General features: G+C 59.6%; 109 protein-coding genes, 5 pseudogenes and 2 riboswitches (1 of these 116 cut by a window edge). Of the genes and pseudogenes, 68 read left to right on the forward strand and 46 right to left on the reverse strand.

The window, feature by feature from the left end:
• Together GNZ12_RS43935 and GNZ12_RS15815 are read left to right on the forward strand one after the other, a co-directional pair.
• On the forward strand, positions 1–214 hold a 214-nt coding region (locus GNZ12_RS43935), incomplete at its 5' end, for a hypothetical protein (protein WP_216673230.1).
• A 387-nt stretch (positions 215–601) separates the two neighbouring features.
• A pseudogene (locus GNZ12_RS15815) lies at positions 602–1,024 on the forward strand (allophanate hydrolase-related protein); the annotation flags it as partial.
• Positions 1,025–1,057: 33 nt separating this feature from the next.
• Here the strand turns inward: GNZ12_RS15815 and GNZ12_RS15820 are convergent.
• From GNZ12_RS15820 to GNZ12_RS15835, 4 genes are all read right to left on the reverse strand, one after another.
• Positions 1,058–2,101, reverse strand: a complete 1,044-nt coding sequence (locus GNZ12_RS15820) for a rod shape-determining protein (protein ID WP_028194510.1) — start codon at positions 2,099–2,101, stop codon at positions 1,058–1,060.
• 121 nt (positions 2,102–2,222) lie between these two features.
• Positions 2,223–2,585: a hypothetical protein gene (locus GNZ12_RS15825; RefSeq protein WP_172311314.1), complete on the reverse strand. Its 363-nt coding sequence runs from the start codon at positions 2,583–2,585 to the stop codon at positions 2,223–2,225.
• A gap of 179 nt (positions 2,586–2,764) precedes the next feature.
• Complete coding sequence (locus GNZ12_RS15830; RefSeq protein ID WP_235993756.1) at positions 2,765–3,844, reverse strand: ABC transporter substrate-binding protein; 1,080 nt, start codon at positions 3,842–3,844, stop codon at positions 2,765–2,767.
• Positions 3,845–4,017: 173 nt separating this feature from the next.
• Positions 4,018–4,153, reverse strand: a riboswitch (guanidine-I (ykkC/yxkD leader).
• A 121-nt stretch (positions 4,154–4,274) separates the two neighbouring features.
• Positions 4,275–4,643 carry a helix-turn-helix domain-containing protein gene (locus GNZ12_RS15835; protein WP_074287501.1) on the reverse strand — a complete coding sequence of 123 codons (369 nt, stop codon included), beginning with the start codon at positions 4,641–4,643 and terminating at the stop codon, positions 4,275–4,277.
• A 156-nt stretch (positions 4,644–4,799) separates the two neighbouring features.
• Between GNZ12_RS15835 and GNZ12_RS15840 the strand changes: the two genes are divergently transcribed.
• On the forward strand, positions 4,800–5,717 hold the full coding sequence (locus GNZ12_RS15840; protein WP_172311316.1) for a sugar phosphate isomerase/epimerase family protein: 918 nt from the start codon (positions 4,800–4,802) through the stop codon (positions 5,715–5,717).
• A 50-nt stretch (positions 5,718–5,767) separates the two neighbouring features.
• On the forward strand, positions 5,768–6,832 hold the full coding sequence (locus GNZ12_RS15845) for an isopenicillin N synthase family dioxygenase (protein WP_172311318.1): 1,065 nt from the start codon (positions 5,768–5,770) through the stop codon (positions 6,830–6,832).
• Positions 6,833–6,863: 31 nt separating this feature from the next.
• Here the strand turns inward: GNZ12_RS15845 and GNZ12_RS45045 are convergent, their stop codons facing one another.
• Positions 6,864–6,992, reverse strand: a complete 129-nt coding sequence (locus GNZ12_RS45045) for a hypothetical protein (RefSeq protein WP_268959035.1) — start codon at positions 6,990–6,992, stop codon at positions 6,864–6,866.
• A 269-nt stretch (positions 6,993–7,261) separates the two neighbouring features.
• A riboswitch (guanidine-I (ykkC/yxkD leader) is annotated at positions 7,262–7,419 on the forward strand.
• 57 nt (positions 7,420–7,476) lie between these two features.
• Here GNZ12_RS45045 and GNZ12_RS15850 point away from each other — a divergent pair.
• The 6 genes from GNZ12_RS15850 (at position 7,477) to GNZ12_RS15875 (ending at position 16,048) form a co-directional block, all read left to right on the forward strand.
• Complete coding sequence (locus GNZ12_RS15850; protein WP_172311320.1) at positions 7,477–8,232, forward strand: urea amidolyase associated protein UAAP1; 756 nt, start codon at positions 7,477–7,479, stop codon at positions 8,230–8,232.
• Positions 8,233–8,243: 11 nt separating this feature from the next.
• Positions 8,244–8,900: an urea amidolyase associated protein UAAP2 gene (locus GNZ12_RS15855; RefSeq protein WP_172311322.1), complete on the forward strand. Its 657-nt coding sequence runs from the start codon at positions 8,244–8,246 to the stop codon at positions 8,898–8,900.
• Entirely contained in the window at positions 8,897–12,520 is a 3,624-nt protein-coding gene (gene uca / locus GNZ12_RS15860) for an urea carboxylase (protein ID WP_172311324.1), read from the forward strand. Before GNZ12_RS15855 ends, uca begins: the two co-directional genes overlap by 4 nt.
• A complete protein-coding gene (atzF, locus tag GNZ12_RS15865) occupies positions 12,517–14,088 on the forward strand; it encodes an allophanate hydrolase (protein WP_172311326.1) in 1,572 nt (523 codons plus the stop codon). The genes uca and atzF overlap by 4 nt, the downstream gene beginning before the upstream one ends.
• Entirely contained in the window at positions 14,075–15,046 is a 972-nt protein-coding gene (locus GNZ12_RS15870) for an ABC transporter permease (RefSeq protein WP_172311328.1), read from the forward strand. Before atzF ends, GNZ12_RS15870 begins: the two co-directional genes overlap by 14 nt.
• A gap of 90 nt (positions 15,047–15,136) precedes the next feature.
• Positions 15,137–16,048 (forward strand): ABC transporter ATP-binding protein, encoded by a 912-nt coding sequence (locus tag GNZ12_RS15875; RefSeq protein ID WP_172311330.1) that lies wholly within the window; start codon positions 15,137–15,139, stop codon positions 16,046–16,048.
• Positions 16,049–16,082: 34 nt separating this feature from the next.
• Here GNZ12_RS15875 and GNZ12_RS15880 read toward each other — a convergent pair whose 3' ends face one another.
• Both GNZ12_RS15880 and GNZ12_RS15885 read right to left on the reverse strand, forming a co-directional pair.
• Complete coding sequence (locus tag GNZ12_RS15880; protein ID WP_172311332.1) at positions 16,083–17,579, reverse strand: M81 family metallopeptidase; 1,497 nt, start codon at positions 17,577–17,579, stop codon at positions 16,083–16,085.
• A 140-nt stretch (positions 17,580–17,719) separates the two neighbouring features.
• Positions 17,720–19,027: an MFS transporter gene (locus GNZ12_RS15885; RefSeq protein WP_172311334.1), complete on the reverse strand. Its 1,308-nt coding sequence runs from the start codon at positions 19,025–19,027 to the stop codon at positions 17,720–17,722.
• A gap of 204 nt (positions 19,028–19,231) precedes the next feature.
• Here GNZ12_RS15885 and GNZ12_RS15890 point away from each other — a divergent pair, with 204 nt between their 5' ends.
• The 3 genes from GNZ12_RS15890 to GNZ12_RS15900 all read left to right on the forward strand — a co-directional run bounded on the left by GNZ12_RS15890 (position 19,232) and on the right by GNZ12_RS15900 (position 22,538).
• The gene (locus tag GNZ12_RS15890; protein ID WP_172311336.1) at positions 19,232–20,155 is read left to right on the forward strand and encodes a LysR family transcriptional regulator; all 924 of its coding nucleotides are present in this window, start codon (positions 19,232–19,234) and stop codon (positions 20,153–20,155) included.
• Between the two features lie 122 nt (positions 20,156–20,277).
• Complete coding sequence (locus GNZ12_RS15895; protein ID WP_172311338.1) at positions 20,278–20,955, forward strand: heavy metal response regulator transcription factor; 678 nt, start codon at positions 20,278–20,280, stop codon at positions 20,953–20,955.
• Entirely contained in the window at positions 20,955–22,538 is a 1,584-nt protein-coding gene (locus GNZ12_RS15900) for a heavy metal sensor histidine kinase (protein ID WP_172311340.1), read from the forward strand. The genes GNZ12_RS15895 and GNZ12_RS15900 overlap by 1 nt, the downstream gene beginning before the upstream one ends.
• Here the strand turns inward: GNZ12_RS15900 and GNZ12_RS15905 are convergent.
• From GNZ12_RS15905 to GNZ12_RS15915, 3 genes are read right to left on the reverse strand one after another with little or no spacing between them, the layout of a single operon-like run.
• Positions 22,519–24,087: an efflux transporter outer membrane subunit gene (locus tag GNZ12_RS15905; protein WP_172311342.1), complete on the reverse strand. Its 1,569-nt coding sequence runs from the start codon at positions 24,085–24,087 to the stop codon at positions 22,519–22,521. The two genes, GNZ12_RS15900 and GNZ12_RS15905, sit on opposite strands and share 20 nt — an antisense overlap.
• A 27-nt stretch (positions 24,088–24,114) precedes the next feature.
• Positions 24,115–25,497: an efflux RND transporter periplasmic adaptor subunit gene (locus tag GNZ12_RS15910; RefSeq protein WP_235993757.1), complete on the reverse strand. Its 1,383-nt coding sequence runs from the start codon at positions 25,495–25,497 to the stop codon at positions 24,115–24,117.
• A gap of 19 nt (positions 25,498–25,516) precedes the next feature.
• Positions 25,517–28,747: an efflux RND transporter permease subunit gene (locus GNZ12_RS15915; RefSeq protein ID WP_172311344.1), complete on the reverse strand. Its 3,231-nt coding sequence runs from the start codon at positions 28,745–28,747 to the stop codon at positions 25,517–25,519.
• Positions 28,748–29,023: 276 nt separating this feature from the next.
• Between GNZ12_RS15915 and GNZ12_RS15920 the strand changes: the two genes are divergently transcribed.
• Positions 29,024–29,311, forward strand: coding sequence for a DUF4148 domain-containing protein (locus GNZ12_RS15920; protein ID WP_172311345.1), 288 nt, complete (start codon positions 29,024–29,026; stop codon positions 29,309–29,311).
• Positions 29,312–29,796: 485 nt separating this feature from the next.
• On the opposite strand, the gene chrA is transcribed toward GNZ12_RS15920, so the two are convergent.
• From chrA to GNZ12_RS15935, 3 genes are all read right to left on the reverse strand, one after another.
• Positions 29,797–31,011, reverse strand: coding sequence for a chromate efflux transporter (gene chrA, locus GNZ12_RS15925; protein ID WP_172311730.1), 1,215 nt, complete (start codon positions 31,009–31,011; stop codon positions 29,797–29,799).
• A 139-nt stretch (positions 31,012–31,150) separates the two neighbouring features.
• Positions 31,151–31,864 carry an SDR family oxidoreductase gene (locus GNZ12_RS15930; protein ID WP_172311347.1) on the reverse strand — a complete coding sequence of 238 codons (714 nt, stop codon included), beginning with the start codon at positions 31,862–31,864 and terminating at the stop codon, positions 31,151–31,153.
• Positions 31,865–31,976: 112 nt separating this feature from the next.
• Positions 31,977–33,122, reverse strand: coding sequence for an alkene reductase (locus tag GNZ12_RS15935; RefSeq protein ID WP_172311349.1), 1,146 nt, complete (start codon positions 33,120–33,122; stop codon positions 31,977–31,979).
• Between the two features lie 79 nt (positions 33,123–33,201).
• Here GNZ12_RS15935 and GNZ12_RS15940 point away from each other — a divergent pair, with 79 nt between their 5' ends.
• The 7 genes from GNZ12_RS15940 (at position 33,202) to GNZ12_RS15970 (ending at position 39,850) form a co-directional block, all read left to right on the forward strand.
• Entirely contained in the window at positions 33,202–33,486 is a 285-nt protein-coding gene (locus GNZ12_RS15940; RefSeq protein ID WP_172311351.1) for a hypothetical protein, read from the forward strand.
• A 73-nt stretch (positions 33,487–33,559) separates the two neighbouring features.
• Positions 33,560–33,883: a putative quinol monooxygenase gene (locus tag GNZ12_RS15945; RefSeq protein ID WP_172311353.1), complete on the forward strand. Its 324-nt coding sequence runs from the start codon at positions 33,560–33,562 to the stop codon at positions 33,881–33,883.
• An 83-nt stretch (positions 33,884–33,966) separates the two neighbouring features.
• Entirely contained in the window at positions 33,967–34,872 is a 906-nt protein-coding gene (locus GNZ12_RS15950) for an alpha/beta fold hydrolase (RefSeq protein ID WP_216673231.1), read from the forward strand.
• A 37-nt stretch (positions 34,873–34,909) separates the two neighbouring features.
• Positions 34,910–35,512, forward strand: coding sequence for an NAD(P)H:quinone oxidoreductase (gene wrbA / locus GNZ12_RS15955; protein ID WP_172311357.1), 603 nt, complete (start codon positions 34,910–34,912; stop codon positions 35,510–35,512).
• Positions 35,513–35,814: 302 nt separating this feature from the next.
• Positions 35,815–36,105 (forward strand): DUF3331 domain-containing protein, encoded by a 291-nt coding sequence (locus GNZ12_RS15960; RefSeq protein WP_172311733.1) that lies wholly within the window; start codon positions 35,815–35,817, stop codon positions 36,103–36,105.
• 94 nt (positions 36,106–36,199) lie between these two features.
• The gene (locus GNZ12_RS15965; protein WP_172311359.1) at positions 36,200–39,133 is read left to right on the forward strand and encodes a PAS domain S-box protein; all 2,934 of its coding nucleotides are present in this window, start codon (positions 36,200–36,202) and stop codon (positions 39,131–39,133) included.
• Between the two features lie 57 nt (positions 39,134–39,190).
• The gene (locus GNZ12_RS15970) at positions 39,191–39,850 is read left to right on the forward strand and encodes a response regulator (RefSeq protein ID WP_172311361.1); all 660 of its coding nucleotides are present in this window, start codon (positions 39,191–39,193) and stop codon (positions 39,848–39,850) included.
• A gap of 86 nt (positions 39,851–39,936) precedes the next feature.
• Here the strand turns inward: GNZ12_RS15970 and GNZ12_RS15975 are convergent, their stop codons facing one another.
• Together GNZ12_RS15975 and GNZ12_RS15980 are read right to left on the reverse strand one after the other, a co-directional pair.
• A complete protein-coding gene (locus tag GNZ12_RS15975; protein WP_172311363.1) occupies positions 39,937–40,875 on the reverse strand; it encodes a LysR family transcriptional regulator in 939 nt (312 codons plus the stop codon).
• Positions 40,876–41,142: 267 nt separating this feature from the next.
• Complete coding sequence (locus GNZ12_RS15980; RefSeq protein ID WP_172311365.1) at positions 41,143–42,120, reverse strand: LysR family transcriptional regulator; 978 nt, start codon at positions 42,118–42,120, stop codon at positions 41,143–41,145.
• 97 nt (positions 42,121–42,217) lie between these two features.
• Here GNZ12_RS15980 and GNZ12_RS15985 point away from each other — a divergent pair, with 97 nt between their 5' ends.
• The 3 genes from GNZ12_RS15985 to GNZ12_RS15995 all read left to right on the forward strand — a co-directional run bounded on the left by GNZ12_RS15985 (position 42,218) and on the right by GNZ12_RS15995 (position 44,963).
• The gene (locus GNZ12_RS15985) at positions 42,218–42,535 is read left to right on the forward strand and encodes an NIPSNAP family protein (protein WP_172311367.1); all 318 of its coding nucleotides are present in this window, start codon (positions 42,218–42,220) and stop codon (positions 42,533–42,535) included.
• Positions 42,536–42,553: 18 nt separating this feature from the next.
• On the forward strand, positions 42,554–43,543 hold the full coding sequence (locus tag GNZ12_RS15990) for a D-2-hydroxyacid dehydrogenase family protein (protein WP_172311369.1): 990 nt from the start codon (positions 42,554–42,556) through the stop codon (positions 43,541–43,543).
• A gap of 103 nt (positions 43,544–43,646) precedes the next feature.
• On the forward strand, positions 43,647–44,963 hold the full coding sequence (locus GNZ12_RS15995; RefSeq protein WP_172311371.1) for an MFS transporter: 1,317 nt from the start codon (positions 43,647–43,649) through the stop codon (positions 44,961–44,963).
• Here the strand turns inward: GNZ12_RS15995 and GNZ12_RS16000 are convergent.
• Complete coding sequence (locus GNZ12_RS16000; protein ID WP_216673242.1) at positions 44,957–46,036, reverse strand: alpha/beta fold hydrolase; 1,080 nt, start codon at positions 46,034–46,036, stop codon at positions 44,957–44,959. The two genes, GNZ12_RS15995 and GNZ12_RS16000, sit on opposite strands and share 7 nt — an antisense overlap.
• 376 nt (positions 46,037–46,412) lie before the next feature.
• On the opposite strand from GNZ12_RS16000, the gene GNZ12_RS16005 reads away from it, so the two are divergent.
• The 4 genes from GNZ12_RS16005 to GNZ12_RS16020 all read left to right on the forward strand — a co-directional run bounded on the left by GNZ12_RS16005 (position 46,413) and on the right by GNZ12_RS16020 (position 49,049).
• Positions 46,413–46,550, forward strand: a complete 138-nt coding sequence (locus GNZ12_RS16005; protein ID WP_172311373.1) for a hypothetical protein — start codon at positions 46,413–46,415, stop codon at positions 46,548–46,550.
• The gene (locus GNZ12_RS16010; RefSeq protein WP_172311375.1) at positions 46,534–47,475 is read left to right on the forward strand and encodes an alpha/beta fold hydrolase; all 942 of its coding nucleotides are present in this window, start codon (positions 46,534–46,536) and stop codon (positions 47,473–47,475) included. Before GNZ12_RS16005 ends, GNZ12_RS16010 begins: the two co-directional genes overlap by 17 nt.
• A gap of 68 nt (positions 47,476–47,543) precedes the next feature.
• Complete coding sequence (locus GNZ12_RS16015) at positions 47,544–48,545, forward strand: glutathione S-transferase family protein (RefSeq protein ID WP_172311377.1); 1,002 nt, start codon at positions 47,544–47,546, stop codon at positions 48,543–48,545.
• Between the two features lie 54 nt (positions 48,546–48,599).
• On the forward strand, positions 48,600–49,049 hold the full coding sequence (locus GNZ12_RS16020) for a VOC family protein (protein ID WP_172311379.1): 450 nt from the start codon (positions 48,600–48,602) through the stop codon (positions 49,047–49,049).
• Positions 49,050–49,280: 231 nt separating this feature from the next.
• On the opposite strand, the gene GNZ12_RS16025 is transcribed toward GNZ12_RS16020, so the two are convergent.
• From GNZ12_RS16025 to GNZ12_RS16035, 3 genes are all read right to left on the reverse strand, one after another.
• On the reverse strand, positions 49,281–51,071 hold the full coding sequence (locus tag GNZ12_RS16025; protein WP_172311381.1) for a chloride channel protein: 1,791 nt from the start codon (positions 51,069–51,071) through the stop codon (positions 49,281–49,283).
• A gap of 2 nt (positions 51,072–51,073) precedes the next feature.
• A complete protein-coding gene (locus GNZ12_RS16030; protein WP_172311383.1) occupies positions 51,074–51,490 on the reverse strand; it encodes a MarR family winged helix-turn-helix transcriptional regulator in 417 nt (138 codons plus the stop codon).
• Positions 51,491–51,576: 86 nt separating this feature from the next.
• The gene (locus GNZ12_RS16035) at positions 51,577–52,743 is read right to left on the reverse strand and encodes an HPP family protein (protein ID WP_235993758.1); all 1,167 of its coding nucleotides are present in this window, start codon (positions 52,741–52,743) and stop codon (positions 51,577–51,579) included.
• Between the two features lie 374 nt (positions 52,744–53,117).
• On the opposite strand from GNZ12_RS16035, the gene GNZ12_RS16040 reads away from it, so the two are divergent.
• Positions 53,118–53,576 carry a universal stress protein gene (locus GNZ12_RS16040; RefSeq protein WP_172311387.1) on the forward strand — a complete coding sequence of 153 codons (459 nt, stop codon included), beginning with the start codon at positions 53,118–53,120 and terminating at the stop codon, positions 53,574–53,576.
• A 14-nt stretch (positions 53,577–53,590) separates the two neighbouring features.
• On the opposite strand, the gene GNZ12_RS16045 is transcribed toward GNZ12_RS16040, so the two are convergent.
• Entirely contained in the window at positions 53,591–54,157 is a 567-nt protein-coding gene (locus GNZ12_RS16045) for a DinB family protein (protein WP_172311389.1), read from the reverse strand.
• Between the two features lie 262 nt (positions 54,158–54,419).
• The gene (locus GNZ12_RS16050) at positions 54,420–54,875 is read right to left on the reverse strand and encodes a DUF2501 domain-containing protein (RefSeq protein WP_172311391.1); all 456 of its coding nucleotides are present in this window, start codon (positions 54,873–54,875) and stop codon (positions 54,420–54,422) included.
• Between the two features lie 158 nt (positions 54,876–55,033).
• Here GNZ12_RS16050 and GNZ12_RS45535 point away from each other — a divergent pair, with 158 nt between their 5' ends.
• Positions 55,034–55,198, forward strand: coding sequence for a hypothetical protein (locus GNZ12_RS45535; protein ID WP_172311393.1), 165 nt, complete (start codon positions 55,034–55,036; stop codon positions 55,196–55,198).
• 26 nt (positions 55,199–55,224) lie between these two features.
• Here the strand turns inward: GNZ12_RS45535 and GNZ12_RS16060 are convergent, their stop codons facing one another.
• Both GNZ12_RS16060 and GNZ12_RS16065 read right to left on the reverse strand, forming a co-directional pair.
• Positions 55,225–55,383, reverse strand: coding sequence for a hypothetical protein (locus GNZ12_RS16060; protein WP_172311395.1), 159 nt, complete (start codon positions 55,381–55,383; stop codon positions 55,225–55,227).
• Positions 55,384–55,423: 40 nt separating this feature from the next.
• Positions 55,424–55,630: a hypothetical protein gene (locus tag GNZ12_RS16065; RefSeq protein WP_172311397.1), complete on the reverse strand. Its 207-nt coding sequence runs from the start codon at positions 55,628–55,630 to the stop codon at positions 55,424–55,426.
• Between the two features lie 409 nt (positions 55,631–56,039).
• On the opposite strand from GNZ12_RS16065, the gene GNZ12_RS16070 reads away from it, so the two are divergent.
• The 4 genes from GNZ12_RS16070 (at position 56,040) to GNZ12_RS16085 (ending at position 60,165) form a co-directional block, all read left to right on the forward strand.
• Positions 56,040–57,290 (forward strand): metal-dependent hydrolase family protein, encoded by a 1,251-nt coding sequence (locus tag GNZ12_RS16070; protein WP_172311399.1) that lies wholly within the window; start codon positions 56,040–56,042, stop codon positions 57,288–57,290.
• A gap of 51 nt (positions 57,291–57,341) precedes the next feature.
• Entirely contained in the window at positions 57,342–58,712 is a 1,371-nt protein-coding gene (locus GNZ12_RS16075; RefSeq protein WP_172311401.1) for an MFS transporter, read from the forward strand.
• Between the two features lie 193 nt (positions 58,713–58,905).
• Positions 58,906–59,373, forward strand: coding sequence for a hypothetical protein (locus GNZ12_RS16080; protein ID WP_172311403.1), 468 nt, complete (start codon positions 58,906–58,908; stop codon positions 59,371–59,373).
• 168 nt (positions 59,374–59,541) lie between these two features.
• Positions 59,542–60,165 carry an MlaC/ttg2D family ABC transporter substrate-binding protein gene (locus GNZ12_RS16085; RefSeq protein WP_172311405.1) on the forward strand — a complete coding sequence of 208 codons (624 nt, stop codon included), beginning with the start codon at positions 59,542–59,544 and terminating at the stop codon, positions 60,163–60,165.
• Between the two features lie 133 nt (positions 60,166–60,298).
• Here the strand turns inward: GNZ12_RS16085 and GNZ12_RS16090 are convergent, their stop codons facing one another.
• Complete coding sequence (locus GNZ12_RS16090) at positions 60,299–60,499, reverse strand: helix-turn-helix domain-containing protein (protein ID WP_172311407.1); 201 nt, start codon at positions 60,497–60,499, stop codon at positions 60,299–60,301.
• A 121-nt stretch (positions 60,500–60,620) separates the two neighbouring features.
• Here GNZ12_RS16090 and GNZ12_RS16095 point away from each other — a divergent pair, with 121 nt between their 5' ends.
• From GNZ12_RS16095 to GNZ12_RS16115, 5 genes are all read left to right on the forward strand, one after another.
• Entirely contained in the window at positions 60,621–61,268 is a 648-nt protein-coding gene (locus GNZ12_RS16095; protein ID WP_172311409.1) for a TetR/AcrR family transcriptional regulator, read from the forward strand.
• Between the two features lie 344 nt (positions 61,269–61,612).
• A complete protein-coding gene (locus tag GNZ12_RS16100) occupies positions 61,613–62,248 on the forward strand; it encodes an NADPH-dependent FMN reductase (RefSeq protein WP_154559326.1) in 636 nt (211 codons plus the stop codon).
• Between the two features lie 653 nt (positions 62,249–62,901).
• Complete coding sequence (locus GNZ12_RS16105) at positions 62,902–63,132, forward strand: hypothetical protein (RefSeq protein ID WP_172311310.1); 231 nt, start codon at positions 62,902–62,904, stop codon at positions 63,130–63,132.
• Positions 63,133–63,325: 193 nt separating this feature from the next.
• Complete coding sequence (locus GNZ12_RS16110) at positions 63,326–64,525, forward strand: bifunctional 3,4-dihydroxy-2-butanone-4-phosphate synthase/GTP cyclohydrolase II (protein ID WP_172311411.1); 1,200 nt, start codon at positions 63,326–63,328, stop codon at positions 64,523–64,525.
• Positions 64,526–64,767: 242 nt separating this feature from the next.
• Entirely contained in the window at positions 64,768–65,715 is a 948-nt protein-coding gene (locus GNZ12_RS16115; protein WP_172311413.1) for a LysR family transcriptional regulator, read from the forward strand.
• A 156-nt stretch (positions 65,716–65,871) separates the two neighbouring features.
• Here the strand turns inward: GNZ12_RS16115 and GNZ12_RS16120 are convergent, their stop codons facing one another.
• The 4 genes from GNZ12_RS16120 to GNZ12_RS16135 form a co-directional block, all read right to left on the reverse strand.
• Positions 65,872–66,210 carry a BON domain-containing protein gene (locus tag GNZ12_RS16120; protein ID WP_172311415.1) on the reverse strand — a complete coding sequence of 113 codons (339 nt, stop codon included), beginning with the start codon at positions 66,208–66,210 and terminating at the stop codon, positions 65,872–65,874.
• Positions 66,211–66,304: 94 nt separating this feature from the next.
• Positions 66,305–67,369: a porin gene (locus tag GNZ12_RS16125; protein ID WP_172311417.1), complete on the reverse strand. Its 1,065-nt coding sequence runs from the start codon at positions 67,367–67,369 to the stop codon at positions 66,305–66,307.
• Between the two features lie 261 nt (positions 67,370–67,630).
• Positions 67,631–68,665 (reverse strand): amidohydrolase family protein, encoded by a 1,035-nt coding sequence (locus GNZ12_RS16130; RefSeq protein ID WP_216673232.1) that lies wholly within the window; start codon positions 68,663–68,665, stop codon positions 67,631–67,633.
• A 39-nt stretch (positions 68,666–68,704) separates the two neighbouring features.
• The gene (locus GNZ12_RS16135) at positions 68,705–69,211 is read right to left on the reverse strand and encodes a nuclear transport factor 2-like protein (RefSeq protein ID WP_172311419.1); all 507 of its coding nucleotides are present in this window, start codon (positions 69,209–69,211) and stop codon (positions 68,705–68,707) included.
• A 336-nt stretch (positions 69,212–69,547) separates the two neighbouring features.
• Here GNZ12_RS16135 and GNZ12_RS16140 point away from each other — a divergent pair, with 336 nt between their 5' ends.
• The 8 genes from GNZ12_RS16140 (at position 69,548) to GNZ12_RS16175 (ending at position 75,887) form a co-directional block, all read left to right on the forward strand.
• Entirely contained in the window at positions 69,548–70,699 is a 1,152-nt protein-coding gene (locus GNZ12_RS16140) for an LLM class flavin-dependent oxidoreductase (RefSeq protein ID WP_172311421.1), read from the forward strand.
• 28 nt (positions 70,700–70,727) lie between these two features.
• Positions 70,728–72,290, forward strand: coding sequence for a carboxylesterase/lipase family protein (locus GNZ12_RS16145; protein ID WP_172311423.1), 1,563 nt, complete (start codon positions 70,728–70,730; stop codon positions 72,288–72,290).
• 313 nt (positions 72,291–72,603) lie between these two features.
• Positions 72,604–72,921: an SMR family transporter gene (locus GNZ12_RS16150; protein WP_172311425.1), complete on the forward strand. Its 318-nt coding sequence runs from the start codon at positions 72,604–72,606 to the stop codon at positions 72,919–72,921.
• Between the two features lie 85 nt (positions 72,922–73,006).
• Entirely contained in the window at positions 73,007–73,741 is a 735-nt protein-coding gene (locus GNZ12_RS16155) for an SDR family NAD(P)-dependent oxidoreductase (protein ID WP_172311427.1), read from the forward strand.
• A gap of 41 nt (positions 73,742–73,782) precedes the next feature.
• On the forward strand, positions 73,783–74,544 hold the full coding sequence (locus GNZ12_RS16160) for an SDR family NAD(P)-dependent oxidoreductase (protein ID WP_172311429.1): 762 nt from the start codon (positions 73,783–73,785) through the stop codon (positions 74,542–74,544).
• A gap of 231 nt (positions 74,545–74,775) precedes the next feature.
• A complete protein-coding gene (locus GNZ12_RS16165) occupies positions 74,776–75,210 on the forward strand; it encodes a DoxX family protein (RefSeq protein ID WP_172311431.1) in 435 nt (144 codons plus the stop codon).
• A 21-nt stretch (positions 75,211–75,231) separates the two neighbouring features.
• Positions 75,232–75,684, forward strand: coding sequence for an Rrf2 family transcriptional regulator (locus GNZ12_RS16170; RefSeq protein ID WP_172311433.1), 453 nt, complete (start codon positions 75,232–75,234; stop codon positions 75,682–75,684).
• Complete coding sequence (locus tag GNZ12_RS16175; protein ID WP_172311312.1) at positions 75,624–75,887, forward strand: NAD(P)-binding domain-containing protein; 264 nt, start codon at positions 75,624–75,626, stop codon at positions 75,885–75,887. Before GNZ12_RS16170 ends, GNZ12_RS16175 begins: the two co-directional genes overlap by 61 nt.
• A 127-nt stretch (positions 75,888–76,014) precedes the next feature.
• Here the strand turns inward: GNZ12_RS16175 and GNZ12_RS16180 are convergent, their stop codons facing one another.
• Positions 76,015–77,400 carry an LLM class flavin-dependent oxidoreductase gene (locus GNZ12_RS16180; protein ID WP_172311435.1) on the reverse strand — a complete coding sequence of 462 codons (1,386 nt, stop codon included), beginning with the start codon at positions 77,398–77,400 and terminating at the stop codon, positions 76,015–76,017.
• Positions 77,401–77,825: 425 nt separating this feature from the next.
• Here GNZ12_RS16180 and GNZ12_RS16185 point away from each other — a divergent pair, with 425 nt between their 5' ends.
• From GNZ12_RS16185 to GNZ12_RS16215, 7 genes and pseudogenes are all read left to right on the forward strand, one after another.
• A complete protein-coding gene (locus tag GNZ12_RS16185) occupies positions 77,826–78,902 on the forward strand; it encodes an amidohydrolase family protein (RefSeq protein ID WP_172311437.1) in 1,077 nt (358 codons plus the stop codon).
• Complete coding sequence (locus GNZ12_RS16190) at positions 78,895–79,233, forward strand: metal-sulfur cluster assembly factor (protein ID WP_172311439.1); 339 nt, start codon at positions 78,895–78,897, stop codon at positions 79,231–79,233. The genes GNZ12_RS16185 and GNZ12_RS16190 overlap by 8 nt, the downstream gene beginning before the upstream one ends.
• On the forward strand, positions 79,230–80,111 hold the full coding sequence (locus GNZ12_RS16195) for an alpha/beta fold hydrolase (protein ID WP_216673233.1): 882 nt from the start codon (positions 79,230–79,232) through the stop codon (positions 80,109–80,111). Before GNZ12_RS16190 ends, GNZ12_RS16195 begins: the two co-directional genes overlap by 4 nt.
• Before the next feature lie 99 nt (positions 80,112–80,210).
• On the forward strand, positions 80,211–80,705 hold the full coding sequence (locus GNZ12_RS16200) for a pirin family protein (protein ID WP_172311443.1): 495 nt from the start codon (positions 80,211–80,213) through the stop codon (positions 80,703–80,705).
• 50 nt (positions 80,706–80,755) lie between these two features.
• Positions 80,756–81,802, forward strand: a complete 1,047-nt coding sequence (gene gtdA / locus GNZ12_RS16205; protein ID WP_172311445.1) for a gentisate 1,2-dioxygenase — start codon at positions 80,756–80,758, stop codon at positions 81,800–81,802.
• 75 nt (positions 81,803–81,877) lie between these two features.
• A complete protein-coding gene (locus tag GNZ12_RS16210) occupies positions 81,878–82,576 on the forward strand; it encodes a fumarylacetoacetate hydrolase family protein (protein WP_172311447.1) in 699 nt (232 codons plus the stop codon).
• Between the two features lie 33 nt (positions 82,577–82,609).
• Positions 82,610–82,789, forward strand: a pseudogene (locus GNZ12_RS16215) (glutathione S-transferase N-terminal domain-containing protein); the annotation flags it as partial.
• A gap of 54 nt (positions 82,790–82,843) precedes the next feature.
• Here GNZ12_RS16215 and GNZ12_RS16220 read toward each other — a convergent pair.
• Positions 82,844–83,944: an NADH:flavin oxidoreductase/NADH oxidase gene (locus GNZ12_RS16220; protein WP_172311449.1), complete on the reverse strand. Its 1,101-nt coding sequence runs from the start codon at positions 83,942–83,944 to the stop codon at positions 82,844–82,846.
• Between the two features lie 213 nt (positions 83,945–84,157).
• Between GNZ12_RS16220 and GNZ12_RS16225 the strand changes: the two are divergent.
• The 3 genes and pseudogenes from GNZ12_RS16225 to GNZ12_RS16235 all read left to right on the forward strand — a co-directional run.
• A pseudogene (locus GNZ12_RS16225) lies at positions 84,158–84,310 on the forward strand (IclR family transcriptional regulator domain-containing protein); the annotation flags it as partial.
• 443 nt (positions 84,311–84,753) lie between these two features.
• Entirely contained in the window at positions 84,754–85,110 is a 357-nt protein-coding gene (locus tag GNZ12_RS16230) for a hypothetical protein (RefSeq protein WP_172311451.1), read from the forward strand.
• 404 nt (positions 85,111–85,514) lie between these two features.
• Positions 85,515–85,697, forward strand: coding sequence for a hypothetical protein (locus tag GNZ12_RS16235; protein WP_172311453.1), 183 nt, complete (start codon positions 85,515–85,517; stop codon positions 85,695–85,697).
• 752 nt (positions 85,698–86,449) lie between these two features.
• Here GNZ12_RS16235 and GNZ12_RS16240 read toward each other — a convergent pair.
• Positions 86,450–86,941: a GNAT family N-acetyltransferase gene (locus tag GNZ12_RS16240; protein ID WP_074286246.1), complete on the reverse strand. Its 492-nt coding sequence runs from the start codon at positions 86,939–86,941 to the stop codon at positions 86,450–86,452.
• Positions 86,942–87,007: 66 nt separating this feature from the next.
• On the opposite strand from GNZ12_RS16240, the gene GNZ12_RS16245 reads away from it, so the two are divergent.
• Complete coding sequence (locus tag GNZ12_RS16245) at positions 87,008–87,988, forward strand: LysR family transcriptional regulator (protein ID WP_172311455.1); 981 nt, start codon at positions 87,008–87,010, stop codon at positions 87,986–87,988.
• A gap of 244 nt (positions 87,989–88,232) precedes the next feature.
• Here the strand turns inward: GNZ12_RS16245 and GNZ12_RS16250 are convergent, their stop codons facing one another.
• The 4 genes from GNZ12_RS16250 to GNZ12_RS16265 all read right to left on the reverse strand — a co-directional run bounded on the left by GNZ12_RS16250 (position 88,233) and on the right by GNZ12_RS16265 (position 90,345).
• Positions 88,233–88,568, reverse strand: a complete 336-nt coding sequence (locus GNZ12_RS16250; RefSeq protein WP_030103232.1) for a BrnA antitoxin family protein — start codon at positions 88,566–88,568, stop codon at positions 88,233–88,235.
• Positions 88,534–88,836, reverse strand: a complete 303-nt coding sequence (locus tag GNZ12_RS16255) for a BrnT family toxin (protein WP_172311457.1) — start codon at positions 88,834–88,836, stop codon at positions 88,534–88,536. Before GNZ12_RS16255 ends, GNZ12_RS16250 begins: the two co-directional genes overlap by 35 nt.
• Positions 88,837–88,858: 22 nt before the next feature.
• Positions 88,859–89,221: a hypothetical protein gene (locus GNZ12_RS16260; protein WP_172311459.1), complete on the reverse strand. Its 363-nt coding sequence runs from the start codon at positions 89,219–89,221 to the stop codon at positions 88,859–88,861.
• A 470-nt stretch (positions 89,222–89,691) separates the two neighbouring features.
• The gene (locus tag GNZ12_RS16265; RefSeq protein ID WP_172311461.1) at positions 89,692–90,345 is read right to left on the reverse strand and encodes a TetR/AcrR family transcriptional regulator; all 654 of its coding nucleotides are present in this window, start codon (positions 90,343–90,345) and stop codon (positions 89,692–89,694) included.
• 93 nt (positions 90,346–90,438) lie between these two features.
• Here GNZ12_RS16265 and GNZ12_RS45540 point away from each other — a divergent pair, with 93 nt between their 5' ends.
• Positions 90,439–90,678 (forward strand): helix-turn-helix domain-containing protein, encoded by a 240-nt coding sequence (locus GNZ12_RS45540; RefSeq protein WP_407947705.1) that lies wholly within the window; start codon positions 90,439–90,441, stop codon positions 90,676–90,678.
• A gap of 873 nt (positions 90,679–91,551) precedes the next feature.
• Positions 91,552–92,517 carry a LysR family transcriptional regulator gene (locus tag GNZ12_RS16275; protein WP_172311465.1) on the forward strand — a complete coding sequence of 322 codons (966 nt, stop codon included), beginning with the start codon at positions 91,552–91,554 and terminating at the stop codon, positions 92,515–92,517.
• A gap of 426 nt (positions 92,518–92,943) precedes the next feature.
• Here GNZ12_RS16275 and GNZ12_RS16280 read toward each other — a convergent pair whose 3' ends face one another.
• From GNZ12_RS16280 to GNZ12_RS16290, 3 genes are read right to left on the reverse strand one after another with little or no spacing between them, the layout of a single operon-like run.
• Complete coding sequence (locus GNZ12_RS16280) at positions 92,944–93,894, reverse strand: 3-hydroxyacyl-CoA dehydrogenase (protein ID WP_172311467.1); 951 nt, start codon at positions 93,892–93,894, stop codon at positions 92,944–92,946.
• A 1-nt stretch (position 93,895) separates the two neighbouring features.
• Positions 93,896–94,597 (reverse strand): SDR family oxidoreductase, encoded by a 702-nt coding sequence (locus GNZ12_RS16285; protein WP_172311739.1) that lies wholly within the window; start codon positions 94,595–94,597, stop codon positions 93,896–93,898.
• Positions 94,598–94,623: 26 nt separating this feature from the next.
• On the reverse strand, positions 94,624–95,670 hold the full coding sequence (locus tag GNZ12_RS16290) for a cyclase family protein (RefSeq protein ID WP_172311469.1): 1,047 nt from the start codon (positions 95,668–95,670) through the stop codon (positions 94,624–94,626).
• A 546-nt stretch (positions 95,671–96,216) separates the two neighbouring features.
• Between GNZ12_RS16290 and GNZ12_RS16295 the strand changes: the two genes are divergently transcribed.
• A complete protein-coding gene (locus tag GNZ12_RS16295; protein WP_172311471.1) occupies positions 96,217–97,116 on the forward strand; it encodes an MBL fold metallo-hydrolase in 900 nt (299 codons plus the stop codon).
• A 107-nt stretch (positions 97,117–97,223) separates the two neighbouring features.
• Entirely contained in the window at positions 97,224–97,862 is a 639-nt protein-coding gene (locus tag GNZ12_RS16300; RefSeq protein ID WP_172311473.1) for a glutathione S-transferase family protein, read from the forward strand.
• Between the two features lie 106 nt (positions 97,863–97,968).
• Here GNZ12_RS16300 and GNZ12_RS16305 read toward each other — a convergent pair whose 3' ends face one another.
• The 3 genes from GNZ12_RS16305 to GNZ12_RS16315 form a co-directional block, all read right to left on the reverse strand.
• Positions 97,969–99,021 (reverse strand): cyclase family protein, encoded by a 1,053-nt coding sequence (locus tag GNZ12_RS16305; protein WP_172311475.1) that lies wholly within the window; start codon positions 99,019–99,021, stop codon positions 97,969–97,971.
• A 208-nt stretch (positions 99,022–99,229) separates the two neighbouring features.
• Positions 99,230–99,958, reverse strand: a complete 729-nt coding sequence (locus GNZ12_RS16310) for an alpha/beta fold hydrolase (protein WP_172311477.1) — start codon at positions 99,956–99,958, stop codon at positions 99,230–99,232.
• 74 nt (positions 99,959–100,032) lie between these two features.
• Positions 100,033–101,991: a flavin-containing monooxygenase gene (locus tag GNZ12_RS16315; protein WP_172311479.1), complete on the reverse strand. Its 1,959-nt coding sequence runs from the start codon at positions 101,989–101,991 to the stop codon at positions 100,033–100,035.
• A 244-nt stretch (positions 101,992–102,235) separates the two neighbouring features.
• Between GNZ12_RS16315 and GNZ12_RS16320 the strand changes: the two genes are divergently transcribed.
• The 4 genes and pseudogenes from GNZ12_RS16320 to GNZ12_RS16335 all read left to right on the forward strand — a co-directional run.
• Entirely contained in the window at positions 102,236–102,580 is a 345-nt protein-coding gene (locus GNZ12_RS16320; protein WP_172311481.1) for an NIPSNAP family protein, read from the forward strand.
• A gap of 206 nt (positions 102,581–102,786) precedes the next feature.
• Positions 102,787–103,764 carry a D-2-hydroxyacid dehydrogenase family protein gene (locus tag GNZ12_RS16325; protein ID WP_328806016.1) on the forward strand — a complete coding sequence of 326 codons (978 nt, stop codon included), beginning with the start codon at positions 102,787–102,789 and terminating at the stop codon, positions 103,762–103,764.
• Between the two features lie 198 nt (positions 103,765–103,962).
• Positions 103,963–104,076 (forward strand): annotated as a pseudogene (locus tag GNZ12_RS45545) (NAD(P)(+) transhydrogenase (Re/Si-specific) subunit alpha); the annotation flags it as partial.
• Positions 104,070–104,393: pseudogene (locus GNZ12_RS16335) on the forward strand (NAD(P)(+) transhydrogenase (Re/Si-specific) subunit beta); the annotation flags it as partial. The pseudogenes GNZ12_RS45545 and GNZ12_RS16335, both read left to right, overlap by 7 nt.
• A gap of 70 nt (positions 104,394–104,463) precedes the next feature.
• Here GNZ12_RS16335 and GNZ12_RS16340 read toward each other — a convergent pair.
• The 4 genes from GNZ12_RS16340 to GNZ12_RS16355 form a co-directional block, all read right to left on the reverse strand.
• Positions 104,464–105,582, reverse strand: a complete 1,119-nt coding sequence (locus GNZ12_RS16340) for an alkene reductase (RefSeq protein WP_172311485.1) — start codon at positions 105,580–105,582, stop codon at positions 104,464–104,466.
• A gap of 553 nt (positions 105,583–106,135) precedes the next feature.
• Positions 106,136–107,143: a LysR family transcriptional regulator gene (locus tag GNZ12_RS16345; RefSeq protein WP_172311487.1), complete on the reverse strand. Its 1,008-nt coding sequence runs from the start codon at positions 107,141–107,143 to the stop codon at positions 106,136–106,138.
• Positions 107,144–107,263: 120 nt separating this feature from the next.
• The gene (locus GNZ12_RS16350) at positions 107,264–108,595 is read right to left on the reverse strand and encodes a flavin-containing monooxygenase (protein WP_172311489.1); all 1,332 of its coding nucleotides are present in this window, start codon (positions 108,593–108,595) and stop codon (positions 107,264–107,266) included.
• A 173-nt stretch (positions 108,596–108,768) separates the two neighbouring features.
• The gene (locus GNZ12_RS16355) at positions 108,769–109,740 is read right to left on the reverse strand and encodes an NAD-dependent epimerase/dehydratase family protein (RefSeq protein WP_172311491.1); all 972 of its coding nucleotides are present in this window, start codon (positions 109,738–109,740) and stop codon (positions 108,769–108,771) included.
• A 788-nt stretch (positions 109,741–110,528) separates the two neighbouring features.
• Here GNZ12_RS16355 and GNZ12_RS16360 point away from each other — a divergent pair.
• On the forward strand, positions 110,529–111,707 hold the full coding sequence (locus tag GNZ12_RS16360) for an MFS transporter (RefSeq protein ID WP_172311493.1): 1,179 nt from the start codon (positions 110,529–110,531) through the stop codon (positions 111,705–111,707).
• Positions 111,708–112,072: 365 nt separating this feature from the next.
• Positions 112,073–113,212 (forward strand): porin, encoded by a 1,140-nt coding sequence (locus tag GNZ12_RS16365; RefSeq protein WP_172311495.1) that lies wholly within the window; start codon positions 112,073–112,075, stop codon positions 113,210–113,212.
• A 258-nt stretch (positions 113,213–113,470) separates the two neighbouring features.
• Here the strand turns inward: GNZ12_RS16365 and GNZ12_RS16370 are convergent, their stop codons facing one another.
• Positions 113,471–113,923, reverse strand: the 3' portion of a protein-coding gene (locus GNZ12_RS16370; RefSeq protein WP_172311497.1) for an aldehyde dehydrogenase family protein. 951 nt of this gene lie beyond the right edge of the window; 453 of the gene's 1,404 nt are visible here — the last part of the coding sequence; its start codon lies beyond the right edge, outside the window; its stop codon occupies positions 113,471–113,473.

Consider the following 113,923-nt stretch of genomic DNA (forward strand, 5'->3'; position numbering starts at 1 on the left):
TCTGAGAACGGTACGGGAGGGGGTGGGTTGCCAGCAACCAAGTATTTGGTCGATTCTTAGAAGATGGAGTGAAATGGTCTTTTTTGTCTGCGCGGCGCTTGTTCGGCTGTTTACCTACGGCGTTGGCCTTTCCTTGATTTGTTATTGGATTATTAGCGTTGCCCCTGTGCGGGGCGGGCACCTACTTTTCTTTGCCTGCCGCAAAGAAAAGTAGGCAAAAGAAAGCGGCTCAACCCGCTAGCTCATAAGCGGGTCCCCTGGGTTGCAGGGGGTAGCGGAACATCTGGAATCTGTGCTCTCGCACATTCGGCGTCAGTGACAAAGCCGTCATTCTTCCGGCGGCGCTGCGCGCGCCGTAGCCTACTTCATAAACCGCCCGGTGCGCTTTGGTCCTCGCGTTGGCCTATGCGTTATGTGGAGTTGTAGTTGACGTTTTGTTTTGGTCGGGCATCATCGTAATTGCAGTTTCAGTTCCGTTGCTGAGCGCAAAACGATCCCAGCACGTTGCGTGCGTTTCAGATCCCTGTCATTGCCTGTATTCAAAATCGAACTCAAGGAACAACACGTGCCGGGTAACCTGGATCAAGTCGCCACGGGTTCTTTTCAGGAACCCACCGTCGCGCTCGCGGTGGTCGGCGCGCATCTGCGCGGGCAACCGCTGAACTGGCAACTGCAGGAAGCCGGCGCGCGCTTTATCGAAGCCACACATACTGCCCCCTGTTATCGGCTTTACGCACTCGCCGGCACACAACCACCGAAACCCGGGCTGGTCCGCACGACCCACAAGCCAGGTGCGCCAATCGCTGTCGAAGTCTGGGAAGTGCCATTGCGCACCTTCGGCAAATTCGTGATGGACGTGCCCGCGCCGCTCGGCATCGGCACGCTGCAACTCGCCAGCGGGCTCGCCGTGAAAGGCTTCATCTGCGAGCCGTCCGCAGTCAGCGACGACAGTGGCGCGACGGAAATTACCTCGTTCGGCAGCTGGCTCGCCTATCTCGACAGCCTGAAGGCTGATGCGCGCTAATCCTCGATCCGGGCGATTAGCGCTTCGTCAGCCTCACTCGTAAGAGAAAGCCCCGCCGAACTTATCCATTCGCTCCAGCGCCATCCCCGAGCCCCGCACCACACAGGTCAGCGGCGCTTCGGCGACGAATACCGGCAGGCCGGTTTCTTCCGCGAGCAGGCGGTCCAGGTCGCGCAGCAAGGCGCCGCCGCCCGCGAGCATGATGCCGCGCTCGGCGATGTCAGCGCCCAGTTCCGGTGGCGTCTGTTCCAGCGCGATCTTCACCGCCGAGACGATCTGATTCAGCGGATCGGTGAGCGCTTCGAGAATCTCGTTGCTGGATACCGTGAAACTGCGCGGAATGCCTTCGGACATATTGCGGCCCTTGACCTCCATCTCCTTGACTTCGGAGCCCGGAAACGCGGAGCCAATTTCCTTCTTGATGGCCTCGGCAGTCTGTTCGCCGATCAGCATCCCGTAGTTGCGGCGAATGTAGTTGACGATCGCATCATCGAACTTGTCACCGCCCACGCGCACCGAGCCCTTATAGACGACGCCGCCGAGCGAGATCACGCCCACTTCGGTCGTGCCGCCGCCGATATCGACCACCATCGAACCGGTCGCCTCGGACACGGGCAACCCGGCGCCGGTGGCCGCGGCCATCGGCTCTTCGATCAGATAGACCTGCGAGGCACCCGCGCTATGGGCGGCTTCCTTGATTGCCCGGCGTTCGACCTGAGTCGACCCGCACGGCACGCAGATGATGATGCGCGGCGACGGCGCGAACATCCGCGACTCGTGCGCCATCTGGATGAAGCGCTTGATCATCTGCTGGGTAATGTTGAAGTCGGCGATCACGCCGTCCTTCATCGGGCGGATTGCCTCGATATTGCCCGGCACCTTGCCGAGCATCTGTTTCGCTTCCTTGCCGACGGCCAGAATGATCTTCTTGCCGTTCGGGCCGCCTTCCTGACGAATCGAGACCACCGAGGGTTCGTCCAGCACGATACCCTTGCCACGCATGTAAATGAGCGTGTTCGACGTGCCGAGGTCGATTGCCAGGTCGTTGGAAAAATAGCCGCGCAAAAAACCGAACATGCAAATTCCTGTCGTACTGATGCCGGGCGTGTGAACACGCCGCTTGGGAGTGCCGCCCAGGGGCGGCAGGCGACCAGGTGGTGGTCGGGAGAGAGGGAAGAATAACAGCTTCGGGCGGGGGCTACTTTGGCGGGCGCGCTCGCAGCGAGTTGTCGGCCTGCCATTTGATGCGTTCGCAATTGCCTTTGACCCGCGCCGCGAATTCCGACGGGGCGTTGAGTTGCAGCGAGCGCATCTGGATCGCATCGCTATCCCCGCGCCGCCAACCCGTCTGCCAGCGCGTATCGAACTGGCTGGCTTCGGTGAGAACCTTGCCCAGCTTCTCCTTGTACTGCGCGACTTTCTCTGCGGATTCCCCGCAGAATTCCTGAGCAAAGCGGGCACGCTGGCCTGCGGCTTCCGCGCTAGCGTTGGCGCTGTCCTCGCTGGCTAACGCCGGCCGTGGCTGGGCCAGCAGCAGAAGCGACAAAAACAGCGCCAGCATGGGTGCCAGCGCGAGCAGGGCGTGATGGCAAGACCGGTTTTTATACACGATAGGCTCCTTGTGGCCGTCCTCCGGCGCCGCAACGAATCGCGTGAGTTGGGCGGCAGCGCCTGCTGCCGCCCATATTACCGTGCCTGGCCACCGGTGCAGGCCGGCCCCGTCAGGTCATCGCAAGGTCCTTAAGGCGCGTTGGTCAGCGCCGGGTCGAGATAGGCATTCACGTTCTGCGATTGCTTGTAGACCGCGTTGCGCACGTTGAACTTGTCCGCGTTCACGCTCGATCCGTACACCGAGTCCAGCCCGTCACCCTTGATGAAGGCTTTCCTGGCCGCCGCCGCGTCGAGCAGGTGGGTCCCTTTCAACAACGGCAGATACTGGGCCGGCGTCAGGCCGACGCGCGCGGACATGATCTTCACGGCGTCCGGTTGGGTCTTGGGATCGTTGATGTAGGCCACGCAGCGATACCAGACCTTGATCACCTTGGCCCAATCGGCCTTGCGCGACTGCAGACTGACCGGATTGACCGTGATCGCGTCGTAGATCAGGCCCGGTGCGTCGGCCGAGGTGAAGATCGGCCGTGAGCCCGGCACGCGCTTGAGTGCTTCGCCCGCGTTCGGTTGCCATGCGCCGACCGCGGCGACGTCGTTGGACGACGCCAGCACTTGCGGCAACTCATTCGTCTTCGCGTTGACGAGCGTGATGTCCGATTCCTTGAGCGCATGCTTCTCGAGCGCCGTGTCCAGCAGCAGGTGATCAACGAGACCCATTTCGACACCAACCTTTTTGCCCTTGAGTCCATTGACCGTGCGAATCGGCGGCTTGGCCACGATCATGTCGTTGCCGCTCGAGTAATCGGTCAGGAGGATCATCACGTTTTTGGCGCCGCTTGCGCCGGTGACCAGCGCATCGCCGTTGGTCGCGCCGACTGCGTCGAGCTTGCCCGCGGAGAACGCATCGAGCGAGGCCGAGTAGTCGAACCATTGGAAATTGACATCCACGCCGGCCTCCTTGAACCAGCCTTTGTCGATGGCAATCTGGAAGGCGACGAAGCCGGGCCAGTCGCTATAGCCGATAGCAAGGGGCGCAGCCGCTTGTGCGGGGGTGGCACCGAAACCGGCGAAACCTATAGCAAGCGCAGCGGCAGCGCCGGCGACCGCGCTTCGCACACGGCGTGGCGAGGCAAGGCTGCTCAGTGAGGTATGGGACGTGGGGGACCTAAGGGACCTAAGGGACGTACGGGCGGATTCGAAGCGTTTCATCGTTTTCTCCAGGAGACCGGTCAATTGCGATTGTTGAGTTGGATCGCGCGGCGACTGCGCGATAAAACAACATGACCGGTCCCCGCGAGAATCCGAACGGTGCGGACACTGCGCCAAAACTGCGGGAGACAAACGCCGGCCACGGAGAGGCACGATAGGCATCGCTATCGCCAATCTCCCGGGCTTTTGTCCCGCCGTGTAGTACAACAGTCACTCGTTCCCGGATCAAGCCCGAGTCGAACGAACCGGTGCACCGGGCTGCTCTCGGACCAGACATTCTTGCGAACCGGAACCCTAGCATCCCTAAGATGCGACGCTGCCGCACCTCTCGGCGGACAATCAAGCGAGAAATATGCCAGCAGCGAACTGCGCGATGCCTCGAGACGCTGTTATGCGAACGCATCAGCGCAAAGACGGCACTCAACAAGGTTCAATCCAGCGCGGCAAAACGGTGATGCACGTAGGCGAGAAACTGCTCGAGGCGCTCCTCGATCGAGGCCGCGAGACTGATCCGCTTGATGCGGCGATCCGCTTCGGAACTCGTCTCCAGCAGCCAGCCGGCGTCGATCAACGCCTGCACGTAACGAACCGCAGTGCGGCGGCTAACGCCAGGCATGAAATCGTAGAGCGCGGTCTTGGCGAAGTCGTTTTCCGGCTCCACCCACATCCGGCAAAACAGATCGCTGTAGTTGAGGTCGTTCAACCCCAGGTCGCCGAAATGCGACGACCACTGCCAGTCCATGTCGAGAATGGCGCGCGCGACGGCTTGCCCCTTGTGACGCGCAAGTTTCTTCTTCATCGATTCACCATGAGGAGGAGGGCTGCACAGTTTAAGTGCTAATCGCGCCGGAAATCGGGCGCGCCAAAATTATGCACGGCGACACAAAGCGTTTTTATTGGCGAGGTCATTTCGTGTGTACCATTGCATGCAATTTTGCATGCATTTGGAGGGGCGATGAAATTCGAACTGTTCAAGACGTTCTGGGGATTCGACGGTGGTCCGCATGATGCCGCGCCGCTGGTGCGCGCTGCCGGCTTCGACGGAATCGAAGCGCCGGTTCCCGTGGGTGGGGCGGAGCGTGACGCGTTTGCGCAGGCCATTGCCGACGAAGGTCTCGGGTTCATCGCGGAGATCACGACGGCGGGCAGTTACGTGCCGGAACGGTCTGCCACGCCAGCGGACCATCTGCGCGACCTGGAGGAAAAGATCGTGTGGGGCAAGCCGCTCAAGCCACGCTTTTTCAACGTGATGGCAGGCTGCGACGCGTGGCCGGCCGCGACACAGGTGGATTTTTTCGCGCGTGCGGTGGAGATCGCCGCGAAGCACGAGGTGACCTGCAGCTTCGAAACGCATCGCGGCCGCTCGTTCTACAACCCGTGGATTACCCGCGATGTCGCGCGTGCCGTACCGGCGCTCAAGCTGACTTGCGACTTCAGCCATTGGGTGTCGGTGTGCGAGCGTCTGCTCGACGGCGAATGGGACACGATCCTTGAGCTTGCGCCGCATGCGCATCATCTGCACGGGCGTGTAGGCTATCCGCAAGGTCCGCAGGTTCCGCATCCAGCTGCCCCCGAGTACGCAGACTGCCTCGTCTCGCACCAGCGGATCTGGGAGGCGCTGTGGAGCGCACAGATCGACAAGGGCTACACGACCACGACGATGACGCCGGAGTTCGGTCCCGATGGTTATCTGCACACGCTGCCTTTCACGAATGCGCCGGTGGCCGATCTGTGGGAGATCAACACGTGGATGGGGCGCGAAGAGCGGCGCCGTCTCGCGGCATTTCTTGCCGAACGCGAGGCGCGTGGCGCGAAGCGAACCGAAACGCCTCTAGCTGCGCAAAACACATTCGCGGACTCGATCGCCCATTGAACCGCAACACGTATAGGCAAACCTCAGGCTAACCTCACCAGGCCAACCCCATGAGCCCAACCCACACCCACACCCGATTCGACCGCCTGCCCATCGTCGACGTCAGCGGCCTCTTTAGCGATGACCCGGACCAGCGTCTCGCGACCGCCCGCGAGCTTGACCGCGCCGCGCGTGACGCGGGGTTTTTCTACGTCACCGGCCATCAGGTCTTGCGCGCCCAGCAAGCTGCACTAGTAGAACAGGCAAAGCAGTTCTTCGCCGCCCCCAACGACTGGAAGATGCGCTATTACATCGGCAAATCGACCGCGCATCGTGGCTATGTACCTGAAGGCGAAGAGGTTTTTGCCGGTGGCAAGCGCGACAGGAAGGAGGGGTTCGACACGGGCCGGGAACTGCCGCCCGACGACCCCGACGTCAAAGCCGGCACGCCGATGCTCGGGGCCAATATGTGGCCAGAGCAGTCAGGTTTTCGTGAAGCGATCGGCGGCTATTACGAATCGGCGTTCGCGCTCGGCCGCGCTTTGTTCCGTGGCTTCTCGCTCGCACTCGGCTTGCCGGAAACGCACTTCGACAGGTATTTGCAGAAGCCGCCGAGCCAGTTGCGCCTGCTTCACTATCCCTTCGACCCGTCCGCGGAGGACCGGCCGGGCATCGGCGCGCATACCGACTACGAGTGCTTCACGATCCTGCTGCCGACAGCCCCCGGCCTCGAAGTGATGAACGGCGAGGGCGAGTGGATCGATGCGCCGCCGGTCGACAACGCGTTCGTCGTGAACATTGGCGACATGTTGGAGGTGTGGACGGGGGGCACCTACGTGGCGACGTCACATCGCGTGCGCAAGGTGAAGGAGGAGCGCTACTCGTTTCCGCTCTTCTTTGCGTGCGACTATCGCACGGTGGTGGCGCCACTGCCGCAGTTCGCGACACCCGAAGCGGTGGCGAAATACCCGCCGGTATCGGCGGGCGACCATCTGTTCGCCCAGACGGCGCAGAGCTTTACCTATCTGAAGCAGCGTATCGAGCGCGGTGAACTGGCATTGCCGGAAGGGGCAAAGGGTTTGGCGAGCTTTGGGCAACAGGCGCGTTATGCGGGCGCTGAGCAGGATGTTGCTTGAGGGAAAGGTTCGCGACCCCGGCGCCGCTCGCTTATGAGCGGCGCCGTTGCTTTTGCAGTTCGATGAAACGTGCCGACATCAGCGTGTAGAGCGTGCGGCGAAGCGTGGCAAGCGTAAGCATGGTCGAATGATCGAGGTGATGAGCGTGGCGTGATGTCACGCACACACCGTGCCATCGTGCAGAGCCGCTACGCGGCGTGAGACACGTGAGCGCGCAGCCCAATCATGGTGCTTCGCGCATTCAACTGGTGCTGATTCGCCCTCAGCCGTGGTGCGTGCGCAACCAACCCGATCAAGCGGCGGTTGCGCGCATTGCGCCGCTGACAGCGCTCAATCCCTTGCCACCCTGCGCTTGCAGCATCCGAAACATGACGCTGGCACGCAACTCGCTTAGCTATGCAGCGAGAGGTGCGAAGTAATTTGCATCATCTTCAGGATCGCTAGGGTTCCGGTCGTAGCGCTTTAAAGGCTTTTAGATGGCTTTGAGGCGCGCACACGATGTCTGGTCCGAGAGCAATCCGGTCTTGCCGTTCACCTTCTTTCAAGGCGCCGGCGAGGCTCCACGGAGGGATAAAAGCCCGGGAGGTCGCGATGTCGGTCAATCGCCCTCTCATGCTTTTTCCCAACCGATACCTGGAGCCTCCATGTCGACGCAAACCTCAGTCGATCTCGCACCGATCCCGCATGTGTTGTGGGAAACGGTGATTCCCGCCGGCACGCACTGGTCCGGCGTGCTGCGCCGTGGCGTAGCGCTGCGCATTGTCGATGCCGAGGGCGGCGCCAATCTGGCCGCCGTGTTCTACCGGCATGACGAGCCGCTCGAACGCTACAACATGGCCGATACGCTGAAGGCGCAGCACACCGCGCATCTGACGCGCGGCCACGTGCTCTATTCGGATATGGGTCGCGTGCTCGCCTCGATCACGGCCGACACGCTCGGCTGGCACGATCCGCTGGGCGGCCTTGGCGATGCCGAACTGTTCGCGAGCAAGTACGGCGAAGCCCGCTATCAACAACACCGCAATGCGATGGTCCGCAACGGCCGCGACAGCCTGCTGCTCGAACTGGCCAAACACGGTCTGGGCACGCGTGATCTCGTTGCCAACATCAACTTTTTCAGCAAGCTCGCCATCGGCGAGGACGGCTCGCTTAGTTTCGTGCCGGGCCATTCGAAAGCCGGCGCGGCGTTCGATCTGCGTTTCGAAATGGACACGCTCGCCGCGTTCTCGAGCGCGCCGCATCCGCTGAATCCTTCCTCCGAATACGAACCGAGGCCCGTCAAGCTGATCGCGTACCGCGCGTATGCCACCGACGCCTCCGTGCCGGCCGACGATCCCTGCCGCTCCGCCTGTCCCGAGAATGAGCGCGGCTTCGTCAACACCGATCGTCTGTTCGTTTAAGGAGACCCGCGATGCCCATCATCGAAAGCAAGCTCGACATCCGTCACGCGGTCTACGACCTCACGCTGCCGTCCGGCGAACCATGGCTGCATGAAATCAAGCGCGGCCAGCTGTTCCGCATTCTCGATCTGGAAGGCAATCAGGCCGTCGACACCCTGTTCTACAACAGCGCCGATCTGCTCGAACGCTACAGCGCGCAGGACACGATTCGCGCGCAACGCAACCTCTATCTGTCCGCCGGCAGCGTGCTGATGTCGAACCTCGGCAAGCCGATGCTGACCCTCGTAGCGGACACGTGCGGGCGCCACGACACCCTCGGCGGCGCCTGCGCGGCCGAGAGCAACACGGTTCGCTATGCGCTCGACAAACGCCATATGCACAGCTGCCGTGACAGCTTCCTGCATGCTATTACACATTGCACGTGTGGCGTGGGCACGCAGCTCACCAAGCGCGACATCGTCAGCAATATCAACTTCTTCATGAATGTACCGGTGACGCCGCTCGGCAAACTGACTTTCGAAGACGGCATTTCGGCGCCGGGAAAATACGTCGAGATGCGCGCCGAGATGGACGTGACGGTATTGATCTCGAACTGTCCGCAGCTGAACAACCCGTGCAACGGCTACAACCCGACGCCCGTGCGGCTGACCATCTGGGACGCCCAATGACATTCGACAAAGTCCTGATTGCCAATCGCGGCGAAATCGCCTGTCGCGTGATTCGCACGCTCAAGCGCCTCGGCATTGCATCGGTGGCGGTCTATTCGGACGCCGATCGCCACGCCATGCATGTGATGCTCGCCGACGAAGCTGTCTGCATCGGCCCGGCGGTGGCGGCCGCCAGTTACCTGAATAACGCAGCGATTCTCGAGGCGGCGCGCGCGACCGGCGCGAATGCCGTGCATCCCGGCTACGGTTTTCTCTCGGAGAATGCCGCGTTCGCGCAGGCATGCGAAGACGCGGGTATCCGCTTCATCGGGCCGCGCCCCGCGCAGATGCTTGAATTCGGCCTGAAGCACACGGCACGCGAGCTCGCGAAAGCGAACGACGTGGCGTTGCTGCCGGGTACCGGCTTGCTGCCCGATGTTTCAACCGCGTTAAGCGAGGCCGCGTCGATCGGCTATCCCGTGATGCTGAAAAGCACCGCGGGCGGCGGCGGCATCGGCATGTCGCTGTGCCGCGATGCGGCACAACTGGAGAGCGTGTTCGCATCGGTGGCGCGGCTAGGCGAGGCCAACTTTGCGAACGCGGGTGTCTATATCGAGAAGTTTGTTGAGAACGCGCGCCACATTGAAGTGCAGATTTTCGGCGACGGCCGTGGCGGCGTGATTGCGCTCGGTGAACGCGACTGCTCGGTGCAGCGGCGCAATCAGAAAGTGATCGAGGAGACACCCGCGCCCGGGTTGACGCAGGCGGAACGCGCAGCACTGCACGCGAGCGCCGTGCGCCTCGCGCAGGCCGTGAAGTACGAATCCGCCGGCACGGTCGAGTTCGTATTCGATGCCGACACGCGGCATTTCTATTTCCTCGAAGTGAACACGCGGTTGCAGGTCGAGCATTGCGTCACGGAGGAGGTGACGGGCGTCGATCTGGTCGAGTGGATGATTCGCCAGGCAGAGGGCAAGCTTGCCCCGCTCGACACGCTGGTTCCGACGCCCAGCGGGGCGAGCATTCAGGTCCGGCTGTACGCGGAAGATCCGCACAAGCAGTTTCAGCCGAGCGCGGGTGTGCTGACGCATGTCGCGTTCGCCGCCGATGCACGGATCGACACATGGGTCGATGCAGGTACCGAAGTCAGCGCGTTCTACGACCCGCTGCTTGCGAAGATCATCGTCAAAGGCGCAACACGCGATGCCGCGCTCGCTGCCATGCGCGCCGCGCTGGCGCAAACACAGCTCTACGGCATCGAGACGAACCTCGACTATCTGCGCGCCATCGCCGGTTCGGCGACCTTCGCGCGAGGCGAGCAAACCACGGGCTTCCTCACGCGCTTCATGTTCGCGCCGCACACCATCGACGTGCTCGACGGCGGCGTGCAGACCACCGTGCAGCAAACGCCGGGACGGGTCGGTTACTGGGATATCGGTGTGCCGCCGTCTGGTCCGATGGACGATCTGTCGTTCCGGCTCGCCAACGAACTGCTCGGCAATCCGGCCGACGCGGCGGGACTCGAATGCGCGATGGTCGGCGCGACGCTGCGCTTTAACACCGCAACGTTGTTAGTGCTGGGCGGCGCGCCGCTCGCCGCCACACTCGACGGCCAGCCGGTGACCCTGTGGCAGGTCACGCGCGCACCGGCGGGTTCGGTGCTCAAGCTCGGCGGCGTGACAGGCGCCGGTATGCGTGCGTGTCTCGCGCTCAAGGGCGGCCTGCAAGTGCCGGATTATCTGGGCAGCAAGGCAACCTTTACGTTGGGCCAGTTCGGTGGTCACGCGGGGCGCGCCTTGCGCAAGGGCGACGTGCTGCATCTCGCCGCCGACGCAGGTCGTGGCGAAGCGGGCGCGCAACTCGATTCAGCGCGAGTGCCGGTGCTGACGCACGATTGGGCTCTCGGGGTGCTCGACGGTCCGCACGGTGCGCCGGACTTCTTCACGCCCGATGACATCGCGATGCTGTACGGCACGCGCTGGACCGTTCACTACAACTCGAGCCGCACAGGGGTCCGGTTGATCGGTCCGAAGCCTCAATGGGCGCGCACGGACGGCGGCGAGGCGGGGCTGCATCCGTCGAATATTCACGACAACGCGTATGCGGTCGGCGCGGTCGATTTCACGGGCGACATGCCGGTGATTCTCGGCCCGGACGGTCCGAGCCTCGGGGGGTTTGTCTGTCCGGTGACCGTGGTGAGCGACGAGTTGTGGAAGCTCGGTCAACTGCGGCCGGGGGATACGGTGCGGTTCGAACCGGTGCGCGCGCAACAGTCGCTGACGGCATCCGCGCCATCAGCCGTATCCGCGGGGAGCGCGACCCTCAGCGCGCACGATTGCATCCTCTACAGCGATCCATCAGCAGGCGAGGGGACAGGCGTGGTCTACCGCCGCTCCGGCGATCGGAACGTGCTGGTCGAATACGGCCCGCTCATGCTGGACCTGAATCTGCGCTTTCGCGTGCATGCGCTGATGAGCTGGCTCGATGCACACCGGCTGCCCGGCATCGTCGATCTCACGCCGGGCATCCGCTCGCTGCAGGTGCATTTCGACCACCGCACGCTCTCGCACGACACCTTGCTCGCGCATCTTCAGCAGGCCGAGCGCGAATTGCCCGCCGTCGACGACATGCGCGTACCCAACCGCATCGTGCATCTGCCACTGTCATGGGACGACCCGTCGACGCGGATCGCGATCGAACGTTATATGCAATCGGTGCGGCCCGATGCGCCGTGGTGCCCGAGCAATATCGAGTTCATTCGCCGTATCAACGGTCTGGCTAGCATCGACGACGTGAAACGCATCGTGTTCGACGCGCGTTACCTGGTAATGGGTCTCGGCGACGTCTATCTCGGCGCGCCGGTGGCGACGCCGCTCGATCCACGTCACCGGCTCGTCACGACCAAATACAACCCCGCGCGCACCTGGACACCGGAGAACGCGGTGGGGATCGGCGGCGCCTACCTCTGCGTGTATGGCATGGAAGGGCCCGGCGGCTATCAGTTTGTCGGCCGCACCGTCCAGATGTGGAACCGCTATCGCACCACGCGCGAGTTCGAAGCCGGCAAGCCGTGGCTGCTGCGGTTTTTCGACGAAATCCGCTTCTACGAAGTCAGCGAGGCCGAGCTTGCCGAGTTGCGCACCGACTTCGTCGCGGGCCGGGCGAGTCTGAAGATCGAGGAGTCGGTCTTCGACCTCGGTGCGTACAACCGCTTCCTGAAGGACGAAGCGGAATCGATCTCCGCCTTCAAGCACGCGCAACAGGCGGCGTTCGACGAAGAGCGCGAGCGCTGGAATGCCGCCGGGCACGCGGAGTATGTCGGCGAGCCGGCCAGCGACGCGGATTCGGCTACCGGCAACGGGACGCCCGACGCGCTTGCGGCGGGTCAGCAAAGCATTGTCGCCGACGTCTCAGGCAGTGTCTGGAAACTGCTCGTCAGCGAGGGAGAGCGTGTGAGCGAAGGGCAGGTGGTGGCAATCGTGGAATCGATGAAGATGGAAGTGTCCGTTGCCGTCACGGAAGACGGTGTGATCGAAACGATCGATTGTGTGGCCGGCGCGGCGGTCGTCGCGGGTCAGCGGTTAATGGTGCTGCGGGCCGGCATTGCGGCCGGCGCCACAGAGGAGGCTACGTGCAAATGAAACAACACGATGATCTGTTCGAATCGATGTCGATTGCAGCGCTGCAGTCGCGTTACCGCGATGGCAGCCTCACGCCGGCGCAGTTGGTTGACGCCATTGCCGCGCGCACCTCGGGGGACGATCCTCATCACGCGTGGATTCGACCGCTGAGCCGCGACGAGATGATGCGCTACGCCGATGCACTCGGAGGCCTGGAAGGTGTGGATAGGGAGGCACTCCCGCTCTACGGCATTCCGTTCGCGATCAAGGACAACATCGATCTCGCCGGGATCCCAACGACAGCCGCGTGCCCCGCGTATGCCTACACGCCCGACAGAAGTGCGGCGGTCGTACAGCGTCTGATTGCGGCCGGTGCGATTCCAATCGGCAAGACCAACCTCGATCAGTTCGCAACCGGTTTGTCCGGGCAGCGTTCGCCGCACGGCGCATGCCGTAACGCCCTCGACCCGCGATACGCGTCGGGGGGCTCCAGCTCCGGCTCGGCGGTGTCGGTCGCGCTCGGCCTCGCGGCGTTTGCGCTGGGCACCGACACCGCCGGCTCGGGACGGGTGCCGGCAGCATTTCATGGCCTGCTCGGACTGAAGCCGACCAAGGGTGTGCTGAGCACGCTCGGCGTGGTGCCGGCCTGCAAGTCGCTCGACTGCGTGTCGATCTTCGCGCGCTCGGCGAACGATGCGCAACGCGTGTTCGAGGTGGCGCACGGCGTTGCTGAAGACGATCCGTACGCGCGCGAGTTTCAGCCGCTCGATCAGCCGGGGCCGCTGCTGCAGTCGCCGCCACGCTCGCTGACTCTGACGGCGCGCGCATCAGCGCCGCGGGTTTTGCCACCGTCGTTACGCGGCGTGCGCTTCGGCGTGCCGCGCGCCGACCAGCTCGAATTTTTCGGCGACAGATCCTACGCCCAGGCCTTCGACGCGGCGCTGACACGCTTGCGCGAAGCCGGCGCCGAGCTGATCGAGATCGACTTCGAACCGTTCCTTGCCACTGCGCGGTTGTTGTACGACGGGCCGTGGGTGGCCGAGCGGCTCGCCGCGCTCCGCGAGTTCGCCGACACGCAGCCGGACGCGTTGCATCCGGTGATCCGCGAGATCCTCGGCGGCGCGGCACGTTGGAGCGCCGCCGATGCGTTCGCCGCCTTCGACCGCCTTGCCGTCCTGCGCATGCAGGCTGGCCGGGTGTGGCAGCAGATCGACGCGATCGTCACACCGACCTCGGCCACGACGGCCACCGTCGACGAACTCGAAGCGGATCCGATCCGTGTCAACTCGCGCTTCGGCTACTACACGAACTTCGTCAATCTGCTCGACCTGTCCGCACTCGCCGTGCCGGCGGGTGTCTGCGCGAGCGGCGTGCATGCCGGGTTGCCATTCGGCGTGACCTTCGTCGGTCGCGCGCATCAGGACCTCATGCTGCTCGATCTGGCGCGTGCATGGCTCGGTGAAACGGCACCCGGGCAGAGCCGTGCGAATGCGGCCTCATGGTCCGCAGGCGGTGCTCGGAATGCGAACAATGAAGGCGAAAGCGGCGCGACCGAACACTGCCTCGGAGAATCCCATGACCGTTATTAACAGAAGCGACTGGTTCGCGGTGCGCCGCGAACTCTCCGTACGCGGCAAGTGGCTATTGGGCCTCGGCTCGTTTTTGTTGCCGCTTCTCGTATGGTCCATCGTCAGCTACGTGCCGTTCGTCTGGCATCCGCAGGTGCTGATCGAGAGCCCGGGCAGTGTCGACTATTTCCAGCCCGGCATGCGGGTCGACAAGGACGTGTTCGCCGACGAGCTGAGTCATGCGCGAGTGGGTCACACCGACTTGCCGACCGGCGAGCCGGTCAACCCGGTGTACCTGCCCGCGCCCCACGAAGTGCTGCGCGCGTTCTACACCGCGTTCACGACGCCGCCCGCGTCGCGCGACGGCGTGTGGTTGCATCAAAGCCTGTGGCACAGCATCCAGGTGATCTTCTGGGGCTTTCTGCTGTCATCGGTGATCGGTGTGCCGATCGGCATCGTATGCGGTACTTACAGCGCGATCGCACGGCTGCAGGAGCCGTTTTTCGAGTTCTTCCGCTACTTGCCGGCGCCCGCGTTCGGCGCACTGATGGTGGCGATTCTCGGCATTTATGACGGCCCGAAGATTGCCATCATCGTGATCGGCACGCTGTTCCAGCAGGTGCTGATCGTGGCGAACACCACACGCAAGCTGGAGTACGGCCTGTTCGAAGCGGCCATGACGCTCGGCACGAAAAAACTCAAGCTGCTCACGCATGTGGTGATTCCTGGCATCCTGCCGGACCTGTATCGCGACCAACGTATTCTGCTCGGCTGGGCATGGACGTATCTGATCGTGGCGGAACTGGTCGGCACCAGCTCCGGCATTACCTGGTACATCACGCAGCAGGCGCGGTATGAGCATTTCGACAACGTCTACGCGGCGATCATGATGATCGGGATCATCGGACTCGGCACCGATCTCGTGCTGGCCTATGTCGGCCGCAAGCTGTTTCCGTGGGACCGCACGCTCAAAGCGTAGCGGATCCGTTCGCGCTACGGCCTGTTGCCATCTATTGCACCGCACTGCACCGCACTGCACCGCACTGCACCGCATTCAAGGGATTCAATCATGCTAAATCCGCAACCGATTCCGTCGTACCTCATCCAGTCCGAAGCGGTGCGCGAGCGTTTCGACCGTCTGAAGTCGCGCGAGGTGATCCTCGAAGTTCGTGACCTCGACAAGCGCTTCGAGAGTCCACAGGGCGAATGCACCGCGCTGAACGGCATCAGCTTCAAAACGCACCGGCGCGAGTTCGTCTGCGTGATCGGACCGTCGGGTTGCGGCAAGTCGACCTTGATCCGCATTCTCGCGGGCCTCGAGCGGCAGACAAGCGGCAGCGTGCTGCTCGACGGCAAACCCGTGGAGGGGCCCGGCGCCGATCGCGGCATGGTGTTTCAGGGCTACACGCTGTTTCCGTGGCTGACGGTCAAGAAAAACGTCATGTTCGGTTTGAAGATGAACGGCCACAGCAGCCTGCATGCCGAGCGCGAAGCGCTGCAATGGCTCGATCTGGTCGGTCTGACGAAGTTCGCCAATGCGTATCCGCATCAATTGTCCGGCGGGATGAAGCAGCGCGTGGCGATTGCTCGCGCGCTCGCGAACCGGCCGCGTATTCTGCTGATGGACGAGCCGTTCGGCGCGCTCGATGCGCAGACACGCGCGAAGATGCAGACGCATTTGCTCGATATCTGGCGCAATATCGATGTGACCGTGCTGTTCATCACGCACGATCTGGACGAAGCGATTTTCCTCGCCGACCGCATCCTGGTGCTGAAGGCCAATCCCGGCGAGGTACAGGAATTGATCGAAGTGCCGGTCCCCCGTCCGCGCGATTATTCGCAGGTCACGTCAGCGGAATTTCTTGCCACCAAGGCCCGGCTCGAAGCGCTGATTCATCCGCCCTCGGCAGCCGCCGATGAAGACGATGTCGTCAGGCCGCATATGGTCCGGATGGTGGACGTGGAGGACAACGTCGAGTAGGCACGACCGTTGCCGTTGCCCCCGCTCTGCGCACCTAGCCAACGAACGACGCGCCCATCGGCCGTGTGCGGATGCCGGGCGTGAGCCTCGTCCACGGCAAGTCGCCCGGATCGGCGGTCATCGGACCGGGTGCCTTGGCAACCAGCACGGCGTGTGCAATCGGCTCGAAGTCCGCCCGGAAATGCACCGAGCTCTTGTTCACGAGTATTTTCATCTGCTCCGGCTCGATGCCCGCGACCCGGTAAAGATTGCGGTCGAGCATCTGCGCCTTGGTCGAACTCACGGCAATCCGCACGCCGCCGATCTTCAGGCAGGCGACGGGCCCGAGGTTCACCTGCATGCCGTGCATCATCGGCCCGTCGTAGCGGCAACGGCCGTCGGACAGCGCCACGACTTCGAAGCGGCCTGCGAACGGCGTGTCGCCCGGCACGTTCGAGCGGCCGCCGAGCGTCAACTCAAGCGTTGCGCCTACTCCTGCCGCGTGCGCTTGCGCGGCCGCTTCCGGATCCCAGATCAGGCCGAGTGCGGCGTCTTGTGCGCCTTCGGCCAGCAACGCGCGCAGCATGCCGGTCGTGTTCGAATCGGCGCCCGCGCCTGGATTGTCCTGGGTGTCCGCAATCACGACAGGTTTCTGCGCCGTGGCGGAGAGGCGCATCGCTTCAGTGACGGCAGCCGTGGGCGATAGAAACGGCACGGCCCATAACGCTTCGTCGCGCAGCATGGTGTCGTAGAGCGCATCGACGGCCGCGCGCGCTGCCGCTGCATTGTCGCCATAGCCCCAGATGACCGGGCCGCATTCCGGAAAGTCGGCAGCCGGAAAGCCCGGCGCAAACGACAGCGAGACGACCTGATCCTTTTCCAGCGCGCCGAGTGCCTCGTACATCGAGCGAGCCGGCTCGAGCAGGGTGCACATGCCGTTGATCGGAATCAGAAACGGCAAGCGGCGTGAGGCGCGCACGAGCGGCCTGCGCTCGTCCAGCAGACGCGCGAGCAGGCGCTCAGCCCGTGCCCCCGCAGCCGCCATGTCGACGTGCGGATAGGTACGGTAAGCGACCAACGCATCCGCGCTCGCGAGCATGCGTTCGGTCACGTTCGCGTGGAGGTCGAGCGAGGCGACGATCGGCACCGATGCACCGACCTTCGCCCGCAGTCGCGCCAACAGTTCACCTTCGCCGTCTTCCACATGCTGCGCGACCATCGCGCCATGCAAGTCGAGATAGATGGCGTCGAAACCGCCGGCGCCGGCGGCCGCGACGATCTCGCCGGCAATCCGCTCGTAGGCGTCTTCGGTCACTTGGGCGGATGGGCTTGCAGCGGTCCAGATCACCGGCATCAACGCATGGCCGTGCTGCTCGCTCGCAAGAATGAAGCCGCCGATCGGCAAATTGACGTCGCGTAGCGCGAGCACGGCATCGCCGCGTGTCATGGCCGGATGACCCTCGCCACGCACAAAGCTTTCGTAGGTCGCGGGTGAGGGCGCAAAGGTATTGGTCTCGTGCTGGAAGCCAGCAATCAGGATCTTGAATGCCAAGTTAATGCTCTCCGTTGAAGAAGCCGGCGCGCAGGGTCGCGCCGGCATGTCCATTGAGTCGGGTCACCCAGTTTCGTCACTGAGTTTTGTCACTCAGTTTCGTCACTGAATCAGCGCATCGCGTCACGCGAGCCGGCGCGTCAGGCCCGGCGAGCCTGCAGGGCGACAGGCGAAGGCAGGCGATTCGCGACCAGCAGGATCGCGCCGAGCGCCAGCAGCCCGACCATCACGTACAGGCCGGCTTGCAGGCTGCCCGTCGCCATCTTGGCCCAACCGATAATCGTGGGGCTCAGAAAGCCGCCCAACAGGCCGATGGTGTTGATCAATGCGATGCCGCCGGCGGCCGCATCGCCCTTCAGATAAGCGGACGGAATGGCCCAGAAGACGGTGTAAGAGACCCACATCATCGCCGTGGCGATCGTCATGAAAAGCAGCGACATCACGAGATGCCCACTCGCAAGCGTCGCGACGGCCAGCGACACCGCGCCGATGAGCGCCGGCGCCGCGCTGTGCCAACGCCGCTCGCCGTGGCGATCCGAACTGCGTCCGCCGAGATACATGCCGATCACCGCAGCGATGTAGGGGATCGTCGAATAGAGGCCGATCTGCATCGTGTCGGTCACGCCGTCGGCTTTCAGAATAGTCGGCAACCAGAAATTCACCGTATAGATGCCGCAGATCACGCAGAAATACGCGATCGCCATCAGGTACACGCGGGGATCGCGCGCAATCTGGCCGAACGAGTGATGTGCCACGGCCGGCGCGCCCAGCCCGCTGTCGAGCACCCGTTTGTCGTCGGCAGAGAGCCATTTCGCATCGGCAGGGCGATCGACCAGGAAGAACCACGCGATCACACCGAGCACGATGCACGGCAGTCCTTCGACCAGAAACATCCATTGCCAGCCGGCGAGTCCGTAGGCGCCCGCAAAGGCCGTCATGACCCACGTCGACAGCGGGCCGCCAACCACGCCGCTGAGCGGCCCGGCGATCATCACGGTCGCGATCGCGCGCGCCATGCGGGCCTCGCCGTACCAGTAGGTCAGGTAAAAGATCATCCCCGGCGCGAAGCCGGCTTCGAATACACCGAGAAGAAAGCGCAGCCCGTAAAACATCGGCACGTTGTGGACGAACAGCATCGACGCGGACGTGAGACCCCACAGCACCAGAATGCGGCTGATCGTCTTGCGTGCACCGACTTTCGGCAGCAGCAGATTGCTCGGCACTTCGAACAGCACATAGCCGAGAAAAAAGATGCCCGCGCCGACGCCGTAGACCGCATCGGAAAAACCCAGATCGCTTTGCATCTGCAGTTTCGCGAAGCCGATGTTGAGCCGGTCGAGGGACGCAAACAGATAGCAGATGAGCAGGAACGGCAACAAACGCCAGTTGAGCCGGCTGTAAAGCGCTGTGGCCTCGTCGGCACTCGGATTCGATGGAATAGCGGACACGGACAGCCTCCAGGGGAACGGTTGCGAGCGGCGGATACGGAACGACTAGGCGATCACGGGGTATCGATCTTTTTTTTTTCAGGTAACGCGCCGATAGTCGGTAACCAATAACTGAGTAGCAACAGCAACTAAAGTGAAGTAATGTTGCTCGTTAGGCAACGCTCAACGATTGACGGAAAAGGGCAAAGCCAAAGGAACCAGACGATGCGGGAAATCAACCAGCGCCGCTTGCGCTATTTCCATGAAGTCCTCACCCATGGCTCGATTCGCGGCGCGGCGGACCGGCTGAATACGGCTGCGTCGGTGATCACGCGGCAAATCAAGCTGCTGGAGGAGGAGATCGGCGCGCCGCTGTTCGAGCGCCGCGCGCGCGGCGTCGCACCCACCGAAGCGGCGCAGCATCTGATCGAATTCTGGCGCGGCTGCCAGGCGCAGCAGGAACAATTCGAACAGCGCTTGCAGGCGCTCCATGGACTGCAGCAGGGGCATGTCAGACTGGCGATCAGCGAAGGCTATATCGACGGCCTGATGGACGAGGTGCTGACCGACTTCTGCGCCCGCTATCCGAAGCTCGATATCACGGTGGAAACGCTGGCGGTCAACGACATAGTGAGCGAAGTCGTCGAAAGCCGTGCCCATATCGGGCTGGCGTATAACCCGCCGAGCGACCCGCACATCGAGTACCGGGCGACCTCGCCACAGCCTGTCGTGCTGCTCGTGCACGCCGGGCATCCGCTAGCGGTGCGCGGTGGGCCTGTCAGCGTCGATGAGATGCTCCAGTGTCCGCTCGCCCTGATGCCGCCGGCGTTCGGTCTCGGGCAGGCCGTGCAGATGCTCGCCTTCGCCGACAACGTGCAGATCCGCGCGACGCTCACCACCAACTCGCTGGCAGTGTTGAAACGCTTCGTGAAGAAGGGCGACGGGGCGGCGTTGATGGGAAGCTTCGCCGCGATGCACGAAATCGCGGCGGGCGAACTCGTTGCGTTGCCGATCGAGTATCCGCTGTTCGCTTCGGCGAAGGCCCGGATACTGGTTCGGGCGGGCCGGCCGTTGGCCACCGCAGCGGATGAGCTGCTTCGCTGGATGCTGGAAAGGATGTCGATGTTCAACGGGGCGGCGGCCGGTTAAGCCGGCCTTTCCGCGAACCGGCATGGCCGGCCAGGGTCCCCGGCCAACATTACCGGATCGTAATCATCACGCGCTTCGCTTGCCGGTATGATTTGACGGTCAAGCACAGCGGAGCACTCCCCATGCGAATCCTGGTGATCGAGGACGAGCTCAAAACAGCGGCTTATCTGAAGAAAGGCCTGGAAGAATCCGGCTACGCGGTCGATGTCGCGAACGACGGCCCACAAGGGCTGATTCTCGCGCTGGAAGAAGAATACGACGTGATCGTGCTCGACGTGATGCTGCCCGGCATGGACGGCTGGACCATCGTCAAGACCTTGCGCAGCACGCGTACCACGCCGGTGCTGTTCCTCACCGCACGCGACGACGTCGACGACCGCGTGCGCGGCCTTGAACTCGGCGCGGACGATTACCTCGTCAAGCCCTTCGCCTTCGTCGAATTGCTGGCCCGGGTGCGCACGCTGGCACGCCGGGGGCCGCCGCGCGAAAGCGAACTGATCAAGGTGGGCGATCTGGAAATGGACGTCAATCGCCGGCGCGTGAAACGCGGCGGGACGCGTATCGATCTCACGCCGCGCGAGTTTTCGCTGCTGCAGTTGCTGGCGCGCCGCCAGGGCGAAGTACTGAGCCGCACGCAGATTGCGTCGTATGTGTGGGACATGAATTTCGACAGCGACACCAATGTCGTCGAAGTCGCGATCCGCCGGTTGCGCACCAAGATTGACGATAACTTTCCCGTCAAGCTGATTCACACGGTGCGCGGCGTCGGGTATGTGCTCGAACTGAAGGATGCTGCCTGATGCGCGGCCGCTCGCTTGCCGCGACGCTCACGCTTGCCTTCGGTGTCACCACGCTCGCGGTTTTCGTGCTGGTCGGGAGTTTTCTGTATCTTGCGCTGGAGAAGCAGATCAAGGCGCAGGACGACCTCGACATCGTGCTCGCCGCGCGCCATGCACGGCGGCTGGTACAGGAACTCGATACGTCGAAAGGGATTCGCGAGCACGGCGACCGGCTGACCAGCATCGTGCTGGGCAATGAAGCGATGTCGATGGAGGTGTTCGGTCCTGATGGGCGTATGGCGATCGAGCATAACGCCGGGGAGACATTCCCGGCGTCTGGCGGCACGGCAAGCAACGCGGCTTCTACGGGCTCAAATGCGCCCAATGCATCCATCGCACTTGATGAGGCAAGCGAAACGAGCGAAGCAGGCGACGCAAGCGATATCCATGATCCCGGAGAAGTCGCTGAAGCTGGCGGCGTCGAGACGATAGGCGCGCTGCCGCCGCTCACGCGTATTCCCGCTTCGGCGCGCATTACCGACGTGGATATCGGCGCCTGGACCGGCCGCAACGGCGCACCGATCCGCGGAATTCTCGCGGACGCGCGGCTGCACGACGGCGACACGGCAACCGTGCTGATCGCGCGCAATATGAGCGACCGCTGGCGGCTGCTGGACCGGTATCGCGACAAGCTCAACATCGCAGGCGCGGCCGGCGTGATTCTGGCGATGCTGCTGAGCTATCTGCTGATTCGCGCCGCCATGCGGCCGTTGCGCGATATCGCGGCGAGTGCGGGTCGCGTCACGGTCAATCGCCTGAATACGCGGATCACGGTGGCGCGTGTGCCGAGCGAACTCGAAGCATTGGTGAACGCGCTCAATGCGATGCTGGAACGCGTCGATCGCGGCTTTCAGCACTTGTCGCGGTTCACTGCCGACCTCGCGCACGATATGCGCACGCCGCTTAGCAACATGCGCGGCGCCGCTGAAGTCGCGCTCGCGCGGCCACGCTCCACCGAAGAGTATGAGTCGCTGCTCGCATCGAATCTGGAAGAGTGCGACCGGCTCTCGCGAATGATCGAAAACGTGCTGTTTCTGGCACGCGCTGAACATCCGCAGTTCGTCAAACACATGCGAGAGTTCGATGCGGGGCAGGAACTAACGCGAATCGCCGAATACTTCGAGGGTATCGCTGACGATGCGAATGTCCGGATGCAAGTCACCGGCGCGGCGACGCTGACGGCGGATCTTGAACTGTTTCGCCGCGCCGTCAGCAATCTGCTGGCTAACGCGATCCGCTATACGCCGCGCGGCGGCGAGATCGTGCTCGACGCCGCCGAGTCCGGCGAAGAGGTGAGCATCACCGTGTCGAACGAGGGGCAGCCGATCGCCCACGAGCATCTCGAGCGGATCTTCGACCGCTTTTATCGTATCGATCCGTCGCGCAGTTCGTTGCCGTCTACCGGCTCGTCGCAAGGGTCCACGGGTTCGACCGGGCTTGGCCTTGCGATCGTTCGCACGATCATGGAACTGCATGGCGGCTCCGTTCGTGCTGAAAGCGACGCGCGGAGCACCTGCTTCATCCTCACGTTCCGACGGGTTTAGGGACTGGCTGTGCGGCGGGCGCAGTGGCAAGCGTGGTGCTGGATTGGGCAGCGGGCGGGGCGACAGGCCTGGTGGCGCTCGCCGCGGCCGACTCATCCTGCGTCGCCGCGCCATCACCCTGGCCATGCCACGTTCCGCCCAGCGCCTTCAACAACAACACACTCGACTCCAACCGCCGCGCCGCAATCTGATCCGCGGTGCGCTGGTTCGTCAGCGCAATCGTCTGCGCCGTCACCACGTCGAGATAACTGACCGCGCCCGCGTTGAAGCGGTTCGTCGTGAGCCGCAACGATAGCTCAGCGGCCGTGGTCGCGCGCTGCTGGCTGGCGGCTTCGTCGGTGAGCGAATGCAAGGCTGACAGATTGTCCTCGACCTGCTGGAAGGCGACCAACACGGATTGCCGGTAATCCGCAACCGCGCCGTCGTACTGCGCCGTCGCGCCATGCAGACTGGCCGTGCGCTTGCCGCCGTCGAACAGCGTGCCGACCAGTTGCGGGCCGAGCGACCAGAACAGACTCGGTGCGCTTAGCCACGGCGCGAAGAAGGTGCTTTCCAGCCCCGCGCTCGCCGACAGCACCAGATCGGGGAAAAACGCCGCATGCGCCACGCCGATCTGTGCATTCGCCGACGCCACGCGCCGCTCAGCGGCGGCAATGTCCGGGCGCCGTTCGAGCAATTGCGACGGCAGGCCAACGGGAATCGCCGGCGGCGTCGCAGCCGAGCCGTTCGGCGGCAGGGTGAAGGTCGAGGCGGGCTCGCCGATCAGTGTGGCAATCGCATGCTGCATCTGCGCACGCGTCACGTCGATGTCGGTGTCTTGCGTGCGTGTCGCTTCGAGTTGAGTGGTGGCCTGAGCGACGGCGGATGCATCGATCGCGCCGTCTTTCAGTTGCTGCTGCAGCAGCTTCAGGGCGGCGGCGTAGGCGGTCACGCTGTCGTCGAGCAGCTTCTTTTGCGTGTCGAGCGAGCGCAGGGCGAAATAGTCGACGGCGAGATCGGCGCTTATCGACAGGCGCACGGCTTCGAGATCCGCTTCGCTCGCCTGGGCATCGGCCTTCGCGCCGGTCACGCTATCGCGCACGCGGCCAAACAGATCCGGCTCCCAGCTCGCGGACACGCCGGCCGAATAATCCGGCACAGTCTTGCCTGCGAGCGATTTGCCTTCAACGTTCTGCGACGTCCGCGAGCGGTCCTGCGCGACACCCGCGGTGATGGTCGGGAAAAAGCCAGCGCGCTGATAATCCACCATCGAACGCGCTTGTTGGACCTGCGCAACCGCTTTGCGCACGGTCTGATTCGAGACATCGACGCGCGCTTCGAGTTGATTCAGCACCGGATCGTTGAAGATCGTCCACCAGGGGCCGCGCGGTGCGGTGTCGGCAGGTGCGGCCTGGGCCCAACCCGGCGCCGCGCCTGCGTACTTTGTGGGGATTTCGACGGTGGGGCGCCGGTACGGCGGCAAAGTCGAGCAGGCGCTCAGCAGCGCGCCGATCAACGTGACCACGAACGAACGGCGCAACAACGGACGCGACGGAGATATTGGAGACATTCGGCTCATCCTTTCGATAACGGGCGCTCAGCCATGAGCGGCCGGCGCGATCTGCACGAGCTGGCCGGTGCTCAGCGAATCGCCGGGGTTATCGATCACGCGGTCGGTCGCAGCGAGGCCCGTGGTGATTTCCACATGCGTGCCGAAATCGCGGCCGATATGCACCGTCCTGAGCACCGCACGGCCGTTGCCGTCGACCACCGCGACCGTCACACCATCCGGACGGAAGAGCAGAGCGCTCACCGGCAGATCGAGCGCCGGTGTGGTCGACTGCAACTGCAGATGCACCTGCGCGTAAGCGCCTGGCATCAGCGCGCCATCCTTGTTATCGACGTCGACCTCGACGCGCAGCGTGCGGCTCGACGGATCGATCGAGCCGCTCGTGCGCGCCACCTTTGCGGCGATGTGCCGGCCGGGATACTGCTGGGCGGTCAGATACACGCCGGTGTCGGGCGTGACGTAGGGCGCGTCGTTCTGCGGCACGTCGACGAACACGCGCAGCACGCCGGTCTGCTGGATATGAAACAGCTCGCCCGACATACCCGGCGTGCCCGGCGTGCCGCCGGCCGTCACCAGAGTGCCGACATCGACGTTGCGCGCGGTGATCGTGCCGTCGAAGGGTGCGGTGATCTTCTCGTACGACACCAGCTCGGCCAGATGCGCGACGTTGGCCTGCGCCGACGCCAGCATCGCGCGACGCGCTTCCATGTCGCTGACTTTCGTGTCCGCATCCTGCTGCGCGACCGATTGGGTTTTCAGCATCTCCTGCCAGCGCTGCGCGGTGGTCTTCGCGAAGTCGAAGTTGGCTTGCGCGGTGGCTTCGTCGGCACGGGCCTGGCGCAGTTGTGCATCCAGATCGGGCGCGTCGATCGTGGCGAGCGTCTGACCGGCTTTCACCTGGGCGCCGATGTCGGCGCTCCAGTGCGCCAGGTAGCCGCTCGTGCGCGCATAGATCGATGCTTCGGCGAACGGCGTCACCGCGCCGGGCAGCAGCAATTCGTGGACAGCCGGCGCGGGGCGCGGCGTGACCACAGACACGCTCAGCACGCTTTGCGCTTGCGTCTGTTGCGTCAGCGCGGCGCTTGCGTGCAGACGCGGCACGATGCCGACGATCAGCAACGCTGCGGCGAGGCCGGTCAATGCGAGCGGCCAGAGGCGGCGGCGTGGCTTCGGGCTTGTGGTCATGTCGGCGGCGCGGGCGGTTCCGGCGGTGTCGGCATGCGAGTCGTCCTCGTTACTCGCGGGCTGCGCTGCCTGAGCGGCTTGAGCAGTTTCAGCGGCGCGCGCTGTGTCGGCGGCGCGGGCCGCCTGGTTGACTTTGGCGGCCTTGGCACCCTCAGCGATTCGATCAGCCTCGGCGGCCGGTTCAGACCCGTCGCCGAGGTCGGGCGGAAATGATGGATTGTTCATGGGCAGGCTCTCGTCGGAATCAAAGTGTGCGGGCGGGAACGCGGGATTCTTCTGTGTCGATGCGGGCCGCACGGCGTTTGTCGAGCCACGCATGCACCATCCCGTAGACGACCGGAACAAACAGCAAGGTGGACACCGTGCCGAGCGCGAGGCCGCCAATCACGGCGCGGCCAAGCGGCGCGTTCTGTTCGCCGCCATCGCCGAGGCCGAGCGCCATCGGCAGCATGCCAATCAGCATCGCGAGCGCGGTCATCAGCACCGGCCGGAAGCGGCCGAAGCCCGCCTCGAGCGCAGCCTGCAGCGGCGGCTTGCCGCCGTGGTGGAATTCGCGCGCGGTGTTGATCACAAGAATGCTGTTGGCCGTGGCAATGCCGATGCACAGAATGGTGCCGGTCAAGGCCGGCACGCTCAGGCTCGTGCCGGTGCTGAACAGCATCCACGCGATGCCCGCGAGCGAGCCCGGCAAACCGCTGATGATGATGAACGGATCGAGCCACGACTGAAAATTGACGACCATCAGCAGATAGACGAGGGCGATCGCAAACACGAGACCGCTTGCGAGGCCGCTGAACGAGTCGTGCATCGCCTGCACCTGGCCGCGCACGACGATCGACGCGCCCGGCGGCAGTTGCGGCCGGATCTGATCGACGAGCCGGGTCACGTCGGCTGCCACGCCGCCGAGATCGCGCCCTTGCGCCGACGCGAAAATGTCGAGCACTGGCTGCACGTTGTAGTGCGAGACGACAGCCTGCTGGGTGCCGCGTGTCAGCGTGCTCAGCGCGCCGAGCAGGTTCTGCGGGGCAGGGCCGTTGCCGGTTGTCGCCACGCCTGCACTTGCACCACTGCTCTGTGCGACCGGAATATTGGCCAACGCCTGCAGCGAGTTGATGTCGTACTGAGGCATCATCGCCATCAGCGGATAGCTGACGCCGTTGCTCGGATCGAGCCAGAAATTCGGCGAGGTTTGCGAACTGCCGGAAAGCGCGATCAGCAGATTCTGCGACACGTCGCGTTGCAACAGGCCGGCCTGAATCGCCCGCGTACGGTCGACATTCACGTTGATCGCGGGTTCGTCGCCCGGTTGCTGGATGCGCGCATCGACGAGGCCGCGCACACCTCGCAGTTGTGCAAGCAAACGGTTCGCCACGACGCGATTGGCGTCGAGCTTGTTGCCGACGATCTGGATATCGATTGGCGCGGGCAGGCCGAAGTTGAGAATCTGGCTGACGATGTCGGCGGGCAGGAAGGCAAACGTGACGCCGGGGAAATCTTTTGAGAGCGTGGTGCGCAGCGTCGCCACATAGGCGGCGGTGGGCTTGTGTCCGGCTGCAAGCGTGATCATCACTTCGGCGTCTTCCGGGCCGATCGGGTCGGATGAATCGTAGGTCAGATTGATGCCGCTCACCGGCACGCCGATGTTGTCGAGCATCGCCGCGAGTTCCTGCTTCGGGATCACGCTGCGCACACGGGCTTCGACTTCATCGGTGATGCGGGCGGTGTCTTCGATACGCGTGCCGGTCGGCGCACGCAGGTGCAGGCGGATCTCGCCGGTATCGACGGCCGGGAAAAAATCGCGACCCGCAAACGGCACCAGCGCGAGCGAGCCGATACACAGCAACAGGAAGATAGCGATGAAACGGCGCGGTCTTTCAATCGCCGAGCCGAGCACGCCGCGATAGCGTTCGCGCAGCCTCTCGAAACGATGTTCGAAGGCGGACTGGAAACGGATCAGGCGTGCAATCGGGCCGTTTCCCGTGACCGGCGCGTTACTGCGCGCGCGCATCAGATACATCGCGAGGGTTGGCACCAGCGTACGCGAGAAGAAGTACGACGCGATCATCGCGAACACCACCGCTTCGGCGAGCGGCACGAACAGATAGCGCGCGACGCCAGAAAGCAGAAACATCGGTACGAATACGATGCAGATCGATAGCGTCGAGACAAAGGTCGGCACGGCGATTTCGCCCGAGCCATTCAGAATCGCGTCGTGCAGCGGCTCACCGTTTTCAAGATGGTGCGTGATGTTTTCGATGGCGACGGTGGCATCGTCGACGAGAATACCCACCGCGAGCGCGAGCCCACCGAGCGTCATGATGTTGATGGTCTGGCCGAGCGCGGACAGCGCGATCAGCGAGGTCAGCACCGCAAGCGGAATCGATACCGCGATGATCAGCGTGGCGCGCCAGCTGCCGAGAAACAGCAGGATCATCAACGCGGTCAACGCAGCCGCGATCACCGCTTCGCGCGCCACGCCCATCACGGCCGACTTCACGAACACCGATTGATCGGACAGCGCGGTGATATGCAACGCACTCGGCAAACCGGCCGCGATATGCGGCAGCATCGCCTTGACCTGCTGGATGATGGTTAACGTGGACGTGCTGCCGGATTTTTCGATGGTGAGGAGCGCGGCGCGTTTGCCGTTGCTGCGCACGATGTTGGTTTGCGGCGCATACCCGTCGCGCACGTGGGCGACGTCGCGGACATACACCACGCCGCCGGCCACCGTCTTGATCGGCAAATCATTGAGCGCGGCCACCGTGTCGGTGCTGCCGTTCATCTGCACGTTGTATTCCTTCGTGCCGATTTTGGCGGTGCCACCGGGCAGAATCAGGTTTTGCGCGTTGACGGCGTTGACCACGTCGAGCGGGGAAAGGCCCTTGGCCTGCAGCGCGCGCGGATCGATATCGACCATGATCTGCCGGACCTTGCCGCCGAACGGCAGTGGCACGGACGCGCCTTGCACCGTCGCGAGTTGCGTGCGGATCTGGCTGTTGCCGAGGTCGTAGAGTTGCTGTTCGGACAGCGTGTCGCTGGAGAGTCCGAGTTGCAGGATCGGGACCGTCGACGCGTTGTACGTGATGATGTTCGGCGGCAACGTGCCGGGCGGGAGGACGCGCAGGATCGATGCGGAATTGGAGGCCGCCTCGGCGATCGCGCGGTTGATGTCGGCGCCGGGGTGGAAAAATATCTTTACTACCGAGACGCCGTTCAGCGATTGCGATTCGATATGCTCGATATCGTCGACGTCGGAGGTCAGCGCGCGCTCGTAGTTCGACGTGATGCGGTTGGCCATGTCCTGGGCGGAAAAGCCGTTATACGTCCAGACGATGCTGACTACCGGGATGTTGATGTTCGGGAAGATATCGGTGGGCGTACGCAGTATCGCGAGCGGGCCGATGATAAAGATCAACACCGCGAGAACCACGAATGTATATGGGCGGCGCAGCGCGAGCTTGACGATCCACATGACGGTTTCCTGAAAAGAGGCGGATGGAGGCGGGCGTCCTGTTTCAGTGCCTGGCGGGGCGTGACGCGGGCTTCTTCGTGAGTCAGGAGTGTGGATTGTGGGCGCTTACCGGCTGCGGTCCAGTAGATTACGGTTCTGTTATCTGAGGGCGTTTTTGACGGCGGTGCGTAGATAACAAAACGGTAATCTGCAGGTCAGTGCTCCGACAGGTGAAATGACAACAATGGGAAGCGTGGTTCAGGCCACTCATTTCTTGCACTTCACTGGAGAGACATCATGAAACTGCTTACCGCTATTGCTGTTGCTGCTCTTAGTCTGCCGTTCGGCACGAGTGCTTTCGCTCAATCCAATCCGTCTGGGTTGACGCGCGCTGATGTCATGGCTCAGTTGCAGCAGGCTCAGGCTGAAGGGCTCGTGCCAACGCATAATAATGACTATCCGCCTACGGCGACGGAGATTGCGCGGAATCGGGAAATCTATGCTATTCAGCATGGGACGGATGGGGCTGGCGCTATGAAGACCGCAGGAGCGTCTGCTGCGGATGCTGGGGCGGCGGCGAATTGATGCTTCGTTTGGACGCCTGCGGCGTTGGGCTTTCCTTGATCTGGCTTTTTGGCCTTTTCTTGATTTCTTATTGGTCTATTAGTGTCGCCCCTGTGCGGGGCGGCACTTACTTTCTTTGCCGCCGCAAAGAAAGATAAGCAAAGAAAGCGGCTCACACCGCCAGCTCATAAGCGGGTCCCCCGCACAGCCACGGTAGTGGTGCATCTGGAATCAGTGTTCTCGCACATTCCGCCCTGGTGACAAGGCCGTCATTCTTCCGGCGGCGCTGCGCGCGCCGCAGGGTTCTTCATATAACCGCTTGCTGCGTTTTCGCGCTGGCTGTTATTCGGTGTAGCAGCCCGTGTTGTTGCGTCCTTGTCTGGTCAGGTATCACCGAATTGTTCGGGTGCGTTCAAGCTCGCACTCGCTGGCGTGACCTGCACGTGAGTTAGAGCCGCCTTCTCTTCTCCACGCTCAATCACGTCAGTCAAGCTGCGTCCGTCAACTCACACCCACCAAGCAAGCAGCGCCGTGAGCAGCACCACGGCCCATGAAGGCACGCGCCACCAGCCAAGCATCACGAGCGCCACCACGATCAGCCCGAAATCGCGGCCGCTGTGAACCGCGCTGGTCCACACCGGATCGTAGAGCGCGGCGAGCAGAATGCCGACCACGGCGGCGTTGATGCCAGCCATCGCCCGGCGCATCGAGGCGAACGCGCGCAACTCGCCCCACAGCGGTAACGCCGCGCCGACCAGGAGAAACGACGGCAGAAAAATAGCCACGGTGGCGATCAGCGCACCGGGGATGCCAGCCGGATAACCGGTGCTGGCGGCGCCGAGAAACGCCGCGAACGTGAACAGCGGTCCCGGTATCGCCTGGGCTGCGCCGTAGCCGGCCATGAATGCATTGGTCGAGAGCCAGCCGCGCGGCACCACGACCGCTTCAAGCAGAGGCAGCACCACATGGCCGCCGCCGAACACCAGCGAGCCGGCCCGGTAGAACGCCGCGAACAGGTCGAGCGGATAGGCATGCAGCAAGGCGGCCGCGGCAGGCAGGCCGATTAGCAACAGCACGAAGATCGTGAGGCAGGCGAAAGCGCCGGTCTTTGTACCGGGCATGCCGAGTGGGGCGCGTGGCACCTCGGTCGACGATTTCAGAAGCAGGGCGCCAGCCATGCCCGCCACGACAATCGCAGCGATCTGCCCGTAAGCCGCACCGAGCACGATCACCGCGATGGCCGACGCCGCCGCGATGGTGACGCGGGCACGGTCGGGGCAGAGCGTGCGTCCCATCGACCAGACCGCCTGCGCGACGACGGCGACCGCTGCGAGCTTCAGGCCGCGCAGCAGATGGAGCGCACTCGCGTCCGCCAGATGAGTGAAACCGTAGGCGAACGCGACCATCAGCAGCACTGATGGCAACGTGAAGCCGAGCCAGGCCGCCAGCGCGCCAGCAATGCCACCACGAAAACGGCCGATTGCTATACCGACCTGACTGCTGCCGGGACCCGGCAAAAACTGGCACAGCGCGACCACGTCGCTGAACGTATGCTCGTCGAGCCAACGGCGGCGTTTGACGAACTCGTCGCGGAAGTAGCCGAGATGCGCGGCAGGACCACCGAACGAGGTCAGGCCGAGCCGTAGAAAAATGCAGAAGAGCGTCCACGGCGAACTGTGCCCGGGCAAATCGAGAGAGGTGTCGGAATCCGCGTTGTGCATGGGCATGGTTTAACTGTCGAGCCGGAGTCGAAGCGGAAGGTCAACGTTATGTGACCTTCGCTTTGCCGGTGGATCAAGGCAGCGTCAGATCATACCCGAGCCTGGACGTCGGTTGAACCGCGTGTGGCCCGCGCCGCCCTCAGGCGATTGCACCGCCGCCGTCGACCAGCACGGTGGAACCCGTCGCGAAGGGTGTGCTCGCCAGATAGACGACGGCGTTCGCCACGTCTTCGGGCTGGCCGACACGACGCGCGGGCAGGCGCGCTGCCGCCCCTTCGTACATGCTTTGGCGGTCGTCTTCAGTGAGTTTCGACCACAGCGGTGTTGCAATCAGTCCCGGCGACACCGTGTTCACCCGTACCGGTGACAGCTCCAGTGCGAGACCGCGCGCCAGAGCCTCTAGCGCTGCGTTGATCGCGCCTTGCAACACTGACGTTTTGCTCGGACGAACGCTCAGAAAACCGGAAACAAGCGTCAGCGACCCACCGTCGGTGATCTTCACGGCCCGGGCCACGCGGTACGCGCCCCAAAACTTGCTGTCCATCGCAGCGTAAGCGTCGGCAAGCTCCAGTTGGCGAATGGGGCCGCCCCGCGTCTGTGCTGCGGAGATCACCACGTGATCAAACGGGCCTGCGTTCGCGAAGAACGCTTCCACGGCATCGGTATCGGTCGAATCCAGCACGGCTGTGCTGACGGATTTTCCAATTCCGGTTGCCGTCGCAGCCAGTTTCGCCGCGTCGCGCGAAGCGATGAGCACGTCCGCGCCGAGTTCGGCAAATGCTTTCGCCGTGGCTGCGCCGATCCCGGAGCTTCCGCCAACGACGAGAACTTTTTTCGATGTGAGCTGGTTCATATTCAATTTCCGTTTTAGGTGGGTTCCGGCTTCATGCGGTTCCGGAACGGGTGACTCAGATGTTTCCGGATGCGGACCGCTGCACGATAGCCAGCGGTGGCATGGCGGATGTTCAGACCAGACTGTCGACGCTTAGAGCCTCGTCGGCATCGGCCGTCTGCGACAGGCTGGGATAGTCTGTGTAGCCGCGGTCATCGCCGCCAAACAGCATACTGCTGTCAAAACTGGCGAGAGGCAGGTCATTGGCAAGACGGTGCGGGAAGTCCGGATTGGCCACGAATGGGCGGCCAAAGGCGACCAGATCCGCATAGCCGCTGGAGATGACCCACTCGGCTCGCGCCTTGTCGTAGTTGCCCGCAACGATGATGGGCTGAGTGAATCGGGCGCGGATTGCCTGGCGGAATTCCTCAGTGAATTGCGGGGCGTCGTCCCAGTCGGCCTCGACCAGATGGAGGTACGCAATGCCGCGTGCCTGAAGAAACTCCGCCGCTTCGAGAATGGTCGGCAAAATGTCCGGGCAGTCCATGCCGCGCGCGGTCAGGAACGGCGCGAGACGGATGGCGGTGCGATCGGCACCGACCTCGTCGGCCACCGCATCGACGACTTCCTTCAGGAAGCGCAAACGGTTTTCACGCGAACCACCGTATTCATCGGTCCGCCCGTTGGACGTCGTCCGCAGGAACTGGTCGACGAGGTAACCATTGGCGCCGTGAATCTCGACGCCATCGAAGCCCGCCTTCATCGCATTGCGGGCGGCTTGACGGAAGCTCGCGACAACGCCCTTGACCTCGTCTGTGGTCAGCGCGCGCGGCGTCGGGGAGTCAACCATCGCGCCCACGCCAGTCATCGGGTCGACCTTCCAGATCTGGCCGTCGAACGGCACCGCGGAAGGGGCGACGGGCAGCGCGCCATCATGAAAGTCCGGATGCGACATGCGCCCCACGTGCCAGAGTTGCAGGAAGATCCGGCCGCCGGCAGCGTGAACCGCGTCGGTCGAAAGGCGCCATCCTGTGATCTGCTCAGCGCTGTAGATACCCGGTGTGAACGAATAGCCTTTGCCTTGCGGCGAGATCTGCGTGGCCTCGGTCACGATCAGCGCAGCCGACGCACGCTGCGCGTAATAGCGGGCGTTCATTGCGTTGGGTACATCGCCAGGCTGGGTGCTGCGTGCCCGCGTCATCGGCGCCATGACGACGCGATGGGGGAGCGCGTGGCCGGCGATAGCCACAGGCGTAAAGAGCGATGTTGAGTGGGACACGGTGAATCTCCGAGGTAGTTAGCAGGGCCGGGAGCAACGTCGCCTGATCGCTGGCGATTCCGTTGAATGCTCTGGCTTCATGACCCGCAATGCAGGGGCCGGTGATGTGGGCACATTCTGCTTATTACGCTGCGGTTTGATAATTGGCGTAGGTTTTGAAGCACTTTCAAAAAAAACAGGAATATCGTGGGCAGTTAAGCCTGACCGAGCAAGGCAGGACGGTTCTCGCACACTGCCAGGTGGCGGCGCTGGCTCGCTGCAGGATTCACTCGTCCTAAAGGATGAGATAAAGCCCCTCCCTTCGCTCCATAAAAAAATCGCCCTGGCGGTCAATGGCGCTGCGCGGCGCAAACCAGCATTCTGACGTTGACCGTTATGCGGGTTGAGAACCTTCCGTGGGACCTGCGCCGGCTCTGCTGGCTCGCAATGGAGCGTCTATGAAGCTGACCATCTCGTTGGTCGTTCAGTTGCCGGGAAAACCAGAACACAGGCGGGAGCTGGAAGACAGGCTGATTGAAATGATGGACAGCGTGGCTCAGGAACCGGATTTCCTGAGTGCATTTCTTCATCGCTCAGTGGATGAACCGGAAACGCTCGTTCTCTACGAAACATGGGCGTGCAGCCGTGAACACTTTGAAACACATCACTCAGCCGCGAACCGTCGACAGGCCCATGAGAGCGCATTGTCGGCGTTAATGGCGGCCGAGCGTTCGGTGCAGTTTCTTGAGCCAGTGCGATCCTGGACCAGACGCCGAAGATGATTGATTGAACGTCAGATCGTACGTCTGACCGTTAAACCACAATAGAAATACGGAGGTCTGTCATGGATAGGCGAGCTATTGTCATGCTGATGCTGAGTACTGCGCTTGTGAATAAAGTGGCGTTCGCGGCCAGCCCGTCCTTCCCCGCGGGCTTTGCTACGCGGACCATCTCGACGCCGGATGGCGCGCAAATCTTCGTGCGTTCTGGCGGCACCGGCCCGGCCGTGGTGTTGATTCATGGGTTCGGGGACACGGGCGAGATGTGGGGGCCGCTTGCCAGGGAGCTGGCCAAAACGCATACCGTGATCGTTCCGGACCTGCGCGGCATGGGGCGATCCTCGAAGCCGGCCGGCGGATATGACAAGAAATCTCAGGCCGCGGATATCCGGTATGTCATGACAACGCTCGGGCAGGATCATTCAGCGGTGGTCGGCCACGATATCGGGACGATGGTGGCCTACGCCTATGCGGCCCGGTACCCGGACAAGGTCGACAAACTCATCGTCATGGATGCGCCAGTGCCTGGCATCGCGCCTTGGGACGAAATCGTGCGCAGCCCGAAGTTGTGGCACTTCGACTTTGGCGGCCGGGATTGCGAGCGGCTGGTAGCCGGCCGGGAGCGAATTTATCTTGACCGTTTCTGGGACGATTTTGCAGGAGATCCTTCCAGAATTAATGAAGCGACGCGTGCGTATTACGCGAAACAGTATGCGCAGCCCGGCGCCATGCGGGCCGCCTTTGCTCAGTTCAATGCCATCGGCACTAACGACGTTGCGGACAATCAAATGTCCTCGCGCGTCAAACTCCCAATGCCCGTTCTTGCGATTGGTGGCGAACAGTCGTTTGGCTCAACGATGGCGGTCGTGATGCGAAACGCCGCAACGACCGTAGAGGAAGCGGTTGTGCCGAATTCAGGGCATTGGTTGATGGAGGAAGCCCCTGACGCGACGATCAAGCTCGTGAGCGACTTTATCGGAGACGGGAAGTAGATGGCGTGGCGGAACGTCCTTCAACCAAGGAGTAATCATGTCGAAAGTACTTGTTCTCTACTACTCGATGTACGGTCACATCGAAACCATGGCTGACGCGGTGGCAGAAGGCGCCCGGTCAGTGCCAGGCAACGAAGTGACGATCAAACGTGTGCCTGAAACGATTCCTGCCGAGCAGGCTGCTGCCTACGGCGTCAAGCTCGACCAGAAGGCGCCTGTGGCAACCCCTGACGAGTTAGCCAATTACGACGCCATCATCTTTGGAACGCCAACGCGCTTTGGCAATATGGCCGGACAGATGCGGACCTTTCTCGACCAGACGGGCGGGCTGTGGATGAAAGGCGCGCTGGTCGGCAAGGTCGGCAGCGTCTTTGCTTCCACCGGTACCCAGCACGGCGGCCAGGAGCCCACCATCACGTCGTTCCATAGCACGCTGCTGCATCAGGGCATGGTGATCGTGGGCGTGCCGTATTCATGCGCGGGACTGGTCAAGATGGATGAGATCACGGGTGGCACGCCCTACGGGGCGACGACGCTGGCAGGCACTGACGGCAGCCGGCAACCTTCGGCGAACGAACTGGAGATCGCGCGCTTCCAGGGTAAGCACGTCGCTGAGATCGCGCAGAAGATCGCGGGTTAGTGTGATCGACACAGTGTTCTTCCTGGATCGGGGCGGCGGCACAGCGCCCTTTGAATCAGGATAGGCCGCCACCCAATTCGAGGTATGCGATGCGCGCAGGCTTGATCAAATCGGTATCGAAGCAAGGCCGCAACGCAGCAAGCGACAGCACGCCATGGAGCGGCATTATCAGCGCCCTGGTGCGTGATTGCGGTTGCGAAGCGACGAATGCGGCAGAACGGCGGGAGCGCGCTGTTCCAGCAGGTGATCGCACCGCTGCGTGTGAGCGTCGTGTTCGCAGGCCCCCGTTAAATGCGCCCGAGATGGCCGTAACGAGCGCACTGGTCAGGGTGTTGGAACGCCGATCGGAAAACTCAGTCGTCATCCTTTGGCAAGACGCGACGCGTTGTCACTATGGAGACCAGGTCTGGTTCAGATGCCGTTCAGCCAGAACGGGCATCTGCGCATTGAGCGGAAACACCATCGGAAGGGGGGATCCGATCTATCGTCCCCGCCAGGGGCACCGCCCGCCGGCCAATGCGCTAGCGATGATTCTGGCCTCGGCAATAGAAGACGAAGCCCTGGCCGATGAGTGTGCCGAGGCGCAACGGTAGGCAGCGTGCGTCTTCGGATTGTGATGGGTTGGTCGATAGTTGCCGGGGTATAGTGACATCCGGAAGCGTGACGGTAACTACCTTGCGGCGTGCCATGAACATCCGGCGAGAAAAATTCAGCAGCGCTGCACGGACAGTCGAGTCACTCCAACTCGAACTGGACCGGTGTCAACGCGAACTGAGCCATTGCCTGAAGCGCGAAGAATACATGGATGGGCTGTTGGCCCAACTGGCCGATACGATTCTCGTTGCGGATTCCGATGGGCGCATCGTTGACGTCCATCCGGCGACCTCTTCGCTCCTTGGTTACTCAAGGGACGAGCTTTCCTCGATACCCTTGTGGGATTTCGTGACGAGTGAGGCTCGTCAGGAGATCCTCGATCTTCCACAAGGCCCCGTGCCCGAAGTCTTTGTCGCTAGCCGGCGAAACTGCCTGAGCAAGGCCGGCAACCTGCGTACGCTGGATCTGCGTCTAACCCGGTATGCGCTCGATGGACGGGACCCGATCGTCGCGACATGTCGCGCAGATTTTGGCTTGGCTCAGACAACATCAACCCTGGAAGATCAGCAGCGAGCAGAAGCATTGCTCGGCGTCGACAAGCGGATTCTCGAACTAATTTCCAGGGAAGACCCGCAGCCATCCCTCCTTGATGCGTTTCGCACGTTAGTCGAGGAAAACGATCGTCTGCGCGAAGACTTCCGCGATCTGTTCGACGAAGCGCCCATTCCCTATGTGCACGAGGGGTTGGACTCGCGCTTCATCCGTGCCAACCGCGCGGCAATGAACGTGCTTGGCATCGCGCCCGAGGACATCGCCGGGACCTTCGGTGAGACTTTTGTGGCTGATACTCCGCAAAACCAGCACCGTCTGCGCGAGGCGTTCGAGTCCGTCGGACAGGGTAAGGAAACCGGTGGTGTCGTGCTCGAGTTAGTTCGCAAAGACGGCACGCCGATCTGGGTTCAATGGTGGTCCAAGCCCGCTCCAAGTCGAAACTACACGCGGACCATGATGGTCGACATCACGGATCGCGTGCTGATTGAGCAGACGAAGACTGCACTGGAATTCACCTTGGAATCGGGACAGGTCGGCGACTGGGATCTGGATCTCATCCACGACACATCGCGCCGCTCCCTGCGTCACGATCAATGCTTCGGCTACACCGCGTGCATTCCCGACGCGCAATGGGGTGTCAAGACGTTCCTCCAGCATGTGCACCCCACGGACCGTGCGCGGGTCGAAACGACCTTTCGTCAGGCGGTAGACGAGTTATTAGACTGGGAGTCGGAGTTTCGCGTCGTATGGCCGGACCAGAGCATCCATTGGATCGTCGCGCGTGGGCGGGTTTATCAGTCGAAAGCGGGAAGAGCCACGCGGATGCTGGGTGTTGTCATGGACATCACCGAACGCAAACGAGCCGAAGAAGCGCTGCGCGAAACGCAGGCCGCACTGCAGTTCACGCTGGAAGCGGCCAAGGTAGGGGATTGGGATCTGGATTTGATTCACGACACGTCGCACCGTTCGCTACGTCACGACCAATGTTTTGGATACAACGCGCCCATCCCTGACGCGCAATGGGGCATCGAGGTATTTATCCGGCACGTGCATGCCATCGATCGTGAGCGCGTCGAAACGACGCTTCGTCAGGCCGCGCAAGGATTGTTGGACTGGTCATCGGAGTTCCGTGTCGTGTGGCCGGACCACAGCGTCCATTGGCTCGCCGCGTGCGGGAGGGTTTATCAGACGAAGGAGGGCGTCGCGACACGCATGCTCGGCATCGTGATGGACATCACAGAACGCAAGCGCGCAGAAGAAGCCCTTAGCGCCTCGGAACAGTTCGCCCGCGGCCAGGTCGAGGTGCTCACGCAAACGCTGGATGCGTTGTCGATGGAGTCCGCTCCCGACCGGCTGGCTGAGCACGTCGTGCGCACCCTCACCGAACAACTGGGCGCGCACAGCAGCAGCGTGTGGCGCAAGGATGAACCAGGCGGCCCGATTGAGTTTGAGTTCGCTTTCGAGAACGGTGCAATCGTGACGAAGTCGGACGCCGCGCTTGCGGGGGTCGGCCTGTCTATGGCAGCCGAAAACAATGGCCCGCTGGCCGAAGTTTTTCGCACCGGCAAACACACCGTCGCGAACCTCCACGATCTACGATTTTCCCCGTGGCGGGACCGGTTGCTCTCGCTTGGCATCGTCATCGTTCTCGCGGTGCCGATGGCGATCGGCGGGCGCGTCGAAGCCGTGATCAGCCTTCGTTTTACACGTAGGCGCGTCTTTCGCGCAGAAGAAATCGAGCTGGCTCACGCGCTGGCCAATCAGGCAATGCTGACCATGCAACTGGCTCGTCTATCTGCCCGGAGCCGCCAGTCAGCCGTTATCGCCGAACGCAATAGAATGGCGCGCGACATTCACGATACGCTTGCACAAGGCTTCACCGGTGTAATCGTGCAACTGCAAGCTGCGGAAGACGCAAGAGGGCGAGCGCTGGTCATGGAGGCAGACCAACATCTCAAGCGGGCCGGCGACCTCGCACGCGAAAGCTTGCGGGAGGCCCGGCGTTCCATGCAGGCGCTCCGCCCACAGGCACTGGATGAGAAGGATCTGTGTGAAGCGCTGGATACGCTGTTCAAGAAGATGACAGCGGGCACGGACCTGCAGTGCGAGTTCACCCAGCAGGGACAATCAAGACTGCTTCCACCGGAGTGGGATCAGAATCTCCTTCGCATTGGCCAGGAGGTGTTGACGAATGTGCTTCGGCACGCAAAAGCAAATCGCTTCACGGCCGAAATCGCTTTTGAGCCCGAGAAAATTCGCCTGGTGTTGCGCGACACGGGGTGCGGTTTCGACCCATCGGCCAAACGCGATGGATTTGGTTTGTTAGGGATTGCCGAGCGAGTCGAATGTATGGGCGGTCGGCTCACCGTTGAGAGTGCGCCCGGCATGGGTACGGCGATATTGATCTCGCTGCCTTTTTTGCATGAGTCAACCGCTGCGTTGCTGATCACGGAACGGCCCGGCAAACATTCATAGCTCGCGCCGCCAGGTCAATGCCAGGCTGATCTCCTTTCCATCACCGAGGTATGGACAATGAGTGTGACATCTGAAACAGGGCAGGGCGATGTGCCGCTCGCAAAGATCCGGGTGTTGATTGCCGACGACCACGTAGCCGTGCGCGAGGGCCTGGCCGCGATGATCGGCCGCCAGGCCGACACCATGGTCGTCGGGGAAGCCGCCAACGGGCGCGAAGCGGTCGACCTTTGGCAGAAGCATCGTCCCGATGTCACGCTACTCGATCTGCGGATGCCTGTATTGGACGGTGTTTCAGCAATCAGTGAAATACATCATCAGGATGCCTCAGCACGCATCATCATCCTGACGACATTTGACAGCGATAGCGAGATCGCCGGTGCGATCAAGGCGGGCGCGAAAGGCTACCTGCTGAAGGATGCCCCACGGGAAGAGCTATTTGATTGCATTCGCAAAGTGCATGCCGGCGAAACTTGCATCCCGCCTTCACTCGTGGCGAAGCTGGCAGCAGGCATGAGCAGCGAAGCACTAACAAGCCGGGAGCTCGACGTCCTGACACTTCTAGCGCGGGGAAAAAGCAATAAAGAAATCGGTGGCAACCTGTACATCAGCGAAACCACCGTCAAGTCACACCTGCGCAGCGTATTCACGAAGCTGAACGTCGTCAGCCGTACCGAGGCGATCGCCGTTGCCACCCGGCGTGGCCTTATTCTGCTTTAGCCGGCCTGAGCGCTGGACAAACGAATTGGATCGCCCGGAGGTGAGCGCGTGAAATCATTCAAGCTGATTGGGCATGGCGTAGGTCACTATCCGATGGGGGAGGCATCGCCAAAGATCTGATGCATTTGCGTGCGCAACCATCTACATGCGGGATCGTGGAGAAAGCGTTCATGCCAATACTGTGCGACCGTAAACCCCGGCAGTTCGATGGCGCATGGCACACAGACAAGCCCCAATTCGGTTGCGAGTGTTCTGGCCGCGACTGACGGTATGGTGAGGACGTGGTCGGTATTGCGCAACAGCATCGCAGCCAGTACGAAACTAGGGACCTTGATCGCGACGTTGCGTGGCGGAATTTCGCCGAGCAGCACGGCCTCCGCACGTCCGTGGATATGCCCGGATCGGCCTGCGGAGATCATGATGTGGGTCTGTTGCTGGAAGAGTTCGACGTCAACGGTTTCGACGTGGGTAAGCGGATGGTCGGCACGCACGAGGCAGATGTACTTCTCGGTGTAGAGCCTCTGCTGGTAAATACCGCTTTCATTGAGTGACGAGAAGGCACCAATTGAGAGATCGATTTCTCCGCTCGCCAGTCCTTCGACGACTTCCTTCTGGTTTGCCGAAATCGCGTGCAGTCGTGCATGCGGCGCAGTGGTTTTGAGATCGCGTGCAAGCGCCGGAATCAGTGCGGAAATACCCAGATCGGACGCGTGAATCGTAAAGATGCGATCAGACGTGAGAGGGTCGAAGTGCGGTGCAGCCACTATCCGGTCATGAAACGTTTGAAGAATTTCGGTGATCGGGCCGTGTAGCGCCATGGCCCGCGGCGTCGGCTCCATGCCCTTCTGCGTGCGAACGAACAGCGTGTCGCCGAGTTCATGGCGCAAGCGCTGCAGCGATTTGCTGATCGCGGACTGCGTCATCCCGAGGCTGTTCGCGGCGAGCGTCAGACTCCTGTGCCTGGTTATTTCATCGAAAACGACCAGAAGCCGGAGATCGAGGCTCGGTAGCTTGTGGAAATCCATGTAAGGACTTTTGCAGTGGGTAGTCGGCGTAGTCTGTTTGACGTTAGAGCATGTCAGGTGAATACGCCATCGGGACTATCCTCAGCCCGTGACCTCATTCCAATCCGGCATGGAGGGAATGAGCGGCGAGGGCTGTGCACCGGCGAGGAGTTCCGGTAGCGTAGTACCAGCGATTATGTGAACGGCCTGCATTTCAGCAGCACATCATTCAGATTGGCTTGCGATGAGTTTGAACGCGACGAATAGCGTCGCCGGTTTGGCCGCGTTCTAGGTCTTGCCGCGTGACGTTGCGGCAACGTTGTCCAGTATTCGCACGCCGGGGAAGCGTCCGAGTTGGGCGACGGTGCCGAGTATATGCTGCAGCATCGTCGAAGCAGCCGGTGACAACGACTTCCCCTTTCGGCGCACTATCCCGACGGTGCGGGTCAGCACCGGTTTCGTCAGGAGCCGCAGGCCAAGGCGATCGAGCGGCGGCCGCTGCGCAGCGAGTGCGGACATCACCGACACACCTGCGCCGCGAGTCAACAGCGTCTCGATCGTCGACGTATTCGAGACTTGATATCGCGGCTCGCGTACGTTCTCGCTCAGCCCCGCCGTGTGGCTCAGTTGATGTTGCATGCCAAGATCGGGGCTGAAGCCGATAATCCTGTATCCGTCGATCTCCTTCCATGACAGATCGTCCGCGCTAGTCGCGAGCGGATGATGATGAGCGAAGACGACGCCAAAGGAATCCTCAAACAGGGGTTCGAATATCAGTTCCGCGTCGGGCTCCCACGGACTGCAAATGCCGAAATCGACATCCCCTTCGATGATGCGCTGCTGTACCGCCTCGGAGTTGTCCTCACGCAGATAGACATCAATATCCGGAAAGGCCTCGATATAAGCGGCGACGACTTCCGGAAGCAGCAGCGCCATCACTGACGGTACCGCGGCTACGCCGACTTTGCCGCGCTCCCGGTTGCCAAGCGCGCGCATGTCTCGTATCGACGAATCGAAGTCGTGCAGAAGTCGTTGCGCCGACGGCATGAACTCCTCGCCCGCCTGTGTGAGATCCAGCCTACGGGTCGATCGGTCAAACAGCAAAACACCCAGATCGTCCTCGAGATGCTGGATCGTCAGGCTCAGGGCCGATTGCGTAACAAAGAGCGATTCCGCCGCGCGGGTCAGGCTGCGATGCCTGGCGACGGCGACAAACGAGCGGATGTGCCGGATCGACAGCCGCGTGGATGAGCGTGGTTCATTCATTGAATTTTCTCGTGAATCCAGCGAATTTATTCGATTGTACTGCTGGGACCGACGCCCGTAGACTCGGTTCACGATTTGAATTCATGAGGGAAAAGCCATGTTAGTCGATCTACGCCGGTACACGATCGTGCCGGGCCAGTTAAAGGCCTATCTGGCCGTCTATGAAACCTATGGTCTTCCGGTACAGCGCCGGCACACTGGAGAGCCGCTGGGCTACTTCATTTCCGAAGTGGGCACGCTGAATCAGGTGGTCCACCTGTGGGGCTACCAGAGCGCGGAAGACCGCCAAAGCCGCCGCGCAGCGATGGAAGCGGATCCCGACTGGGTCGCCTACAAAAAAATGACGGCCGAAGGCCGCTACATCCAGCAGCAAGAAAATCAGCTGCTGATCTCGGCCCCGTGGTCGAACATTTAACGCGCAGGTGGCTACAGCATGAAAGTGATTATTTCCGACGACTACCAGAACTGTATTCAGGCGCTGGATTGCTACCCGGCGCTAGCTGAGCATTTCGATGTCGAGATTCACAACGATACCGTGACCTCGCTCGACGCGCAGGTGCAGCGTTTCGCTGATGCCGACGCGCTGTTGCTGGTGCGCGAACGCACCCCGATTACTGCCGGTCTGCTGGCGCGCCTGCCGAAGCTCAAGTTCATCAGCCAGACCGGACGCGCCGCGAATCACGTCGACCTCGCTGCCTGCACGGCGCTAGGCATTCCGGTCTCTGCGCAAGGGTCCGCAACGACGGCGGCCGCCGAGCTCACGTGGGCACTGGTGATGGCTTCGATGCGTAAGGTGCACCTCGAAGCGACCCGGCTAAAAGCGGGTTTGTGGCAAGGGCATCTGGGCGTGGGTCTGAAGGGGCGCACACTTGGGATCGCCGGCTATGGAAAGATCGGTAGTGTGGTGGCAGGGTATGGCCGCGCATTCGGGATGCGGGTCGTCGCACTGGGCGAGCACGAAACGTCGCGAACGGCCGCAACCAACGATGGGGTCGAGGTCGAGACAGACCGCCGCAAGTTCTTCAGTGAAGCGGATGTCGTCTCCTGCCATGTTCGCCTGCTGCCCTCAACCCGAAATTCGATCACGCTGGCGGACCTGAGCGCGATGAAGCCGACTGCGCTCTTCGTGAACACGGGTCGCAGCGAAGTGATCGAAGTGGGTGCGCTGGAAGCCGCGCTCAAAGCCGGGCGCCCGGGCTTCGCGGCGATCGACGTGTTCGAACACGAGCCGATTTATCAAGCCGATCATCCATTGATCGGTCTCGACAATGTGCTGGCGACGCCACATATCGGCTATGTCGAAAAAGATACGTACGAGCAGTTTTTCAGCATTGCGATAGAACAGCTGCTCGCATGGCGCGCCGGTGCGCCGATCAATCTTCTCAATCCAGAAGCACTCGGCAAGCCTGCGGCAGCGGGCTGACAGACCCGATTCACGGATCGCGTCGGACCTCGATGCGCCAAACACGATTGAAAGAGCGTGCTGCGTGGACCACGCGCGGCACACGCTTACTCAGGAGACAGATGTGGAAAAGACCATCGAATCGCTTGCCATCAGCCGGGTTTATCGGCGACTGGTTCCATTACTATTTGTATTACTGATTATAAATTATCTGGATCGCGTCAATATCGGCTTCGCCGCGCTTCGCATGAATCAGGAACTCGGTTTCAGCGGATCGGTGTTCGGTCTCGGGGCAGGGATATTCTTCATCGGCTACGCGCTCTTCGAAGTGCCGAGCAACATGATGCTGCATCGATTTGGCGCGCGAATCTGGATCGGCCGGATCATGATCACGTGGGGACTGGTGTCGGCGGCGCTGGCGTTCGTTCACACGCAGACGTCGTTTTATGTGCTGCGGTTTCTGCTCGGTGTAGCCGAAGCGGGCTTCATTCCGGGCGTGGTCGCCTACATCGCTTACTGGTTTCCCGCGCGCTACCGTTCGCGTGCGAACGCGGGTGTCATCATGGCGACCGCCATTGCCTCGGCGATCGGCTCGCCGGTTTCGGGTCTGCTTATGCACGCACTGGACGGCAGCCACGGTCTTTCCGGTTGGCGCTGGATGCTGCTGCTCGAGGCAGCGCCGGCTGTGGCGCTCGGCGTCGTTGTGCTGATCTGGCTCACCGACCGGCCGGAGCGTGCCGGATGGCTGCCGGTGGAGCAGCGGAACTGGCTCGTCGCCGAACTGGCTAGCGAAGCGTCGAAACTCACGCAAACCGCCAGCCTGCCGTTGGCGAAGATCGCGACGATGTCCCGTGTCTGGAGTTTGTCCGCACTATTCGTCTGCTTTCTGACGGCCTTCTACGGGGTTTTGCTCTGGCTGCCGCAGATCGTCAAGCACATGGGCACGCTGTCGGATGTGCAGGTGGGTTTCGTCACCGGCCTGCCGTTCTGTTGCGCGGCGGTATCGATGTATCTGGTGGCGCGCCATTCCGATAAGGTCGGCGAACGCAGGCTGCATATCGCCGCGTGCATGACCGTTGGTGGATTGGCGCTGCTCGGGTGCGCGTTCGTTGCGCAGCCGGTGATTGGCCTTGCACTACTATGCATCGCCGCGGCGGGAATCTGGGGCTGTCTGGCGGTGTTCTGGACGCTGACTAGCGACTTTCTGACCGGGGCCGCCGCCGCGATCGGCATTGCGCTGATCAATACCATTGGGCAGTTCGGCGGACTACTGGGACCGTGGGGCGTCGGTGTGATCAAGGATCTCACCGGGAATTTCTCGGCTGCGCTTGTCGTGCTGGCAATTGCCGCGTTTCTCGCCGCACTCATTGCCTTCCTGCTGCCGGACCGTGCAGCGAACACAGTGGACACCGACAAGCTACAGCCCAATCCTGTTCAATAAGGGTGGGCGACGAGCGGCGCCAGTTCGCTCAGCAATGCCTTGTGAAAGGCTTGGGGATCCTGAATCTGCGGGGCATGGCCGAGTTCCGGAAATTCGACCAGCGTTGCGTGCGGGATGCGCTCAACGGCGAGTCTCGCGAGTTCCGGATAGTGTCCGAGCGTCGCACGCACTTCAGGTGGCGCAAACTCCTTGCCGATTGCGGTCGTATCCTTGTCTCCGATCAGCAGCAGCGTCGGTGTTTTGATCTGCTCGAACTCATAGACGACCGGTTGGGTATAGATCATGTCGTACAGCAGTGCGGAATTCCACGCCACGACGTCCTTCCCTGGTCCTCGATACATTCCGGCGAGCATTTGCACCCATGGCTCGTAGCTCGTACGCCACTGACCGGTGTAGTACGTCCCCTCTTCGTAGCGGCGAATGCTACCGGCACTCGTTTTAAGTTCCCGTTCGTACCACCGGTCGACGGGAATCGGCGGTACACCTTTCGCCTTCCAGTCCTCAAGGCCAATCGGATTCACGAGGACCAGTTGCTCGGTCTGCTGCGGGTACATCAACGCGTAGCGTATGGCAATCATGCCGCCCGTCGAATGCGCGATCAGCGTGGCTTTTTTTACACCCAAGGTCTCAAGCAGTGCGTGCGTATTGTGAGCGAGCTGCTGGAAGGAGTACTGATATGCCTCTGGCTTGGTTGATTTGCAAAAACCAATCTGGTCTGGTGCTATCACACGATAGCCAGCGTTGGAAAGTGTATCGATGCTCTGCTGCCAGGTCGCGCCACAGAAATTTTTTCCATGCAGCACAACAGCGACACGTCCATTCGGGTGCTGCGGCTGCACGTCCATGTAGGCCATTTGCATCACCTGCCGCTGCGACGTGAAGGAGGAGCTCCGTACCGGGTACGGATAGTCGAAGCCCTGTAACTCAGGACCGTACGCCGGACCGTCGTTACCTTCGGTCTGCGGCCCGCTCGCCGTCGGCGCTGTGGAAGATGGTGCTGATGAAGCAGTGAGCGTGTCAGTCGCGAGCGACGAGGTTGACCACAGCACACAAGCGGAGAGAACCGCCGACAGAAAACAGGTTTTCGTATTCGTAACGATGCGAAGGTGGAGGGAGGGCACATGAAAAGCCGTTTCTCAAGGTGAGTGGGCAGTACCGTCGAGCGCGGGTAGACATGGCATGAAGATGAGGAAGTTCATCTCATCGGGTCCGCGATGACGACTGGCGGGCGCCAGTGCGAGGTGCCGCTACGAGCCGGGGTGGGGCGAGTATAGAGACGGGAAAGTCGGACTTCCAGTGCCGAATGGCAATAGATCAGATTCCAAATTAGCGTTTGCCTTATCGTGATCCGCAGTGATCTACTCCGGTTCTTCCCCCGTCAACATGTGCAGCTCTGTCGAACGTGTTCATCGGGAAACTCGTACGGCAAACGAACGCAGGCAGGCCACCATGTCACTACGCAATCTGAAGCTTTTCTGCGGCACGCAGAGGATCGCTACGCTGTCGTCGAACGACCCGCGCTACGTCCACCGCATCGCACAAGCGCAACCGTCCATCACTGGAGAAGGTTATGAGCATTATCCGTAAGATCTCGCGTCAACTCGGCGCGGCGCTCGTGGTTGCTGGAGCGTTGCAAACCGCGACACACGCCGCTGCGAGCCCGCGCATCGAGGATCATTCGATCAACGCGAATGGTATCGAACTGCACTACCTGGAAGCCGGGCATGGCTCCGACACGCCTGTCGTGTTGCTGCACGGCTATGCCGAATCCAGTCACATGTGGCTGCCGCTGATCCAGCAACTCGACGACCGGCGCGTCGTCATTGCGCCTGATCTACCCGGTGCAGGTGCTTCCAGCATGCCGGAAACCGGCTACGACAAAAAGACCATGGCGCAAGATATTCACGCGATGGTTCACGCACTCGGTTATCGCAAAGTGAAGCTGGTTGGCCACGATATCGGGCTGATGGTGGCTTACGCCTACGCCGCTCAGTATCCAGACGAGGTGGAAAGCATCACGTTGATGGATGCATTCCTTCCCGGCGTGGGTGACTGGCAGAAAGTATGGTTATTGCGCGACAAATGGCATTACAACTTTTACGGCGAGACGCCGCTGAAACTGGTTGAGGGACGCGAGCGGATCTACTTCGAACACTTCTGGAACGACTTCGCCGCCGACCCGAAGCATTCGATGCCTGAGGCCGATCGTGAACTGTACGCCGCGACCTACGCCCAGCCGGGACGAATGCGCGCGGGCTTCGAGTACTTCCGGGCGTTCCCGCAGGACGCGCAAGACTTTGCCGAGTTCGCGAAAACGCCGCTGACGATGCCGATGCTGGTGCTGACTGGGGAAAAGGCCTCGGGCACGTTCCTGATCAATCAGGCTCGTCTGATCGATACGAACGTGCAGGGAATCATCATTCAAGGTTCGGGACACTGGTTGATGGAAGAAGCGCCTGAGCAGACCATTCCGGCTATCGTTCAGTTCATCAATACGCCGGCAACGAAATAACCGCTCGCGACCGCTGGTCTGCGTCCGGACAGCACCGCACAACGCGTCGCGATACAAGGAGCATCGACATGGGACTTTTAGTGAATGGCCAATGGCAGGACGTCTGGTACGACACCAGGTCGACCGGTGGCCGCTTCGTGCGCAAGGATGCCGCGTTCCGCAGTTGGGTGACCGCTGACGGTGCGCCTGGCCCAAGCGGGCATGGCGGCTTCAAGGCTGAAGCCGGCCGCTACCATCTATACGTGAGCCTCGCCTGCCCGTGGGCGCACCGCGCGCTCATCGTGCGGGCGCTTAAGGGCTTGCAAGAGATGATCAGCGTCTCGAGCGTCCACTGGCTGATGCTCGACAAAGGCTGGACCTTCGCCGATGGCCCGGGCGTGGTGCCCGACACCGTCAACGGTACACGCCTGCTGCATCAGGTCTACACCGCTGCGGATCGCGACTATACCGGCCGTGTCACTGTGCCCGTGCTTTGGGATAAACAGCAAGGCACCATCGTCAGCAACGAGTCGTCGGAAATCATCCGCATGCTGAACTCGGCGTTCGATGGCCTGGGTGCAAACCCGGGTGACTTCTACCCGGTGGCATTGCGAACCCAGATCGACGAAATCAACGCGCGGGTGTACGACACGCTGAACAATGGTGTCTACAAATCCGGCTTTGCGACCACGCAGAGCGCCTATGAGGAAGCCGTCACGCCGTTGTTCGAGACGCTCGACTGGCTGGAAGATCGGCTCGCACCACGCCGCTTCCTCGCCGGCGATGCCTTCACCGAGGCCGATATCCGCTTGTTCACGACGCTGATTCGCTTCGACGCGGTCTACGTGGGCCACTTCAAGTGCAACCTGCGCCGGATCGCCGACTACCCGAATCTCTCGGCCTACACACGCGAAATTTATCAGCTCTCCGGTGTGGCGGACACGGTCAATTTCGAGCACATCAAACGGCACTATTACGAGAGCCATCGCAACGTCAATCCGTCCGGCATCGTGCCGCTCGGCCCTGTGCTCGATTTCTCCGCGCCGCACGACCGTGCGCGGCTCACAGGATTCACGTCACAGCTCGCGTGAGCTGAATCGAATATGCGCGAAGGCACACCCTTTGCGCGACAAGGAACTTGCGTCATGTTCAAAGCCCACATTACCCCTCCACCCGCGCGCGGCCTGCGGCTCAATAACGTTGCGCTGGCCGTCGGCGACCTGGATGCGATGATCGCGTGGTATGAAACCCGGCTAGGCGGCGTCGTGTCGGAGCGCGGCCACTTCGACGCGGTGGGGGCGGACTTTGCAATGCTGGAAATCGCCGGGCTGCGTATCGAACTGGTATCACGCCCGGGCCCAACAGTGCGTCCGGTAGATCGGACGCCGCCGCCCGATCATTTGAGCATGCTGGGTTTCAAGGCACTGGTGTTCGAAACCGACGACCTCGCTGCGGTTACCGCTGCGTTGGTCGAGCACGATACGGAGATGGTGTGGGCCGAGCAACAACTAACGGCTGAGCGGCGCTCGACCATGCTGCGCGATCCGGAAGGCAACCTGATTCATATCTTTGGGCCGATCGCGCGCGGTGTCTAAGCGGGCGCGGGAAGCGACTCAACGAACGGTCCACGACGTCAAGGCGATGCGGACCGGTTGATCCAGCAAGCGTTGCTGCCGGTGAAGAAGCCGTCTGAATCGAAGTATCCCTAAGACTACTACACCGTGAAGGCCGTCATTCCGGCCGCTTGAGGAGAGCACCTGCCCATTGGTCAGGCATTGACATTCGTGAGAGCGTGTCAATAGGCGAGGCGGCGCTGCGCAGCAGGGTTAACCGCTGCGCGACCAGTACCGCTTTCGAAGGGCTGGCGTGATCCGCCGGAAACGCTCCTTCTTATGCTCTTCTTCAAAATGGCTGAGCGACGGTTTGATCAGATCGCTACGCGATACGATCCCAACCAGACGCATCGTTTCCCGGTCAGCAACGACGGGCAAACGTTCGAGGCCATGTACGGCCAGCCTCGTAGCGACGAGCCGGCAGGTTTCGTCGGGCAATGCAAAAGCGGGGGACCGCTGCTGCAGCACGTCAACCAGGCGCAGGTGGCCTTGCGATCCTGAGTCATCGTGACAGAGTTGTTGAAGCAGCACCCGGTCGACCATGCCAAGTACCGCACCCTCTCGCGACACCGGGTACGCACGGCGCGTCTGTGTGTCGCCAAAGTACGTCGCAAGCGCATCGGCGACGGTCATTCCGGCATCGATCGATTCGACCGAGGTTGTCATGACCTCGTCGACATAGTGACGCTCCAGCGGGTCAACGCCGTACTCCCGATAGATGTGATAGCCGCGACGCGCGATTTTTTCGGTCATGATCGAGCGGCGCATCACCACGGTCGAGAATCCGTGCGCAACCAGTGTGGCGGTCAGAAGCGGCAACAGGGCATTGCTGTCGTGCGTGAGGCCGAACGCGAAGACGATCGAGGTCAGTGGCGCACCCAGCGTCGCGCCGAGCGTGGCCGCCATGCAGACTAGCGGCCATAGCGCCGGCTGATTGCCGGGCAGAAAGTGGGCGAGCACCGTGCCGAGCCCGGCGCCTAGCATCAGCAACGGTGCGAGGACGCCACCGGAGGTTCCCGATCCCAGCGCAACCACCCACATGACGGCCTTGACGGCCAGCAATGCGAGCGCGATCTGCAAGACAATATTCTGGTGAAGCAGATCGCCGATGACGTCGTAGCCGACACCGAGTGCGCGCGGCTCGATGAATCCGCCGATGCCGACGATAACGCCGCCGAGCGCGGGCCACCACATCCAGTGAATGGGCAACTTGCCAAACAGATCTTCCGTCTTGTACAAGGCAGCAGAAAGACCTGAAGCCAGTGCGCCAGAAAGCAGTCCTGCAATGACGCACGAGATCAGCGACCAACCATCAGGGGTACCCGTCTCAAGCGGGAACAAGGGTCCGGTACCAAAGAATGCAGCGCGGGCGAAACCGGCTACCGCGCAGGCGAGCGCGACCGGCAGGAAGCTGCGCGGCCGCCATTCGAACAGCAGCAACTCGACTGCCAGCAACACAGCGGCCACAGGTGTGCCGAACACGGCGGTCATGCCCGCTGCGGCGCCGGCGACCAGCAGTGTTTTGCGCTCCGCCGATGTCACTTTCACGCATTGAGCGATGAGCGAGCCGAGTGCACCACCCGTCATGATGATCGGTCCTTCGGCGCCGAACGGGCCACCGCTGCCGATCACAATGCCCGACGACAGCGGTTTGAGTATGGCGACCTTCGGCGACATCTTGCTCTTGCCGAACAGGATCGCTTCAATCGCTTCCGGAATGCCGTGCCCACGGATTTTTTTGGAGCCGTACCGCGCCATCAGACCCACGATCAAACCGCCCGCCACGGGCATCAGGATCACCCAGGCGCCGAGCGTGTTGTGGGCCGGTGAGCGGTCCGCAAACGACAGAACGCCAAAGAAAAACAGATTGGTGAAAAAATGAATCAGATTCAGTAATACGAATGCGGCAAGCGTGCTGACGGCGCCGACGCATGCGGCAAGTACACAAATGCCGGGCAGCCGCGCATTAGCTGCAAAATCGCGCTTGTGGGAATCCGTGCTCATCTTTACTCAAAGTCGATCTGTGGGACCCGGAAGGCACCCTCGAGCGATTTGAGCTCGGCACGATGCAGTTCCGCCAGTTTTGCCAGTACCTTTTCACCCGCTTTTTCCAGGTGGACCTCAACCTGACGGCGGTCGGTTTCACTAGCCTGGCGACGGACCAGATTGAGTACCTCACACCGGGACACCAACGCGACGACACCGTGATGCTGTGCCTGAAGCCGCTCCGCCAGTTCGCCAACCGTCGCCCAATCGCGCTCCGGATAACCCTTGATGTGCAGCAGCAGCAAATATTGCAGCGGCGTGATGCCCTCGCTCTGGGCGGCCTGTTCCGAGAAACGTTCAAAGCGCCGCATCTGGTAGCGAAATTCCGACAGCTGTTCGAAATCGGCCTTGCGCAGCCCGCGAATCCGTTCTTTCATTGGATATCCGCCAACGTTAAAACTGCAATTATATCATAGAGTGATATAAATGATCGCAGGCCGGCTGTAGCGGTGGTGTGCCGTCGTCATGCAGGCTGCTTGTCCTTCGCGAAGGTCTGACGATACAGGCCGGAGATCAGATCCACTTGCGTAATCATGCCGACTACCTGGCCCGTGGCATCGAGTACTGGAATATGGTGGTGGCCGTAGTTCGCGAACATTGGCACGAGGTCGGTAATCGGCGATGCCGCCTCGACAGTGCAGACTTCAGTGCTCATCACCGTGCCGACATTCGGTGCGGAAAGCGGATCTCGACGCAGCCAGCCGTCGAAGTAAGCGGCGATGGAGGAGGTTTTTCCGAGTGTTCGCTTGTCGATCAGATCCGCGCGGGTCACGATGCCGAGCAACCGCTGCGCCGGATCGACGACAGGCAGGGCTTTGACATGATTGCGTTTGAGCAGGCCCCAGGCGGCGGCGGTCCGGGTGTCCGGCGCGACCGTCACGACGTGACCCGACATGATGTCCGCGCACGTTAGTTCGTTGAAGGTTCGCGAGAACGCCTGAAGCTGCGTCTCGCGCAGCAGTGACTCGAGGTCGTCCGGATCGATGTCCAGCATTTCGCTGCGCCTTTTCAGAACCGCTTCGAGATCCGCTCTGGTGAAACCTGAACGCGACGCTTCGTCGGCGGGTGTGCCTGCCTGGCCCCGGTTTTGGCGGCCGGCGTGCGGATAGCGATGACCGGTGGCGGCGTGATAGAGGATCGCTGCAAAGAGCAGGGCGACCGACTGCGCGGCAATCGGCTCAAGCACGAAAGCGTAGCCCAGCGCATGCACCGTGGGACCGCCTAGCACCGCCGTCAACGCAACAGCACCCGAAGGCGGATGAACACACCGAAGGGCGAACATACCGCAGATCGACAGGGCGACAGCGAGGGCCGCCGCCAGGATCGGGTCCGCAATCGTGCTCGCACAAGTCACGCCAATCGTCGCAGAAACGAGGTTGCCACCCACAATGGACCATGGCTGAGCGAGCAGGCTCGCTGGCACGGCAAACAGTAATACAGCCGAGGCACCCATTGGTGCGACGAGCAGTGGAATGTTCGCCGCGTGTCCGAGCAGGAGATGCATCGAACCGCCCGTGAACGCGATACCGAGCAGCGCGCCGAGGCAGGATCGCGCGCGCTCCTGCCATTTGACCGTAATCGGGGCGGGAATAAAGCTGGAAAGCCAGCTGATTGCGATGGATCGAAACAAGATCTGACCGGAAAAAAGAGGACACGAAGTCAATCGCGAGGCCATGACCTGGCGGGGAAGCCCGCGCGAAACGAAATAAACAATCGTCGCGATTATATTGCATTGTGATATATCTTGGCGCTTTCGGTCAGCCGTAGCGAAGATGGGGCCATTCCCCATCGAATTTTCACGAGCGCTCGTTCATCGTCGCGGTGGCCCACAATGCACGTTGAGGGGCAGACATATCTGCGCTCCAAGTTATATCAAGAGGTGATATATAATGGAGCCTAGGAAGATTCGTGTGCGGATGGCTGGCCACCCGTTCTGGACGAGGCGCGGCGAGCGCAGCCGGATTGACTTCCGCGCCGGCGCGGTGAAAGAGGAAAGGAGGGTGTATGTCGGCTTTCGGCCGTGTGCTTCTTTGCTATGACGCAACCCGTGAAGGGCAGCAGGCGCTGAGAGAGGCGGCCGCGCTGGTCGAGGAACTCAGTGTGGAAACGCACGTACTCTCCATCCTGAGTAACTCGGCATGGGTGCAGAGCGCAGACATCACCTCCGCCGTGCCCTTTGACGTCGTCGAGACGGCCGCCAGAGAACTGCTTCAGGAGGGACTCAAGAAGCTCGCGGCGCGTGGAATCCAGGCTACCGGGCATTTCGCCGTCGGCGAGCCATTGGATCAGATCCCGCTGTTTGCGAAGGATTTGAACGTCGACCTCATCGTGGTGGGTCACCGCCATGCCACCCGCCTGGCGCGCTGGTGGGCCGGCAAAAACGACGGGCGGCTGCTGGACAGAGTCAGTTGCAGCGTGCTCGTCGCGATGTGCCCCGCTGGTGATCACGAGCCGAATGCGTAGGTGTTGGCCGACGTTCACCTTTCCTCGATATGAACGACCTCTGGCAAAGCCGCTAGGCTACGAAGTCGGCGCGAGGGTTCTGTTCTGTGCAGATGCACGGCGTAGGTGTCCCAGGGCAACTTGATACCTTGCTCCGACCCATTGGAAACCTGAACCAAAATTCGCCCTACCTCGCCGCGATGATAGCCGCCATGGGTAACGACGTGGGTCAGCATTTCTTCGCGCGTCATATACCCACTGTCCCCATCCGTGAACGTAAAGGGCACAGATGCGGACAGCATGGCCGGAGTAACGGTCCCTACATAGTCAAGGTACCAGTGATCTGCAGCCGCCAGGCCAGCACGCAGTTCCGCGAGCTCTGGGGTCTCTGGCGTATTGTCCGACGCGAAGTGCTGACTTTCGCCAACGAGATGCGCTGCGAAAATTCTGTTCACTACCAGACAATGATTCATAAGCCGGATGGCAAGATGCAATTCCGCCGGATGGCGCTCAGCGCTCAATCCATTCATTGCCTCAAGTAATTCACCATTAGCCCACGCTTGATAACGGAACATCTTGAGAAGTAATTCACCTGCGCTCATAGTGGCAATCTCCGGATCATGAATAACATGCGGGCTTGGGTCTTACATTATTTCCGCAGGGAACTTGCATGTCTACTCGCATTCCCGACCCAGACGCCGCGATGCGGAAGAAGCCGCGCCACGCACGTTTCCGGGCCACGGTGGCGGCAATCGTTGAGGCTGGAACTCGCGTTCTGAATTGGGAGCGGCGAACGCGGGGAGAGGGCGCAGCGCGCGACGCACCCGCCCCGGCAACGAGCAACACGCATTGCACCACGCGTGCTTACAGCAGGGATTTCCCCTGCGCGAGAATCTTGTCGCAGACCTGCTTCGTGGCCTCTTCCTTCAGGCCGCCACCGCTCAGGTCCAACTGCTGGCCGCTGCCGCTGCTCAGGATACCCTTGGCGCCGTTGGTATAGCCGCTGTCAGACGAGGCCGAACTGGAACCGCCCGGGAGCTTGCTCATCAGCGAGTCCTTGACCGAAGAGGCGCTGTTGCCGCTGAGATAGTTGTTCTTGATGCAGAACTCCAGCACGCCCGCGACGTTGCCGGTGCTGCCAGACGTCAGTGACTGACCTGACAAGGCACTGCCCATGCCACCGAGGCTCCCGAGGCCGCCGGTCGATCCGCCACCTCCGCTCTGGTTGAGCAGGTTTCCGAGCTGCGCCTGAGCGGCTGAGACGGGTAGCAAGACGGCGATCAGGATCCCTGTTGCGGTGCGATACATACGTGCTTTCATACTCGAACTCCCTCTGCTGGCTGGAAATTCTCTCTACTATAGTGCCTTTCAGTCGTATGACAGACAGCATGTCACGTTAAATATTGTGTGGCGCAATAAGGGAGGAGGCGCGCATCTTCTCTGAAACCGGACCGATTCTGGATGAGTCCGGTGAAACGATGGCACGGTACAAGGCGCACGGCGAGCGGCTTGCAGTAGAGCAGGGCCAGCAGAATGTGTCGCTTGAGCGCGAAGGGCTGCTGAATCGGACCCAGGTCCGAGAGAATCTACAAAGGAGTGCTGCCGAAATCCGCATGAACCACGTGAGCCGCTTCATGTCGTGACCATTGACGGGTCCGGAAGCGCATCTTCAGCGCCTAGGGCGCATCACTTCCCAGCAATCGCGATGGTCCATCTGCATGAGCTTGCGCCGCCGTATCGTTTCGCGCCAATAGTGAACGGCAACCAGCAGCACGGCGGCGCTCAGCGCGCACAGACCCACGACGATTCCTGTTCCCGATTCGGCCACGGAACACTCCTTGTCTATGAAACGGATCAAGCGATACGTGTCATTCGTCGTTCAGGATACGAGCGGCAGCTTTCAGAAACATCTGTCCGTCATCGGTAATGAGAGGACGTTGTTGCCCGGAAGCGAGGTTTTCCAGCGTGACGAGCTGGCGGTCCAGAAGCGCCTCCAGATCGGCGCTGTCCAGACTCAGCAGATCCGGTGCATCCTTGAGCAGCATGAGGGTAGCGAATTCATGTGGACTGAGCATCTCCGTCTCCTGGCTGAGCCTGTTGCTTCGCTGGGAATCTGATCCGTTGGCCTCGCTTCGCGAGCAGGATCAATTCGGGGATGGCTGCTACGGGATGTCACCCTGCGTTCGGGTGGCATGTCGCGCGCCAAGGCACCCATCTTAATGCTGAGGTGTCCAATAGATCAATATGTGGGAAAAACTTTTTCGACATTTTTACGGTACCAGCGTGAAGCCGTCGCGGTGCAGCATGACCCCGCGACCCGCGAACGCGGGCCGCTTCGCGCCACGTGTTCGTCAGCGCACATACTTTAAGCTTACTAGTCCGACCCTGATGAATATCCTGGCAGCGCTTCCATACGCTAGCCTGCATACTCGAAGCGAGGCCCGAATGCCGGGCGCTGCGATCGAACCCTGAAGGAGACAACAGTTGACCACCTTCCTCTTCCGTAACGGCGCGCTTCTCGATCCTACCCGTCCTGATCTGCTAGAAGGCTTCGAAGTCCTCATTGAAGACGGCTTCGTCCGCGAAGTGTCTGACAAGCCGATAAAAAGCAGCAGCGCGCGCGTCATTGACGTCAAAGGCAAAACGATCATGCCGGGTTTGATCGATCTGCATGTGCATGTCGTCGCGATCGAGTTCAATCTGCCGCGCGTCGCGACGCTCCCCAACGTGCTGGTTACGCTGCGTGCGGTGCCGATCATGCGTGCGATGCTGCGCCGCGGCTTCACCACCGTACGTGACGCAGGGGGTGCAGGGTATCCATTCAAGCAGGCGGTCGAGTCAGGGCTGATCGAAGGTCCACGTCTTTTCGTATCCGGCCGCGCGTTAAGCCAGACGGGTGGTCATGCCGATCCGCGCGCCCGCTCCGACTACATGCCGCCCGATTCACCCTGCGGATGCTGCGTGCGCGTAGGCGCGCTTGGCCGCGTGGCAGACGGCGTCGATGAAGTGCGCCGGGCCGTGCGCGAGGAACTGCAGATGGGCGCCGACCAGATCAAGATCATGGCTTCGGGCGGGGTTGCATCACCGACCGATCCGGTCGGCGCATTCGGTTACTCCGAAGATGAGATCCGCGCCATCGTAGCCGAAGCTCAGGGACGCGGCACCTATGTACTGGCGCATGCCTATACGGCTGCGGCGATCGCGCGCGCGGTGCGCTGTGGCGTGCGCACGATCGAACACGGCAATCTGATTGACGAGGAGACCGCCCGCCTCGTCGCAGAGCACGGTGCGTATGTGGTGCCGACCCTTGTCACTTACGATGCCCTTGCAAGCGAAGGCGAGAAATATGGACTGCCGCCGGAAAGCATTGCGAAAGTTGCGGACGTGCATGGCGCCGGCCTGCACTCGATTGAAATCATGAAGCGCGCCGGGGTCAAGATGGGCTTCGGCACGGACTTGCTCGGCGAGGCGCAACGTCTGCAAAGCGATGAGTTCCGGATCCTGGCCGACGTCCTGTCACCGGCGGAGGTGATTGTGAGCGCGACCATTGTTGGGGCAGAAGTGCTGGGCATGCAGGACAAGCTCGGCAGAATCATGCCGGGTGCCCATGCCGATGTGCTGGTGGTCGATGGCAATCCGCTGAAATCCGTCGATTGCCTGTTGGGGCAGGGCGAGCATATTCCGCTCGTGATGAAGGATGGCCAGCTCTTCGTCAACGAGCTCGAAAACGTTTGACCGTATGCCCCTGCATCCGCGGCACCCCACAGTCCCTATCGGAGCCTGTTCATGTCGATGATTGCTGACCGCATCGAGCGCCTGCCGTTTTCAGGTTTTCACCGCCGTCTGCTGTTGATGGGCGGCCTTGGCTACACCTTCGATGCGATGGACGCGGCCGTGCTCGCGTTCCTGCTGCCGGTGCTGCGCACGCAATGGGGGCTGACGAGTGTCCAGACGGGCGTGCTGGGAAGCGGCACGTTCATCGGCTATTTCGTCGGCGCGATGGTGGCCGGCATGCTCGGCGATATCATCGGCCGACGCAAGGTCATGATGGTCGCGCTGGTGATTTACTGTGTGGCGTCGCTTGCCAGCGCGGTCGCGAATGACTGGGGATTTTTTCTTGGAACGCGCATTGTCGCCGGGTTGGGGACGGGCGCGGAAAGCGCCATCGTCGCGCCGTTTCTCTCGGAGTTCGTGGCGCGGCGATATCGCGGGAGTTTCACGGGCAGCCTCGCGGGGTTTTTCTCCTTTGGCTTCGTGGCGGCCGCACTGCTCGGCTATCTGGTGATCCCGCTCGCACCGAATGCATGGCGCGCCGTCATGGTCATCACTGCGTTGCCCATTGTGATGCTGCTCTGGTGGCGCCGCGCGTTGCCCGAGTCACCGCGCTGGCTCGAGGCGCGCGACCGGCACGCGGAGGCCGATGCGATCGTGTCGCGGATGGAGGAGGAGGTGACCAAAGCGGGCATGCAGTTGGAGCCGCTGGCTCCCGTGCGCGGCGGAGCCGTTCCGCTCGCGGCCGGACGGGCCTCGATCGTCGCGAATGTCAAAGCGTTGTGGTCGGCGAAGCTCGCGCGCATCACGGCCATGACGTGGCTGATGTGGCTATCCATCACGTTCAGCTACTACGCCTTTTTCACGTGGATTCCCGGCTTGCTGGTGCAGAACGGGATGACGATTACGCGGAGCTTTTCGTATTCGGTCGTGATTTACCTTGGACAAATCCCGGGATACTTTTCAGGCGCGTGGCTCAACGAGAAGATCGGCCGGCAGGCGACGATCGCGTCATACATGATATTGGGCGGCGCATCGGCGCTCGGGCTCGCGTTGACGCATACGGATGCCGGCATCATGGTGTCGGGCATCCTGCTTTCGTTCTTCATGAACGGCACCTATGCCGGCGTTTATGCCTATACCCCGGAGGTGTTTCCCACCGACGTGCGCGCAACGGGCACCGGACTCGCTTCGTCCATTGGCCGGCTGGGTGCGATTGCTGCGCCTATCCTCGTCGGGTACGTCTATCCGCGGCTGGGCTTTGCCGGGGTGTTCGGTGCGACGACGCTGGTGCTGCTGACCGGTGCGTTGGCCGTGGTGCTCATGGGGGTGCCGACGCGCGGAAGGTCGCTCGAGGATATTGCAGCAGGGCAGATCGAACATTGAGAAGAAGCGGGAAGTGCGATGTTGTGCTCTTCAGCGACGCCCCTGCGGATCGGCGTCTGGAACCGGTTTTTGAGGAATTGTCGGTTCCGCAAGTCAGCGCGGTTGCTGGGCATCGGTGATTCGGTATAAAGATTCAGGCGTGCATGCCGTTATCTAGCGTATGGCTCCGAGTCCACGTATTCCCAGATCAACCATGCTACGCCACGACACATCGAATCGACGCCGCGCTTTCGCCGGCATCATGTTGGCTGCGCTTTCCAACCTGGTAAGCGGCTGTAGCGACGGGATATCAGAGGCCGACGTCGCATTCGTTACCGCCGGAACACCGCCCCAATTCGAATCACTACGGATGTACGGCGCCCCCCCGGATAACATCGCCCCGGGCAGCAGCGCGCATGCCCCGATGCAGCTTCACCAGGGCTGCCAGGCGATCATCCAGGCCGGCGGGCGCGAGGTGCGCGAGACGGTGATTCTCGAGGACGAACCGGGCGCATCCTTCGATCTGGACGTCGCCCGTGCGTCCGACGGATGGCACGTTACTTCGGATGGACTCAGACCGCCGAGCGCCGATCCCGTCGGCTTCCGCACGCGGTTCACCACCTGCGTGAACGCGCTTCGGGACAAATACGCAGCGGAACCGGAAAAAGCGCCTTTCAAATGAGCTTCGATGGTGCGTGCAGTGCGCTCGGTTTTTCCCGTGTCGGGTTCGTGTGTGTCAAGCGTCACCCTCTGACTTTCAACAGTGACGAGTGCTGGCGCGAGATGTTTGCGCGTAGATGGAGGATACTTGCGTAGCAGCACGCTAACCCATCCAGCCGGGATCCTGCACATGAAGACACGTTATCTAGTGACGCTTTGCGCGGCGTTGCTCTCGTTTGGCGGTGCGGCGTACGCGCAAGTCGACCAATCGGAGCCGCAGGTTCTGATCAAGACCGCGACGCAGCAGATACTCGACGAGGTGCGCACCCGGGCGATCGAGCCGGACGATATTTCCCGCATCATGGATATCGTGAACCGCGACATCATTCCTTACACCGATTTTCGCCGCACCACGTCGCTCGCGATGGGCCACTACTGGCGGACGGCAACGCCGGCACAGCAACAGCAACTGGTCGAACAGTTCAAGATGCTCCTGATCCACACCTATTCGGGCGCTATCGGCCAGCTCCAACCCGATCAACGGATCGAGTACCCGCCGATACACGTTGCGCCGACCGATACGGACGTGGTGGTGCGCACGATTGCGACCAGGAACGGCGAGCCAGCCGAGATCGATTACCGGTTGTACCGCACGCCGCAGGGCTGGCGCTTGTATGACCTGAACGTGCTGGGCGTCTGGCTGATCCTGACATATCGGCAGCAGTTCAGCGACAAGATCCTGGAAAGCGGTGTGGACGGTCTGATCCGGTTTCTCGCTGAGCGCAACGAGCAACTCGCTGCGGGCAAGCAGTAAGTGACCGTTGGGTAAGACGGCAATTGTCTGCGCTTTACCGCTGTAGGTCGCCGCCTCGACCGATTGAAGAAATTTGCGACGCGCCTGAACGCCTCGTGAACCGGACGGCTGGTAAATCCCATCTGATCGCGCATCAGCTCATGTTCCAAGGTTTGCAGACGGAGGATCGCGACGGCCCAGCCGGTCCTGCAGCCTCGTAGCGCCGCACCAGCCGGCTGACCTGGCGGCTCACACAGCTCAGCCGTTCGGCCGCCAGCACGACCGTCAGCCGCAGCTGGACGACCGCCTCGATGATCTTCACACGCTCGATCTCGCCGCGCGAACTGAAGCGCATCAGGGTGGTGTGCGTCAGGGTCGTGCCCCGATATCTAAAATGAATATGAATTCACTTTCATTTTAGATATCGGGCTGCTATAGTTGTCTGCATGGAAGTCGGATAGGTGGGTAGCGCAGACATGGCAATCGAACAGGCGGGGCGTTTTCGCGAAAGCACGAAGCGTAGTAAGACGGAAGCGGCAATCAAGGCTGCGGCCCGCCGCGTGTTGGCGCGAGACGGCTATCACAACGCGAAGATTAGTGATATCGCGGAAGAGGCGGGTAAAGCAATTGGGTCCTTTTACCAGTACTTCCGAAACAAAGAGGAACTGCTTCTGGCACTTGCTGAGGAATTCCGGATCGCAGTGCAAGACAATATTGGCGCCCCCAGCGGGATCGAACTGGACCCCTTTGACAATTTGCGCGGGGTGGTGCGTGCGTTCTGGCGGGCTTACCGCGAACACGGGGCGGTTGCCGTAGCGGTCTTTCAGGCCGCGATGGTGAACGAGTCGTTCGCGGACATGTGGCGGCAGATTCGTGCACAGGGCATCCGCATCGCCAGCCTTCGAATTCGCCTCGCGCAGCGTCGCGGTTATTGCCAGGGCGTTGATCCGGAAGTTGCAAGCTCGGTGCTTTGCTCGATGGTTGAATTCAGTTGCTACAACTGGGTTGTCGCAAATGGTGACCTGGAGTTGTTGAATCGAAACATTGATGACTCTGAGCTGGTTGAAACGCTAACGAAAATGGTAGTTGGGGCAATTCGATGGCGAGAAGATGCGGGTCACTGAACGCGGTCGACATTGAATAGCCGTTGGAACTGATCGTTGGCGAGTACTTTGCGCAGTGACTCGGATGACGGTCGGATCCGTCTGAACTGACAATGTGAGGGAGCATTTTTGATGTAGTCCCCGTATGTTGATCGCGTGGGATCTCGCACGGGGAGCAATGATGGGTTTGGTGATGATGTAATGATATGGATTCCTTACGTTTTATCCGTGGCGCGATGGAAGTGTTGTGTGGCCTGAAGAACTTGCCGCTCCCATTTCTGGATGATGCCCGGTAATCAAGGCGAGTATGGCGAGTCCGAGGGGCTATCTGTCCGAGCTTCCTCAGCAATTTCTGGAGATTTACGATGTCGTCCGAAGATAACTTTCGTCCCTTCATAGTTGGCCTCGGTGGTACGTCTACGCCGGGTTCATCTACTGAAAAATCGCTCAGGATCGCGATGTCCGCGGCCGAGAGTGCGGGGGCTGATGTACAGATGTTTGGGGGCGAAGTACTTGCATCGTTGCCCCACTATCTTGTGTCGAATGCCGCCGACAACCCATGCGCGGTCCTGCTTTTGAGAGCAATCAGGGCTGCCGACGGAGTGGTCATTGCCAGCCCTGGGTACCATGGAACGATTTCCGGACTGCTGAAAAATGCAATTGACTATCTTGAGGAGACGGCCAAGGATAGTCGCCCGTATCTGGAGGGTGTTCCAGTTGGTCTGATAGCAACGGCCTATGGCTGGCAGGCGACAGGCAGTACCTTGGTCACATTGCGGACAATTACCCATGCCCTGCGTGGTTGGCCTACGCCGTTTGGAGCCGCGATCAATAGCTCAGGTGGAATCTTTGTGAACGATGAATGTATCGATTCCAAAGTAGCCGATTCTCTAGAAACGGTCGGCAGGCAAGTCGTGGAGTTCGCTCGGATGAAGAAGTTGGCCACACTGAAGAGTTCGGACAGATGGAACACAGATCCCGTCGAATATCGTGTTGGTTAGCGAAAGAGACGCGCTGATTTGCAATTAATAAACGATGATGAATATTATTAATATAAATATATGATGATTTTAAAATCGGCTGTGTTCTCGTAGACGAATATCGCAGGCGCTCCGATAGTATTGCGGCGAGGCCGATGATTCTCATCGACGCCGTCCAGCACGGCACTTCAGGAAGCGCACCACGTGCGAAGCGAGCGACAGTACGCGCGCCCGATGACTCGCGAGTGGATCCGGTCGTCAGTGACGAGAAGGCAAATCGGGGCGAGTGATTCAGTAGAGGAAATTAGGAGGCCAAAATGCATGCGGATGTAAATTCGTTGCGGTGGCTCATTGAAAAATGGTTTGGTTTCCCGTCTGACGGCACCTATCGACTTACGCGATCATCGCGTGTGCATTCGCCTGTAGGTCGCTGCGTGTGCTTCGAATCGACTGGGGCCGGTGTTGCAATCAAAATATTCTTTTTCCGTCACGACGATGGGTCATGGAGTGTTTTTCCTCCTGCCTCGAAGAAGCCAACGTTCGCTCTAAATTAATTGCGTCGCGACGTAGATGTACCTGTTGTGTGGGGCAAAACTGGCACCCAGGAACCACATCGTATGGGTCGATTGCTTGCCGGGATTAGCAGGGAACCCATGTGTAGGAGGAGACGACTGATGGACATTATCGAACTGGCCATCGCTTCAGGGATGCACATCACGCTGGATGGTCGCATCGGCACGCAGGAATACAACAGCGTGCATGGCTCGGTGCAGGCATTGCGACGCTTTGCTGAAGCAGTGGTGGTCACAGTCCCATTCATTGCCAGGCATCAGGTGCTGACCGAAGCGGATGCCCGAGCCGACTCGGCGAACACTCAAGGCCGTGAGGCCGGCAATGATTGCTAGAACCTAGCCGCAATTGTGGCCCGTGCCGCAGGCTGGGGCAATGTGCGGCTCGAGCGGGTGTTTATATCGGACGCCGGCGGGCGGGACTTTGTTGGCGACTTTCCCGCCCGCAGATCTCGTAGTTTCACGAACGGCGCTTCAGCCTGATCGCGGGCGCCGTGCCATATTGATTTGGGAATGAAGGAGACGGGACGTGAAGACAGATTCGATCGAAACCGCAATTGGCGCGATTGCGGCCGGGCGGATGGTCGTCGTAGTGGACGACGAAAACCGCGAGAACGAAGGCGATCTGATTATGGCTGCGCAGGCCGCAACTGAGGCCGACATTGCCTTTATGGTGCGCTACACGAGCGGAGTGCTTTGCGTATCGCTGCCGGGGGAGCGTTTGGACGCGCTATCGCTTCCGCTGATGGTGGCGAACAATAGCGATTCGATGGGTACTGCATTCACGGTGAGCACGGACTATCGCATCGGTACGACGACGGGAATTTCGGCGGCCGACCGTGCCATCACCGTCAGGGCACTCGTCGACGAGAATGCCGACGCTGCGGAGTTTAACCGGCCGGGACACGTCTTCCCGTTGCGTGCGGTGCGCGGCGGCGTATTGCGTCGCCCCGGACACACCGAAGCAGGGGTTGACCTCGCGCGACTCGCAGGGATGGCGCCTGGTGGCTTGCTGGCCGAGATCGTCAACGACGATGGAACGATGGCGAGGTTGCCGCAATTGATGGCGTTCGCGCGAACACATTCGCTGCCCATTATCACGATCAAGGATTTGATTGCGTATCGCCGCAAGCATGAATGCATCGTAGAACGCATGTCGGTCGCGCGTCTGCCCACCCGATATGGTGTGTTTACGGTGTATGGGTATAAGGAAACGTTTACTGGGCAGGAACACGCGGCGCTGGTAATGGGCGAATTGCAGGGAAACGACTCGCCTCTTGTGCGTGTTCATTCGGAATGCCTCACTGGAGAAGTGTTCGGGTCGATCAGATGCGATTGCCGTGCACAACTTGATCTGGCGATGAGCCAGATTGCAGCAGAAGGCCGCGGCGTTATTGTTTATCTCAAGGGACACGAAGGGCGAGGCATCGGATTGACCGAGAAACTGCGGGCCTATGCGTTGCAGGATGAGGGCCTCGATACCGTTGAGGCAAATCTGCAATTGGGTCTCCAGGTGGATGCGCGAGATTACGCGGTTGGCGCCCAGATTCTCCATGACCAGGACGTAACAAAGATGAGGCTGATGACAAACAACCCGCGCAAGTATCAAGGCATCTCCGGGTTCGGATTGAGCATCGAGGAACGCGTGCCCCTAGTAACGGTGCCAAACAGCGAAAACGCTTTCTATCTGAGAACAAAACAAGCCGTGCTCGGACACATGCTGGACTGATTTTTGCAAAACAGACGCTCAACACGGAGGAGCGCGCGGTCACCATGATCGAACATCGTTAGAGAGGCGCCGCATAGGCCATCGCACGACTTGGGCGAAGCGCCTCGACAGTTTTGCGTGAACTGGCGCGCCACGGCGCGTCGTCTATTAGCTGGCTGAGATGCGCCCGAGTTCGTCGTGGACAGTGAGTTGCCAAACGCTGGACTTGCTAAACGTTGCACTTGACTCTTGAGGTGATCCCCATGGATCTGCGCAGGATTCGATATTTCGTGGCTGTTGCCGAAGAGCTGCACTTCGGTCGTGCGGCAGAAAAGGTAAATGTCGTGCAGTCGGCGGTTAGCCGGCAAATCAAGCTTCTGGAGGAGGAGCTTGAATTCACGTTGTTCACACGCATTGGCCCAAAGGTGGGTCTCACCATTCCAGGCGAAATTTTTCTGCCAGAAGCCTATGCAATCCTTCAACGGGCGGACGAAGGGCTGGAACGGGTGCGCGCTTGCGCTCGCGGCACGGTCGGCCGCTTGACGATCGGCTTCGTTGACGTCGCGCTCTGGGCGACTTTGCCGGCAATCTTGAGTGAGTTTCGCAGTCAAGCTCCGTCGATTGATCTGCAATTGCGGCAGCTTGACCGCATCGCGCAGATCGAAGCGCTGAATACCTCGGCGATCGATATCGCCATCTTTCCGTCACCTGCGCCACTGGATGCGGATATCTGTACGGAACCTTTCGCTGCTGCTCCCTTCGTGGCTGTACTGCCTAAGCAACACCGCCTCGCCGGTCGCCGTGACATCTCGTTGCGAGAACTAGCGACTGAGCCTTTCGTCCTGTTCCCCACGCGTAAGCGGACCCGGATGCTGGAGATGATTGTCGCGGCCTGTTCGGGGGCGGGATACATGCCCAGGGTGACACAGGAGGCTGAGCAGCTTCATACCCTGATGTCGTTGGTCAACGCCGGGATCGGTGTGACACTCGCACCGAAATGGGTTGCTGAAAACTTTTCTACAGGCGCATCTTATGCGTACCTGACCGATCCGTTACCCGATTATGAGCTGCGGATCGCGTGGCGAAAGGCGGCGACCAGCACCAATGTCGCGATCAATCAATTTAGACGAGTCGTTCAGCGCATGTCACCTGGTCTTGAAGCCAGACCGTTCCAGCAGATTGCTGCTCTGGAAGTCAGTGAAGTCGATTGAGATACTCCATTAAAATCACTGGAAAGTGAGACGATGGCTGATGACCTGCGTGTTTTGGATGCGCTCGTCCATCCCTACAATGAATCGTATTGTTTAGGGGGCAAACGACCGTCTGGGTGGCACGGACCATTGAATGATACCCAGAGCAGTCTGATTCTATTGACCGGGCTGACGGATCGTCAGTGCGTTGTTGACCGAGCTTACTCCACTTACACCTCGGGCGACTTCGCCAGCACGCTCGATTTGAGACTGGTCGCTGACCGAGCCTGCGAGCGTGACCGATCCATTCTTCGCACGCACGAAGATGGTCGGCGTGTCGACAATCTTCGCCTTGATCAGGGCCGCTCGCACTTGTTTCGAAAGCGCGCGATCAGCGGCCCTAATCGACTTGGCTGATTGAGGCGCTGGGGCAGAAGCCTCACTTGTCTGGGCATAAGCACCCATTGACGCTGACGTGAGAAGGCAAAACACCAAAAACGCAAACTTACATTTCATCGGGGCATCTCCTAATAGATATCAGAAGCCAAAACTTCACCGCTTCGCGACTTCCTCATAACGTTATCGCGTGTTAGCGCCATTCCTAAGCACATCAGAACATGTGCATGATGCCGATGTAACTACCTTGCTGATTATGTCCTTGCAAAGGTGGCGAATCTTGCGTCTCTACAGGAAACGCTGCATTTGCGCCGTTGAACATTGAGGCAACCACCACGTAGATAAATGTGCGCTTCGAGAGGTTGTACGTCGCGCCCAGGGCAGCGAGGTTGGCAGTTCCTCCGCCGTGATTGACATTGGTGTGGTACCACGCAGCCTGTAGCTGAAGTGCCGGATTGAACTGATAAGACACGCCAACCCACTCCTGACTCGCTCGTGTTGCACCAACGGTGTTGGTCGAATCGACGACAGTATCCGATCCCGAGGAAACCAGTTGCTGGTAGCCCGTGTAGAACTTCCACGCCTGCAGCTGGTACGTGGCACCAGCCATATACTCTTTCGAGTTGCTGTACAGGCCCGAGAAGTTTCCGTTCGCGTCCCGACGCTCGTCGTAGAGTCCGTAGCCAGTGAATCCACCCAAAGAATATTGCACGCTCGCACTGAATGTTCGCGATGCCTTGAAGTTACCAGCGGTATTCCCGAAGCCGTTTTGCACGCGAAACGAAAGACCGTGCATCTCCGGCGAATTGTAGGTCAAAGCGTTCACCGCCTGTCCAGTTCCGCGGTACCTGGAAAAGTTGAGGACGCTGGTCTGCTGTGCGACAAACGGATCGAGGTACCACTCAGTTGCGTCCGACAACACCATTGCACGGCCGGCCCACAAACTGCCGTAGGTGTCGTTTGACAGGCCGACGTACGCATAACGATTCCAGTAAGCATCCCCGATTGTCTGGCCGGTTCCCGCAAGGAACATATTTTCCAGGTTGAAGACTACTTTCGTCCCCCCGCCAAGATCCTCTTTGCCGAGAAGACCAAGAAAGCTTGCCCCGTACTGATTGCTGCCAAACCGAAAGAGGTTTTTGCTGCCGTCCGGAGTCGCAACGTGGTTCACGAAATCAACATCAGCAGCCACACGTCCGTAAAGCGTCAGAGAGCTTTGGGCGTGCACCGCACAAACACCGAGCGAGGTTAACATCATGCAAACAAGCTTTTTTTTCATATTTCGTCTCCTAATGTGGTCATTTAATATGTCTAATTCAACTCTGCATGTCAGTTCTTCAGATAAAGCAAAAACACATCATCGGCGCGTAAGAAAATCGCTTTTATAATAAGAAACGTCAGGGTGTGTTCATCTATAATCTATATCGGAGTCCAAATTGATTTACCGGATCGAACCGAAAATATTGCGCGTGAGCCTCCGAACGGGCGGAACCGGACTGACCTATGCAGCGCCCCCTAATGTGATGTGGTGCGAGATAAATTACATTGCTGTTTGAGCATGGGCGTCAAACGTGGTGGAAACGTCCAATTTGAGAATCCGATCGGCGTTGCCATGCGCGATCTTGATCCGATCCGCGGGAGACAGCGGCAGAGCATCAAGGAATTTTCGCGCCGGTGCGTTGGCACTGTACGGATAATCCACGCTAAACATGATCCTGTCCGCACCGAATGCAGTCAGTGCGTTCAGGAAAGGTGATAGGTGAAATACACCCGATGTTGTGATGTACACGTTATTCACGATCGTCTGGCTGATCGGGTTCGCGCCACGGCTCAAAAGCACGTCATCGGAGCGTCCGAGCATGAAAGGCAGCATTTCTCCCATATGCCCAACAATCGCCGTCAAGCCGGGAAATTTCTCGAACGTCCCGGCTAGTGCCAACCTGAGGACATGAATCGCGGTCTCCGAATGCCAGCCGAATATTCCGGACGCAAGCAACGGCCCGGCTCGACCTGGCAGCCCGTCGTAGTAACAGTCATATACCGCCTTCGGTGGCAGATTGGGATGAATATAGATCGGCACATCGAGCGCGACAGCCCGAGCCAGCACCGGTGTGAAACGTTCGTCATCGAGGAAGCGGCCATCGGTGAGTCCGTTCACCATTGCACCGCGAAAACCGAGATCGGAGACGGCGCGTTCCAGCTCGTCTGCCGCTGCGTCAGGTTCTCGCATCGGCAGATGAGCAAATCCGCCGAACCGGTTCGGATGCCGGCGCACGGCAACGCCCAGGCGATTGTTCGTCTCCTGGGCGAAGCGGATTCCGGCACCACCGTCTAGAAGATCGGCCCCGGGCATACTCGCGGAAATCACTTGCTGAGTGATACCGTGCTCGTCCATGGCAGCAAGGCGGCCAGCATCGAGATCCCCTAGTACGATGTCGCTCTCTGGGGAATAGCCGGGATTGCTGCTGGCATCAAAATGGGCGTGGACCAGCGGGGGAACAAGGAAATGCTCCTCAAGAGCTACGATCCTCATCTTCTCTCCTGTTGAGATAACCCGCTCGTCGCGACGATCCAATTTTTCACCGCGGAGGCCGGATTATTGCGCTTTCAGATGTCAGGAAACCTTGAGCGCGCCGCTGTCCATGTAGACGATCTCGCCAACGAGCAGACCGTCCCGGCACTCGAGTACGATCATGCACGGTGATTTGACCGACTTTCCGGAAACGTTGAGACTTTGCAGGTCGTCCCCGGCGGCTTCCACGTCGAACTCTCCCTCGACGTAGATGTAAGTGTCCACGACGGTCACGCGCGTAAAAGACTTGAGCGCCGGACCAGGCCACTTTTCGAAACGGTCGAGATAGAACTCGCGGATGCCGTTAAAGCTGTCTACGTCAACGCCGAGTGCCGGAATTCTTTGGTAGGAGCCAACCGGATGAACCGTCGCCATCGTTTCTTCGATGTCGCTCGACCATTCCGCGACGAGATGGCGTTCAAACACTTCCTTGTTAGCCCGGCTCAGGTCGGTGTCCGCCACAAAGACGGGGCCGTTTGTGTAGCTTTCGATTGAAAAGGGTTTGCCTTGCCACATCAGAGCTTTGGTACGGGTCTGCAGGGTTGCCATATTCTGTCTTCTCCTTGTAGATAGAGCTCAACTGACTGGCTCGTCACGGCCTTCGCGTCTATGCGTGCCAGCCCATACCCATAAGCTAATGCCGCCTTCATAGCGTGTCCAACGGCAAATCCTGATGGCATGATCGAATCTTGTGAACGTCTTTCGGGCCTTCAGACTGGTTCACTGCGACTGCCGAATGAGATCTCAAAGTGAGATTGCCCAATCAGCATTTGCTGCTGGACATGCCGTGGCAGCCGGATAATCTATGCGACATCAGGAAGACGCGCCGACCGTGTCGAGCGTCGCATACGTTTACATAAGCAGAGATCTGCAGGAGGGACATTGATGCCTGGCTCGACCAATCCGATCTTCAACGCCAACCGGATGAAGATCGGCATCTTTGCCATAAATGGCAGAGGTGGGATCATGACGACGGTACCGGAAGCCTATGAGCCAACCTGGGACCTGTCGGTGAAGACTTCGCAGATGGCAGACGCAGCCGGTTTCGAGGCGATTGTCTCCTACGCCCGCTGGAAAGGCTGGGTAACAGGTGGCAATGACGATTCCACCGGCGTCACGATGGATCCTTTCACGTGGGCAGCAGGCATTGCGCAGGCGACGCGCTATTCCGCCGTCTTTGCAACCTCGCATGCCCCCACGATCCATCCTATCCTCGCGGCCAAGCAGAGCTCGACGATCGATATCATTGCCGGCGGCCGCTTCGGGCTGAATGTCGTAGGTGGCTGGAACAAGCCCGAACTCGAGATGTTCGGTGCGCCCTTCAAGGAACATGATCGACGCTACGACCACCTGTCGGAATGGCTCGCCGTTATCCGCCAGCTCTGGCAATCTCATGACGAATTCGACTTTCACGGGGACTTCTTCGATGTCGTGCGTGCATCGTCAATGCCCAAGCCAGTGCAGAAGTCGAATCCGCCGATCATGAATGCAGGTGGATCGGACCGGGGCCGGCAATTTGCGTGCGAGAACGCCGATATGTGCTTCCTCATCATCCAGTCTGAGTCGCCTGCGGCAATCCGGCGCCAGGTGGACGAGTATAAGCGCCTGGCGAGAGAGGAGTTCGGCCGCGAGATCCAGGTATGGACCAATTCGATGGTGATGCAGCGTGATACGCAGGCGGAGGCGGATGCGTATTACCACCGCTGCATTGTCGAGTATGAAGACAAGGCGTGCGTCGATGCGTGGATGCAGATGCAGCAGGAGCACGCAAAGCTCATGTCGCCTGAGGCATTGAAGGCTTTCCGTCAGCGCATGGCCGGCAGCGGTGGCGGTTTTCCGCTGATAGGCTCCGCAGCGCGCATCGCCGAGCGCCTGGAGATGCTGGCGGACTGCGGGCTCGACGGCATTCTGCTGACCTGGGTTGATCCGCTGGACGGGATCGGGCGCTTCACCCGAGACGTGCTTCCGCTTATGGAGCAGACTGGCCTGCGTGCGCCTTTCACCGCACGGAGTCAGAGCGAGATGGGGCGGACCTGATCGCTTGTCGGCATGTGAGGAGCTAAATATGAACGAGATCGTAACGATAAGCCAGGGGCAGTTGAGGGGAGAGCCGTCCGTGGACGGCGAGGTGACTGCGTTTCGCGGCATTCCGTTCGCGTCGCCGCCTGTTGGCGATCTGCGCTGGCGTGCTCCGCAGCCTCCGGCTGCCTGGAGCGGCGTGAGAGACGCCACGCGCGCGAAGTCCATTGCGATTCAACAATCGATGTTAGGTAATTCGCTTCTCCCCTTTGGCGCTGAAAGCCAGTCAGAGGATTGTCTGTATCTCAACGTATGGACGGCGGCCAAGGATGCCGCAGAGAAGCGTCCGGTGATAGTGTGGATCCATCCCGGTGGCTTCCAGTTTGGATCAGGATCGGCTCCCTTCTTTGATGGTGATGCATGGGCGCGTGACGGGGTGGTGTTCGTTACCATTAACTACCGTTTGGCGAAACTTGGTTTTCTCGCCCACCCCCAGCTTTCTCTGGAAAATGACGAGGGCATTTCCGGCAATTACGGGCTGCTTGACCAGATCGCGGCGCTCCAGTGGGTGCGGGACAACATTGCTGAGTTCGGCGGCGACCCCGGATGCGTGACTATCTTCGGCATTTCTGCGGGCGCCTCCAGCGTCAGCCTGCTCATGGCATCGCCCCGCGCACGCGGCCTGTTCCATCGAGCGATCGCTGAGAGCGGTGGAAGTTTCGGTACCGTGGCTGAAGATAGCGGCGTTGCTGATCGCTGGCAATCTCTGGCGGCAGCAACACGGTCGGGTGAAGCTTGGGCCGACGGTATTGCAGACGGTGCCAACCTGGACATCCGGACGCTCGATGTCGATACGATCCGGGCAGCGAGCGGTGTCGACGGCACCAATATGCAGGGGATTTTTGACGCGGCTCAGCCAATTGTGGATGGGGCGGTACTGCCGGCGGGGAGCTATCAGATCTTTGAGAGCCGGCAGCAGGCTGCTGTCCCGCTACTCGTTGGTTCGGTTGCGAATGAAGATCTCGTGATCGGTTTCTCCCCCAGCCTCGCAGCGTATCGCGACTACGTTCAAATTGAATATGGCGATAGTGCGGAGCGCTTCCTTGCGCTTTACCCAGCCGCGACAGATGCGCAAGCGCTTGCCGCTAGCCTGAAGGCCAATAGTCACCGTGTATTCACCTGGCAGAATTGGACATGGGCCCATCTTCATGCAGCAGCTGGCCGCGACGTCTACTACTACCAGTTTCAGAAAGCCCCCCCGGTGCCGGCTGATAGTTACGACGAACAGGCCTTCCCAAGGCCACTGGGAGCTTTTCACTGCAGCTCTATCTTCTTTAGTTTCGATCGCTTTAGTCTGCGAGATTGGCCATGGCAACCCGGGGACTATGCTTTGGGCAAGACAATCCGCGCCGCCTGGGTGCAATTCGCTCGTACCGGCCGTCCGGCGGCGAAGGGTCTTCCAGATTGGCCGGTTTTCGATCCAGCCGCGCCGCGTGTCATGGCGTTCAACGATGACATCGGCTTGACCCATGTGCTTTGGCTTGAGCATCTCCACTATTGGGATGCACACTATGGTGCACGACGTGCTGCGAGCTATGTCACCGGCTAGGTGGAGACGTACTTGTTTGGTCCAGGCAGTGAGAGTCTTTTAGGAGCGGCGAGTTTCTCTTGCTCGACAAAAGTGCTTCGGGAGTTCGCCGCGGGTTGAGGCGATCATTTAACAATCTGTTTATAAACGCAATGCTAAGGAATGCAAATGATATAAGGCGGGATAGATTCTTGATTTTGCGTCTGCCGTTGTGCCGGGCGGTATGAATTCGACGCGTTGAACCAGGTAGGTTGACGAAATTGCTGATCAAAACAATGTGCTCGGATACCTATGGCGGAGGGCACCGCTGATACTTATCGTTGGAGGAGACAAAATGTCTGTTAGCTACGTCATGGTCGCGATTGCCATCGCCGCCAATCTCATTGCCGTCTATTTCATGAAGCTCTGCGCCGGCATGACACTGCCATGGCCCACCCTTGGAATGATTCTCGCCAATATGTTGACGCTTTGGTTCCTGGGGCGAGCGATGGTGGCCGGAGCGCCGGTTAGTGCCGCAGTGACAGCGTTGACCGTTGGCGTAATGATCGGCTCGTTCCTCATAGGTCTCTCGTTCGGCGAACGGATTTCGGTTGTTCAGGGAATTGGCGGGGTGATCGCCATCGCCGGCGTTGTCATTGGAAACCTGGCTTAGGAGATCGAGTCGTGCTTTTTTATCCGCTCGGTGGCAAGTGAGATGGACGCTTGTGCCAGGCACTGAATTCTGCTGGAGGGGACACATGACATCGTTGAAAGGCAAGGTGGCCATCGTCACTGGCGCGGGCCGAGGCATTGGCCGCGCTATTGCGGTCAAGCTTGCGCAATGCGGTGCAGAAGTTGTTTTGGTCGATCTGGAAGCGCCGGCCGAATCGGCGAAATTAGCCGGAGATTCGGCAATGGCTTTCGCTGGGGATGTGTCAATCGAGGCGACATGGGCAAAACTCGGACATGCCATAGACGAAAGGTTCAACCGTCTGGATATCGTCGTGAACAATGCCGCTGCCTTTCCGCGTGGCCTGATTGATGAACTGGACTTCGACACATGGCGTAGGGGGTTCGCAGTCAATCTCGACGCACAATTCTATAGCGCGAAGCATTTCGTGCCACGCATGCGCAAGAATGGCTATGGTCGATTCATTGCCATATCGTCCAATTCGATCGGCATCGCGGAGCAGGCGCTCAGTGCCTACATAGCGACGAAAATGGGCGCGATCGGGTTTATGCGAGGTCTCGCCAATGACGTCGCCGCCGACGGGATCACCTGTAACGCGATACTCCCGTCCCTGACCGATACGCCTGCCACGGCTGGCATGCCCGAGGACGCGAAACGAGCCGTCTGGCAGCAACAGGCAATCAAGCGATTAGCGGAGCCGCGGGACCTTGTCGGTCCGGTCGCCTTCCTTGCGAGTGAGGAGGCCGGGTTTATCACAGGGCAGGCGTTGGTCGTTGACGGTGGACTCTATAAGGTCAGCTAGTGTTAGCCGACCAACCTCATCAACAATATGAGAGGACAACCATGACAGGCAGGCTTCAGGATAAGGTTTGCGTTATCACAGGTACGGGTGGGAGCATGGGGCGCGCCGCAGCGCTGCTATTCGCACGAGAAGGCGCGCGTATCGTAGGGTGCGATTTAAACGAAGCAGCTGGCGCGGATACGGTAGAGGCGGTGCTTGCTGCAGGCGGCGAAATGGTCTCCCGCCATCCCTGCAATCTCACTCATTCGGATGAGTGCCGCGCCTTGGTCGATCTCGCGATTGAGCGCTTTGACCGGATCGACGTGCTCTACAACAATGCAGCGATGGCCTATTTCAACTGGATTGAAGATATTTCAGATGAAGAATGGACGCGCAGCCTGAACGAGGAGGTCAGTCTCGTTTTCTTCCTCACTCGCACTGCCTGGCCCTACCTTAAGAAAAGCGGCGGCACGATTGTCAATACGGCCTCCGCGAACGCGTACACGACGGTACGCACGCTCGGATCTTTGGCGCATTGCACATCGAAGGCCGGTGTCATCGCGATGACGCGCCAGATGGCGATGGAGGGGCGTGAATTTGGCATCCGTGCCAATTCCATTTCCCCGGGAGTGACTGAGACCAACCAGACCCGCGAGCAGCTTAATAATAAGGAATGGGCCGATCACGTGCTCGGTCGAATTATGCTCGGCCGCGCCGCAAAACCAGAAGAGGTGGCGCAGGCGGCACTCTTCCTGGCTTCGGACGAGAGCTCCTATATCACCGGCACAGATTTGATCGTGGATGGCGGAATGCTTGCCTGGTGATCCACTATCACCACTTTCGATCATGCCATCTGAATTCGCCGTTGGACACGATATCACGACGCCACTAGCTTATGCGATATGGACAGCACGCATATACGCAAAGGCTCGCGACGAGCCAGTCAGTTGACGTCTATCTATATCTACGGGATGGAATAGGGCAATGGAGCCAACTCGTACGAAGATTTATGTCACCCCCATCATCAAGCTGGAAATCCTTCGTGGAGAATTGAAATGAACACTTCGGGTTACTCGAACAACGACGTGAGCCTTTTGGCAGGGCGTCTTCTCATGGCGATAATTTTTGTTATCAGTGGCGTGGAAAAGCTCATTTCGCCGGGCCCCACTATGGGCTACATCGCATCATTAGGGTTGCCTGCACCGCTGCTGGGGTACATCGGTTCAATGGTACTTGAACTGGTATGCGCGACGTCGCTGATCCTTGGGTACCGCACTCGCGTCGTAGCGTGGGTACTGGCGATTTACTGCGTTGTGACTGCGATCATCTTCCATCATGCATTTGGCGACCAGAGTCAAATGTTCAACTTCCTCAAGAACGTCGCCATGGCGGGCGGCCTTCTGGCCTTCTCAGCCCATGGTGCGGGTGCATTCAGTATCGACCGCCGGATCAATCGTCGCGCTTCGGTTGTGGTTCCGTCTGCGCTTTAGTCGCATTGCTCGATCCAGTCTATGCCCACCAGCACTCGCTTCGCCGTCGCTGTCCACACACTCGCTGCGCTTGCCGTCAACGGCGGCAAGCCGCTGCGTTCGGAGGATCTGGCCAATTCGGTGAACACCGGTGCGGTGGTCATTCGTGGCTTGCTTTCGCGGCTGAGCGACGCAGGTCTAACGAAGTCGCAATTGGGCGCCGGCGGGGGCGCATTGCTAGCAAAGCCGCTTAAAAGGATCTGTCTGCTGGACGTTTATAACGCAGTCGAGGATACGGAGCTCTTCAGCCTGCCTCGGACACCGCCATGCATTGCCTGTCCGGTCGGCGCTGATATTCAGGAAGCCATGCACCCGGCGCTGCAACGGGCCAGAAACTCAAGCCAGTCGATCTTGGTGGCCGTCACTCGAGCAGCGTGGTTAGCGATCTCGTTCCTGGCGCGCGTCTCGTCAAGGCATTCAACCACCTCGATGTGAACGTTCTGCACGAGCCGGAAGTGTCTGGTGGAAATCGCGTGCTGTTTTACTCCGGTGACGACCTGGATGCCAAAGCGACCGTCCGCTCGCTTATAGCGAAGGCCGGCTTTTTCGCAGTCGATCTTGGAGCGCTCGATGTCGGCGGGCCGCTAGCATCGTTGCCGTTCGGTGCGCTGGCTGGAGTCAGGTTCGTCAAAGTGTAAGGCGAGGGGAGGCTCCGGTGTTCTGGACAAGCGCTGCCCGCGGCTCACCGAGTGAGCGGCGGGCAACGTTGTCCTTGCCGGTGGGTGCCTCAGATGCCGGCTCATGCTTGCAGAAATGGGGAGGTCCTTATGGGCGGTTCACCGAGGGGCGGAAACGCGCTCCATAGTGATCTGCTCGCAGCCTGGGTCCGGTTTCCGGAAACAGCTGTTCGCGCATGGTGCCTTCCTTATAGCCAGTCTTGAAGGCCCCCCTTTCCTGAAGACGTGGGATGACCAGATCGATGAAATTCTGGAGATTATCAGGTTCGACGGTGCGCACGAGATTAAATCCATCTACATCGGCTTCGTCGCGCCATTTCAACAGCGTATCGCAGACCTGATCGGGCGAGCCCACAATGAACGCCTCTCTTCCACCGACATTGGCGAAGCGCGCGAGCTCGCGCAACGTCACCTTGCCCATGTCGCCGGTAGCGCGCATGGAATCGGCGATGGACTGCACAGCATTGCTTTCCACCACGTCAATCGGTCCATCAGGATCGTAACGCGACAGATCCACGCCGAGCCAGGTGGAAAAGATCGCGAGATTGCCTTCCTCACTTGTATAGCGCTGATATTCCCGGACCCGATCGCGCGCCTCGTCTTCAGTCGCACCGACAATGACGGTAGTTGCATTGAATACTTTTATGGAATCTGGCGTACGTCCGGCGGCTACCGCGGCCTGGCGATATCGCTGAGTTGTTTTGCTGGCAAAGTCGATGCTGTTGGTGGACATGAAGCTGCACTCCGCATGTCGACCCGCGAAGGCGATCCCTCGGGATGAGGCACCCGCTGAAAAGAGCAATGGTGTCCGCTGGGGCGACGGTTCACACAAATGAATGCCGTCGCAAGAGAAATGCTCTGAACGATGATGAATCGTATGCACCTTGGAGGGATCGGTAAAGATTCCGCGCGCACGGTCGCGAATCGCAGCGCCGTCCTCCCAGCTGGCTTCCCAAAGCTTGTAAACAAGATCCATGTACTCATCTGCAATATCGTAACGGGCGTCATGTGAAACCATCTCGCTCTGCCCCATCGCTTTCGCGGTTGATGGCATCACGCCGGTAACGATGTTCCATGCCAGCCGGCCTTCCGTGAGTTGATCAAGCGTCGACAGACGGCGGGCAAGGAGATAGGGCGGTTCGTAAGTGGTGTTGCCGGTCACACCGAAGGTGATATGTCGGGTAACGGAGGCCATGGCCGAAATCAACAACATTGGATCGTTGGCGGGAAAGTGCGCGCCGCTTCGGATTGCGGCATCGGGCGCACCGCCATATGTGTCCGGCACGCCGAGTGCATCGGCAAGGAACACGCAGTCGATCAATCCCGATTCCGTCTGTTTGGCGAGGTCGGTCCAGAATTTGAGCTTGTTGTAGTCAGCTCCGGTTGACTGCGGGTGCGGCCACATTCCTGCCCATGATTGCGTAGGCGAAGCCATATAGAAAGCGTTGATAGCGATGTGGCGCTGGGATGTCATGAGACTCTCCAATTTGAAGTTATGCTAATTAAGTTATTGAAAATAGTTGACGAATGGCACACGCAGGCCGGCCTGCACCATAAGCGGAAGCACGTCCCGGGCGATGCGCCAGATCCCGTCCGCCATTCCCGGTCACCATGGCAAAGATGCCGATCTTCATACGGTTGGCGTGTCTTCCTTATCTTGCATAGATTATCTGGCTGTCACGGCATGTCCAGCAGCAAAACCTGATAGGGCAATCTCACTTCGAGAACAGGGTGCAGAGCGACGATGTTTTTAATTGACTTTGTCAGTCGCCGATTGAGTAGTCCTCTAATCAAAGCATGTCACCTGATCTTGAAACCAGATCACGCTGTGAGTTTTCTGTTCTGGACGTTAGTGAAGTCGACGGAGATACTCTCTAAAAATCACTGAGGAGGCGAACGATGATTGATGGTCTGCCCGTTTTAGATGCTGTCGTGCACGCCTATAACATGGATGCGGCGAACTACGCCAATCGCTTTGCCGCCCCGTTATGCGATCTTGTTTATGGATCGGTCGTGGCGACAGCTCGGCATGGCTACGCACCGACGCGGTCGCAATTCTATCGGGACTGGTCTATCCAGGAGGCGGCTGAGCAGGTGTTCCTCGAAAGCGATACCGATCTCGCCGTTTATCACGTTCTACCCATATTCTCGTTCAAGGACGGGTTGTGCAGCCTGGAAAAGGCAATTGAGGCTCAGGCGCGATGGCCGAATCGGTTTATCACTTACTGCGGCGTTGATCCGATGACCGGTAAGGCCGCGCTGGATGAATTGGAACGGCAGGTGGAACTGTTGCGTCCGGTCGGACTCAAGCTCTATCCGAACAGCTGGGTTGGCAGCGAGATACGTGGATGGAAGATGGACGATCCGGAAATCGCGTTTCCATTGTTCGAACGGGCCGAGAGGCTTGGGATCAAGGTCGTTGCCGTACATAAGGCACTTCCGCTTGGGCCTGTGCCCATGGAGCATTACAAGGTCGACGATATCGACCGGGCATGCATGGCTTTCCCTGGGCTGAATTTCGAGGTTGTCCACGGAGGCATGGCGTTCCTCGAGGAGACGGCGTGGCAGCTCGCGCGGTTCGACAATGTATATGTCAATCTGGAGATCACCAGCGCTCTGGCGGCAAGCCGCCCGGCGGCATTTCTTCATGCGATGGCTGCGCTGATCGGCCCAGGAGGGCAGGATGCTATCGAGCGGATCCTGTGGGGCACGGGAGCGATGGCCTTTCATCCACAACCGCTGCTGGAGACGTTCGTACGCGAATTCGCTTTTCCGGAGGCGCTAATCGAGGGCGCTGGTCTTCCGCAACTCGATCTTGCCGCCAAGCGCGCGATCCTGTTTGACAATTATGGCCGCATGACGGGACTCGATCTCGACGCCCGCCTCTCAGCTACGCGCGACGACGAATTCGCGCGCCGGCGGCCAGACGGGCCGCTCGCACCGTTCTCAACCGTGCAGGAGTTTTCCAATGCGTGACACCGCCGGAATTCAAACCGTGCTCGATCAGGTGGTCGATCCCTGCTCGATTGCAACAGGCCTTCCAATTAGCCTGATCGACATGGGAATGGTGACGAAGGTAACGCTGAACGAAGACGGTGTGGCGCACATTGGGTTGCGCCTGACCAGTCCGGTTTGCTGGCAAGCGGCCAATATCATCGCTCAGGTGGAGCAGGTGGTGGCGCGCGTGCCTGGCGTCAGCAAGGTTATCTGTACAGTCGATCCTGCGTCGGAATGGACTCCGGACATGATGGCGGCGGGCCCCCGCGCCGAACTGCGCCGCCTGCGGCCAATGGGAGCATTGTCGTGAACACCGTAGTCACAGGCGAGCCGACATGGCGCGTGCCGCCGGTTGAGGTGGTGCATCGCAGCCGGTATGTCGAGGTGGATGGGATGCGCACCCATTATCTCGAGGCTGGCGAAGGGCCTGCAGTCGTGCTATTTCACAGCGGCGAGTTTGGCGGTGGTGCCGAGACGAGCTGGGAATATCTTATACCCGCGCTCGCCCGCCATTTCCGGGTGATTGCCCCAGACTGGCTTGGATTCGGCAGGACTGCAAAGATTCATGATTTCGACAGCAAGCGGGAGCGCATGCTGTCGCACATAGTGCGTTTCATTCAACTGATGGCGCTGGACAAAGCGCATTTCGTTGGAAATTCGATGGGGGCAACCTTTCTGCTCCAGATGGCTGCCGAAAGGCCGTGCCGGTTGCCGATAGATCGCCTGGTCGCGATTAGCGGCGGCGGTTTCATTCCCGACAACGAAGAACGCCGCCGCCTGCTCGACTATGACGGCAGCGAGGAAGCTATGGCTGGTCTACTCGCTGCCATATTCGAAGATCCCGTCTGGTATCAGGATCGCGAGTACGTCCGCCGCCGCCATGCACTTAGCGTCGCACCTGGGGCGTGGGAGGCGATCGCAGCGGCACGCTTTCGCTCGCCGCAGGCGCCCGTTCGTACTGAGTTCGGCGGCGCCGATCGCACGCCGTACGGGAACATAACAGCCAGAACGCTGATCGTTGCAGGGGATCGGGACAGGCTGCGGCTTCCGGGGTTCGCTAACGAACTCGCTGCGCGCATTCCTGACGCCCGTGCGGCGGTTCTCGCGAACGCTGGCCACTGCCCGAACATCGAAAGGGCAGATGAGGTAGGAAAGCTAATCATCGAGTTTCTGACGGAAGGCACCTGAACTCTCTGTTTGACGCGCCGTAAGGCGCCGATCTGACCTGGCAAATTGATATCGCAAGCATCTTCGTTTCCGTTTCGCTCCGGCCTTACAAGAGGTCCCATGTCCAATACCGCAGCTATCGAGTCCGATCAGTCTCGTGCCATCGTTTATCGTTCCCGTGGCCAGAGCCACGGCTACATCACGCGCCTGATGAGTCCTGGTGATCTGGGCCGGGTCCTGAAGCCGTTCGTCTTCCTCGATCTCTTTGACAATCGTGGCGACGTCTTTCCGACCTTCGGCCTGCATCCCCATTCGGGGCTCGCGACGCTGACCTGCGTGGCCGAAGGTAGTGTCAGCTACGAAGACACGAACAACGCGACCGGCATTCTGCGTGCGGGAGGAGTGGAATGGATGCGCGCCGGCGAGGGGGTGTGGCATGCGGGGGGAGCAGGCGAGCCGGGGTTGACACGTGGTTTCCAGCTCTGGGTCGCGCTGCCGCCGGATTTGGAGCTCGGTCCGTCGGAAAGCGTCTATCAGTCCGCAGCCGATACTCCGCAAATAGGGCTCGCCCGGGTGCTGCTTGGGGATCCAGCACATCCGTCGTGGCCTCGTTGAGCAAGGGCGCCTTTGAACGCGCGTTGCCCGCAGCACCGAAAGGAGACGCAATGACTAACGATAATCCGGACGCATCGCGCACCGCTTACTACGAGCAGATTGGCCGCCAGCGTATGACGCCGCTTTGGGAATCGCTGCACAGTCTCGTTCCGAAAGCCCCTCGGCCGAAAACGCTGCCTGCGATCTGGAAATATGCGCAGGTGCGGGATCTCGTGATGCGGGCCGGTTCCCTGATCAGCGCCGAAGAAGCCGTGCGTCGCGTGTTGGTGCTCGAAAACCCCGGTCTCCCAGGCAAGTCGAGTATGACGCCGAACCTGTACGCCGGACTGCAGCTGATCCTGCCCGGCGAGATTGCCCCCAGCCACCGGCATACGCAGTCGGCGCTGCGCTTCATTGTAGAAGGCAAGGGCGCCTGGACGGCCGTCAACGGCGAGCGCACAACGATGCACCCGGGTGATTTCATCATTACGCCGTCATGGACATGGCATGACCACGGCAATCCTTCCCTGAAAGAGGGGGGCGAACCCGTTGTGTGGCTCGATGGCCTGGATATCCCGCTTGTCGCGCACATGGACGCTGGTTTTGCCGAAAACTACTCCGAGACTACACAGCCGATCTCGCGGCCCGAGGGCGACAGTTTTGCGCGCTTTGGCCACAACATGGGACCTGTGAGGCACCGGGTATCCGATCCCACTTCGCCGATATTCAGCTACCCCTATACGCGCAGCCGCGAAGCGCTCGACGCGTTGTACCGCAATGGTGAACTCGACGAGTGGGACGGCGTGAAGCTGCGCTACGTGAATCCGGCCACGGGCGGCTGGCCCATGCCGGGCATCGCGACGTTCATGCAGTACCTGCCCGCAGGCTTCAAGGGGCGCGCCTATCGCAGCACAGACGCAACGATTTACTGCGTCGTAGAAGGCAAGGGCACGGTCAGGATCGGCGACGATGAGTTCCTGTTCGAACCGCATGACGTGTTCATCGCACCGTCGTGGGCACCCGTGCGGCTCTCGGCATCGGTGGAAAGCGTGTTGTTCAGCTACTCGGATCGCCCTGTGCTTGCCGCACTGAATTTGTTGCGCGAAGAACGCAGCTAGACGCAGCCGTTTCGCTTCTGCACGCCCTGCTCGCGGCACGCTGCTGCTTTCTTAACCCTGTCGAGTAAAAACATTATGGCTTTTGTTTTCCCGCCCGAAGCGCCCATCGCTGTTCCCGTCGCCGGCGGCGACGCTCAATTCGCGGTGCGCCGCGTCTATTGTGTAGGCCGGAACTATGCGGCGCATGCGCGCGAAATGGGCTTCGATCCAGATCGCGCACCGCCGTTCTTCTTCTGCAAACCTGCCGATGCCATCGTGCCCGTCGCTTATGGCGAAACACTCGAACTGGCTTATCCGTCGCAGACGCGGAACTACTACTACGAAGCTGAACTCGTAGCGGTGATCGGCAAGAGCGGCTCGGATATCGATGTCGAGCAGGCGCTCGAGCACGTATGGGGTTATGCGGTAGGCCTCGATATGACGCGGCGCGATCTGCAAATGAAGATGCGCGAAATGGGGCGTCCGTGGGAGGTTGGCAAGGCGTTTGACCGCTCGGCGCCGATTGGACCGATTCATCCGACCAGCGTGGTCGGCCACTTCGAAAACGCCGGCCTGTGGCTGACGGTCAACGGCGAGACCAAACAGCAGAGCGACGTGTCGTATCTCATCTGGTCGGTCGCGGAGACAGTGGCGTATCTGTCGAAGTTCTTCCGCCTCGAACCAGGTGATCTGATCTTCACGGGCACGCCTGAAGGCGTCGGTGCTGTGCAGAAGGGCGACACGATGAAGGTCGGTGTCGATCGTCTGGGTGAAATCGCCGTGAGCGTCGTTTGACTTCAGGCGTTGCAATCGATGGAAGAACTCACTGTGCAACTCCATAGCTTCTTCAACAGTTCGACATCGTATCGCGTGCGCATCGCGCTCGCTCTCAAGGGGATTGCCTATGAAACGCTGCCCGTCAACATTCGCACAGGCGAGCATCGTGCCGCCAATTACGTTGCGAGCGTGAATCCGTCCGCTTTGGTGCCCACGCTGATGGACCGGGATCCATGTTCCCGGCCTAAATGAAGAGGATTCCTACTGCATCGGAGACGCTACTGCTCAGTCAGCAACGGCATAGCTCTCGAGCCAATGAGCATAGGGTGCGGGAAGTGTCCATGACGCACGGTCGATCCCGAGCTTGCGCGCTGCGGAATACGGCCAATGAGGATCGGCAAGATGCGCGCGCCCAACCATCACGAGGTCGAGTTGTCCATTTTCAACGCAACGATTTGCGACTTCTGGCGTATCGATGCCCCACGCCGATGCAACAGGTAGTTGCGCTTCGCGGCGTATGCGTTCGGCAATGGGCACGAGGAATGCAGGCGCCCACGGAATTTGAGCTGTCGGTGTGGAGAAGCCTACGCTAACGCTCAGCATGTCCAGACCCGCACGCTTGAAGTTCTTTGCCAGTTCGATGGATTCGGCGAGGGTCTCCTCGTCGCGCCCGTCGTATTCGATGACGCCGAAACGGGCGGTCAGCGGCAGATGTTCGGGCCATACATCGCGCACCGCCGCCAGAGTCTCCAGCAGGAAACGGCTGCGGTTATCGAGGCTGCCGCCATAGACGTCGTTCCGTTGATTCGAGTGCATCGAGAAAAAACTCTGGCCGAGATAGCCGTGTGCAAAGTGCAGCTCGAGCCATTCGAAGCCGGCGTCCCGCGCACGTTTCGCGGCCGCTACGAAATCCTCGCGCACCCGGGCGATGTCCTGAAGCGTCATTGCCTTGGGTACTCTCGGCAGATGGTCGCCGAATGCGATGGCCGACGGCGCGATGGTCTGCCAGCCGCGAGGATCGTCGGCAGCGATGTGGTTGCCACCTTCCCACGGGCGGTTCGCGCTGGCTTTGCGGCCTGCATGGGCGAGCTGGATGCCGGGCACGGCCCCGGCCGCACGGATTGAAGCGACGATGGGCGCAAAAGCTTGTGCCTGCTGGTCGCTCCAGAGGCCGGTGCAGCCCGGCGTAATTCGACCCTCCGGCGACACCGCAGTCGCCTCGACGATGACGAGGCCTGCGCCGCCGCGTGCGAGTCCGGCAAGATGCACGCGATGCCAATCGTTGATCAGTCCGTCGATGGCGTTGTACTGGCACATCGGCGGAATTGCAATGCGATTGCGCAGAGATACGTCCTTAAGGTTGAAAGGAGTGAACAAAGCGGACATCCGGCGTGCTCCTTGAAAAATCGCGATTTCAGTTGATATCGATGCAGGTGACGCTCGACTTAGTCGACACGTCTTTATGTCGCATAGAATTGTCCCGTTGCAACGTCATGTCCAACAGCAAATCCAGATGAGCCGATCTCACTTTGAGAACATCATGCAGATTGACATTGCTGCTGGACAGGCGAGGGGGATGGTTGAATCGCGGTGCGGATGGATGATGATGCAATCATATACATCCGCAAGATCGATTCGGAGTATGGACTGCGCATGCAATCTCGTGTGGGACGACGAAACCCGCTCTACAGCGCGGCCATAGGGAAAGTTCTGCTGGCGTGGATGCCACCAGAGGACGTCCGCGAGGCGCTCGGTGGATAGCGTCAAGCAGGAAGTTCAGTTTACCGACAAACATCTTGGCCGGTCGGCCGAGGTGATTGTCGCTGCGTCAGGGGGCATGGTTGTCGCTCCGTTCGGGTTGTCAGTGGGTAATTGACGGCGGCGCTCTTTCTGCTTGTCGCTAGCTGTGCGGCGCCGATAGCTTTCGACATTCAGCTCGAAGATCGACTAGAAGCACCTTGCCGTCCCGTACGCATACGATTGTGGATCGATCTTTCATGTTCTTCAGTGTAAGAGGTGATGCTTCCGCGTTTAGATCCAATTGTGAACCAGCTTAAGGCTTTCAACGTGCAGAATATCCCACCGGGGGACATCCGCATTTAGCGGTAAAAAAATGACAAAAACCCTGGTCGGTTACGCCCAGCGAAATGCTGTAAGCTGAAAAATCGAAATGATTATGCCGGCGCGAAAACGACATGAAAACTCGCTCGCCACTTATCCTCTGCTTGCCGCTCGCGTTGTTCTTTGCCGCCTGCTTGCTGTCCCTTTCCACCTTCGTGATTGCTGTTGTCTGGATGGCAATTGGCGTGATGGCACTCGGACATCGCACCTTTGAGAGCTTTCCTTCAACCGGTATTCGCCAGGAGTGGCTCCGAGGGTATCGCTCAGCGTTCGTGTGGTTCTATCACCTGGCGTGGTGGCCCTGGTACATGCGCTCGCCTATCCGAGACACAGCCGGTCAGATGGGAGCGGCGCTGCGTCGAACGAAGAAATCGCAGGGTAAGAGGCCGGATAGCCCGTCGGACCACCAGTCAAATGGTGATCGCGAGTGAACGCGGCGCGAAAAAAGACCGGCGTGAGGCCGGCTTGAAAGGTCTAGCGTCCGAGTGAGCTGGAAGTGAAGCACAGCCGCGACCTTCCCAGCGGTGCTGAATGCGTCTGTGAAGACTGGACGAACGCTCGTTTGCGCACCGCGCTTCATCGGCGGTGGGCGTCGATTATTCGCGCGGATATATTTGGGAAATTGCCACCCGCGCCGGCGTGGCAGACCTGCTTACAAGACGGCGTAACTGATCATTCCCCTGGCGCGGCGGGATCGCACGGGCACGGTTTCGCTCGAGGCGTCCTCTCGCGTCCGTCCATAGCGCACTCGCCAAAGTACTGTGTAAACGTGCAGTATCACGAGCTGCACGTAAAGGCCTAGACTGACCATTCCGACACAAACGCGGAGTGCGCCATGGTCACCAAGACCGTCCGCCGGACACTTTCCGGTCTGACTTCGGCGTTTTCGCCGGCTCCGAAGGGCAAGCAGGGGGTCGCATATACCGTGAAATCGGCCCAGCAACGCGCCGACGAAGCCTGGAGGCGCACGACGCACGGAGTGCACAGTTCCTTACTCCGTAAAGATCCGAAAGTGTGATTTTCGGAAACCAGAAGCAAGACCGAGCCTGCCGTCCGAATTGGCTGTCATCGAAGCCGGAGACGAACTATGACTGCGCCGCAAAAACTTGACGGTGTGACGCTGAAGCCCCAAGCCAGGGCTCCGCGCAAGCTGATCGAAGTCCCCGACCCTGAAGCGCGCCCGGACCTTTTGGAAGCCGTTCGCCGAGTCGTGGCTGAGAATCGGGAAGCTGGGGAGCGACGACCCCGAGAATAATTCGATCCTGTTTTATTTAGCCAACTTCCGAATTGGAAGCCGCAATGTGTTGCCATGTGCGCATCACGTTTGGGCCAGTCGTTGCCTGAATGCTGTTCAAAAATCGTCAATGTTTGCCGATGCGGGGATCATGCTGGGAGCGGCCCGCCTTGCTGGAGGGGCCGATATGGCCACAGATCGACTTGAACTCCCGTATCGCTATTAGCTGCGCGAAGAATTCAGCGTGAGCGCAACGCATCCGGCTCGGGTAGGGAAGTAGCCTTTAGGCGGCGTACACGTCCAGAGTCCCTGATATGCAGCGTCGGGCGAGGAGGGCGGTGCGTCCTTCATCTTGGCTCGTCGTTTGGACGGAGGGCCGCGACTGACGCACTGCAGCCATGAAGGGACACTCGACATGTGGGCAATACAGTACGTCCAATGGCGGATAGCTAGCGGGAAGCGGTCGTCTGCGGGGTGTAGCGTTCTCTTGGGCTATGGCGTATCCACGCCAACCTCCGGTGAGTCGATGCGCGATCTCAAATGGCCATTACCATCTCATGCCATGACATGCCGCCATGATCGGAACTGGACGGCTTGAGATAGCTATAGCCAAGGCGTTCATACAGCCCGACGTGACGCTCCTTGCACATGAGGTGAATGGTTTTCTTGCCCATCTCAGACATCTGCGAGACGAAGGTCCGCATCAGCAACGACGAGTAGCCTTTACCCTGGTGCGCCGGGTCGATCACCACCGACATGATTACGACGTTCGGCGCGGCAGGGTCGTGCCCGACAAGTTCCTTAAACGCTTCGTCGGACATGACCACTTCGAACGCACACCCGCTGTTGATAAAGCCGATCACTTTCCCGTGGAGTTCCATCACAAGGAACCCTTGCGGGTATTGGAAGATGCGAGTGGTAATCTTATTCCGCGTGGCAGCTTCGTCGCCCTCATAGGCCGAAGTCTCGATTTCAAAGCAGCGGTCAGTATCTGACGGAATCGCTTGTCGGAAGCTCGGAGTTGTCATCTGCAAGATTCGACCGGGGACCGGCCCATTGAGGTGGAAAAGACAAGATGATAAAAAAGAACCAAAATGCATGCGCTGCATTTTTTTCATCCGATACTGCACGTCATGCACGATAGTCTTCGCCGAATTGATCTGAACCTGTTGTTGGTCTTCGACGCGCTATTCCGGCATCGAAGCGTAGTCTCGGCAGCCGAGGAGCTTTGCCTAAGTTCGTCGGCGTGCAGTCACGCGATCTCGCGCCTACGTAGCGCATTGGGGGACGAGCTTTTCGTGCGCTTCGGGAACGGTATGCAGCCGACCGCAAGAGCCGAACAAATAGCATCGGGCGTCAGCGAAGCATTGCAAAGCCTGACGGGCAGCCTGGGGGATTTTGGTCCGTTCGTTCCGTCTGCGAGCAGTCAGACCTTTGTCTTCGCCGCGACTGACTTCACCGCGTTCGCGCTATTACCTCCCCTGGTTGCAGCGCTGGAATGCGACGCCCCACATATCCGCGTCCGCGTGATTTATTCGACCCATCGCGAGTCGCTGGATGACCTCGCCTCTGGGCGGGTTCAGTTTGCCCTAGGGTTTTCAGACGAAAACGACACCCAGGAATCCGGACTCGAGTCGCTCGATTGCCTTGCGGACGATTACGTGGTCGCGGTCCGGAAGGGGCACCCCCGAATCAAAAAAAAGCTGTCGCTAGCTCAGTACCTCGCGGAGCGACACGTCGTTGTCACCCCATGGAACGCAGAGGGCAGCGTTGTCGACGGGACGCTGCTAAAGTCGGGGCTTGTTCGCGACGTAGCCGTGCAATTGCCGAGCGTGATGGCCGCCCCGGTCATCGTTGCCAATTCTCAGCTCCTGATCACGTTACCTCGACGGGTGGCGCTACAACTGGCGGACGCGATCCCGCTAACAATTTACCCTGCGCCGTTCGATATCCCTCGCTACATACTCAAGGTGTTCTTTCATACGCGACATTCCGGGTCGCCAGCGCACCATTGGATGCGTGAACAGATGGTTTCTGCGTTAAGCGCATTGCCGAATCCAGCAAGGACAAGCTGACCAAAAGGCAAAGAGCTCCAACGTACGATCAAATGTCGCCGCTCGGCACGGTTTGGCCGCAGACAATCGTCGAGCAGTAGTTCAATGTCGGCAACTAGCGCTAAAGCCGCGAGTGACACCGGGCGATTTCGACTGCCCGCTACAGGGTCGAACTGGAACGCCAAAAATCGCTTTGACGTTGTTCCGAGGCGACGCAACGCAAGGGTAAATGAACCAGAAAAAAGCCCGCCGAAGCGGGCTTTCGTTACATCATGCCGTGCGACTTGGCATAGTCGCGTAGGGCGTCATTCATCCGTGTCTGCCAGCCTTCGCCGGTCGAGCGGAAAGCGTCGAGCACGTCGCGATCGTAACGAACGCTCGTTGCGACTTTGGTCACGTCGGCCGGTGGGCGGCCGCGGCGCTTCAGCAGTTCGGCCGCGGCACCTTCGCCGATCCGCTGCGGAAGCGTTTCACGCGCAGGGCGCATGCGCCGGATTTCTTCGGTGCTCAGCTCGCGCGCATCGGGATCTGCCGCAATGCCGCGATTGATCGCCGCGTCTTCCTCATCAGTCGGCATCACGATCGTGCGTTTGCTCAACATAATCATTCACCTCACGTTTGTTTGCCTTGCGAAGGCTGATAGCTCGTAGCGTTTCGCCACGCAGTGTATAGACCAGACAGTAGACGCGATCGCCAATCAAGCCGTAAGCGATGAAACGTGGCTCTCCGTACGCATATCGGTCGTCGAGCGCGTCGAGCGCGCTGTCCCATTCGAAGCTTTCGGCAAGAGCGAGTGAAACGCCATGTTTGCTGCGATTGATCTGGTCTTTGGCCGGGTCGAATTCGATCCCATGCGATTTATTGTACATACGATAAATGATTGATGCAAGGTCAGGCGAAACGCGGCGACATTTCCTGTTCGTCTGCCGCCGGCTGGGTTGATCTAGGATCGGTCGCGAGGTTGTCGCCAATCAACGGGCGTAGCCGCGAGACGTTTGAAGGTGGCTCGCCGACGACGCCGAGGGGCGGCGCAAGACGACCTATATTCATTTGCCGAAGGCGGAGGTCATGCTCCATGTCGCGGAGCCTCAAAAGCTCTGGCACCCACCAGGGTACGCGCTCCCGGCCGGACAACCAGTCGCGCACGCTGCGCTCGGATCGACGTAATTCACGCGCAAGATCTTTAAGGCTGCGGCCTTGTGCGTAGTACGCCATTTCGCGTGGGTTGCCATATCGGAGGTTTGGATATTTCATGATGCTTTTCTTGTAAGAGATTGAAGAAGACGCGCCCCTGACGCGCCCACGCACACCTTACATAAAACATACAAACACCAAACAAAAAGAGCCGGGATGAACCCAGCTCTCTTATTTAATCAGTCACTTAATTGTTGATAATTTATCTTATGTCAAATTGCATAAACGAAAACTCCTTAACGCAGTAGCACCGGATTTCCTTCCCCTCGATGACGTGCACCAAGTGGCCGACCTGCACTTTGTCTCGCAGCGTTGCGGTAGCCCGGCGCGTAAGATAGCCGAATGAATATTTCGAACGTAGTTCGCCCCGACGTTTCCGCCCATGTCTTAGCCTCCGCCTGAACTGATGGGAAGTTGCGAGGAAACAGCGTGATCCTGCTCAATTAGTGGCTGCGGACAGACCCGGCCCTTATATCCTCCGGCTAGGGTATGTCGTCTTCTTTCTCAAGGAGCGGCCGGTTTGATGAGCGTTACTGGGAAGCGCCACGGGTTGCCTGGCGCTGGGCCCGGGAAGTGACCGGTCTATTTGTGCCGGCTTTCTCGATTTCTGCAGTCGGCCGGGTCAGCAGCGGAAAAACGACGGTAAAGAAATCATCCAGAGGCTCCCGGCTGACGGCAATTTTCATGCGAACGACAGCGCCCTCCCAACTGTTAATCATGAAACGTGCCGTCGTATCTACATCCAGTCCGGGCACGATGCTGCCATCGCTCTGTCCCGCAAGAATCGTATCGGCGACGGTGTTTGTCCAGTGTTTCAACGACTCGGCTAGAGCCTGACGCACCAGCGGCATGTTGTCGGAGCATTCCGCGGCCATGTTGCCGATTAGACATCCCTTGGCGTAGCCAAAGCCGGCGTAACGCGACGCCAGGAATTCGAAATGGTTTCGCAGACGCACAACCGGTGCAACGGAGACATCGGAAAGCAACTCTCGCCTGGAGCCTGCGGTATAGATCTCGAGCACTTCGACGGCCAGCAACTCCTTAGCCTTGAAATAGTTATAGAACGAACCCTTCGGCACGCCCGCCCTATCAACGATGTCCTGAACGCTGCATGCGCTAAAGCCCAATTCGTGGAAGCACTCCAAGGCCGCGCTAACAATTTTCTCGCGTACTTTAGACACCATACATAACCTCTCCATGTGGAACGACTATAACTGTTGCGACCACCCGCTTCGGCGTCGCACCGACAGACCACATACGGACAACGCAATCGCGGGGTGTGCGGCTTGTCAGTCGAGCATTTTAGTCATGCGCTCAAGAAGCGCATCGGCCAGTCACCTTATCCGTTCCTGATCGGGCAGCGACAGCGCCGTGCTAAGACGCTGATGCTAACTGCCAATCCTTCTCTCGCGGAAATTGCACTCGCTAGCAGCTTCAGCGCTCCCCCCCACCTCAGTAGGCGGTTCATAGCGGTACAAGGAGTATCACCCGGACTATGGCGGCGCTTTAACGGTTAGCGGTCGCGATGCCTGCTCGGGCCGCAGCGTTCATCATAGGCACCTCCGTCCATTCCACTCGCGAGCGTGGTTGCCGAAACTTGACCGTTACGCCTCCAAACAAGGCAATTGCACTCCCGCTGCAATTGCTCGACGAGTTTCACAATATTGCTACCTCCATGACAGCGGCGAGGTGCAACGTCTACCCCCATGCGGAACGCAAACGTACTCATTTAACCGCCGGTCCGGGTGCACTAACGCCGGCCTCGAACGGCAGTTCCGAAGCGGCCGCTGTCCGGCTGACTCCGGCGAGCAGCGAGCAGCCATCAAATCCTGATCTCAACAACAGCAGTTGACTTTTAATACGACCGGTCATATTATAAACCATCCAATGAACGTTTCGGGTGGAAATCTTTGCAGCACTACCGGGGGGCATTAAAGGGGGCAACGCCTGCAGCTCGCGTAGCCCGACTGGAGCGTGATACACCAACCTGTGGTGTGCAAAAGACATGCATCGAATCGACGCTATTGTCAGCCTCGAAGTCGTTCGTAAAGAGCTGTTACCACAACGGCTTACCTTTTGCGCAGTGCGGCAAACTTTGAAGCAAATCGAACCGAACTGCCGACTCTCCGCCTGCACGCCGTCCGGCCGCCACTGGCGCCCACCCCTTGGTTTTCTCATTAATGGGCGTCCGCGCGACTGAGCACGAGCTGAACCCAAGTGTTCCGACCAGACTATCCGTTCTGCGAAATCGCACGAAAATCGCAAATACCAACACGGATTGACATAGAAGCCGATGCAGAAGCGGCTCGAGAAACAGCGACTTGGAGATGTCCAAATTGCGTCGACCACGAGCGTCGTCGCGGCAACAAAAGTAAGAGAAGGAGACAGATATGGACGTGAGAGTAATCCACTATTTCATCAGCGTTTTTGAAGAACGCAGTTTCACCAAGGCAGCCGAGCGGATGCATGTCGTGCAATCAGCATTGAGCATGCAAATTCGAAATCTGGAAGAAGAGCTAAAAACCCCCCTCTTCCAGCGCGCACAACGTGGATTGGAACCCACAATTGCCGGGCGCAGATTCTATGAACTTTGCGTTCCGATTGCGCGTAGCATCGCCGCTGCCAAGCAGGAGTTGGTCGAATTAGCACAGGGAACGTCAGTTGTCGGGTCGATGCGAATCGGATTGACTTCATCAATGTGTCAAAACGTTCTGGGAAATGTGCTTGGCGACTTTCATGCGCTGTATCCGCAGGTCGAGATCATCGTGACCGAAGCGTACGCGCGTGACATCACAGACCTGGTACAGTCAGGAGAACTTGATGTTGGCCTAGGCGCCCTGCCTTTGGACAGCAATAGTCTATCGTGTCGGCTCGGTTTCACGGACGAGTACGTTCTGGTCTCCGGACACCCGATAAACGGCCCGTCGCTTACACCCTGCGACCTCTCTCTGATGAAAGACCTTACGCTCGTTATCCCATCCGACCGCCACCTATTGGGCACGACGATGCGCGGCCATATTGCCAGTGGTCGCATTTCGCCAAAGAGCGTAGTCACAATTAACGGCATGGTGGCCACTCTCGAAAGTGTCCGCAGTTCGGACTGGGGTGCTATGTGCCTGATGAATTCCGTTGTGGACAAGCTGGAAAACCCGGACACATACATCTATCCCATCACAAATCCACATACCGTTTTCGATCTATACCTGCTGCATGATCTTAGGAAGCCACTCACGCCCGCTGCTCGAATTTTTATTGAAATGTTTGGAAACCGGCTCAAAGAAGTCAGAACACTCTGGAGCGGTGCTTCTTCACCGTTGAATGTCAGGCGTCCTCTGTCCGAGCATAGGACCCACTAACCTAGTGGTCGTCCGTAGTGTGCAACGGAGCGAAACAAAAACGCAACTGACTCGCAAACCAGGACTATTCAATGCGTCGGAAGTGCTGTTTTGGGATCCGCCGTGTTACTACCACGTCGTTTGCGAGCAAACACGGCAATTTTCAACCTCCCTCAGGGTGAGTTCGGTTCGGGCCCCGTGTCGACGCCCGACTCCACGCCCTCCCGCCTTGGTGATACGCTAGACACTTGAAGGAACGGAAGCGCTGCCCAATTGGACAAAGAAATTTGATGTCCATTACAGCAACTGAAGGTCCACCGGCGAAGCTAGACACCGAACAGGTAAAACGAATACGGAGCGGTTGAGCTTTAGCAACACCGGATGTGTTTGACGGCGGGTAACTCACTCACGACTCAGATCCCCTGGCAAGTCACCCACGGCACTCCGTCATCCAAGATCAGCTTTATTCCGGTTGCGAATCAAGGCCATCAGGTTCTGGTCACGCCAGGCAACGCGCTCGTCCCATTGCTCGATTGGCAATACAGCGCGCCGGGCGGCGGCAACCTTCTCGACCAGAGCCGGGGTCCACGGGTCATGCTGCCCCCGCTCAGCCCCCATCCGCGCGTATGCCGGACCCATCTTTAGCGCGTGCGATGCTATTCCGCCTCGAGTGTTGAGGTCAACTGTCTCGAATGGCCCGATAACCGACCACCGCAAGCCAAGACCGTCCCGCACTACCGTGTCAATCTCGTCAACGGTCGCTACGCCATCCCTCACCAAACAATACGCCTCCCTCAGCAACGCGCCCTGCAAACGATTGAACACGAAGCCTTCCAGTTCCTTCCTTACCACGATCGGCTTGAGTCCACAGTTCTGATACTGCGACAACGCGCGCTCGACCACGCCCGATGCGGTGAATGGCGCTGGCACAAGCTCGATCACCGGAATCAGGTACGGTGGATTACCCGGATGGGCAACGAGGCACCGGTGCCGTCCGCTCAAGTTCCCAACAAACGAAGACGTGGTCAATGCAGATGATGCGCTGGCCAGAATCGCGTCGGCCGGTGCAATTGCGTCGAGCTCTGCGAATAGCATCTCTTTCAGTTCGACGCGCTCCGGGGCGCATTCCTGAATCAGGTCGGCATCTGCGGCTGCCTGCTCAAGCGTTGCAACGATCTCGATGCGGTCCATCAGCACGTCCATCGGCTCGCTCAACAAGCCGAAATTGTCGAGTTCGCGCAGACGTCCCATAATTTCCTCGGGTACGCGTTCGCGCCGTACCGCGTCCGGGTCATACATCCGCACAATCCACTTTGCCCTCGCAAAAACGATCGCGAACGCTACACCGATGCTACCCGCCCCGATAATGGCCGCTTGAGTTGTCAGTTTTTTGCTCATATCAGACTCCCGCCACACCGACCGTCATTCCACCGCAGACGTACAGCACCTGACCGGTGACAAACCCACTGCGCTGGTCCAAAAGATATGCGGCAGCATGTGCCACATCGTGGGGTGTTCCCATTCGCCTGACAGGCACGTTGTCAATGATCGCCTGTGTACGAGGACTCTCCGGGGGATTCGCCCGGTCGAACAGGTCTGTGCGAATCGGACCCGGACCAATTGCGTTGGCGGTGATGCCGTGCCGTCCCATCTCAAGCGCCCACACCCTGGTCATGCCGATCAACGCGGCCTTGGTTGCCGCATAGGCCGAACGAAATTCTTTCCCAAGCGCTGCGCGCGAAGACATGTTGACAATCCGGCCGAAGCCAGCTGCGATCATCCCTGGAAGGACTGCTTGCATGCACTGCATCGCGCAGCGCACATTCAGCGACCAGGCAAGGTCGAGTTCTGCAAACGTCTGCTCATCCGCGCTCGCGGGGCAAACCACACCGACGTTGTTGACGAGTCGAGTGATCGGCCCGTTCCTCAGCGCTTCATCAAGCGCACGTGCGGTCGCCGCCGGGTTCGTCAGATCCGCGATAAGGCCATTGCCGATCCGGTCGATTGTCACGACCTCGTAGCCCTCTTCTCTGCATCGTTCGGCGCACGCTGCGCCGATTCCGGCAGCGCCACCCGTGATCAGTACTCTTTCTTTGGTCATACTCTGCTCGGCTGATATCAGAAACACTAGACAGTAGCAATCGGCGTAACGGGCGACCCCATCGCGCCGGGTAGGCGCAGCGGCGGCGCAGTCAGCATGAAATGAGAACGCTTGTTAGCGCGTAGCCATTCGGCCAATTCCCGCAAATACCAGAGTTCGCCCAAGGGCAAGCCCAATTTGAAGAGGCAATGATGATGCAATGGCAACAAAGGATGGTCACCGCTTACCGGCCGGGCCGGATAGCGCTCGACCGCATAGTTGTCAGCGGCGAGCGCGGCGATACCGGAATCAGTGATCCATTGCAATAGACGCTCATCCCGTCCATCCAAGGCGCAGCAATGCGAGTCGAGAATGGCCAAATCGGGGCTACGGTTCATTTCGAGCACCATCTCCGCGAAGCCGGTGCGCAGCAGTAACATGTCGCCCCGTTCGATCTGAACCCCGTCGGCCTCGATCACCGACATGAGGTCGTCATATCCGACTGTCCGATACTCGCGGCCGTAATGAGCGACGAGATCAAGCAATACACCCCGTCCCTGCATCCCCTTTACCGCCAGATTCTCGATTCCGAGTGCATCCGCATGACTGTGTTCACTCGCGCAGGCGTGTGCGTTGAATGCGTCGTCAGCGCGATAATCCACCGGACCGACGATATCAACGTTCGCTTTGTAGCCGTTGTAATAAACGCTTTCGGCAACACCGTCGCCGTCGGCATCGAAGAGCGCGCCGACGTGTGCGAGCGAATCCCATTGCGTCGAATATTGCAGACTCAACAGGACCTGGTCGTCGCTGATTACGTCGATTGCCTGCTCATCGAGACGCGCAAAAGGAAAGTTCACGTAGGCTAGACCATCCTTCATGGTCGGACCCAAAACGGGTGGCCGACGGCGCACATTGAGCTTACTCTCCCCAGGATAATCGAGCGGCAACGAGAGGCAGAAGCTATGCCCCGAACGTATCTCGGCAGCGCCTTTCAACACCTGCTCCGCACCGATCAGATTGGGGCGTCCGAGTTGGTCATCCGGTCCAAAATCGCCCCAGTTCGCCCCTTCCGGCCTGTTCTTCCAACGCATGTGATATGTCTCCATGAACTGTCGCGGCAGCGCCGATATGAGCGGCATGCACACGCCGCGCATGCTCGCATCCAAACATCAGACACGCCTACCCGATGCCGTGCGGCGCACCTGGGGTCATAGCCGAGACCTCTTTAGGTCACCCAAAACATACTACTTGGTATGTTTATAATTTGCAAGAAGACGTTTCGGTCAGCGTTGAGGCAACACATGCAGGCGACGCCGGCCGCCAACCGCGCGACTGACCCATCACCAAGACTGATGCGTCGCATCAGCCTAAATCGCTTGTTGAAATTTTCCGGAACAGTCATCTTGCGGTAGGGCACACGCCTAAACAGTCACCCGCGGTCCACCACGCATTAGGCCAAGCGAATCAAATAACTAGGTAGGCTATTTGATCCGCCCCCCTGGCTCCTGTGGTTCGCCCTCTCCGTCTATTTCTTCCCAAGTGGACTTGTCGACAAGCTACGGGCGTCACAGCGGAGCTTAGTTTGGGAAGTGCGGCAAATCCGGCAGAACGTTTTAGTTTCAAGGAAGGAGTTCTTCATGATTCATACAAGGCAAATTGGATCGGCCACGCTCACCGTGGTGCGAGAGTACTCAGGCCCCTCACATGGCCCGAATCAGTTGCTTCCTGAGGTAGACCAGTCGGTCCTCGAAGCCAACAAACATTGGCTCGCCCCCGATTTCTGGATTCCCGGAGTAAACAAGTTTGTCGTGGCGCTGCATAGCTGGCTGCTCCAGGTCGACGATAAGGTCATTCTCATCGATACGGGCGTCGGAAACGGCAAGGAGCGTCCCTCCTTCGAGCGGCTGCACCGTCTCAACACGCAGTATCTCGGATGGCTCGAGGCGGCTGGCGCTCCTGTCGAATCGGTTACACACGTCATTGCGACGCACTTGCATGCCGATCATGTCGGATGGAATACGCAATACGTCAATAACGAATGGGTACCAACATTTCCTAACGCGCGCTACTTGATGCCTCGTGAATGTCTTGAGTACATGAGTGAAGCTTACGAAGACAACCCGACCCACGGGTACAGCCTCGCTTACGCGGACAGCGTAGTGCCATTGCTTGAGCGTGGCCTGGTGGACGTCTTCGAATCGACTGACTTACTGCTAGATTGTCTTCAGGCCGAACCGGCTCCGGGGCACATGGTGGGGCAAGCCAGTCTTCATTTCGAGTCAGAGGGACAGCACGCCATGTTCTGCGGCGACATGATTCACCATCCTATTCAGGTCTTGCGCCCTGATTGGAACTCATGCTTCGATAGCCACCCTGAACTGGCTCGGGATACCCGCCGGCATTTGCTTGGCCTCGCGGCCGACCGCAGCGCGCTATTGCTCCCCGCACATTTCGGCAATCCGCATTGTGGCTATGTCCGACACGCCGTTAGCGGCTTTGCGTTTGAACCGGCGCCTTGGCCAGCCGCCACGATCTGACCGGGAAAACCTGATGCGCCACGCAATCGATATACGAGGTCTGGCAGCAACTTCTCCTTAGTTTGACCACGTGCCGTTCACCCGGCCATCCACGTAAGCAACAACTCATGTCTAATACGTCTCCGGTTCGTCCCATTCGCTTCTACCGAATGGCCACGTCGGGCCACTGTCATCGAGTGGAGGCTTTGATGGGCATCCTTGGATTGCCGTTCGAGCCGGTCGAAATCGACCTACGCCAAGGTGACCAGCGCCAACCCGCCTTTCTTGCGCTGAATCCCTTCGCGCAGGTTCCAGTGATTGACGACAACGGCGTAGTTCTCGCCGACTCGAATGCGATCATGATTTACCTTGTACAACGCTACGCGCCCGGCACATCGTGGTGGCCCAATGACCCCGCTACGGCCGCTCGCATACATCGCTGGCTTTCGGCCGCCGCGGGCCAGTTGGCTTTTGGCGCGGCTGTCTTGCGCTTCGTCACCTTGCTGAAGCTATCGAAGCCCTGCGACGAAGAAATAACGCGCGCGACAACCTTGTGTCGTCTGATGGAGCAGGCTCTGGAGTCGGGCGGCGACGAAGCGTTCCTGGTAGATGGCATACCCACCCTGGCGGATCTCTCCATGTATGCCTATACGAGGCATTTGCCTGGCAGTGGTGTCCCGCTCGACAACTTCCCCGCAATTCGCGCCTGGTTAGCCCGTGTCGAGGCCATTCCCGGTTTTGTCCCGCTACGGGGTGTCCTTGAGTGAGTGCGACAGCCCTGACGACGGGTGAATGATGGAGAGGGCCGCGTCGACGGATCGACGCGGCCGATTGAAGTGCAGGACGGCTTTTCCCGCCGCTCCTTGCCAGTGCCTAAACTGTCGCCACCGGAGTAACAGGCGAAGCGACCGCGCCTGGCAGGTTGAGCGGAGGAGCGGTGAGCAGGAAACGGTAGCGTTTATGGTTGCGAAGCCATTGAGCCAGTGGTGTTAGCCGCCACAGTTCACCCAGATGAATCCCGAGTTTGAACAGACAGTGCTCGTGAAGCGGTAAGGCCGCACAGCAGGGATCGTCACCATTCGCAGGATAAGCTTCCACCGCATAATTATCAGCGGCGATCGCGACCACACCGCTATCGGTTATCCATTGCAGAAGTCGCTCATCGCGTCCGTCCAGCGCCGCTCCCGTGGTGTGCATCTTGCTCGGGTCGGGATCCCGGTTCATCTTGAGGATCGATTCCGAGAATCCAGTATGGAGACATAGAATGTCGCCCGTCTCGATTTCTATCGAGTCGGCGTCAAGGATACGCATGAAGGCATCGTAGCCCACCACCGTGCGACCAAAGCCCAAATGGTGGTGCAAATCCACCATGGCAGCGCGCCCTTGAACACATTTTTGAGCCATGTTCTCGATTCCGAGCGCCTTTGCAGACGAAGTGGAGAAGTTGCCGGGATCAACAAACACGCCCGCATCAGTTGGGCTGCTTGGCCCCACGATGTCCCTGCCCGCACGAAACCCGTTGTAATAGACTGACTCGGGCAGTCCATCGGCGTCTGCATCAAACCGCGAACCGACGTGAGACAGTCCATCCCATTGCGTCGAGTACTGCAAATGAAGCACCACCAGGTCGTCGGAAAGGACATCCGTTCGGCCGGGATCGAAGTCGTCGAGCACGCAATTGAAATTCACGTATCCTTTGCGCAACGTGGGGCGGATCACCGGCGGATATCGATTCGCATGAAGCGCGTTGCCCCCAGGGTAGTCGAGCGGCAGACTCAGGCAAAACGTCTCCCCAACCCGAACCTCTTCATGTCCCTTCAAAACCTGTTGCGCCGTAAGGAGGTTAAGGCGCCCCAATTGATCGTTCGGCCCGAAGTCGCCCCAATTCGAGCCCTGAGGACGACGTTTCCAACGTTCTTCAGCCATTCTGTGCAAGCCTCCATTTCGCCCTGAATTGCATCGCTACCTCCTTCTCAAAAGCCACAAGCGATTCATGCGGCTTTTGTACGAAAGCCTTTTGTTGCCGCGCTCCACAGACACATCCAGGTGAAATATCTCACCTGAATCCAGCACGAATCGGGAGCGGCGGCAGCGCAAGAACTTCACCCGAAATCGGGTGCCCGTCGAGCGAAGATTACGCCAGGATATTCCGCTTGTTGATGAAGTCCTGTGTAAGGCCTGCAGCCATGGTCGCCATCTCCAGATGGGGCAAATGACCGCAGCGCGAAAAAATACGAACCTTGGCTTCCGCGATCGCATTGCCCCAGAGACGTGCCTGCTCGACCGACACGACCTGATCCTCTTGTCCCCACAGAATGAGTGTCGGACAAGCCAGCTTCGCCAACTCCGACTCCATCATCGGATTGTGGAAACCAGGGCCGCCGAGAAGAGAAGACGTCACCCAGTTTCTGGTTTCGATTTGCTGAATGTCCGGCGGATCCTGTGCCAGAATGCGTTCGACAAATCCCTGGTCAAAATACAACCGGCGAAGACGCTCTCCGCGGGACGGCAAAGTCCCCAGACCTGATCCATCGGGCCTCTCGCGCATGCCGGCGGGAGCAATGAGCGTCAGGCTTTGAGCCTCCGCCGGCGCCAACAATGCAAGCTTGCTGGCAAGCCAGCCGCCCAATGAACTCCCGATCAGGTGAAACCGCCCCAAACCGGCTGTAAAGGACTTGTAGTACTCGGCCAGATCAGCGACCGAGGCAATTGAATCTGGCCTTACAACCTCGCCGTAGCCTGGATGTTCTGGCGCCAGTACCTTAAAGCGGCGCGACAAGGATTCAAAATAAGGAAGCCAGCCAGTCAACCCGGCAGCGCCATGCAAGAAAAGGACTGTCTCACCCTCCCCCCCTTCAAGCATGCGAGACCGTACCCCAGACACCATGGTGTCGCGTTGAACGTAAGCCATTCGATCACCCCGGAAAGAAACAATCGTCAAACAGGTTGGTGCTCGGAGACGTCATGCTCCGCGTTCGTGACCAGCATGAAATCGTTCGGATCGAACTCGTGCGTGATCTGCCAGAAATCGACCAGGCGCCAAGGCGATGTCATGGTCACGCGATTGCGCTTGTTTTTGTACCAGCTGGTCACCCCACGGTGTGACCAAACCATGTTCTGAAGCTTGTTATCAACGATGTCGTTGTAGTCGCTGTAGACATTCTCGCGCACCTCAATCGTCGCGACGGCCTTTTCGACCATTTCCCGCACGGCCTGCAGGATGTAGGTCACCTGGCACTCCGTGTGAAAGATTGCGCTTCCGCCGTGCGACAGAATGGTATTGGGGCCGGCAACGATGAAAAGATTGGGGAAGCCCGGTACCGTCATACCCTTGTATGCGCGAGGATCATCATCACCCCAGACGTCGCGAATCGACGTGCCGCCGAGCCCCCGGATCTCCATCGGCCACAATAGCTTCGATGCGTGAAAGCCTGTAGCCAGGACGAGAACGTCGGCCTTGTACTCCGAACCATTTTTTGTCACCACGCCCGACTCGGTGATGTGTGAGATCGGGTCGGTAACCAGGTCCACGTTCGGACGCTTCAACATCTTGAACCAGTTGTTATCCCGCAGGAGACGTTTGCCGTATGGCGGGTAGTCCGGCGTGCACTTGCGAAGGAGTTCCTCGTCGCCATCCAGTTCATTGCGCATGTAGGCAATGATGTTTTCGCGCATCGCATGGTTCTCGCTATTGAGCGATTGCGCCGGCAGATGCCAGTTGGGATCCATGTGCAAGGTCTTGTGGAATCCGTCCGATGCGGCCCAGAACACCAGGAACCGGGCCCACTCGTTGAAGAGCGGGATGTTTTTGAGCGCCCACCTCTGCCCATCCGACGTCGGCCGGAGGTAGTTGGCATTGCCCATGGTCCAATGTGGCGTGCGCTGGAATATGGTGAGATTGTCAACGGCGCCGGCAACGGCAGGACCCACTTGCATCCCGCTCGCGCCCGTACCGATCATTGCGACACGTTTGCCACTCAGATCGACCCGGTGATCCCAATGCGCCGTATGCACCCTTTCACCAGCGAACGTCTCCAAGCCCTGGAAGCTCGGTGTTGCAGCGACGTTGTGTCCTGCAGCCGTGATAAGAACATTGCATTCCAGCGTCTCGGCTTCCCCATCCGACGTACGACAGGACACACGCCACCGCGCGCCTGCTTCGTCAAAATTCGCACCGTTAACTTCGACGCCAAAGCGGATATGCTGACGAAGATCGAACTTGTCGACTGTATCGTCGATGTACTTCCAGATCTCATTCTGACGCGAGAAATGGCGAGACCAGTCGGGATTCGGATTAAACGAATACGAGTAAAACTGATTCGGCGTATCGACACCTGCTCCCGGGTAGTGGTTCTCGAACCAGGTGCCGCCAACGCCCGTATTACGTTCCAGGATGACGAAGGGAATTCCTGCTTCCTTGAGCCGAATGCCAGCGCATACGCCCGACAACCCAGCGCCCACGATTACGACCTTGAATGCGTCGCGTCGGAACGATCCCGGATCGCTTCGCCACTGGAGCGCGCGTGTATCGACATTGCCCAGACGCAGCTCTTCGACGAAGAGCGGAACGTATTCCTCCGGCACCTCGGCGCCCACACTGGCGCTCATCATACGGCGCAAGGATCTTGGATCCGGGAGGGACGGCAGTTGAGCACCCTCTGCGGCAAACTCCTTGAGCGCGGTTACCAATCGCGTGCGAACCTTGTTCTTCAACGGCTCCGGAACAGATTCAAGAAAACTCCACGCGCCCTTGATGTGGGGCGACACTTCCTCGAGAAGTGTGAAGTCTCCAGTCAGATAGACCAGCGTCATCAGCGCCGGGGCGAAATCTGCTGTTTCAAGAGCAGAGGTTAGCGCGCGCTCATCGCGAACGGCTGCATCGAAAGGACTTGTCATAGGTTACTCCGATTGGGCTTTTATCTTGAGGAGATGCAAGAATAGTCGGAACAACTCCGTTCATCGGCGATATCGCTTGATGTGGGTAATCAGGAATCTTGATAGCGGAACGTGTCCAGATACTGACAATGACGATAACTAGCCCGCATCAAAAGGCGTGATCGCACCCATCTAAATAACTCGTTTGCCTCCACCATAGCTGGACCGTTATCTTTCAATTTCCATCAACCAGGCGGACACATCAATGATCTACGAACTGCGTCAGTACACCCCGAACCCCGGAAAAGAGTCGATCATGCGCGAGCGCTTCCTGAAGACGCTGCCGCTCTTCGAGAAGCATGGTCTTACGCTCGTCTTCGCAACGAATCCGGTAGAAGATCCGCGGCAGCTTTGGTATGTCCTGAGTTTCGAAAGCGAACCTGCGCGTGTCGCAGCATGGGCTGCGTTCCTGGCAGACCCGGAGTGGCTTGAAATCAAGAAGCAAAGCGAGGTCGGCGGACCAGTTTTGCAAGAGATCAAGAAATTCATTCTTGCCGGGGACGCCGCCGTGGTCGAAGCCTTGACGGCTTCAAAACAATCGGGGCTTTAACGCAGCATGTGTTCGTAACGCCTCTTTCTAAACCGATGAACACTTGCTGATATTTCCATCGATGACGGTAGATGAAATTCGGTTGGCGGGAAATCTGACGTCCGATAAAAAATACCCACTAAGGGAATCAGATTTCCGGCCAACACGTCGTTCTGGATAGACGACCAAATAGCCTGCTCAATGTACATAGCACTCAAGGAGGAAAAGTGGCCCGCACCGGTGAGCTCGTTAAAATTGCAGTCCTGGACGACTATCAGGGCGTCGCGTTGGAGATGGCCGACTGGTCCCGCCTACGCGACAGAGCGGAGATCACCGTCTTCCGTGACAACATCTCCGATTCTCAGGCCCTTATAGAGCGTCTTGCCCCATTCAGCGTCCTCTGCGTCATGCGTGAACGCACGCCGTTGCCACGCTCGATCATTGAGAATTTGCCACGCCTGAGGCTCATTGCATCGACAGCGCCCCGAAATCGTTCCATCGACATGGAGACCGCGAAGGAACGGGGCATCACGGTTGTCAACACCGGCTATTCATCGACTCCCACTGTTGAACTGACGTGGGCCCTCATTCTGGCAAGCACCCGCCATATCGTCGCGGAGTCCTCGTCCCTTCGTAAGGGTGAGTGGCAGACCAAAGTGGGAGAGGATCTATACGGTAAGACACTAGCGATCCTCGGGCTCGGAAATATCGGCACTAGCGTTGCGGCGATCGGTCGATCTTTTGGCATGCAGGTAATCGCATGGAGTCAGAATCTCACGCCCGAGAAGGCGGCGGCGGCTCAAGTCAGCTACGTTTCCAAGGATGAACTCTTTCGAAGGGCCGACATTCTTTCCATACACCTGATCCTGAGCGATAGAACACGGGGGCTGGTTGGCGCGGAAGAGATCGCCTTGATGAAGCCGACCGCGCGGCTGATCAACCCATCGCGCGGCCCCATTGTTCGCGAAGCAGACCTGATCGATGCGCTTGCCACAAACCGGATAGCCGGTGCGGCGTTGGACGTGTTCGACGAGGAGCCACTGACGAAGGCGCATCCGTACCGGTCATTGAGTAACGTGTTGGCTACGCCGCACATCGGCTATGTTTCAGACAGTCTGTACCGAACCTTCTACGGCGATACCGTCGATCATCTCGATCGCTGGTTGAGCAACCCGAAGTACACCGGCGAGGACGCCGTTGCGTAGCATGCCCACGCACCGATAACGCGAATCAGGCCACTGATCTCCCACGCCTTGCGGCGCTTTACAGCGTCCGCAAGCTCCAGTTTCTTATCCACACCATAGTCAAGAGGACGCCATGCCGGCAACGACATGTCACGGCGGCGCATTAGCACTTGTGTGCCGTTCCAATGTGAATACATCAGTTTGTAAAGGAGCTAAAGCGTGATATTAGGGGTTCCCACCGAAACCGCACCGGACGAAGCCCGTGTTGCGGTCACTGCGGAGACAGCTAAAAAGCTCGTTGATCAAGGCCACACTGTACGTGTTCAAACTGGCTGCTGGCCGAAGCCGAAGTACCTTATGACCAGGTATTCGAAATAGATGTCATCAACGGCGATTTCGACCAGGCTGATGTCGCGATCATCCTCGGGGCCAACGACGTGGTGAACCCGGCGGCGCACAACAAGGGCAGCCCGATTTACGGCATGCCGATTCTCGAGGCGTACAAAGCCAAAACCGTGATCGTCAACAAGCGCTCAATGGCCGCAGCCTACGCTGGGCTGGACAACGACCTGTTCTACATGGACAAGACCATGATGGCCTTTGGGGACGCCAAAAAGGTGGTCGAGGAGATGGGAAAAGCGATTGAATAGCCGGGGCGGGACAGACCTCAACACTCGGGCATGGCCACCCGAGTGTTGAGGTCAAACCGCAATCACTGCGTCACGCAGCCCGCCTATAGTCGGTGTACCCGACAGAGCCCCCGCCGTAGTGACTTGCCGGGTTCGATTGATCGATTCGCAGCCCCCTCTGGAACCGAGTAGTCAAGTCTGGATTCGCAATGAACGCTCGTCCGAAAGCAACCAAATCGACCAGATCCTCAGCGAGCACTCTGTTTGCCCGCTCAAAATCGAACCCAACGTTCGCAATCAGATTTCCCTTGTATATTTTGCGGTAGTGCCGGTAGATTGCATCGCCCTGCAAATGAGCCACTGGCGTGGTGGAGAGGTCGCTCATCGCGCTCATGAGCAGCAAGTGGTTCAACTTGTAGTCGTTGAGGCGGTTGATGACGTAATCGGAGGTAGGCAGCGTCTGGTCAGTCGAGACGAATTTCCCCAACTCCCCTGTTATCGGACCTGTCTTTACCCCGATACGGCCGGTATTCATCACAGCGGACAGTGCATCGAGTACTTCGAAGAGAAACCTCGCCCTGTTTTCAACTGACCCGCCGTATTCATCTTCCCGGTGATTGGTCAGCGGGTTGAGAAATTGATTGAACAGGTAGACGTACCCTGCCTGAATCTGGACGCCATCGAAACCCGCATCGATCGCGTGTTGCGCCGCCCTCTGGAAATCCTTGACTGTCGTCTTGATCTGCTCGGTGCTCATCGCGCGGGGTTCTACCGTATCCTTGCGACCTGATGCAGTGGGGCTTTGAAGATGAGGGTTGACGGCAGACGGAGCAAGCGGAGGCTGACCGCCAAAGAAATCCGGATGCGAAGTCGCGCCTGTATGCCAGAGCTGAACGAAGATTTTCGCTCCTTTTCGATGAACCGCATCCGTGACGAGGCGCCATCCGCGAACCTGCTCTTCGGTATAGATACCTGGAACATCCGCCCAACCCACCGCCTGCTGACTGACCCAGGTTCCCTCAGTGATAATCGCGCCAGCCGAGCCCTCACCCGCGCGCTGGGCATAGTACTCGGCATGCAACTCTGTCGGTACCAAGCCCGTGTTCTCGGCTCGAGCTCGTGTAAGCGGCGCCATGACCACGCGATTCAGAAGCTGCTGGTCATTCAACAGATAGGGGCGAAATAATTGGTGCTCTTGAGTCGTCTCCATGGGAATCTCCGAATTAAGTATTAAGTCTTTCGCCGTCGCGTTCTTCATTGCTTGGCTTCCAGGATGTGATGCACGACTTAGGCGACAATAGCGTGTCGTCAAAATCGCACGGCCAGTGAATTGAGTCGCTTGCGACTCACGCATAGAATCGATGTGAATGCCACGCGCCGGCGTGTAGTCGTTCGCAACAATCACAACGTCGACCGGTCACGGCGCTGCACCTTGAGCGAAATTCACATACTCTGCTCGTTGAACCAAGGTGCTAACCTCGCCCTTTCCTTTAATTGATCTCGTGGTCGCGCGTAAATCACGCGCTGTTTCTACAGACCTGCCATCGTCCTGTTCAGAACGCAACAGAATGTGGCCGTTGCAGAACGCCGCATCTACCAATATAGAAGGTCATGGCAAGCTGAGGTGCGATATCGCCTGATGCGCCGAATCAGCGTTTCTGATCCGATCGCGGCTGTGCGTGAAGCGCGAGGTTCCACTTGAAGTTGGCTATCACGAACCACCCTGTGATTGCGGGATAGTAGATCGGCTGGACACTGTGATATCAGGCAATCGGATCGATTGATTCAGTTGGTTCGCCGATGGCGCGTCGGGTGAACGATGTCGATGCGACAGTTGGCAAGCACTGTTCTTCCGCATCCTGTCGGCCAGAGAACAGCGGGTACTCTGCGAACAGCCCGCTCAGCCAGTCGACGAGCACGCGAAGGGTCGCAGACAGATGCCGATTGTGGGGATAGACCGCCGAGATAGGCATCGGCGACGGCTTCCATTGCGACAGCACTTCGACCAGTTCGCCTGAACGCAAATGCGGCAGCGCCATAAAACGCGGCGCCTGCAAAAGGCCCACGCCATTCAGACCACACGTAACATATGCTTCCGCATCGTTCACCGCGACATTACCGCGCATCTTCACCCCGACGGTCTGGTTATCCACCATAAAGGTCATGTCCATCATGCGCCCCGTTCGACCGAGGAAATAATTCACCGCAACGTGATCGTTCAGGTCCTTGAGCGTTTGAGGCGTGCCTTTGAGCCGCAGATATGCCGGACTCGCCACCGTTACACGTTCAAAGATGCCAATGCGGCGTGCTACCAAACTTGAGTCCTGCAGCGTGCCGATGCGAATCACGCAATCGACGCCACCCTGAATCAGATCGGCCCGTTTGTCTCCGAAGCCGACCATTAACTCGATGTCCGGGTAGCGTGCATGGAATTCAAAAAGTCTGGGCATCACGATTAGCTTTCCCAGCGCCACAGGTATGTCGACCCGCAGTTTGCCGCGCGGAGAAGCGAATGAGTTTAACAACGAACTTTCCGTCTCCTCGACGTCCGCGAGGATGCTTACGCACCGCTCGTAGTAAGCGGCCCCATCCGATGTCAACCTCACCTGGCGCGTAGTACGCTGCAAGAGACGCACTTTGAGGTGCGCCTCAAGGTTTTGGACGAGGTTGCTAACCGATGCGCGCGGTAAATCCAGCGCCTCCGCTGCGCGCGAAAAACTGCTGGTTTCCACCACCCTTGTGAAAACCTTCATTGCCTGCAGGCGGTCCATCTATGTCCTCCTCTAATTCCTCGAATAGCGCTTCGTGGATCCGGATAGCCGGCGCTGGATGCGTAGCTTTTGCTCAACGAACCGATAAAAAAGTCACTTCGGACCGTCCTTTCTCCGACCTCACGCCGCAGCTCGTCCGTTCGCAATATCGCCGAACAGTTGTTTCGCGTAGCTCCGGTAATCGACCTCCAGTGTGTAGCGGGCAGAACCGACATAGCGACGGCTGATCTCAGCCTGATGCGCGCGAATTTCTTTCTTCATCTCATGCTCGCCGGGCAAAACTGTGTCCCCGGCCAGTACGGACGCGAGCCAACGCGCCTGAATTTCCACCAACGGGATGGTCGGTCCGATTGGCTGAACGAGCCCCAACATATAGAGACCGGGACGGGACGGCGCCACCATGCGTCGGTAGAGTTCGACCTGCCCATCGGCCACTTCGAAAACGGTGCGGTCCAGGAACGGAAAGCTAGCTCGATACCCAGTCGCGTGGATGATTACGTCGACAGGTTCTCTGCTGCCGTCTTCAAAGATGACATGTGTTCCGTCCAATACCTTGATATTGGGCTTCACGCGAATCCAGCCATGACCGCAAAACGGCAGCAATTCCTGGCTGAGCGTGGCATGCTCCCGCCAGACCGCATGTTTGGGACGAGGAACGCCGAACCGCGCCTGGTCTCCCGTCACCATAAAGGCGAGCCAACGAACCAACGTGCGCGAGACGCGTGTCGGTAGACGCAAGCGTCGTGAGAAAAGCGTAGACCAACGGTCGGTCGGAATGCCCATGATGTACTTCGGCATGATCCACGCGCTGCGCCGTGTCGACAACAAGGTGCTTGCGGCGCTTTTACACAGGTCGACTGCGACATCAACCGCCGAATTTCCGATGCCAACGACAAGCACGTTCTTGCCTTTGAATGGATCGGCTGTCCGATAGTGGTGTGAATGGGCCTGTTCGCCCTCGAAGTCGCCTTTGAACTCGGCCCAGCGCGGATCCCAAAGGTGACCATTGGCGACGATCACCGCACGATAACGCTTGGATTCCCCGCTCTCCAGCGTTACCCGCCAGTTCCCGTCAGATTCCTGTTCGACTTTATCCACGCGAGAATTGAACCGGATATGAGGCCGCACGCCGAAGTGCTCTGCGTAGTCTTCCAGATAGTCAAGAACCTCAAAGTGGGAGAGGAAATCCGGATAGTGATCCGGAATGGGATAGTCAGAGTAGCCGAGGTTATTGCGGCTCGTGTCGATATGCAAACTGCGATACGCGGACGAAAGCCCGTTGTCGTTCTCATATCGCCACATGCCACCGATATTCGAGCCGATCTCGAAGCATTCGAATGCGACGCCCCGCTCCTTTAGCGATTTTGCGGCCGTAACGCCCGATGACCCGGCACCAATGATGCAGACGGGCAGTTGATCGAGAGGGATCGAGGAATTAGACGGATTTTTCATGACTGATTTCATGGCCTTACCTAATGAATAGACAAAATTACTCACTGTGCGGGACTAGATCCTCCGGAGCGGATCATCGACTACCACACATTCTCGGATAGTGCGTAGTATTAATTATCTTCGTTAAAGCATATAACCTTGATCGAACTCCGCTTGCTCTGCCCACGATTCCCTTAAGCCGAACGGGCGAGATAGCTTTCCACGATAGACTCGAAATTAGCATCGGCGCACAGACCGAGTCGGACTGCATTCGCCGACGTGAATTCCTTGGGCCAACTATCAACGATGCGCTGAAGTTCGCTATCCACATCGAAACGAATGCGGCCCACTGCGGCGCCGCTGCGCCGTCGCTCAACGGCCGCGACCATATCGGCCACGCTTACCGTAAGCGCGGGCAGATTCATCACGCGTCCATGCGGCAGAACGTCTGCAGGGAGGTTATGCAGCGCGATTAATGCAGCCGCCACGGCCTGCGACGAAGCAACCGGAAGCCGCGTCCCCAGCGCGAGCGGCGATACGACGTCCCTGCCCCTCAATGGCTCCCGGACAATCGCCGCAATCCGATCGGAGACGGCCGGTGTGGGTGCGCCGTCGCGGATCAGAACGATGGGCAAACGCAGCGCCCGGCCGTCAATTCTGCCCTTGCGGCTGTAGTCGGCGACCATCAGTTCGGCAATCGCCTTGTGTACACCGTAGGTCGTGTCCGGCTCAGACCGAAGCGAGTCGTCAACGGATGCAGGCAGTTCCCCACCGAACCCCGCGATCGAACTGGCGAACACGAATTTAGCTGGCTTGGTCGAGCTTTCGACCAGACGCCGCAGCGACTCGACGTTGATCAGGTAACCAGACTCCATATCGCGCTCGGCGTCCAGAGTAAGACTGGCGGCGAGGTGAAAGATGCTGTCACTGTCGAGCGACGCCAGATGGTCGACGAAACCAGCATCGGCCAGGTCGCCTGTCAGTACGCGCACCGGTATCGGTGAATCTGGTGGAACTGGCGCGGGCGTTGAAACTCGATCGACGAGGATGAGTTCGGTTATGGCGCTATCGCCTCGGCCGGGAAAGGTCAAATGTTCCGCGGCCAGCAGCGCCCTGGTTAGAGCCCTACCGAGAAACCCCGCAGCGCCCGTAAGCAGTACCCGCATGGTTCAACCTCACCAGTCCAGTAAAGATCGCGAAATCTGTCTATCACTTCTTCGACTAGCCGGGCCTGGCACCAGTGCTCAATCCCTCTTCACCGTATCATCGCCGCCGCCATGACATCGGATCCGATAGCCGATGAAAAACATACTACTCGGTATGTTTATTTCATGCAAGAACTACTTGCGTCGTCACTCAGGTTTTCGCCACCATTCTTTCCGGTCAGACGGCATTCAATCTGTCAGGGCCGATGAAGTGAAATCCTCATTGCATGCAAAAGAGAACAAAACTCAGTCGCCTTCACTCCCAGAGGCGCTCTTGTGTTTTTCATCGCAGAGAAAGCTTACCTATCCCGATTTACCCTATACCGCTGGCGAGTGCTCGCCTGATGTGGTCGTTTGCATTTCGCGGGACGGATGTGGTCTGATTAGTCTCAAGCCCAGACTCTGCTTGGGTGACAGGATGGCACCGTCAGCGTGGAGCGCAGTTGTCGATCGCTCAGCTGACCACCTGTATCAGTATTCCTAATGCGGTCCATCACTGTATGTCGCTGCAGGAAGGCCGGGGCCGGCCTTAGATTCACACCTGAACACGACGTCACGGGTCGCCCCCCACCATTGGGACTTACGATGAACGAGTCAACGAACCGGAAGTCTGGAACCGGTTGATCGGTGAATCCGCACCTGGATCCCCGTTGGTGTAGGTGGATATTGCGCCTGCCAAGAGGGGGCGCGATACCGTCCAGCATCGATGATGTCGACATGCACTAAACAAAAAACTACTGGAGACGACGATGAAAAAGAAGTACCTCATCGAGGCGATTATTTTCTTCAGCTACCTGACATTTGCTATGTCCTGGGTCGGTGCGTCCACCTTCATGCAGGACATCATGAAACAGGTGGGCATCCACAGTCTGACGCAGGCAAGTAGTCTCAGTACCGCGGTCACGATTGCCAAGATTGTCGGTACAGCGATTGCGGCGGCGATTGTCGGAAAGATCGGATTACGCCGGGCTGTGCTCTTAGCGGGACTGCTAGTCTGCTTCGGGATCTGCACGCCCCTCGTAACGAACTTCGCTTTGCTGATTGCATCTCGTTTTCTGATGGGCCTCGGTGGAGCACTCATGATCGTTTACTTCAACCCCATCGTGGTCAGTTGGTTCGCCCCCTCGGAACGCCCCGCGGTGAACGGCCTGAACAACATCACGTTCAATCTGGGTGCCGTCCTGACCATGTTCTTGCTTCAGCCCGCCGTTTCCGTGCTGGGAAGTTGGGGGCACGTACTGACTGCCATATCTTTTGCCAGCTTACTTCTGACACTCTTGTGGCTGATATTTGGGCAAGCAGGTCCCGTCAAAGCCACCGATGTAGCTGTAAAGGATGAACACTATCCGTTCAGCAAGGGCTTGCGTGATCCGTTCACGTGGAAGCTCGCAACGATCTATTCTGGAATGCTCTCGTTTTACATCGTCATGTTCACGTTTTACCCTGCCGCCGGGATCAACGAGACGCATACCGTCCTATTGTCCGGACTCGGCGGAGGCATCGCAGGCATGGTCGTCGCCAGTCGGGTGCGTGACAGAATGCGACTACTCCGGATAAGTGGCGCATTCCAGGCACTCTTCGCCTGCCTCCTGAGCTTCTCGAAGAACCCGACAATCGTATTCCTTAGCGCGATTATGCTGGGCATCTTTTTGATTCTGCCGTTAGCCACGGTATTCACACTCGGACAGGATCAACCCGGAATGACTTGGGCCCGGGTCTCCGTCCGTTTCAGCATTTTCTGGTCGGTGAGCTATGTCATCGCAACGGCGGCAACGACGATATTCGCGTGGCTCGTCGATATTGACCATGGAGACTTTCATGCAGCGTTTGCGTTCATCTGCTGTGTCGAAGGCTTGTTCTTCCTCGGGTCGCTGATGCTGAAAGACGGACGTCCCCCGGGTCATTTGCGACTCGAAACCATCGCTTGAGTTAGCGCGCGAACAAGAGACTTAAACAAAGTTTCAAAGCCGACCTATTGGCGAATTTCGTGACAGGTCTGCCGGCCGAAATACAACAATATTCCCGTAATCAAGCTTGCGACTTCCCGTACAGGCCGACGAGTGCCTTGGTTCGCGCAACCTCCCGGACGGCCGGCGTTCATGACAAGTGTGCGGCGAACGATTGTCTGCATCAGATTAGGACCTGAAACAGCCCGACGATTTGGGTAAGGCTTGCAAAGCGATCTCTACCCTGAATGAATTATTCCGTTGCAGGACGAAAATATCGAAATAAACCTTAGTAGACCATATTTATTTTTCTTACAAAAGCGTGTTGCAAAAATTAGGAGATTGTCATGAAATTTGGGAATCTGATATCCGCTGGATTCGGTTTGGGGTTTTCTCTCGCAGCAGCTACAGCGTATGCACAGAGCAGCGTTTCGCTGTACGGCATCGTCGACACCGGAGTGGAATATGTCACGCACGCTGATGCTAACGGCAATGGCGTGCTTCGCATGCCGGGTATCACGGGCGAATTGCCGTCACGGTGGGGCTTTCGTGGCAACGAAGATCTGGGTGGCGGACTGTCGGCGCAGTTCGTGCTGGAAAGTGGCATCAATATGCCAAACGGAAGTTTAGGGCAAGGCGGTCGGCTGTTCGGTCGCCAGGCGTGGGTCGGAATCAATTCCCCGTATGGCTTGCTGTCCTTCGGGCGTCAATACACCATGCTGCTTTGGGCGATGGCGGACAGCGACATCCTCGGACCGGACATCTACGGGATGGCGACCCTTGACCCTTACCTCGCCTCCGATCGAAGCGACAATACGGTGGCCTATCGCGGGAAGTTCCATGGACTGACCCTCGGCGCCACCTATTCGTTCGGCCGTGACTCGACGGGCACAGGCAATACGCCAGGGGAAGGCACCTGTGCGGGTTCCGTACCCGGACAGCCGACTCAGTGTCGACAATTGTCTGCCATGGTGAAATACGACACCTCGTGGTTCGGCGTTTCGGGTGCATACGACGAACAGCGCGGCGGCGCCAATGCCGCGGCGATTTTTTATGACGGGAATGCGCCCTTTCCGTTCACCAACAGCGGCGACAAGGACGTCCACACGTGGTTAGGCACGTATGCCGTGCTGGGTTCGGTTAAGGTTTCCGCCGGGTTTGTAGGGCGTAGCGTGACCACGGTGGCGGGAGGGCCCGATGTGCATTCCGATATCTATTCTGTCGGCGCATCGTGGCAGGCAACACCTTCGTTCATGCTCGACGGCGAGGCGTTCCGGATCATCAATCAGGTGCAGGACGCGCGCGCCACCATGGTCACGCTGCGTGGCACCTATCACCTCTCAAAGCGTACGGCCGTCTATCTGCAGTCGGCTTATCTCACCAATAGTGCGCACGCCTCTTATGAGGTTTCCGGCGCGGGCGGCACGACGCCACCTCCCGGTCAAGGACAGTTGGGTGTGATGGCCGGCCTTCAACAACTGTTCTGATTCGCGAGGCTCGACACGCCAGTCGGTTCTCTCGCAATCTGGCCGCGCTCGAAGCCATAAAAGCCGAGCGCGAAACACCCATCCAGATCGGTCAGACAACGTTTCCGAACAACACCGTCAAGCAGGGTCACCGCGCGATCAAGCGGCGCACCCGGGTTCACGCCCGGGTGCGCGATTTTTTTTTTGCGCCCGCATTCAGCCTGGCGGCATCAAGGACCGAGGTAGCTATCCGTACACGCGCCGCGAGTTGTCGGCCAATCAGACGAGTGCGGCGTTGATTATTCGGATCTGGGTAAAGTCTTCCAATCCTTCAATGCCTTGCTGACGGCCAATGCCAGACTGCTTGGCACCTCCAAACGGCACATCGAAAGGCAACGCCAGGTGCTGGTTGACCCAGACTGTGCCGGTCTCGATGCGCGAAGCGATCTCAATGCCTCGCTGTGGGTTCGAGGTCCACACCGTTCCGCCGAGGCCATAATCGCTATCGTTAGCGCGTGCAATCACTTCATCGATATCGTCATAGGCAAGCACCGGCAGAACCGGGCCGAACTGCTCTTCCCGCACAAGGCGCGCGCTGTCTGGCAAATCGCGCACGATTGTCGGTGCGATGAAATAACCATCGCCTTCGATCGGTTCGCCGCCAGCGACGATCGTCCCGTTGGTCCGCGCTTCTTCGATGAAGGTAAGCACTTTTTCGTACTGGGTCAGGTT

Origin of the sequence: Paraburkholderia solitsugae (genome assembly GCF_013177695.1) — a bacterium.
Classification (GTDB): domain Bacteria; phylum Pseudomonadota; class Gammaproteobacteria; order Burkholderiales; family Burkholderiaceae; genus Paraburkholderia; species Paraburkholderia solitsugae.

Bases quoted from the DNA above. Each gene is read 5' to 3' on its own strand.
- GNZ12_RS15820 (WP_028194510.1), bottom strand. From the start codon at position 2,101: ATGTTCGGTTTTTTGCGCGGCTATTTTTCCAACGACCTGGCAATCGAC.
- GNZ12_RS15825 (WP_172311314.1), bottom strand. From the start codon at position 2,585: ATGCTGGCGCTGTTTTTGTCGCTTCTGCTGCTGGCCCAGCCACGGCCG.
- GNZ12_RS15830 (WP_235993756.1), bottom strand. From the start codon at position 3,844: ATGAAACGCTTCGAATCCGCCCGTACGTCCCTTAGGTCCCTTAGGTCC.
- GNZ12_RS15835 (WP_074287501.1), bottom strand. From the start codon at position 4,643: ATGAAGAAGAAACTTGCGCGTCACAAGGGGCAAGCCGTCGCGCGCGCC.
- GNZ12_RS15840 (WP_172311316.1), top strand. From the start codon at position 4,800: ATGAAATTCGAACTGTTCAAGACGTTCTGGGGATTCGACGGTGGTCCG.
- GNZ12_RS15845 (WP_172311318.1), top strand. From the start codon at position 5,768: ATGAGCCCAACCCACACCCACACCCGATTCGACCGCCTGCCCATCGTC.
- GNZ12_RS15850 (WP_172311320.1), top strand. From the start codon at position 7,477: ATGTCGACGCAAACCTCAGTCGATCTCGCACCGATCCCGCATGTGTTG.
- GNZ12_RS15855 (WP_172311322.1), top strand. From the start codon at position 8,244: ATGCCCATCATCGAAAGCAAGCTCGACATCCGTCACGCGGTCTACGAC.
- uca (WP_172311324.1), top strand. From the start codon at position 8,897: ATGACATTCGACAAAGTCCTGATTGCCAATCGCGGCGAAATCGCCTGT.
- atzF (WP_172311326.1), top strand. From the start codon at position 12,517: ATGAAACAACACGATGATCTGTTCGAATCGATGTCGATTGCAGCGCTG.
- GNZ12_RS15870 (WP_172311328.1), top strand. From the start codon at position 14,075: ATGACCGTTATTAACAGAAGCGACTGGTTCGCGGTGCGCCGCGAACTC.
- GNZ12_RS15875 (WP_172311330.1), top strand. From the start codon at position 15,137: ATGCTAAATCCGCAACCGATTCCGTCGTACCTCATCCAGTCCGAAGCG.
- GNZ12_RS15890 (WP_172311336.1), top strand. From the start codon at position 19,232: ATGCGGGAAATCAACCAGCGCCGCTTGCGCTATTTCCATGAAGTCCTC.
- GNZ12_RS15895 (WP_172311338.1), top strand. From the start codon at position 20,278: ATGCGAATCCTGGTGATCGAGGACGAGCTCAAAACAGCGGCTTATCTG.
- GNZ12_RS15900 (WP_172311340.1), top strand. From the start codon at position 20,955: ATGCGCGGCCGCTCGCTTGCCGCGACGCTCACGCTTGCCTTCGGTGTC.
- GNZ12_RS15905 (WP_172311342.1), bottom strand. From the start codon at position 24,087: ATGTCTCCAATATCTCCGTCGCGTCCGTTGTTGCGCCGTTCGTTCGTG.
- GNZ12_RS15910 (WP_235993757.1), bottom strand. From the start codon at position 25,497: ATGAACAATCCATCATTTCCGCCCGACCTCGGCGACGGGTCTGAACCG.
- GNZ12_RS15915 (WP_172311344.1), bottom strand. From the start codon at position 28,747: ATGTGGATCGTCAAGCTCGCGCTGCGCCGCCCATATACATTCGTGGTT.
- GNZ12_RS15920 (WP_172311345.1), top strand. From the start codon at position 29,024: ATGAAACTGCTTACCGCTATTGCTGTTGCTGCTCTTAGTCTGCCGTTC.
- chrA (WP_172311730.1), bottom strand. From the start codon at position 31,011: ATGCACAACGCGGATTCCGACACCTCTCTCGATTTGCCCGGGCACAGT.
- GNZ12_RS15930 (WP_172311347.1), bottom strand. From the start codon at position 31,864: ATGAACCAGCTCACATCGAAAAAAGTTCTCGTCGTTGGCGGAAGCTCC.
- GNZ12_RS15940 (WP_172311351.1), top strand. From the start codon at position 33,202: ATGACCCGCAATGCAGGGGCCGGTGATGTGGGCACATTCTGCTTATTA.
- GNZ12_RS15945 (WP_172311353.1), top strand. From the start codon at position 33,560: ATGAAGCTGACCATCTCGTTGGTCGTTCAGTTGCCGGGAAAACCAGAA.
- GNZ12_RS15950 (WP_216673231.1), top strand. From the start codon at position 33,967: ATGCTGATGCTGAGTACTGCGCTTGTGAATAAAGTGGCGTTCGCGGCC.
- wrbA (WP_172311357.1), top strand. From the start codon at position 34,910: ATGTCGAAAGTACTTGTTCTCTACTACTCGATGTACGGTCACATCGAA.
- GNZ12_RS15960 (WP_172311733.1), top strand. From the start codon at position 35,815: ATGGCCGTAACGAGCGCACTGGTCAGGGTGTTGGAACGCCGATCGGAA.
- GNZ12_RS15965 (WP_172311359.1), top strand. From the start codon at position 36,200: ATGAACATCCGGCGAGAAAAATTCAGCAGCGCTGCACGGACAGTCGAG.
- GNZ12_RS15970 (WP_172311361.1), top strand. From the start codon at position 39,191: ATGAGTGTGACATCTGAAACAGGGCAGGGCGATGTGCCGCTCGCAAAG.
- GNZ12_RS15975 (WP_172311363.1), bottom strand. From the start codon at position 40,875: ATGGATTTCCACAAGCTACCGAGCCTCGATCTCCGGCTTCTGGTCGTT.
- GNZ12_RS15980 (WP_172311365.1), bottom strand. From the start codon at position 42,120: ATGAATGAACCACGCTCATCCACGCGGCTGTCGATCCGGCACATCCGC.
- GNZ12_RS15985 (WP_172311367.1), top strand. From the start codon at position 42,218: ATGTTAGTCGATCTACGCCGGTACACGATCGTGCCGGGCCAGTTAAAG.
- GNZ12_RS15990 (WP_172311369.1), top strand. From the start codon at position 42,554: ATGAAAGTGATTATTTCCGACGACTACCAGAACTGTATTCAGGCGCTG.
- GNZ12_RS16005 (WP_172311373.1), top strand. From the start codon at position 46,413: ATGTCACTACGCAATCTGAAGCTTTTCTGCGGCACGCAGAGGATCGCT.
- GNZ12_RS16010 (WP_172311375.1), top strand. From the start codon at position 46,534: ATGAGCATTATCCGTAAGATCTCGCGTCAACTCGGCGCGGCGCTCGTG.
- GNZ12_RS16015 (WP_172311377.1), top strand. From the start codon at position 47,544: ATGGGACTTTTAGTGAATGGCCAATGGCAGGACGTCTGGTACGACACC.
- GNZ12_RS16020 (WP_172311379.1), top strand. From the start codon at position 48,600: ATGTTCAAAGCCCACATTACCCCTCCACCCGCGCGCGGCCTGCGGCTC.
- GNZ12_RS16025 (WP_172311381.1), bottom strand. From the start codon at position 51,071: ATGAGCACGGATTCCCACAAGCGCGATTTTGCAGCTAATGCGCGGCTG.
- GNZ12_RS16030 (WP_172311383.1), bottom strand. From the start codon at position 51,490: ATGAAAGAACGGATTCGCGGGCTGCGCAAGGCCGATTTCGAACAGCTG.
- GNZ12_RS16040 (WP_172311387.1), top strand. From the start codon at position 53,118: ATGTCGGCTTTCGGCCGTGTGCTTCTTTGCTATGACGCAACCCGTGAA.
- GNZ12_RS16045 (WP_172311389.1), bottom strand. From the start codon at position 54,157: ATGAGCGCAGGTGAATTACTTCTCAAGATGTTCCGTTATCAAGCGTGG.
- GNZ12_RS16050 (WP_172311391.1), bottom strand. From the start codon at position 54,875: ATGAAAGCACGTATGTATCGCACCGCAACAGGGATCCTGATCGCCGTC.
- GNZ12_RS45535 (WP_172311393.1), top strand. From the start codon at position 55,034: ATGGCACGGTACAAGGCGCACGGCGAGCGGCTTGCAGTAGAGCAGGGC.
- GNZ12_RS16065 (WP_172311397.1), bottom strand. From the start codon at position 55,630: ATGCTCAGTCCACATGAATTCGCTACCCTCATGCTGCTCAAGGATGCA.
- GNZ12_RS16075 (WP_172311401.1), top strand. From the start codon at position 57,342: ATGTCGATGATTGCTGACCGCATCGAGCGCCTGCCGTTTTCAGGTTTT.
- GNZ12_RS16080 (WP_172311403.1), top strand. From the start codon at position 58,906: ATGCTACGCCACGACACATCGAATCGACGCCGCGCTTTCGCCGGCATC.
- GNZ12_RS16085 (WP_172311405.1), top strand. From the start codon at position 59,542: ATGAAGACACGTTATCTAGTGACGCTTTGCGCGGCGTTGCTCTCGTTT.
- GNZ12_RS16090 (WP_172311407.1), bottom strand. From the start codon at position 60,499: ATGCGCTTCAGTTCGCGCGGCGAGATCGAGCGTGTGAAGATCATCGAG.
- GNZ12_RS16095 (WP_172311409.1), top strand. From the start codon at position 60,621: ATGGCAATCGAACAGGCGGGGCGTTTTCGCGAAAGCACGAAGCGTAGT.
- GNZ12_RS16100 (WP_154559326.1), top strand. From the start codon at position 61,613: ATGTCGTCCGAAGATAACTTTCGTCCCTTCATAGTTGGCCTCGGTGGT.
- GNZ12_RS16105 (WP_172311310.1), top strand. From the start codon at position 62,902: ATGGACATTATCGAACTGGCCATCGCTTCAGGGATGCACATCACGCTG.
- GNZ12_RS16115 (WP_172311413.1), top strand. From the start codon at position 64,768: ATGGATCTGCGCAGGATTCGATATTTCGTGGCTGTTGCCGAAGAGCTG.
- GNZ12_RS16120 (WP_172311415.1), bottom strand. From the start codon at position 66,210: ATGAAATGTAAGTTTGCGTTTTTGGTGTTTTGCCTTCTCACGTCAGCG.
- GNZ12_RS16125 (WP_172311417.1), bottom strand. From the start codon at position 67,369: ATGAAAAAAAAGCTTGTTTGCATGATGTTAACCTCGCTCGGTGTTTGT.
- GNZ12_RS16135 (WP_172311419.1), bottom strand. From the start codon at position 69,211: ATGGCAACCCTGCAGACCCGTACCAAAGCTCTGATGTGGCAAGGCAAA.
- GNZ12_RS16140 (WP_172311421.1), top strand. From the start codon at position 69,548: ATGCCTGGCTCGACCAATCCGATCTTCAACGCCAACCGGATGAAGATC.
- GNZ12_RS16145 (WP_172311423.1), top strand. From the start codon at position 70,728: ATGAACGAGATCGTAACGATAAGCCAGGGGCAGTTGAGGGGAGAGCCG.
- GNZ12_RS16150 (WP_172311425.1), top strand. From the start codon at position 72,604: ATGTCTGTTAGCTACGTCATGGTCGCGATTGCCATCGCCGCCAATCTC.
- GNZ12_RS16155 (WP_172311427.1), top strand. From the start codon at position 73,007: ATGACATCGTTGAAAGGCAAGGTGGCCATCGTCACTGGCGCGGGCCGA.
- GNZ12_RS16160 (WP_172311429.1), top strand. From the start codon at position 73,783: ATGACAGGCAGGCTTCAGGATAAGGTTTGCGTTATCACAGGTACGGGT.
- GNZ12_RS16165 (WP_172311431.1), top strand. From the start codon at position 74,776: ATGAACACTTCGGGTTACTCGAACAACGACGTGAGCCTTTTGGCAGGG.
- GNZ12_RS16170 (WP_172311433.1), top strand. From the start codon at position 75,232: ATGCCCACCAGCACTCGCTTCGCCGTCGCTGTCCACACACTCGCTGCG.
- GNZ12_RS16180 (WP_172311435.1), bottom strand. From the start codon at position 77,400: ATGACATCCCAGCGCCACATCGCTATCAACGCTTTCTATATGGCTTCG.
- GNZ12_RS16185 (WP_172311437.1), top strand. From the start codon at position 77,826: ATGATTGATGGTCTGCCCGTTTTAGATGCTGTCGTGCACGCCTATAAC.
- GNZ12_RS16190 (WP_172311439.1), top strand. From the start codon at position 78,895: ATGCGTGACACCGCCGGAATTCAAACCGTGCTCGATCAGGTGGTCGAT.
- GNZ12_RS16200 (WP_172311443.1), top strand. From the start codon at position 80,211: ATGTCCAATACCGCAGCTATCGAGTCCGATCAGTCTCGTGCCATCGTT.
- gtdA (WP_172311445.1), top strand. From the start codon at position 80,756: ATGACTAACGATAATCCGGACGCATCGCGCACCGCTTACTACGAGCAG.
- GNZ12_RS16210 (WP_172311447.1), top strand. From the start codon at position 81,878: ATGGCTTTTGTTTTCCCGCCCGAAGCGCCCATCGCTGTTCCCGTCGCC.
- GNZ12_RS16220 (WP_172311449.1), bottom strand. From the start codon at position 83,944: ATGTCCGCTTTGTTCACTCCTTTCAACCTTAAGGACGTATCTCTGCGC.
- GNZ12_RS16230 (WP_172311451.1), top strand. From the start codon at position 84,754: ATGAAAACTCGCTCGCCACTTATCCTCTGCTTGCCGCTCGCGTTGTTC.
- GNZ12_RS16235 (WP_172311453.1), top strand. From the start codon at position 85,515: ATGGTCACCAAGACCGTCCGCCGGACACTTTCCGGTCTGACTTCGGCG.
- GNZ12_RS16240 (WP_074286246.1), bottom strand. From the start codon at position 86,941: ATGACAACTCCGAGCTTCCGACAAGCGATTCCGTCAGATACTGACCGC.
- GNZ12_RS16245 (WP_172311455.1), top strand. From the start codon at position 87,008: ATGCATGCGCTGCATTTTTTTCATCCGATACTGCACGTCATGCACGAT.
- GNZ12_RS16250 (WP_030103232.1), bottom strand. From the start codon at position 88,568: ATGTTGAGCAAACGCACGATCGTGATGCCGACTGATGAGGAAGACGCG.
- GNZ12_RS16255 (WP_172311457.1), bottom strand. From the start codon at position 88,836: ATGTACAATAAATCGCATGGGATCGAATTCGACCCGGCCAAAGACCAG.
- GNZ12_RS16260 (WP_172311459.1), bottom strand. From the start codon at position 89,221: ATGAAATATCCAAACCTCCGATATGGCAACCCACGCGAAATGGCGTAC.
- GNZ12_RS16265 (WP_172311461.1), bottom strand. From the start codon at position 90,345: ATGGTGTCTAAAGTACGCGAGAAAATTGTTAGCGCGGCCTTGGAGTGC.
- GNZ12_RS16275 (WP_172311465.1), top strand. From the start codon at position 91,552: ATGGACGTGAGAGTAATCCACTATTTCATCAGCGTTTTTGAAGAACGC.
- GNZ12_RS16280 (WP_172311467.1), bottom strand. From the start codon at position 93,894: ATGAGCAAAAAACTGACAACTCAAGCGGCCATTATCGGGGCGGGTAGC.
- GNZ12_RS16285 (WP_172311739.1), bottom strand. From the start codon at position 94,597: ATGACCAAAGAAAGAGTACTGATCACGGGTGGCGCTGCCGGAATCGGC.
- GNZ12_RS16290 (WP_172311469.1), bottom strand. From the start codon at position 95,670: ATGCGTTGGAAGAACAGGCCGGAAGGGGCGAACTGGGGCGATTTTGGA.
- GNZ12_RS16295 (WP_172311471.1), top strand. From the start codon at position 96,217: ATGATTCATACAAGGCAAATTGGATCGGCCACGCTCACCGTGGTGCGA.
- GNZ12_RS16300 (WP_172311473.1), top strand. From the start codon at position 97,224: ATGTCTAATACGTCTCCGGTTCGTCCCATTCGCTTCTACCGAATGGCC.
- GNZ12_RS16305 (WP_172311475.1), bottom strand. From the start codon at position 99,021: ATGGCTGAAGAACGTTGGAAACGTCGTCCTCAGGGCTCGAATTGGGGC.
- GNZ12_RS16310 (WP_172311477.1), bottom strand. From the start codon at position 99,958: ATGCTTGAAGGGGGGGAGGGTGAGACAGTCCTTTTCTTGCATGGCGCT.
- GNZ12_RS16315 (WP_172311479.1), bottom strand. From the start codon at position 101,991: ATGACAAGTCCTTTCGATGCAGCCGTTCGCGATGAGCGCGCGCTAACC.
- GNZ12_RS16320 (WP_172311481.1), top strand. From the start codon at position 102,236: ATGATCTACGAACTGCGTCAGTACACCCCGAACCCCGGAAAAGAGTCG.
- GNZ12_RS16340 (WP_172311485.1), bottom strand. From the start codon at position 105,582: ATGGAGACGACTCAAGAGCACCAATTATTTCGCCCCTATCTGTTGAAT.
- GNZ12_RS16345 (WP_172311487.1), bottom strand. From the start codon at position 107,143: ATGGACCGCCTGCAGGCAATGAAGGTTTTCACAAGGGTGGTGGAAACC.
- GNZ12_RS16350 (WP_172311489.1), bottom strand. From the start codon at position 108,595: ATGAAAAATCCGTCTAATTCCTCGATCCCTCTCGATCAACTGCCCGTC.
- GNZ12_RS16355 (WP_172311491.1), bottom strand. From the start codon at position 109,740: ATGCGGGTACTGCTTACGGGCGCTGCGGGGTTTCTCGGTAGGGCTCTA.
- GNZ12_RS16360 (WP_172311493.1), top strand. From the start codon at position 110,529: ATGAAAAAGAAGTACCTCATCGAGGCGATTATTTTCTTCAGCTACCTG.
- GNZ12_RS16365 (WP_172311495.1), top strand. From the start codon at position 112,073: ATGAAATTTGGGAATCTGATATCCGCTGGATTCGGTTTGGGGTTTTCT.